The following is a 110,197-nucleotide window of genomic DNA, read 5'->3' as shown; positions in this document are numbered from 1 at the left end:
GAGGTAGAGCCCGCCATTCTGGGCGGCGAGGTTCTTGATGCGGTTGAAATTGCCGCCGAAGGTGAAATCGTCCGCGCCCTGCCCGCGATTGCCGCCCTGGCCGTGGAGATAGGCGACGATGAAGCGCGCGCCTTCCGGCTTGCCGACAGCGATGTGCGGGATGTTGCCGGCCGGTGTCTGGACCGTGACGTCGCGCTGGGCGCGGCGGACGGAGAGGTCGACATAGGTCGCATGGGCGCGGCGTTCGGGGATTTCGTCGCGGCCGTTGATGTCGCGCATTTCCTTGTAGTCGACGACGATGCGGGCGCCGTCGTCGCTCGTCTCGATGGTGGCCGGGAGAGCGAAGAGGCGGTCCTTGGAGGGCGCGAGCAGTTCGGCGGCGGCGGGGGCGAGCGTGGCGGCGAGGAGTGCGGCGGCGAGGATCAGGCGTGTCATGCGTCTTCCACTATGTTGCCGCCGGCAAGGCGGACGGCGTCCTGCGTGTCGAGATCGAGGCTGGCGGCAGCGCCCAGCTCGACGTCGACGACCGGCAGGGAGGCGCCCTCAACGAGATGGCGGGCGCCGGTGTCGCCTTCGATCCGCTCGATTTCGGCGAAAAGCGCGCGTGGCAGGAGTACGGGATTGCCGCGCTTGCCGGCATCGGTGGCGCGGATGATGGCCTGGCCGCCCGAGCGGGCGAAGGCGTCGAGCATGGCGTCGATGGCGCTTGCGGTGACGCCGGGCATGTCGCCCAGGACGACGAGGAGGCCGCTCACTTCCGGGGAAAGTGCGCGCTCGGCTGCCTTCAGCGAGGCGGAGAGGCCATCGGCGTAGTCTGGGTTGTCGACGAAGGCGACGTCGAGGCCGTCGAGGGCGGCGGCGATGCGGTCGCGCTGATGGCCGAGGACGATGTGGGTCGCGTCCACGCGGGAGGACGTAACGGCGTCGGCAACGCGGCGGATCAAGGGTTTGCCGTCGAATTCGGAGAGGAGCTTGTTCGGGCCGTGCATGCGGCTGGAGCGGCCGGCGGCGAGGATGGCGGCGTGGACAATCGGGCGCGTCTCGGCGGGGGCGAGATCGCGCGGCTGCGGACGGACGGGGATTTCCATCAGCAGGCCGCCGACGCCCATCGCGGCGATGTCGGCGGCGGTGACGGGAAGGTCGGCGATCAGGCGGTCCAGCACCCAGTCAAATCCGTTGGGCTTGGGGCTTCGGGCGCAGCCGGGCGCACCGATGACCGTGCGGCCGGAAATCGAGCCGAGGACGAGGAGGTTGCCGGGATCGACGGGCATTCCGGCCCGCTCGACCGTGCCGCCGGCGCGGCGGATGGCGGCGGGGATGACGTCGTCCCAATCGCAGAGCGCCGAGGCGCCGAAGACGAGAACGAGGTCGGTTGCGGGGTCGAGGTTCGAAAGGGCGGAGGCGAGCGCTTCGTCTTCGTGTGGGACGCGAAGTTCCGTCGCCAAGGTGCTGTGCGAGCGGGACAGACGGTCGCTGGTGACGCGGGTGGTCTTGTCCAGGATGCTCGACTTCACGCCGGGAAGCGTGGTCTGGATGACAGCGACGCGGCGCGAGCGGAAGCGGTGGACGGCGAAGGCCTCGCGAGCGCCGGCAGCGTCGATGGCGGCCCGAAGTGCGGCTTCGGGGGCGGCGAAGGGAATGATCTTGACGGTGGCGACCATCTGGCCGGGCTCGACGGTGTCGAAAGGGGCGAGCGTGGCGATGGTCAGGGCCGGATCGATGCGGTTAATCGCGTCGATGATCGCGCGGTCGACGGTGAAGACACCAGCGTCGCGGGCGTGGATGTTGACGCGGCCTGTGGCGGGTTCACGGACTTCGCAACCGTCGATGGAAAGGGCAGCGGCAAGGCGGGCGGCGGCTTCGTTTTCGGGGACGTCACCAAATTCGAGCATAGCGCCGATGACGGATTCGATGCCCGCGGCGCGCAAGGCTGCGATGTCGGTTGTGGAGAGGCGGTGCGCCTTTTTCAGGCGCAGGCCAGGCACGGAGAGGGAATGCGCGAGGAGCGCGCCGTCGGCCTGGTCGAGCGGCAGCGGGCCGAACTTCACGCCTGCGCTTCCATCTGCCGCGAGGCGCGGGTGCGCAGGGCGCCGATGATCTCGGCGAGGACCGAGACGGCGATCTCGGCGGGGCTGGCGGCGCCGATGGCAAAGCCGATCGGGGCGCGGATGCGGGCGATCTCGGCTTCGCTCAAGCCTGCCGCGACAAGGCGCTCGACGCGTTTGGCGTGCGTCTTGCGGCTGCCGAGCGCGCCGACATAGAAACAGTTGGCGCGCAGCGCGGCTTCGAGCGGGAAGTCGTCGATCTTCGGATCGTGCGTGAGGGCGGCGAGTGCGGTGAAGGCGTCGAGCGGGCGGGTCGTGAGCACCGTTTCCGGCCATTCGGCGCTCAAGGCCGTGTCGGGGAAGCGTTCGGGCGTGGCGAAGGCGGTGCGGGGATCGATAATCTCGACGTCGAGGCCGGCAAGGCGCGCCATGGGGGCAAGGGCCTGGCTGATATGAACCGCGCCGATGACGACCAGCCGCGCCGGCGGAACGTGGACGTTGAGGAACAGTTGCCGGCCATCGACTTCGACATTGCCGGATTTTGCGGAATCGAAGGCGCGGGTGAGCGCAACGCCGAGGTCGCCGTCGCGCCGGTCAGACTCGCGGTGGAGTGTGGCGGCGCCCGTTTCGAGATCAGTCGCGAGGATGACCGCTCGGCGAGCGGAGCGTTCGGCATTGGCCTGTTTGAGAAGGTCGATATCCATGGTCAGGCGACGGGCTCGACATAGACCTTGATGCGGCCGCCGCAGGAGAGACCGACCTGCCAGGCGGTTTCGTCCGCGACGCCGAATTCGAGCATTTTCGGCGCGCGTGATTCGAGCACGTCGATGGCTTCGCCGACGACCGCGCCCTCGACGCAGCCGCCCGAGACGGAGCCTTCGAAATTGCCTTCGGAATCGATGACGAGGTGGCTGCCTACGGGGCGCGGTGCCGAGCCCCACGTCTCGACGACGGTGGCGAGCGCGACCTTGCGGCCTTCGCCGACCCAGCGCTCGGCCAGCGCGAGCGGATCGGTTCCCTGTCCGAGAAGATCAGATGTCATGGCGTTTACCTCCAACCCGGATATGGTCACGCCGCCCTGCCCTTGCCAAGGGCCAGCCACTGTCGCGGGTCGGTCGTCTGGCGGCTTTTCGTCGACAGCGAGGCGACGAGGTCGGTCAACGCGTCGAGCGAATGGACGGCGCGGAACTCGTCGACATGATCGAGCATGACGCGCACGCCGCGTGCGCGCGGCTCGAAACCGTCAAAGCGCAGGAGCGGGTTCAGCCAGATCAGGCGGCGACAGGATTTGTGCAGGCGGTCCATCTCGCGGGCGAGCAGGTCCGTATCGTCGCGCTCCAAACCATCGGTGATGAGGAGCACGACGGCGCCCTGCCCCAGCACGCGCCGCGACCAGAGCCGGTTGAACTCGTGCAGCGTCTCGCCGATGCGCGTGCCGCCCGACCAGTCCTTGACGGCGGCGGCGGCCTCGGCCAGCGCCTCGTCCGGATCGCGGTGGCGCATCTGGCGCGTGAGGTTTGTCAGACGGGTGCCGAAGACGAAGGTGTGGACGCGGCTGCGCTTCTCGCTAAGCGCATGAAGAAAGTGCAGAAAGATGCGGGAATACTGACTCATCGAGCCGGAAATGTCGGCCAGGACGACGAGCGGCGGGTGGACGGTGCGCGCGGATTTGAAGCGCGGCAGCATCAGGTCGCCGCCGGTGCGCAGGGCCTGGCGCATCATGGCGCGCGGATCGGCGCGGCTGCCATGTGGATCGGGGCGGAAACGCCGCGTCGTGACATGGTCGGCCGGCAAAGTGAGGCGGGCGATGGCGGCGCGCGCCTCGATGAGCTCGCGCGCGCTCATCTGGGCGAAGTCCTTGGCGCGCAGCACTTCGTTTCCCGACACGGAAAAGCGGGCGTCGAACTCGATTTCGGGGATTTCCTGCTTCGTCTGGCGGTCGTTCTGGCCGAGAAGGGCTTCGGAGACGCGGCTTTCGGCCGGTTTCGGCTTCGACTTTTCCTTCATGTCGGGCGCGACGGGCGAGAACATGGCGATCATTTTCTCGATCAGCTCGCGCGAGCGCCAGTAGAGCCGGAATGCTTCGTCGAAGGTCGCGTGATCCTCGCGCCGGTTCACCAGCACGGCATGAAGCGTCCAGTAGAAATCCTCGCGGGTGCCGATGCCAGCGGCGAGGACCGCCTCGATCGCAACCTTGACCGCGGCCGGGCCGACGCGCATGCCGGCCTTGCGCAAGGTGCGGGCGAAATAGACGATGTTGTCGGCGATCCGGCCTTCGGCTTCGCTGCGCGCCGCGTTCATGGCTATTCGGCTGCCGCCAGTTCGGACTTCACCTCGTTCAGGATACGCCGCCCCTCGCCCTGGCCGATGCGGGCGATGTCGTCCTGATACTTCAGGAGCACGCCGATCGTATCCGACACGGTTTCGGGGTCGAGCGCGACCTTGTCGAGTTCGGTGAGCGCGCTCGCCCAGTCGATCGTCTCGGCGACGCCGGGCACCTTGAAAAGGTCCATCTGGCGCAGGCGCTGGATGAAGGCGACGACCTCGGCCGACAGGCGCTCATTGGCCTGCGGCACCTTGCGGGCGACAATCTCCAGTTCGCGCTCGGCGGTCGGATAGTCGACCCAGTGGTAGAGGCAGCGGCGCTTCAGCGCGTCGTGGATTTCGCGGGTTCGGTTGGTGGTGATGATGACGATCGGCGGCTCCTTGGCCTTGATCGTGCCGAGTTCGGGCACCGTGACCTGAAAGTCGGAGAGGATTTCGAGCAGAAAGGCCTCGAAAGCCTCGTCGGTGCGGTCGAGTTCGTCGATGAGGAAGACGGGGGCAGCGCCCTCTTCGCCGGACAGCGCGTCGAGGACCGGGCGGCGGATCAGGTATTTCTCGGAGAAGACGTTGCGCTCCATCGCGTCGCGCTTCACTTCGCCGGCGGCTTCCTCCATGCGGATTTCGATCATCTGCGCGGCGTAGTTCCACTCATAGACGGCGGAGGAAACGTCGAGGCCTTCATAGCACTGGAGCCGGATCAAGCGGCGGCCGAGGGCGGAGGCGAGCACCTTGGCGATCTCGGTCTTGCCGACGCCGGCTTCGCCTTCGAGGAACAGCGGACGGCCCATGCGCAGGCTGAGGAACAGCACCGTCGCAAGGGCGCGATCGCCGACATAATCGGCGGATTTCAGCAGCTCCAGCGTCTCGTCGATCGAGTTCGGTATGGGACGCGGATGGGCTGTCGACATGGGGGCTCCGGGTGAAACCGATCAGGTTTCAAGACTGTGGTAGCGACGATCCTGATAGATCAATGGCGAAAGACTATCGCCGATGCGGATGCCTGTCACTTCACCGAAAAGTATGCGGTGGGTGGCGATTTCCTTGGTTTCGATGATGCGGCAGTCGAACGAGGTCAAGGCGCCGACGAGCACCGGGGCGCCGGTCTGGCCGGTTTCCCATTCGCCGAGCGCGAAGCGATCCTTCTGGCTCAGACCGGTCAGGCCCGAAAAGGCATCGGCAAGCGCGCGTTGGCGCGAAGACAGCGTGTTGAGCGCGAAGACGCCGTTTTCGGCGAAGACGTCATTGTCCGGCTTCACGCGGCTGAGGCAGACGAGCACCGTCGGCGGGTTGTCGGATACTGAGCAGCCGGCGATGATCGTCACGCCGCGCCGCCCGGCCGTTCCGTCGGTGGTGACGACGTGGACTGCGCCTGCGAAACGGGCCATCGCATCGCGGTAAAGTCCGGAATCAACTTGTCTCTTGTCGAGCACGGCCACCCCTTCATCGAACACGGCGCATATAGGGCGCCGTACAATCACCACCAAGCACGTCTCTCCCGATTAGCCGGTTGCGCGCACGGCTGCCAGCCTTTACCTGTGAACGCAGCCTTCACAGCCTGGCCGGTCAGCAAACCATCGATGCCGCACAGTCTCAAATCCGTCCTTCTTCTCGGCGCCCTGACGCTGGCCTGCACGAGCGCCGGCGCGCAGACGCGCATCGGGTTGGCCGTACCGGGAGGCGAGACGGCGCCGCTGCTCGAAGCGCAGATGCGCGCGGGCGCGCAGGCGGCAATCGACGCGGTCGATGGCGAGCTCATCATCGAGACGGATGCCTGTACGAGCGAAGGAGGCAGTGCTGCGGCGCGGCGCTTCGTGGAAGACGGCGTTTCGGCGGTGGTCGGGTTTCTGTGCACCGAGGCGATCGAGGCGGCGCTGCCGATCCTGACCGAGGCGGGCATTCCGGTCATCGCCACCGGCATCCGTACGGACAGCCTGACCGACAGGCGCGAGCGCACCGGCTGGCAGGTGTTCCGGCTGGGGCCGCGCGCCGATGCCGAACGCGATGCCGCGGCGCGCTATGTGATCGACAACTGGCGCGGATCGCTTTTCGCCATCGTCGACGATGGCACGATCTACGGCCGCGAGATCGCGGAGACGGTTCGAATCGCGGCGGAAGAATCGGGTCTGGTCCCGGTCTTCGTCGATACGTTCCGGCCGCAACTCGACAACCAGATCGGGCTCGTCGGGCGGTTGCGGCGTTCGGGCGCGACCCATGTCTTCGTCGGCGGCGACCGCGAGGACATCGCGATCATGGCGCGCGATGCGGCCGGGCTGGACTATGCGCTGACGATCGCCGGCGGCGAAGCGCTGCGCGCGGCGGGCGAAACGCCTCTTGCCGAAGGGATCGTGATGATCGCGGCGACGCAGTGGGAAGATGCGGTCGCGCCTGACGGCGAAAAGCCGGCGGAGGAACAGGGCTATTTCCTGCCGGTCCATGCGGCGGTTGAGATCGCGGTTGCGGCTTCGGAGGGTGGCGAAACGATCGGCGACGGCCGGTTCAAGACGATCATCGGGTCGGTCGAGTTCGACGCGAAGGGCGACATGGAAGGCCAGATTTACCGCAGCTACCGGTTCGACGGTTCCAGCTTCGTGCCGGTGGACTGATGGCGTTCAGGGCCGGGCCGCGCAATCTGATCACCGACGTGGCGGGGCTTTCCGTCGGCAATGTCCATGACGAAAAGGTGCGCTCGGGCGTCAGCGTCGTACTTTGCGACGCGCCCGCGATCGCCAGCTACCAGGTGCTGGGCGGTGCGCCGGGGACCCGCGAGACGGACCTCCTGGAGCCGCACAATTCGGTCGAGACCGTACATGGGATCGTGCTTTCGGGCGGGTCGGCGTTCGGGCTCGATGCGGCGTCGGGCGTGCAGGCGGCGTTGCGGGAACGCGGCATCGGCTTCGAGGTGCGCGGGCAGAAAGTGCCGATCGTGCCGGCGGCGATCCTGTTCGACCTTGCCAATGAAGGCGACAAGGATTGGGGGCGCTATCCGCCCTATCGGGAGCTCGGGTTCGAGGCCGTGGCGGCGGCGGATACGGATTTTGCCATCGGCAGCGCGGGGGCGGGTTTTGGCGCGCTGACGGCGGGGCTGAAGGGCGGGCTCGGCTCGGCTTCGACCGTGCTGGCAAACGGCATCGCCATCGGCGCGCTGGTTGCGGTCAATCCGACCGGGTCGGTGACGGTCGGGCGAAGCCGACATTTCTGGGCGGCGCCTTTCGAGATCGGCGACGAGTTCGGCGGGCACGGAATGCCCTCCCCGCTGCCGACGGCCGCGCAGGACGTGCTGATCAAGTTCCGCGACCCGGTTTCGCCGGTCGCCAATACGACGATCGCGGTGATCGCGACGGATGCGGCGTTGCCCAAGGCGGCGGCGAAGCGGCTGGCGATCTCGGCGCATGACGGATTTGCGCGTGCGATCTGGCCGGCGCATACGCCTTATGACGGCGATCTCGTCTTTTCGCTGGCGACGGGGCGCAATGCGGCACGGCTCGATCCGGCAATGGAGATGGATTTCCATGCGGCCGCGGCGGCGACCATGGCGCGGGCGATCGCGCGAGGCGTTCATGCCGCGAGCGCCATGGCGGGTGATATGATGCCGGTCTGGTCGTCGAGGACATAGGAGACGCCGATGCGTTCGCTGATTGCCGTCGTTGCGATGCTCCTTGCCGGACCTGCTGCGGCCGGGGATACCGCCGAATTGGGCATTCTGGGATTTGGCGCGGACGGCGCGATCTTCGCGTTCGAGGAATATGGCATCCAGGACGGGTCGGGTTTCGCCTACGCCAATCGCTACTATATCGAGACCGCGACCGACAGCTTCGTCACCGGCACGCCGATCCGGGTGCTTTCGGAGGAGCAGGACGCGTCGATCGCGGACGCGCGGGCCAAGGCGCGGCTGCAGGGGGCCGACATCGTCGATGAGGACGAGCTCGCCGCGAACCGAGGCTTTACGGTTGGGGCGAATGCGGTGACCGAGATTTCAGCCGATCCGCTTGCGATGGAGGTCAATCCGCGGCCGGTGTTCCCGCCGATCGACCCGCCGCTTGCGATCCGGCTCGAGGAGATTGCGTTCGACGTGCCGGAAAACTGTGCGTTCGCGGCCGAGCGCCATGTCGGGTTCCGGCTGCTCAAGGTGAGCCATGAAGGCGGGGTGGCAACGGAGCTTTTGCACGAGGACGAAAGCGTTCCGGAAAGCCGCAATTGCCCGCTCGGCTACCGGATCGGTGCGGTACAGACTTTCTTCCCGGAGGGCGGCGAGCCGGTGTTCGTGGTGCTGATCGCGGTCAGGCGCGTCGGCTTCGAGGGACCCGATCATCGCTGGATCGCGGTGCCCGGCAAACTATAGAGCGTTGAGCCTTTGGACCTCGTCTGTTAGGGAGCGGGCGAAAGCCTCCCAAACGTCAGGACGAGACGCATGATCCCGCGCTATTCGCGGCCCGAAATGGTCGCCATCTGGTCTCCGGAAACGAAGTTCCGCATCTGGTTCGAGATCGAGGCGCATGCCTGCGACGCGCTGGCCGAGATCGGCGTCATCCCGAAGGAAGCGGCGCGGAACATCTGGGACAAGGGTGACGCGGCGAAATTCGATGTCGAGCGGATCGACGAGATCGAGCGCGAGACCAAGCACGACGTCATCGCCTTCCTGACCCATCTGGCCGAATTCATCGGGCCGGATTCGCGCTTCGTCCATCAGGGCATGACCTCGTCGGACGTGCTCGATACCACCCTGAACATCCAGCTCGTGCGCGCTGCGGACCTGCTCCTTGCCGACATGGACCGGGTGCTGGCGGCGCTGAAGAAGCGCGCCTTCGAGCACAAGGACGACGTCAGGATCGGACGCAGCCACGGCATCCATGCCGAGCCGACGACGATGGGCCTGACCTTCGCGCGCTTCTACGCCGAGATGGCGCGTGGGCGCGACAGGCTCGTCGCCGCGCGGGCGGAAATTGCGACCGGGGCGATCTCGGGCGCCGTCGGGACGTTCGCGAACATCGATCCGTCGGTGGAGGAACATGTCTGCGCCAAGCTCGGGCTGAAGCCGGAGCCGATCTCGACGCAGGTCATTCCGCGCGACCGCCATGCGATGTTCTTCGCCACGCTCGGCGTCATCGCCTCGTCGATGGAGAACGTCGCGACCGAAATCCGGCACATGCAGCGCACGGAAGTTCTGGAAGCGGAGGAGTTCTTCGCGCCCGGCCAGAAGGGCTCGTCGGCGATGCCGCACAAGCGCAACCCGGTGCTGACCGAAAACCTGACCGGTCTCGCGCGGCTCGTGCGCATGTCGGTGACGCCGGCACTGGAGAACGTAACCCTCTGGCATGAGCGCGACATCAGCCATTCGAGCGTCGAGCGGGCCATCGGGCCGGACACGACGATCACGCTCGACTTCGCGCTGAACCGGCTCGCGGGCGTCATCGAAAAGCTGGTGATCTATCCCGAGACGATGCTCGCCAACATGAACAAGTTCCGTGGGCTCGTCATGAGCCAGCGCGTTCTGCTCGCACTGACGCAAGCGGGCGTCAGCCGTGAGGATTCGTATCGGCTGGTCCAGCGCAACGCGATGCGCGTCTGGGAACAGGGCGCCGACTTCCTCGAGGAACTGCTCAAGGATTCAGACGTGCGGGCCGCGCTTTCGGAAGAGGAAATCCGCGAAAAGTTCGATCTTGGCTATCACACCAAGCATGTCGACACGATCTTCGCGCGCGTGTTCGGCAATCGCTGACCGCTAGCCTGAATGCCGCGCGACGCGATGATCGCGCGCGCGGCGGCAATCATGCAATGATCTCGATCGCCAGGAGCGTGGCCGCAAGCATGCCCGCGCCTGCGAGGAATGGCGAGCGCCACCGGTTGGCGCGAACCGCCACAGCATCGTTTGCGATCGGCGCTCGATCGACAGCAGTCCTGACCGGCAAAGCCGCACGGACGAGCGGGGTCGGATAGACCGACGGAACGATGATCGGCTCATCGTCCCTGCTGGTGCGCTTCATCATGAGGTCGCGGGCGACCAGGGCACGCTCGATAGTCGCGATCTGACTTTCGAGAAGATCGAGACGGTTGTGGATCGCGGCCATGGTGGCGTTGTCATCCGCGTGGTGATTGTTCCCGACTTGCAGCATGAGCGTTCCTCCATCGACCGGGATATACCTCACCGGCCAAATGAATCTTGAACGGGCGGATCATCGATCAATTCCCTCCAATCTGCCGCTCACAGCCTTGTGATTGAAGGAATGGGCATGTGATTGGGAACCGGAAAGCTGTCCGCACATTATTCCCGCATAGCTGCAACGGATCCCCTCACCGACGCAGCGAGACGAGAAGACCCCCTCCAGTAAGAAGTCCGCGTTTCCCCTGACGCGGACTTCTTCGCATTGGCACCTACGCAGCCGTCACCCGAATTTCCGTCCCCCAAGGATCGCGAAGCGTGCGTGCCGCGTGGTCGCTCGACGCCAGTTCCATATAGGCGAGGCCGGCGCGATCGGGATCGCGCGGGCCGGCTCCGGCGCTTGCCCAACTGTTCGCCCCGATGTGGTGGTGGTAGCCGCCCGAGGCGAGGAACACGGCCTGCGAGCCGTAGCGCGCCATCGTGTCGAAGCCGAGTTCGGAATGCCACCAGTCTTCGGCCGCTTTCGGATCGCCGACGCGCAGATGGACGTGGCCGACGACCGTCGCTTCAGGCGCGTCGCTCCATGCGGGCATAGAGGCGTCGATTTCGCCGAGCAGGTTTTCGATGTCCAGGCGCTCCGTCGCCATGGCGATGTCGCCAGCGTTCTTTTTCCACGTTTCCTTCGGCCGGTCGGCGTAGATCTCGATGCCGTTGCCCTCGGGGTCGTTCAGATAAAGCGCTTCGCTGACGAGGTGGTCGGACGCGCCCGTCACCGCGAAGCGGCTTTCGCCGGCATGGCGCACCCAACGGGCGAGATCCTTACGGGTCGGCAGCAGGAAGGCGGTGTGGAAAAGACCGGAGCTGCGCGGATCGTCGAGCTTCGCCGACGGAGCGCTGTCGATCTCCAGCAACTCGCGGCCTTCGACGCCAAGAATGATGGCGCCGTCGCGGCGGGCGAGTTCGGAAAGGCCCAGCAATTGACGATAGAATTTCGCAAGCGCGTCGGCGTCGCGCGCCTTCAACCCGACTTTGGCGATATGCGTCGGCGTGGTCGCCGAGAACGGCAGTTCGGTCATGATGATCTCCTTGGCGGATGACTCCGCAGATGCCGACAAGATCGTATGCGCGACTGTTCAATGCAATTTCGATTTCGACGACAACTCGTTCGCAATTGCGGAACAGTGCCGTCGAGGTTGCGCATGGCGGCGGCGCTCGCTACATGGCGCGCCATGAAAGCCAAAGACGCCGACATCCTCATCATTCCAGGCTACACCAATTCCGGGCCGGATCACTGGCAGACGCGCTGGGAGGAAAAACTTTCGAGCGCGCGCCGGGTCGAGCAGGCCGAATGGTCGAAGCCGGTTCTGGCCGACTGGAAGGCCCGTCTCGTCGCGGCGGTGAACGATGCCACCAAGCCGGTCGTATTGGTTGCGCATTCGCTCGGGGTCGCGACTGCGGTGCAGGCGGTTCCGGAATTTCGCAACAAGATTGCCGGCGCGTTCTTCGTCGCGCCGCCCGACGTCGCCAATCCGAACGTGCGGCCGAAGCACCTGATGACGTTCGGGCCCTATCCGCGCGACCCGCTGCCCTTCCCGTCGATCACGGTGGCGAGCCGCAACGACCCGTTCTGCGCGTTCGACGTGGCGGAGGACATCGCCGGCGCCTGGGGCTCGCTGTTCATCGACGCTGGCGAGCGCGGCCACATCAATGCCGAATCCGGCCACGGACCGTGGCCGGAAGGCACGTTGACCTTCGCCAAGTTCGTCTCGCAGCTCACGCCTTAGCGGCGTCGAGCAGGGCCTGGGCGCCCATCGCAATGTAGCGCTGGTCCGACCCCAGGGCGATCAGGCGGTAGCCCATGCCCTGATAGCGGGGCGCGAGCTTCGGATCGACCAGATAGATCGCGGCCAGCTTGCCGGCGTCGGTGGCGCGGCGAGCGATGTCCTCGATCGTGGAGACCATTTCCGGCAGCGCCGGATCGACCGCCCTACCCTCGGTCCACGCGATGGAAAAGTCGGACGGGCCGACGAAGACGCCATCGATGCCCGGCACGGCTAGAATGCCGTCGAGCGCATCCAGCGCCTGGCGGGTCTCGATCATCGCCAGCGAAAGCGTCGCCGCGTTCTGGCCCGAAAGCCAGGCGGCCGAATCGGCGATCCCGTAGCGCGGCATCGCGAAGACCGGGCCCCAGGAACGCGAGCCGAGCGGCGGATATTTCATCGACCGGGCGAACGCCTCGGCCTCCTCGACCGAATTTACCATCGGCGCGATCACGGCCTCGGCGCCGAAATCGAGCGCGCGGCTCGCCATGTCGAAGCGGCCGACCGGAATGCGCACGATCGGATGCTTGCGGGCCGAGATGACCGGGGCAAGGCCGCGCAGGACGCTGTCCTCGTGGTGGCCGCCATGCTGCATGTCGAGCGTGACGGCACCGAAGCCGGTCGCCGCGACGGCCTCGACCGTCACGGCATCGGGTATGCCCGACCAAGCGGTGAAGACGGTTTGCCCGGCCCGAAGGCGCGCGGCGAGGTTCACGACGCCTCGATCTGACGGACTGCGGTCGCGAGCAGTTCCTCCATCGTGCGGCGAATCTGGTGATCGGACTGCTGCACGCCGCCTTCGTCGAAATCCTTGCGGATCTTGCGGAAGACGTCGTGGTCGCCCGCTTCCTCGAAATCCGATGCGACCACTTCGCGGGCATAGGCGTCGGCCTCGTCGCCGTTCTTGCCCAGCTTTTCCGCCGCCCAGAGCCCGAGCAGCTTGTTGCGGCGCGCCATGGCCTTGAATTTCAGCTCCTCGTCATGGGCGAACTTGCGCTCGAACCCTTCTTCGCGATCCTTCAGGCTCATCGGCCAACCTCATCATCACTGCGATTTCATGCCCTTGCGGCAGCGGCCACGTTGCCCATGGACGCCACGGCCAATATGGCGGCAAGAATGGCGGGGCGAAAGAGCCAATCGGTCGGCACGCGCTCGCCTGTGGGCGCGGTCATTTGGTGATTGAGCCCAGGGGTCACATGCGCTAGAGAGCGGGCAAGTTCAGTAACCTTCCGCAATTCCTGCGGATGACAGGCTGCCGGGCCCTATCCGTTCCGGCCACCGAGACCAGAGACCGCCATGAACCGTCGCCGCCGCATCTACGAAGGCAAGGCCAAGATTCTCTATGAAGGCCCCGAGCCCGGCACGCTGATCCAGTTCTTCAAGGACGACGCCACCGCCTTCAACAAGAAGAAGCACGAAGTGGTCGACGGCAAGGGCGTGCTCAACAATCGGATTTCCGAGCACATCTTCACCCATCTCAACCGGATGGGCATCCCGACCCACTTCATCCGCCGCCTGAACATGCGCGAGCAGTTGATCAAGGAAGTCGAGATCATCCCGCTCGAGGTCGTGGTCCGCAACGTGGCCGCCGGCTCGCTCGCCAAGCGGCTCGGCATCGAGGAAGGCACGGTCCTGCCGCGCTCGATCATCGAATTCTACTACAAGGCCGACGCGCTCGACGATCCGATGGTCTCCGAAGAGCACATCACGGCCTTCGGCTGGGCGGCGCCGCAGGAACTCGACGACATCATGGCGCTCGCCATCCGCGTCAACGATTTCCTCTCCGGCCTCTTCCTCGGCGTCGGCATCCAGCTCGTCGACTTCAAGATCGAATGCGGCCGCCTCTACGAGGGCGAGATGATGCGCATCGTCGTCGCCGACGAGATCTCGCCGGATTCGTGCCGGCTGTGGGACGTCGCGACGCAGGACAAGCTCGACAAGGACCGGTTCCGCCGCGACATGGGCGGGCTTGTCGAAGCCTATCAGGAAGTCGCGCGCCGCCTCGGCATCATGAACGAGAACGAGCCCCCGCGCCCGTCCGGCCCGGTGCTCGTCACGTCGGGCAACGGCAAGGGCAAGCCGCATTAATTTTCAGGAGTTGGCAGTGATCAAGGCGCGCGTGACCGTCACGCTGAAGAACGGCGTTCTCGACCCGCAGGGCAAGGCCATCGAAGGCGCGCTCGGCACGCTCGGCTTTAATGGCGTTGGCCATGTGCGGCAGGGCAAGGTGTTCGACATCGAGCTGGAAAGCGCCGACCGCGCCAAGGCCGAAGCCGACCTGAAAGCCATGTGCGACAAGCTTCTGGCGAACACGGTGATTGAGAATTACTCGGTCGAAATCGCCTGAACGGCGACAGCCAGGGATGATCCCATGAAATCAGCCGTCATCCTTCTCCCCGGCCTCAACCGCGACCGCGACATGATCGCGGCGCTGACCAAGATCGGCGGCAAGGCGCCGGTCACGGTGTGGCAGACCGATACCGAAATCCCCGACGTCGACCTGATCGTCATCCCGGGCGGCTTTTCCTATGGCGACTATCTGCGCTGCGGCGCGATCGCCGCGCGGATGCCGGTGATGCGGGCGGTGGCAGAAAAGGCCGCGAAGGGCGTGACGGTGATGGGGGTCTGCAACGGCTTCCAGATCCTGCTCGAGGCAGGGCTGTTGCCGGGCGCGCTGATGCGCAACGCCTCGCTGAAATTCGTCTGCCGCGAAGTGAAGCTCGAGGTGGCTAATGCCGGAACGCGATTTACCGAACGCTACGCCCAGGGCCAGGTGATCCGCTGCCCAATCGCGCACCATGACGGCAATTATTTCGCCGACGAGGCGACGCTGGCGCGGATCGAGGGCGAAGGCCAGGTGGCGTTCCGCTATGCCGAAGGCACCAATCCAAACGGCTCGCTGAGCGACATCGCCGGCATCGTCAACGCCGAAGGCAACGTGCTCGGCATGATGCCGCATCCCGAAAACCTGATCGAGGACGCGCATGGCGGCACCGACGGGCGCGCGCTGTTCGAGGCCGCGCTCGGGCGTGCGGCGTGAGGGCTGCTCTGGTTGCATTCGGCATCGCGCTGGCGCTGGCCGGGTGCCGAAGCTCGGCGCCCGAGCCTGAAGCCGCCTCGCGGCCGGGCGACGCCTCGGCGCTTTCAACCATGGAACGCGTCGCGGTTGCGGCGCAGCGCTGCTGGTTTCGTGCCGGCGATCCGCGCTTTGCCGGCCTGATCATGTCGCCCGAACTGACATCGCATTCGGGCAAGCCGCGCATCCTCGCCGTGCCGCAGGGCAATATCGGCGGCCTGCCAAAACTGGTCGTCGAGGCATCCGGAACCCCGGCGCGCATCACCAGCTTCGGCCCGCTGATGGACGGCGGCGCTGAGGCGACACGCATTTCGTCCGACGTCACCCGCTGGGCGTCGGGCGGCACCACCTGTTCCCGCCCGGCCTGACGGAGACCCATTCGCGTGACCCTTTCGAACACGATCCCGATCACCGACGAACTGGTCGCCTCGCACGGCCTGAAGCCTGACGAATATCAACGCATTCTCGACCTGATCGGGCGCGAGCCGAGCTTTACCGAACTCGGCATCTTTTCGGCGATGTGGAACGAGCATTGCTCGTACAAATCCTCCAAGAAATGGCTGAAGACGCTGCCAACTACCGGTCCACGCGTCCTCCAGGGTCCGGGCGAGAATGCCGGCGTGGTGGACATCGGCGACGGGCAGGCCGTGGTCTTCAAGATGGAGAGCCACAACCACCCCTCCTATATCGAGCCCTACCAGGGCGCGGCGACGGGCGTCGGCGGCATCTTGCGCGACGTCTTCACGATGGGCGCGCGGCCGGTCGCGGCGATGAACGCGCTGCGCTTCGGCGCGCCGGATCATCCCAAGACGCAGCATCTCGTCGCGGGCGTGGTCGCGGGCGTCGGCGGCTATGGCAATTCGTTCGGCGTGCCGACGGTGGGCGGCGAGGTCGAGTTCGATCCGAGCTACAATGGCAACTGCCTCGTCAACGCGTTTGCGGCCGGGCTGGCGGACACCGACAAGATCTTCCTGTCGCAGGCCAAGGGCATCGGGCTGCCGGTCGTCTATCTCGGCGCCAAGACCGGTCGCGACGGCGTCGGCGGGGCGACGATGGCTTCGGCCGAGTTCGACGACGACATCGAGGAAAAGCGCCCGACCGTGCAGGTGGGCGATCCGTTCACCGAAAAGTGCCTGCTGGAAGCCTGCCTCGAACTGATGAAGACCGGCGCAGTCATCGCCATCCAGGACATGGGCGCGGCGGGGCTTACGTGCTCGGCCGTCGAGATGGGCGCCAAGGGCGACCTCGGCATCGAACTCGACCTCGACGCCGTGCCGGTGCGCGAGGAGCGCATGTCGGCCTATGAGATGATGCTTTCGGAAAGCCAGGAGCGGATGCTCATGGTGCTCAGCCCCGAAAAGGAAGAAGAGGCCGAGGCCATCTTCCGCAAATGGGGGCTCGACTTCGCCATTGTCGGCAAGACGACCGACGATCTGCGCTTTCGCGTGCTGCACCAGGGCGAGGAAGTCGCCAACCTGCCGATCAAGGAACTGGGCGACGAGGCCCCGGAATATGACCGGCCGTGGGTGGAAGGCCCGAAGGCCACCATGCCCGACTTTTCCGCCCTCCCCGCGATCGACCCGGCCGACGCGCTGTTGAAGCTGATCGGCTCGGCGAACCTGTCGTCGCGGCGCTGGGTCTGGGAGCAGTACGACACGCTGATCCAGGGCAACTCGTTGCAGCGGCCGGGCGGCGACGCCGGCGTGGTGCGTGTCGAGGGTCACGAGACGAAGGCGCTGGCGTTCTCGTCGGACGTGACGCCGCGCTATGTCGAGGCCGATCCGTTCGAGGGTGGCAAGCAGGCGGTGGCCGAATGCTGGCGTAACCTCTGCGCGACCGGCGCGCTGCCGCTGGCGGCGACGGATAATCTCAACTTCGGCAACCCCGAGCGGCCCGAGATCATGGGCCAACTCGTCAGTGCCATCAAAGGCATCGGCGAGGCCTGCCGGGCGCTGGACTTCCCGATCGTCTCCGGCAACGTCTCGCTTTACAACGAGACCAACGGCAAGGCGATCATGCCGACGCCGACCATCGGCGGCGTCGGCATGATCGCCGACTGGGCCAAGATGGCGCGGATCGGCTTTTCGACCGAGGGCGATGCGATTCTGCTCGTTTGCAAGTCCAACATGTGGGGCACGCATCTGGCGCAGTCTGCCTATATGCGCGACCTGCACGAGCGCCGCGACGGCCCGCCGCCGCCGGTCGATCTTGCCCATGAGCGCAAGGCCGGCGAATTCGTGCGCGATGCGATTCAAGATGGGCGGATCACCGCCTGCCACGACCTTTCCGATGGCGGGCTTGCCGTCGCGGTTGCCGAAATGGCGATGGCCTCCGGCATTGGGGCCGCGATCAGCCTTCCGATGCCGACCGATCCGACGCCGGTCCTCTTCGGCGAAGACCAGGGCCGCTACCTGATGACGGTGTCGCGCTCCGACAAGGAGCTTCTGCGCGAGATCATCGACGAAGGCGCGGCGCGCGGACTGGTCGTGGCCTGGATCGGCGAGACGGGAGGCACCGAATTGAAACTGCCCGGCACGCGTGCCATATCCGTGAAGGACCTCAAGGCTCGCCACGAGTCGTGGTTCCCGAATTTCATGGACTGAAGGCAGACAGCAATGGCAATGGACGCGCACGACATCGAACGCATGATCAAGGAAGCGATTCCGGATGCGAAAGTGACGATCCGCGACCTCGCCGGTGACGGCGACCACTATGCCGCCGAAGTGGTGGCCGAGAGCTTTCGCGGCAAAAGCCGCGTCCAGCAGCACCAGATGGTCTATGACGCGCTGAAGGGAAACATGGGCGGGGTTCTGCACGCGCTCGCGCTGCAGACCAGCATTCCGGAATAGCCAAACTCGACAGGCCGGTTTCCATCACCTATATCGGGTGCAAACGAATTATCGGCGGCTCGCCGCCAGGGATTGAAGACATGACCGCGATCACCCAGTTCATCGACAGCGAAGTGAAGAGCAACGACGTCGTTCTCTTCATGAAGGGCACGCCGGGCTTTCCGCAGTGCGGTTTCTCGGGCCAGGTGGTGCAGATTCTCGATTATCTCGGCGTCGACTACAAGGGCGTCAACATCCTGACCTCGGACGAATTGCGCCAGGGCATCAAGGAATATTCCAACTGGCCGACGATTCCCCAGCTTTACGTGAAGGGCGAGTTCGTCGGCGGATGCGACATCATCCGCGAGATGTTCCAGGCCGGCGAACTCCAGACGTTCCTGGGTGAGAAGGGCGTTTCGGCCAAGGGCGCAGCCTGACGCATTTCCCGCGGCGTTCCCGCCGCAAGCAAATTCAGCTTCCGACGATGCGCCGGGCTTGCCCGGCGCATTTTCGTCTGGACGGTATCACTGGATCAATCCGCATGGACCAAACCCGCTCCCATGTCGCGCTGCCGACGAGCTTTCCGCTCGGCCGCAACGAGCTGATCGCGCTTGCCGCAGCGCTGATGGCGCTCAATGCGCTGGCGATCGACATCATGTTGCCGGGCCTGCAGGAAATCGGTGCCAGCCTCGGCGAAAGCGACGAGAACCGCCGACAATTCGTCATCACCGCCTATGTGACAGGTTTCGGTTTCGCCCAATTGCTGTTTGGCCCGCTTTCCGATCGATTCGGGCGGCGCGCGCCGCTTATCGTCGGCTTGTCGATCTATGTCATGGCGGCTTTTGCCTGCGCCTTCGCGCCTTCGTTCGAGACGCTGCTCGTCATGCGTTTCGTGCAGGGGCTCGGCGCCGCAGCGACACGCGTCATCGCAATCTCGCTTGTCCGCGACATCTTCGGCGGGCGGGCAATGGCCGAGGTGATGTCGCTCGTCTTCATGGTTTTCATGATCGTGCCCGTCATCGCACCGGGCGTCGGTCAGGTCGTCATGATGTTCGGCGACTGGCCGATGATCTTCCTGTTCATGGGCGTAATGTCGGCTTTCGTGCTTGCCTGGACATCGATGCGACTGCCCGAGACGCTGAAGCCGGAATATCGCCGGCCGTTCACCGTGCGCGCCATCGCCGACGGATTCCGGATCGTGCTGACCAACCGCGTTTCGATTTGCTACACGGCGGCCTTCACCTGCATCTTCGGCGCGCTGTTCGGGTTCATCAATTCGGCGCAGCAGGTCTATATCGGCATCTATGGCGTCGGCGCCTGGTTCCCGGTGCTGTTCGCGATCGTTGCCGGATTGATGGCGGTTTCGTCGTATTTGAACTCGCGCCTCGTCGGCCGGCTCGGGATGCGCAAGCTTGCGCATGGCGCGCTGATCGGTTTCATCGGCGTGACGGCGATAAGCTTCTTCTGGTCGCTGACCGGAACCGTACCGCTTTGGGCATTCACAGTGCTCTTCGCGCTCGCGATGATGCAGTTTTCGTGGATCGGATCGAACTTCAATTCGCTCGCCATGGAGCCGCTGGGGCACGTCGCCGGCACGGCCTCTTCGGTACAGGGCTTCCTGCAGACGGTGGGCGGGGGCATTTTGGGCGCGATGATCGGGCAGGCGTTTGACGGGACCGTGACGCCGCTGGCGGCAGGGTACTTCTTCGCCGGGATCGGTGCGCTGGGGATGGTGCTGCTGGCGGAGCGGGGGAAGCTGTTTCAGGCGCAAAACGAGACGCTGCCGCCGCGCAGCTAGGGTTCAGAGCGCGGCGAAATCGAACAGCTTCGTGTCGAGGAGATGCGACGGGCGGACGTTGGCCAGCGCGCGGATCATGGCTTCCTTGCGGCCGGGCATGCGGCGCTCCATTTCGGCGATCATCTCCTTCATGGCGTTGCGCTGGAGACCGTCCTGGCTGCCGCAGAGGTCGCATGGGATGATCGGGAAGCGCATGGCTTCGGCGAATTTGGCGAGGTCCCCTTCGGCGCAGTAGGAGAGCGGGCGCAGGACCATCAGGTCGCCGTCGTCATTCAGGAGCTTGGGCGGCATGGCGGCGAGGCGGGCGCCGTGGAAGAGGTTGAGGAAGAACGTCTCCAGAATGTCCTCGCGGTGGTGGCCGAGGACGAGCGCCGAACACCCCTCCTCCCGCGCGACGCGGTAGAGATTGCCGCGGCGAAGGCGCGAGCAGAGCGCGCAGTAGGTCGCGTTTTCCGGCACCTTTTCGGTGACGATGGAATAGGTGTCACGGTATTCGATGCGATGGGCGATGCCGTGCCGCGACAGGTAGTCCGGCAGGATGTGCTTGGGGAAATTGGGCTGGCCCTGATCCAGATTGCAGGCCAGCAGTTCGACCGGCAATAGCCCGCGCCACTGGAGATCGAGCAGGATCGCCAGAAGGCCGTAGGAATCCTTGCCGCCGGAGAGCGCAACCAGCCATTTCTCGCCCGGCTTGACCATCGCGAAATCATCGAGCGCCTGGCGGGTGGAGCGCAGGAGGCGCTTGCGCAGCTTGTTGAACTCGACCGAACGCGGCGCATCCGCCATCAAGGGCGGAATGGATTGCGCGTCGTCGTCTTGCAGCTGGTGGAGCGTCATCGTCGCGTTAGACCAAAGCGTGGGCCAAAAGGAAAGGCCGCGTCGAAACGCGGCCCATCCGAAATCGATGATCGAAACCGACTAGCGCGAGTAGAACTCGACGACTAGGTTCGGTTCCATCTGGACGGCGAACGGAACGTCGGCCAGGCCCGGAGCGCGCACGAAGGTCGCGGTCATCTTGGAGTGATCGGCCTCGACATAGTCCGGCACGTCACGCTCGGCGAGCTGCACCGATTCCAGAACGATCACGAGCTGCTTCGACTTCTCGCGCACCTCGATCACGTCGCCCGGACGGCAGCGGAACGAAGCGATGTTCGTGCGGCGGCCGTTGACGTTGACGTGGCCGTGGTTGACGAACTGACGGGCGGCGAAGATCGTCGGGGCGAACTTGGCGCGGTACACGACCGCATCCAGGCGCGACTCGAGCAGGCCGATGAGGTTGTCCGGCGTATCGCCCTTGCGACGGTCGGCTTCCTCGTAGGTCTTGCGGAACTGCTTCTCGGAGATGTCGCCGTAGTGACCCTTGAGCTTCTGCTTGGCGCGGAGCTGCAGGCCGAAGTCGGACAGCTTGCCCTTGCGGCGCTGGCCGTGCTGACCGGGGCCGTATTCGCGCTTGTTGACCGGGGACTTCGGACGGCCCCAGATGTTTTCGCCCAAACGGCGGTCGAGCTTGTACTTTGCGGATTGGCGCTTGCTCATCGCATTCCCTTTCAAACAATTGCACCCGGATGCTCACGCACCGGGCGAAGGAAACGCGCCCTCCTCTGGCCCCCGTTTTCGGAGCCTGACAGGGCATCTCACGCAATGCGATGAAGATGCCCACGGGACACGTCAAATGAAACACCGCGCATTGCGGCGCGGCGTTGGGGCGGTCTCTAGGCCAAGGGCGCGGTCCTGTCAATGGCGGGGCATCAGCCGAAGATCAGCCCTTCGCCGATATGAAGGGCAAGGCCTGCGAGGCCGCCGATGATCATGCCGTTGAAGCGTATATATTGCAGATCGCGGCCGATGTTGAGTTCGATCAGGCGCGTGGTCTGGGCGATGTCCCAGGCCTTGACCTGCTCGGCGATGAAGATTGCGACGCCGGACTTCTGCTTTTCGACGAAGGAAGCGAGCGCGACGACGAAGCCGGCATTCATATCGGCGCGGATGTCCGGGTCGTCGGCGAGACGGCGGCCGATTTCCATGAACATCGAGGCGAGATGGGTGCGGATGATGGAGTTGTCGCTTTCGGCATCCTCGCGCAGGAAGGTGGCGAGGTTCTTCCAGATCTCGTCGGCGAGCGTCGCGAGTTCGGGCCGCGCGAGCAGGTTCGCCTTGATGCGCTCGGCGCGGGCGACATAGGCGGGATCGGTTTTCAGGTCCTCGATGAAGCGCAACGCGAAGGCGTCGAATTCCCGACGGAGCGGGTGATCGGGGTCGCCGCCCGCCTCCTCCATCAGGCGGCCGGCGGAGGCGACGATCTTGTTCAGGAGATAGGCGTCGGCGCGGAAGATGTTGGCGAGCGTCGGCAGTTCGGCGCGGATGCGTTCGCGCATGATACCGAGCGTCTTTTCGTCGTTGAGGATGCCGCCGAGGACATGGATGAGGCCGTCGAAGAGACGCTGGTGACGGCGCTCGGCGGTGACGGCGGAGAGGAGTTCGGCCGCGACGGGGGCGATGTCGATCTTGTCCAGACGCTCGACGACGCGCTTGCCGAGGAAGCCGCGGAGGTTGGAGTTTTCGAGCGCGGCGAGTGCCTGCGGGGTCATGCGGGTGACGAAACCGGCGAGGTCTTCGGCATGGCGGCGCTCGCCGAGCCAATCGGCGACGAGGCGGGCGAAGTCAACCTCCTCCAGCTTTGCGTGAACGGCCTTTTCAGTGAGGAAATTGGATTCGATGAAGCGGCCGAGATTGTCGGCGATGCGGCCCTTGTTGGCCGGAATGATCGCGGTGTGCGGGATCGGCAGGCCGAGGGGACGGCGGAAGAGCGCCACGACCGCATACCAATCGGCGATGCCGCCGATGGCGGCGGCTTCGGCGAAGGCGGCGACATAGCCAAGGCCGGGATAGTCGTCAACGAAAGCGCGGGCGGCGAGGAACACGGCGACGCAGACCACCAGTGCGGACGTCGCGACGGCTTTGGTTCGGCGCAGCGCGCGGGCCTTTTCGATGTCGCCGAGCGCGGCAATCTGCGCACGCGCTTGGTCTCGATTCATGCTTTTTTGCATCGCACGCACATTTTATGTTGCATTGCACAATTCCATATCTATATACGCATCACGCCTCGAGCCGAATGGTCGGGGTTCAACCATGGCTCCCTAACGAGAATGGAGATTCAAATGACCAAGACCAAGACCCAGCAGGCCGCTGCTTCCTATTTCGACGGTTTCACCCGCGCTTTCGACGACGTCGGCGCGAAGATCCAGGTTCCCGAAGCCACCCGCGACTTCTTCCGCACGCAGGCTGCGACTGCTGCCCAGCGCGCAGAGGAACTGCATCGCCAGGCTGCTTCGCTCGCCGACCAGAGCAAGACCGTTTTCGGTCCGTTCGCCGGCAGTTTCGACGCCGTGACGCGCACCATGCTCGACGCGACGCTCGCCAACACGCAGCACTATTTCGCCACCGTCGAGAAGCTTGCCGATGCCAATTCGGTCGGTGAAGCCCTGACGATCCAGGCCGACTACGTGCGCGAGGCGACCGCCGCCAACATGGAGCGCATCCGCTCCGGCGCCGACCAGGCCAAGACGTTGATGGCGGACAACGCCAAGGTCGTTCAGGACCAGGTCAAGAAGGCCGCCTGAACCAACTACCGATAAAAGAAAAGGCCCGGATTTTTCCGGGCCTTTTTTTATGCCTTCAATCAGGCGGCGAGAGGTTGGGGTTGAGGCATCACCTGTGGGGCGAAGATTTCGGCGACGGGCTCGAGCTCGATCAGCCCCACCGTCTCGCCGCCCTCGAAGCGCAGCCGCGCATTGAAGCGGGAGGCAAGGCGCTTCATCGCCTGGTTCTGCGGGTGGGTGGTGACGCGAAGCTGCGTGTAGCCGAGCGCGTGGGCGTGCCAGATCAGGCGCTGGAACAGCTTGCTGCCGATGCCGCGATGCTGGAGAACCTGCTCGACCGAGAATGCGATCTCGCCGGTCGGCTCGCCCTCGCCTTCGATCTCGTGCAGTTCGGCAGCGCCCAGAACCTCGTCGCCCTCGACATAGCCGATCACCGTCGTGCCGGCGCGAAAGGCGCGGTCGGCATAGGCTGCGACGAATGCGTCGTTCGACGGACCGTTGAAACGATCGCGGCGACTTTCGACATCGAGGCGGAGAAGATGTTCGCGGAACTTCGGCAGATCCGACGGGCGGAGCTGGCGGATGACGCCAAGGGGCATTTCGGTGTTGATTCTCAGGTCTTGCATATCGTCGCTCTCCTCAAGGGCTCCTCCCCTGAAGTCGAAGCAACTCGACCCGCCGAATATTGTGCGTTGCAGCATGAATTTCAAGGCAAATCGGCGTGAGCATGGCTGCCATGCGCCATTAAAGCTGATATTAACGCTCATGTTTTTTCATTGCAGGCTTGTCTGGAACCGTTCTAAGGAATAGACCATAGAAAGCCGACCCGACGGAATCGTGAAAGGCATGCCATGCGGCTGACCCGCCAGACGAATTACGCAGTGCGCATCCTGATGTATTGCGCGGCCAATCCGGGGCGGCTGAGCCGCATTCCCGAGATCGCGAGCGCTTATGGCGTCTCGGAGCTGTTCCTGTTCAAGATCCTGCAGCCGCTGGTCGAGCACGGACTGGTCGAGACGGTTCGCGGGCGAAATGGCGGCGTGCGGCTTGGACGCGCGGCCACCGAGATCACGCTGTTCGACATCGTGCGCGTGACGGAAGACAGCTTCGCGATGGCCGAATGTTTCGAGAAGGATGCGACGGAGTGCCCGCTGGTCGATGCCTGCGCGCTGAACGAAGCGCTGCGAAAAGCGCTGAACGCATTTTTCGAGGTGCTCGAGGGATATACGATCGAGGACCTCGTCAAGGCGCGGCCGAACATGCGCTCGCTGCTGGGGATCGATGTGGATCTGCCGCGGGTGGCGGCGAACTAGCTATCGGGCGACGGTTTTGCGAGGCGCAGGGGCGAGGCCTGGATTCCTGTGACGAATACAGGAATGACGGCATTGAGGTGTGTGCCGACCTTCAACAATCTCTGACTTGCGGTAACATTCTTGCGATCATCATTCCTGTGCTCGTCACAGGAATCCAGGCCTCGGCATTCGATGACGTCCTAAGCCTGAACCGACTGCGGCAGGACGAAAGGCGTTCGACCGGTCGGGGCGACACCGACGCGCAGGCGGCAGTCGAAGACAGTTTCGATCAGTTCATCCGTCAGAAGATCGGACGGGGCGCCGAAAGCGGCGACCCTGCCCTCATTCAGCATCATCATGCGATCGGCATACATCGCCGTCAGGTTCAGATCGTGGAGGACGGCGATGACGCCGCCGCCGCGGCGGGCGTAGGCTCGGGCGACGTCCATGATGACGAGCTGGTGCTTGATGTCGAGGCTGGAGACCGGCTCGTCGAGGAAGAGGAAGCGCGGCCGGCCGTCGAGCACCGGCTCCCAGACCTGGCAGAGGACGCGGGCGAGTTGCACGCGCTGCTGTTCGCCGCCGGAAAGTTCCTGATAGTGACGGCCGGCAAAGCCGGTCAGATCGACGGTCGAAAGAGCGCGGTCGGGCAGCGTTTCGAGCTCGCGGTCGGCAACGCCGGAGCGACCGCCCATGAGGCCGAGCCGGACGATTTCGCGGACGGTGAAGGGGAAGGACAGGCTCGTTGCCTGCGGGAGGACGGCGCGCAGGCCGGCGGCCTGCCACGGCTTCAGCGAGCGGAGGTCGCGGCTGTCGATCCTGATCTCGCCTTTCGAATCCAGATCGCCCGACAAGGCCTTGAGAAAGGTCGATTTTCCCGATCCGTTCGGACCGACGATGGCGGTGATTTCACCGGCATTGGCGGTGAAGTCGATGCCGTGCAGGATGGCCCGGCCACCGAGCGAAACCTTGACGTTGCGGGTCTCGATCATCGCCGCCTCACAAATCCAGGACGCCGCGCCGGCGCAGCAAAATCCAGAGGAAGAAGGGAGCGCCGACCGCCGCCGTGACGATGCCGATCGGCAATTCGGCCGGCGCGACGATGGTGCGCGAGACGGCGTCGGCGAGCAGCAGGAGGCTGGCGCCAAGAAGCGCGGAGGCCGGCAGGAGATAGCGGTGGTCGGGGCCGATCGACAGGCGCAGGAGGTGCGGCACGACGATGCCGACGAAGCCGATGCCGCCGGAGACGGCCACGGATGCACCCGTGGCCGCTGCGACGGCGACGATGGCGATGTTTTTGAGGCGCTGGACGGGCACGCCGAGATGATGCGCGGCGCCCTCCCCGAGTGCCAGAGCGTTGAGGCCGCGTGCGAGGAACGGCGAAGCGACGAGGGCGAGGACGATGATCGGGCCGGCGGCGAGGATTTTCGTCCATGTCGCGCCGGCGAGCGAGCCGAGGCCCCAGAAGGTCAGGTCGCGGAGCTGGTTGTCGTCGGCGAGATAGATGAGGACGCCGGAAAAGGCGCCGGCCATGGCGCCGAGCGCAATGCCGGCTAGAAGCATGGTCGCGACCGAAGTCTGGCCGCGCCGCGTGGCGACCTTGTAGAGCAGGAGCGTCGTCGCGAGGCCACCGAGGAAGGCGGCAAAGGGCAGCGCGTAGATGCCGAGGAGCGCGACGATGGGGCCGAGCGTCGCGCCGCCGAGAACGATGATCGAGATGGCGCCGAGACCGGCGCCGGCGGAGACACCGACGAGGCCGGGATCGGCGAGCGGATTCCGGAACAGGCCCTGCATGACCGCGCCCGAGACGGCAAGTGCGGCCCCGATCAGGATGCCAAGCGCGACGCGCGGCAGGCGGATGTCATAGATGATGACGCGGTCGCGCGCGGAAATCTCGATGTCGCTCGATAGAGTGGCCCGGATGAGCTCGACCACCGAGGCGTCGGATGCGCCGGCCGTCAGGCTGAAGATCGAGACGAGGACGAGCGCGCCGGCGAGACCGAGGATCGTCAGCCGCGCGATATGCGAGCGGTCGCCCGCCGGCCTTGCACGGCGCATGACGGGCGACGTCGCCTCTTGTGTCACGCTCATCTCAATCGGCTTCGGCGTGGAGTTTCGCCGCCAATTCCTTTGCGGCGTCGGCCGTGCGCGGGCCGAAGCCGAGCAGGAATGCGCCGTCCATGCGGATGACGCGACCGGTTTCGCCGGCGGGCGTCGCGGCCAGAGCGGGCTGCGTGGAGAGGTCGACGGGCGCGGGGTCGAGATTGCCGCCGCGATCCATGAGGAGAATGACGTCCGGCGCGGCGGTGACGATGGCTTCGTCGGTCAGTTGCTTGTAGCCGGGATAGTCGGTGATGGCGTTTTCGCCGCCGGCAAGGCGGATCATGCCATCTGCCGCGGTGTCGGTGCCGGACGCCATGACGCGCCCGCCTTCCATCGACAGGATGAAGAGCACGCGGGCGGGGTCATCGATGCCAGACGCGGCAGCTTCGGCCGCCTGGAGATCGGCATCGATGCGCTTTGCCAGTTCGGCGGCTTCGTCCTCGACGCCCAAAGCTTCGCCGACCGCCTCGACCTTGGCGAGCACGCCTTCGCGGTCGAAGCTTTCCGGGACGGTGACGACCGGCACGCTTGCCGAGCGGATCACATCCATCGCCTCGGGCGGGCCTGCGCCTTCAAGCGTCAGGATCAGGTCGGGATCGACCGAGAGGACGCCTTCGGGCGCGAGCGCGCGCATGTAGCCGACATCCGGGAGCGCCAGCGCTTCGCGCGGGAAGACGCTGGTGGTGTCGCGGGCGATGAGGCGGTCTTCCTGGCCGAGTGCATAGACGATCTCGGTCAACGAGCCGCCGATGGCGACGATGCGCTGCGGGCCGTCCTGCGCGAGCGCCGCCGTTGAAAGCGCCAGCGTCGCGGCAAGGCCCAGAATGATGGTCTTCATGGTCGCCTCGTTCAGGCCGCGCTCGAACGCGGAATGCGCGGCAGGTTTTCCGCGATCAGGCGCCAGTCGGCGCGTTCGTCCTCGCCTTCCTTGCGCTTGCCGAAGAACTGGATGATCAGTTCGCCGTTCGCGTCGTAGGCCTCGATGGACGTGACGTGGCCCTCCTTCGTCGGCTTGCGCACGCCCCAGAGCTCGGCGACGTGGTCGGCGCGCAAATGGAGGTGGAAGGTCGGGTCCATGACGTTGATCCACGGGCCCATCGGCTTAACGTTCATGATCGGCCCCGAATGGATCTGGATGCAGCCGCGATTGCCGACGAAGCACATGATCGGGAAGCCTTGCTCGACGGCATGATTGAACATGGCGTGGAGGCCGCTTGCGTCAAGCTGCCAGGCGAAATCGTCGCCGACGAGCCCCACCGCCTCGCGGCGCGACAGCTTCATCGAACGCAGGAGCCCGACGAACTCGTGCGGATCTGTCATTGCGGCCCAGCGGTCGCGCACGGCGTTGCCGTCGGCGCTGGTGGGCACGAACTCGACCGGCGCGGATGGCGCGATGTCGAGTTCCTGTGCCTGCGCGTCGGACGCCATGGACGCGACGAGCTTGTGGAAGGCGTAGAGATTGGACGAGGGCCGCAGATGGATCTTGTGGACCGCGTCGCCGGCCTTGTCGAAGAACTGGAGGCTGCGGCGGATCTCGTCGCCGTCGCGCTTTTCGACGGCAAAGCCGTGGGCCCAGACCTTCGGGAAGATCCGCAGGTCGATCTCGCCGCCGAGCACCATCGCCGCATGCGGGCCGGGATGGACGTTGTCGTAGACGCCGATCTTCTCGTGCACGGCGCTTTCGTTGCGGGTCAGCGCCATGACCTCGCCGACGGCTTCGAGGCCAGCGAGGAGGTCGTTCACGCGCGGTTCGATCGCGGTTGCGCCCTCGCCCACTTGAGCTGCGACGAGTTCGGCTTCGGAAATGGCGAGCTGCGCGGCGAGATCACGCTCGCGCATCTTCGGATTGTCGGCGCGCGCCTGACGGACTTCCCGCGGCGTCGGCTTGACGACAGCAGTCATGGAGCACCTATTTGTTGAGGATCAGCTTGCCCTGGCGGGTGATCTTGAGGCGGTAGACCGCGCCTTCATGCTCGATGCAGATTTCGGTGCGCCCCTCGAACAGGTCGCGGCTCTGCACGTGACGCGGTTCGGACCGTGTCTCCTCATGCTTCCAGTCAGTTCGTGAACGCTCAGCAAATGCGTCCGGTGAATTGCTCATATTCACGGTGTCAAACCCCTCTTCGCGCCGGGCTTGCTGAAGGCTGGCTGGGCGACAGGACAAATCTCGATTGCGATTTCTTGACAGTGATAATCAGGTTTTATAGGGAAGCGCAATACCGGAGTGAATTGGTCAGGTAATGACCCCTCTCCGGCTCGAGACTTGCCAGCGAGCCCAGCGCCAGCCAGCAGCAACCAGATCATTGAATCAGGAGCGTGGGTGATGACGGGCATAGGGGCATGGGGCGCAAGCTCGACGGGACGGACAAGGCGGGCGATGTGGCTTGCCAGCGTTGCATTGGTGGCGGGTTCGCCCGCCATGGCACAGGAGGAGGCGGATCTGTCGGAGGCGCTTGCACGCGTGACCGTGCTCGACCAGATCACCATCGTCAGCCGGACGGGCGAAAGTCCGATCGATCAACTGGCATCGGTGAGCCGGATCGACCGCGAGCAGATCGAACGCCGCCAGCCCGCGACGGTCGGCGGGCTGCTGTTCGGCGTTCCGGGCATCACGGCGCAATCCGACGCCAAGCGCGCGGCTTCCAGCATCAATGTGCGCGGGTTGCAGGATTTCGGGCGCGTCTCGGTCATCGTCGACGGAGCGCGGCAAAACTTCCAGCGCTCGGGCCACGGCACGCAAAGCCTGTTCTTCCTCGACCCCGAACTCGTCCAGCAGGTCGACGTGATCCGCGGCCCGGTGGCCAACACCTATGGCTCAGGCGCGATCGGCGGCGTGGTGTTCTTCGAGACGAAAGACGCCGAGGATTTCCTCAATGACGACGAGACCTATGCCGTCTCCACCACCGGGCGTTACGAAAGCAACGGCAATGGCTGGACGACAAGCGCGGTCGGTGCCTATCGCATCAACGATGCGGTTGACGTTCTGGGCAATGTCGTCTGGCGCGATTTCGGCGACTACAAGGATGGCGGCGGCGACCGGGTCGCAGGCTCCAGTTTCGACGTTCTGAGCGGGCTCCTCAAGTCCACCATCCGGCCGACCGAATTCTCGACGCTGAAGCTGGGCTGGACCGGGGCCGACAATGGCTGGACCGAAGGCGCCGACACCTATGACGTCGACCTCAAGCAGAACACCTGGACGGCCCGCTACAACGTGACCGATCCGGACCGGACCTGGCTCGATCTCAACGTCAACCTCGCCTACAACGCGGCCGATCTCGTCCAGACCTTCAAGACCGACACGCGCCAGTTCTCATCCGTTACCGGCCTGCCGATCGTCATTCCGGCCGGTTCGCAGACCAGCTACGACCTCGCCACGCTGGGCATCGACATCTGGAACACGTCGCGGTTTTCGACCGGCCTCGTCGACCATGAACTGACCTATGGCGGCGACTGGCTGCAGGACGACGTGACGACCGCGAGCCCGGCGGGCGGCAGCGACGTCTATACGCCGTCCGGCAAGCGCAAGGTTGGCGGCGCCTATGTGCAGAACAAGCTGACCTATGACTGGCTCGAGGTGATCGGCGCGCTGCGCTACGACACCTACAGCCTCGACGGCACCGATGCGGAAAGCTCCGGCGACCGGCTGTCGCCGCGCCTGACGGTGGGCGTCTCGCCCTTCGACAATGAGGCGCTCGCGGGGCTGCAGTTCTATGGCACTTATGCCAAGGGCTACCGCTCGCCGACCGTCACCGAGACGCTGATCAGCGGATTGCACCCCAATGGCGTGGTGTTTCCGTTCCTGCCCAACCCGAACCTGCGCCCGGAGACGGCAAAGACCTGGGAAGCGGGCATCAACTACAGTCGCGACGGCATCTTCGACGGAAATGACAGCCTGCGCATCAAGGCCGCCTACTTCCACAATGATATTGAGGATTACATCGGCGGGCAGAACCTGTCGCCTTTCGCGCCCGGCTCGGGTTGCCCGTTCATTCCCGGTCCAGGCGCGATCCCGATCTGCTTCCAGTACCAGAACTTCGCGGCCGCAGAGATCAGCGGCTTCGAGTTCGAGGCCGTCTACGACCAGGGACGCTTCTTCGGCGGGCTTTCGGCGTCGATCATCGACGGCTTTACCGAACAGGACGGCGTGCGCGCGGACCTCGTCACCATTCCTTCGAGCCAGGTGACAGCGCAGCTCGGCATGCGGGCCTATGAAGGACGGCTGACCTTCGGCGGCGAGGTGCAGCACAATGTGCCGCCCAGCGGCGCGAGCTTTGCCGACGACTATACGCTGGTGAACCTCTTCGCCAACTACCAGGCGACCGAGAATTTCCGGCTCGACTTCCGCATCGACAACCTGTTCGATGTCAAATACGCAAATCCGCTCAATGCCTCGACGACGACCACGGTCTATGAGCCGGGCCTGTCGGTCAAGGTTGGCGCAACCATGCGCTGGGGCGGCTGATGGTGACCGGGGCGATGCACGTTCCAACGGCCTCCACCGGCGTCGCCCCGGCCCCGTCATTTCGACCGTTTAGATTTACATCGGAGACATTCATGAATTCGACCTGGAAGCGCCTATCGCTCGGCATCCTAGCCGCCACGTTTGCATGGGGCCCTGCGGCGGCGCAGGAGGCCGATGCGCCGGCGCTCTCGCTTGAACTCAACGCGCTGCAGCCTTCCGAAGGCGGATGCCGGTTGACCTTCGTCGTGGAAAACGGCCTCGGCGCCGATGTCAGCCGCGCGGCGTTCGAGCTCGTTCTTTTCAATGCCGAGGGCCTCGTCAACAGGATGACGGTCGTCGACTTCCAGGACCTGCCGGCCAACAAGACCAAGGTGCGCCAATTCGACTTCAAGGGAACGCCCTGCGACCAGCTCGGCCGCGTCCTGATCAACGATGCGACGGACTGCGCCGGCGACGGCATCGAACCGGATGCCTGCATTCGCAATCTCAAGACCGCGACCAAGTCGTCGGTCGAATTCGGGAGCTGACCCCATGGTCGAGACAATCCGCTGGTTTCTTGAGCTGGGCGGCACGGTCGTCGCCATCCTGCTCGTCCTGTCCGTCTTCGCGGTCGCCATCATCGTCCTGAAGTTCTGGCAATTCTGGCGCGAGGGCGTCGGCAGGCACGGCCGCGCCAAGAAGGCGCTGCACGCCTGGTTCCATGGCGGCTATGGCGATGCGCGCCATCTTCTCGACGACGACCGCTCGGCGCTCGGTTCAGCACTTTCGACCGCGATGCGGCTTGCAGCGAACCGATCGGCGTCGAAATCCGTCATCGAGGACGAAGTCGGCCGTATCGCGCTCGGCCGGTTGCACGAATTGCAGAAGGGGTTTCGCGCGCTCGATGCGATCGCGCAGATCGCGCCGCTTCTGGGTCTGTTCGGCACGGTGCTGGGCATGATCGAGGCATTCCAGGCGCTGCAGGGTGCAGGCAATGCGGTCGATCCGTCGCTACTTGCCGGCGGCATCTGGGTTGCCCTCCTGACCACCGCAGTCGGCCTTGCGGTCGCCATGCCCGTATCGTTGATCCTGACCTGGTTCGAAACGCGGCTCGACAACGAGCGCGTTGCCATCGAGACGATGACGACCTCGCTGCTGTCGCAGCGTGAGATCGGCACGCCGCAGCCCATTCGCGCTGACAACCTGGCGGAGCGGAGCCATGCGCATTGAACAGGCGATCAAGCAGCGGCGGCCATTGTCGCTGACCTCGCTGATCGACGTTATCTTCCTGCTGCTGCTGTTCTTCATGCTTTCGTCGACCTTCACGCGGTTCGCGGAAGTCGAGATCACGGGCGGCCGGGCGACGACGGCAAGTGCGGCAGAACGCCCCGACGTGCTCATCCGCCTCTCGGCCGAGGGCTGGCAAGTGAATGGCGTGACTTTGGGCGAGGACGAGGCGATTCCCGAGCTCGCACGCCTTCACGAGGCGGGGGCGGAAAGCGCCGTCGTGCTGGTGCGCGGCGCGGACGTCACCTCGCAGATGCTGGTCGGTGCTGTCGAGCGCATCCGGCGCGAAACGGAACTCACGCTTTCGGTAGCCAGGTAGAACGATGAAGCTTCCACGACCACGTCCTTCCCGAAAGGGTGAGAGCACGATCGCGCTGATCAACATCGTCTTCCTGATGCTGATCTTCTTCCTGATCGCCGGCTCGCTCGCGCCGCCGATCGATTCGGAAATTTCGTTCATCTCGACTGCAGATGCGGACGGGTCCGAACCGCCGGACGCGCTGTACGTGACCGCAGACGGCACGATGCGCAGCCGCGGCGTCGAAATGAGCGCCGCCGACTACGTCGCCCGCGAAGCTGAGCGGCAGGCGGAAACGGATGGCGTCGAAATCAAGCTCGCCGCCGACCGCGACCTTGCCGCCGACAAGCTGATCGACGTCGTCGCGGAGCTGCGCGCCGCTGGCGCCGGCACGATCCGCGTCATCACCGAACGGGCCGTTCCATGAAGTCACGCCTGTTCAAATGGACTGCCGCCTTTGCCATCTCCGCCGCGCTGCATGCGGGAGCGGTGGGGCTTTTCCTGTCGCCGAACGAAGAGATCAGGATCGCCGGCGGCGCACCGACCGAACTCGCCGTCATCGGCAACGCATTCGAGGACGAGGTTGCGGCTGGCGACGCGGCGGAGACCGTGACGCCGAGCGAGACCGAAGCGGTCGAGCCGGTCGACACGGCGCAGCAGACGGCGGTCGTGCAGCCGGAGGCCGTTGAGCCAACGCCGAGCGAAGCGATGACGCCCGCCGAGACGGAGGCGGTCGAAGCCGAACCCGTCGAGGACGCGACGGCCGTTCCCGTGCTGCCGGCACAACGCGAGGAAGAGACGCCGGCGCCCGCCGAGACGCCTGAACAGGCCGAGGCCGTCGAACCGGATGCCGTGCCGGTCGAGAAGCAAGAAAGCGTGACCGCCGTGGAGCCGGAGACGATGGAACCGCTGCCCGAGGACGAACTCGCACTCGTCGACGTGCCCGTTCCGACGCCACGCCCAGCCTACACACCCCCACCCCCGCCACAGCGCACCGAACAGCCACGGCAGCAGCAGGCCGCCCGACAGGCTCCGCGCCAGGGCTCCGGCGGCCAGAGCCAGACCGACGCGCGGCGCGGAACGGCAGAGGGCAACGCATCTGCCGGCGGCACGTCTTCGGGCCAGGCCGCGCAGTCTAACGCGGCCGGCAATGCGGCCGTCTCGAACTACCCTGGGCAGGTCGCGAGCCGGCTTCGGCGATCGCTGCGCTATCCGCGCGAGGCGCAGCGGCAGGGTGTTCGCGGCGAGGTGCACGTGCAGTTCACCGTCAATGCCGGCGGCGGCGTCGGCGGCGTCAGCATCGCGCGCAGCTCCGGCTCTCCGGTGCTCGACCAGGCGGCGATGGAAACGGTGCAGCGCGCGGCGCCCTTCCCGGCCATCCCGGCGGCGGCGGGGCGCAATTCCTGGCCGTTCACCGTGCCGCTGGTCTTTTCGAGGTAACCGCGATGTCACTTCTCGGCTTCCACGCTATGGCGGCGGCGCGCGGCGACGGGCTTCACCCAGAACTGCGGGCCCTCATGGGGCGTCGGCAGGCGCTGGAGGCCGACGAGCGGATCGCCGATCTCGCGGATGTGCGGGGCGACACCGTTCAGGCAGGGCCGAACCCGACGCCCGCGCCCGGCGCATTCCGGCCGGGCAATGTCATCGACTTCAAGTCCCGCGCGGCCGAGATCGCGGTCGACGGGGAACACGGAAACGCAGCGAAAGGAATTGCCTGATGTACATCGCCATGAACCGCTTCAAGGTGAAGAGCGGCTCGGAGACCGAGTTCGAGGATATCTGGAAGAACCGCGATTCGAAGCTTTCCGAGATGAAGGGCTTTCGCGAGTTTCACCTTCTGCGCGGGCCGGTGAACGAGGAGGAAGGCTATACGCTGTTCGCCTCGCACACGGTGTGGGCGAGCCATGACGATTTCCTCGCCTGGACGAAATCGCAGAACTTCCGCGATGCGCACAAGAATGCCGGCACGACGAAGCCGGCCTATATCGGGCACCCGCAGTTCGAGGGGTTTTCGATCGTCGAAGGCGCCTGAGAATGCTCGAGGAGACCGCTCGCGCGATCCCGGTCCTGCCGTCGCTGGACATCCAGCGCACGCGCCGCTTTTACGAGGAGCGGCTGGGGTTTTCCGCGACGCATTATGCGGATGAGGACTATCTCATCGTCAGGCGCGGCGACATCGAGCTGCACTTCTGGCGGACCGACGACGAGAAGCTTCCTCCGGTCTCCTCGGCCTATGTTCGCGGGCGTGATGCGCTGACGCTGCGTGACGATTTTGTCGCGCGCGGTGCGGAGAAGGTGAGCCCGGTCATGGCCCGCGACTGGGGCATGACCGAGTTCTATGTGTGGGACCCGGACGGCAACCTCCTGCGGATCGGGATGCCGACGGAGGAGAGCTGACTACTCGGCCGCGGCCAGCAGGCTCGCATTGCCGCCGGCAGCCGTGGTGTCGACGCAGACGGAGCGCTCATGCGCATAGGCGGCCGGATAGATCGCTTCGGTGACGAGGGGCACGATCGGTCCGGACTTCTGCGCGAGTGCTTGGCGGATGGTACGGAGCGTCGCTTCATCGGCGGCGCTGGCGACGAGGTCGGCATCGAGATCAATGAGATCGAGTGGTGCCACCTGACCATCGAGCGCGGCGAGCGGGAGGCCCTTGCCGGTCAGCGGCTTCAGGATCGCGTTGGCGCGTGGGGCGACGGCGAGGACGGCATTGCCGGCGGCGAGCGCCTGCACGACCTGCGCGAGAAGCGCGTCTTCGGAAGGGCCTAGGCAGAGGACGCGGCCGCGCAGACCGAGCGACATGGCATTGCCCTCGCCCGTCGGCCCCGGCAGGTCGACCGGGCCGTATTCGAGCGACGCCGCAGCCGAAATCGCATCGGAAGCCTTTCCGCGCAGATGCTTGCGCAAGACGGCGATGCGGTCGGGACGGGTCGACCAATCTCCCTTTCGAGAGTCGGGCAGATGATCGCGAAGCGCGGTTAGCGAGACTTCCGCACTTGGCTCGGCCGTTTCGCCGCGCGCCGCGCTCTTGCGGAAGCGGCGCAGATAGTGCGGGCCGCCGGCCTTGGGGCCGGTGCCGGACAGACCCTCGCCGCCGAAGGGCTGGGAGCCGACGACTGCGCCGATCTGGTTTCGATTGACGTAGATGTTGCCGGCGTCGATGCGGTCGATGACATGCTGGACGCGGGCGTCGATTCGCGTGTGGAGTCCGAAGGTCAGGCCGTAACCCGTTCTGTTGATGGCGGAAATGACATTGTCGATCTCGTCGGCCTCGAAGGTTGCGACGTGGAGGACGGGGCCGAAGATTTCGCGCTCCAACTTCTCGATGCCCTTCACGCGGAAGATGTGCGGGGCGACGAAGCGGCCGTTTGACGGGGCGTCGAGCTTGGCGATCAGGCGGCCCTCGCCTTCGAGCTTGCGGCAATAATCGACGATGCCCTGCTGCGCCTCGACGTCGATGACGGGGCCGATGTCGGTCGCCATCGACCAGGGATCGCCGATGCGCATGGCGGCGAGCGCGCCCTTGAGCATCGCCAGCATGTGCGGCTCGACGTCCTTCTGGACGTAAAGCATGCGCAGCGCCGAGCAGCGCTGGCCGGCAGACTGGAAGGCAGAGGCGACGATGTCGCGCACGGCCTGTTCGGCGAGCGCAGTGGAATCGACGAGCATGGCGTTGAGGCCGCCAGTTTCGGCAATGAGCATCGCGTCGGGCGCGGCGGTTTCGGCGAGCTGGCGCTCGATCAGCCGCGCGACCTCGGTCGAGCCGGTGAAGCAGACGCCGGCAATTCGCGGATCGGCTGTCAGCGGCGCGCCGACATTGGGGCCGTCGCCGATGACGAGTTGCAGCACGTCCACCGGGATACCCGCTTGATGCAGGAGCTCGACGGCGCGGGCGGCGATGAGCGGCGTCTGCTCGGCGGGCTTGGCGACGACCGCATTGCCGGTGACGAGCGCGGCGGCGACCTGGCCGGTAAAGATCGCCAGCGGGAAATTCCAGGGCGAGATGCAGGCGATGACGCCGCGCGCGGCCCCGGCCTTTTCCGCTACGCCCGCCTGTGCCGCGTAGTAGCGCAGGAAATCGACGGCCTCGCGCACTTCGGCGATGCCGTCCGGGACGGACTTGCCGGCTTCGCGGGTGGCGAGCGCGAAGAATTCGACGGCGTGCTGTTCGTAGAGATCGGCGGCGCGGCGGAGCATGTCCGCGCGGTCGGTGACGGGTGTCGCCGCCCATGCGGGCGCGGCGGCCGAGGCGCGGTCGATGGCGGCGGTGACGAACGCGGCGTCGGCCTCGACGATCTCGCCGACGATCTCGGCAGGATTGGCGGGGTTGGCGATCTCGCGGGACTGGCCGTCGCTACCCGCCTTCCAGCGGTGCGGGGCAGCGAATTTCGAGCGCTCGGCTTCGATGACGTCTTCGGTCAGCGGGTCGGTGATGTCGAAGCCCTTGGCGTTGACGCGGCCGGCGCCGAAAAATTCGGACGGTCGCGGCAGGGCCGGATTGCGCGCAGCGTCCTGCTGCGCGACGACGTCGAACGGATCGCGGGCGATTTCTTCGGGGCGGACGCTCTCGTCGACGATCTGGTGGACGAAGGAGGAGTTCGCGCCGTTTTCCAACAGGCGGCGGACGAGATAGGCGAGCAGGTCGGAATGGGCGCCGACCGGGGCGTAGATGCGGCAGCGCGTGCCCTCGGCCTTGCGCACCGCCTCATGCAGCGCGTCGCCCATGCCGTGCAGGCGCTGGAACTCGAAGGCATCGCGGTCGGGCGCCATTTCGAGGATGGCGGCGACGGTGTGGGCGTTGTGGGTGGCGAATTGGGGGTAGATGCGGTCCGTCATGCCGAGGAGCTTGCCGGCGCAGGCGATGTAGGAGACATCCGTGTTCGGCTTGCGGGTGAAGACGGGATAGCCGGCAAGGCCCATGACCTGCGCGCGCTTGATCTCCGTGTCCCAATAGGCGCCCTTGACGAGCCGGACCATGATCTTGCGGTCGAGCCGGGTCGCCAGATCATGCAGCCAGTCGATGACCGGCGCAGCGCGCAGGCCGTAGGCCTGGACGACGATTCCGAAGCCGTTCCAGCCTTCAAGAAGCGGATCGGCGAGCACCGCCTCGATCACGTCGAGCGAGAGGTCGAGGCGGTCGGCTTCCTCGGCGTCGACATTGAGGCCCATGCGGGCTTCCTTCGCGGCCAGCGCCAGCGACAGGAGGCGCTCGGTCATCACCGGCAGCATGGTTTCGCGCTGCGGGCGCTCGTAGCGCGGGTGGAGCGCGGAGAGCTTGACGGAGATGCCGGGGTTCTTGCGGATGTCGTCGGAGCGGGCTTCCTTCGCCAGCGCCCGGATCGCGTCGGCATAGGCCTTCAAATAGCGCAGCGCGTCGTCTTCGGTGCGGGCCGCCTCGCCCAGCATGTCGTAGGAATAGAGGTTGCCCTTGCGGATCTCGCCGGCGCCGCGCTTCACCGCCTCGGCGATGTTGCGTCCGAGGACGAAATTCTCGCCCATCTCGCGCATGGCGGCGGCGACCGCGCGGCGGATAACGGGTTCGCCGACGCGGCGGACCATGCCTCGCAGCGTCCGCTCAATACCGCCCTCGCCTTCGTCGAGCACCTTGCCGGTGAGCATCAGCGCCCAGGTCGAGGCGTTGACGAAGATCGAGCCGGAACCGCCGGAATGGGCCGACCAGTCGTGCGGAGCGATCTTGTCGCGGATCAGTTCGTCGATCGTGTCGGCATCGGGGACGCGCAGCAGCGCTTCGGCAAGGCACATCAGCGCCACGCCTTCGCTGGTCGACAGGCCGTACTCGGCGAGGAACACCTCCATCAGCTTGGGCTCGGCGTGGCCGCGGACCTGGCGGATGAGGCCGACGGCGCGGGTGGAGATGCGCGCGCGGTCTTCGGGCGACAGGCCGGACTGGCTGATGAGGTTCTGAAGCACTTCGCTTTCGTCTGCGAGCGTGTTGCGGCGGATGGCGGCGCGCGGGTCGCGGGGGGCGTCGAGCATGGGTGAGCCTCGGAAAGCAGGATGGCCTTGGATGACGCGAGAATAGCATGGCGCAGAATCGCGGCAGGGCCAAACGGAGGCGCTTTGCAGGACGAATGGACTGATGATACGGGCTATAGACAACCATTCAGACTGGATAAACGGCAATGGCGAACCAAATCGATCGAATCGACCTGAACATCATCGCCGCTCTTTCCAAGGATGCGCGGCTGTCGATGGCGGAACTGGCGGGCCAGGTGGGGCTGTCGAAGACGCCGGTCGCCGCGCGGGTGAAGCGGCTGGAGGCAGACGGTTATATTCGGGGGTACTCGGCGATCGTCGACCGCGAGCGGCTGGGCGAAGGGCATATCGCGTTCGTGCAGGTGAAGCTTTCAGATACGCGGTCAGCGGCGCTCGGCGAATTCAACAAGGCGGTGATGACGATCCGCGAGATCGAGCAGTGCCACATGATGGCGTCGAGCTTCGACTATCTCTTGAAGGTGAGGACGCGGGACATCGTTTCGTATCGGCGGGTGTTGGGCGAGCGGATTTCGGCGCTGCCGCATGTGGCGCAAACGTCGACCTTCGTGGCGATGGAGACGGTGAAGGATCGGTAGTTCATCCGGGAGGACGATGCTCCGTCGCGCCCCCCTCTGCCCTGCCGGGCATCTCCCCCGCGAGGGGGGGAGATTAGTCTCGTCATGTCCGCGCGTAATCTCCCCACTTGCGGGGGAGATGGCCGGCAGGCCAGAGGGGGGCGCCGTAAAGCGCCACCTTCTGTCCAGTTCTTAGAGCCCCAGCCCGCCGATGCAGACATATTTGGTGTCGAGGTAATCCTCGATGCCCTGATGGCCGCCTTCGCGGCCGAGGCCCGATTCCTTGACGCCGCCGAAGGGGGCCTCGGGGGTGGTGATGATGCCTTCGTTGACGCCGACCATGCCGTATTTCAGGCCTTCCATGACACGGAAGGCGCGGCCGAGGTCGCCGGTGTAGAAGTAGCAGGCGAGGCCGAATTCGGTGTCGTTGGCCATCTCGACCGCTTCTTCTTCCTTCTCGAAGCGGAAGACCGGGGCGACGGGGCCGAAGATTTCGTCCTTCATGAACTTCATGTCGGGCGTGGCGTCGGCGATGACCGTCGGCTCGAAGAAGGAGCCGCCGAGCTTGTGACGGTTGCCGCCGGCGACGACCTTGCCACCCTTGGCCTTGGCGTCGGCGACGAATTCCTCGACCTTTTCGACGGCCTTTTCGTCGATGAGCGGGCCCTGCTGGACGCCGTCCTCGAGGCCGGGGCCGACCTTCAGCTTGCTGGACGCCTTGGCGAGCTTGTCGACGAAAGCGTCATAGACGCCGGACTGGACGAAGAAGCGGTTGGTGCAGACGCAGGTCTGGCCGGAATTGCGGTATTTCGCGGCGATGGCGCCTTCGACGGCGCGGTCGATGTCGGCATCGTCGAAGACCAGGAACGGCGCATTGCCGCCGAGCTCCATCGACACCTTCTTGACCGTCGAGGCCGACTGCTGGATCAGGATCTTGCCGACTTCGGTCGAGCCGGTGAAGGTGATCTTCTTGACCAGCGGATTGGTGGAAAGCTCCTTGCCGATCTCGCTCGCGCCGCCGGTGACGACGTTGACGACGCCCTTGGGGATGCCGACTTCCTCGCACAGCGCACCCCATGCAAGGCCCGAATAGGGCGTCTGGGTGGCCGGCTTGATGACCGAGGTGCAGCCGGCGGCAATCGCCGGACCGATCTTGCGCGAGAGCATCGAGGACGGGAAGTTCCAAGGCGTGATGGCCGCGATGACGCCCACCGGTTCCTTGGTCACCAGGATGCGGCGGTCGGCCCAGGGCGAAGGAATGACGTCGCCATAGGTGCGGCGCGCTTCCTCGGCGAACCAGAGGATGTAGGCCGCCGATGCGCCGACCTCGCCTTTCGATTCAGTCAGCGACTTGCCCTGCTCCATAGTCAGGAGTTCGGCAAGCACGTCCTGATTGTCCATGATCGCGTCGTGCAGCTTGCGCAGCATCTTGGAGCGGTCGAGCGCGCTGGTCTTGCGGAAGGTCTTGAACGCCTCATGCGCGGCCTCGATGGCGCGGCGGGTCTCGGCGGCGCCGGATTTGGGGATGACGCCGATCTTCTGGCCGTTGGCCGGATTGGTCACGTCGATGGTCTGCCCCGAATCGGCCTGCACCCACTCGCCACCGATCAGATTGGCCTCGCGGAGAAAATGACTGGTCTTCTTGAGCATGATGCCCTCCCTCATTCGTTCAAATTGGATTGCGTGGTTGAAGATGTAAGGCAGCCGGCCGGCAGGACCAAGGCATTCAGCCAAAAAGGCGTTGAGCCACGGCGAGCCACAGGAAGCTCGATGCGGCGGCGACGAGCGTCGAGATCGTCATGACGTTGGATGCAAGCGCCTGGCCGGTGCCGAAGCGCGTCGCGATCAGATAGGGATTGACGCCGGCGGGCAGCGAGGCGGCGGTGACGACGACCATCGCGGCGAGCGGCGGCAGGCCGATGACGAGCACTGCGCCCAGCGCCACCAAAGGCATGACGAAAAGCTTGACCGCCGAAAGCGCGAGACCGGCTTTCACATTGCCGGAAATGCCCATGCGCCGCAGCGACAGGCCCATCGCGAACAGCGCCAGTGGGCCGGCCGCATTGGCGAGCGCATCGACGAAGCGCATTCCGAGCGACGGCATCTCGAAGCCGGTCAGCCGCCAGATCAGCGCCGCCAGAATGCCGACGATGAGCGGGTTGGAGACGAGCTTCTTCAGGAAATCCAGAATGGCGGCGAGGATGCCGGCGCTTTCCGACGAGCCGCGATTGGCCCATTCGAAAAGCGCGATCGACGTCGCCATCATCGTCGGCAGGTGAACTGCGACGATGAGCGAGAGAACCTCCAGGCCGGGCCTGCCGAAAACGCCCTGCACCAGGGGAAGACCGAGAAGGACCAGATTCGAGAACGCCGCCGACACGCCGCCGACGACGCCGGCGCGACCATCGCGCCCGAAAATCTTCTGGCTGATGAACTGGCCGCACGCCCAGGCGACGGCGACCGCGACGAAGTAGGAAGCCCACAGGGACAGCGGAGCGGCGCCCTCGAAATCCGCTTCGATGAGCGTTCGAAAGAGCAGCATCGGGACGGCGATCGCGACGGCGAAGGCGGTCAGCGCATCACCGATCGAGGTCTTCAGGAGGCCCGTCCAGCCCGACACGTAGCCAAGCGCGACAAGTCCGAAGACGAAGAAGATTGTCTCGGTCAAAGGCGACATGATCGGGCAGTATCGCGGCCGGAACCGCGCCGCAATGGGCCAGCCGCGTCAAAAGGCGGCGGGCGCACGGTTTCGCTTCGGGCCGATCGGCCTATATGAGTCGTCATGAAACCAATGGGAGACGCAATGATCAGGGCGCTCATCATCATCGCGGCGCTGGCGATGGCCCTGCCGGCACATGCGACCGAGGCAGGCTGGGCGCTCCTGCGGAACGGTGGCCAGGTCGTGCTCCTCAACCATGCCAATGCACCCGGCTCGGGCGAACCGGCCGCATTCGACATCGAGGTCTGCCGCACGCAGCGCAACCTTTCCGAACAGGGCCGCCAGCAGGCAAGGCGAATCGGCGCACTGTTCGCAGCGCGCGCGGCGCCGGTGCAGGAGGTTCTGGCAAGCCGCTATTGCCGCACGAAGGAAACCGCGGAACTCGCCTTCGGCGCATCGCTGGTCGAAACCGTCGACTGGCTCGACCCGGTCGAGCCCGAAACGCCCGAAGCCGAGGAACGCGCGCAGATCCTGCGCGAGACCATTGCCGACTATACCGGCTCGGGCATTCTGGTGCTGGTGACGCATGGCGATTTCATCCAGGCCGTGCTGGGCGCCCGTTCGCGCGAGGGCGAGGCGATCGTCGTCAACGTGGGCGAAAACGGGCTTCACGCGGCGGCGCGGATCGTCTTCAACTAGAACAGGGAGCTTCGGGCGGCGGCGCAAAATGCCCCGCGCCCTTTTCCTGCCGCCAAAAAGCGATTAGAGAGCGCGCGAACCACCTTTTTCAACCTCGCATCGAGGGACTGCCCGTGACATCCACTTTCGACAAGGTTGCCGACATCATCGCCGAGACGAGCGAGATCGATCGCGAGACCATCACGCCGAAGAGCCACACGATCGACGATCTCGGCATCGATTCGCTCGACTTCCTCGACATCGTCTTCGCGATCGACAAGGAATTCGGAATCAAGATTCCGCTCGAGAAGTGGACGCAGGAAGTCAACGAGGGCAAGGCCACGACGGAAGAGTATTTCGTCATGGAGAACCTCTGCGCCAAGATCGACCAGCTCGTCGCCGCCAAGGCGGCCTGAGGCCGATCCGCATGAGCGCCAACGACGTCGTCATCACCGGCATCGGCCTCGTCTCCTGCCTCGGCGAAGGGGCGGATACGCACTGGTCGGTCCTGTCGTCCGGCAGCGCCAAGCCGGTCTATGACGCCGAGCGCTTCGCGCCCTACACGATCCACCCGCTGCCGCAGATGGACTGGAGCCAGCAGATCCCCAAGCGCGGGGACCAGCGGCAGATGGAGACCTGGCAGCGGCTCGGCACCTATACGGCCGGGCTGGCGCTGGCCGATGCGGGGATCAAGGACGACGAGGCGCTTTGCGCTTCGATGGACATGGTGGTCGCCGCCGGCGGCGGCGAACGCGACGTTGCGGTGGACGAGATCATTCTCGATGCCTCGCGCTCGCGCAACGACCACGAACTCCTGCTCAACGAGAAACTGACGACCGAATTGCGGCCGACGCTCTTTCTCGCCCAGCTTTCCAACCTTCTCGCCGGCAACATCTCCATCGTCCACAAGGTCACCGGCTCCTCGCGCACCTTCATGGGCGAAGAAGGCGCGGGCGTATCGGCGATCGAGACGGCGGCGGCGCGCATCCGGTCCGGTCAGTCGACGCATGTGCTGGTCGGCGGCGCGTTCCAGACCGAGCATCCCGACATGCTTCTCGGCTACGAGCTTGGCGGATATCTCCACCGCAAGCGCTGGAAGTCCGTATGGCAACGCGGCGCGAACGATGGCGGCGGCGTCATCACCGGCTCGGGCGGCGCGTTTCTCGTGCTCGAATCGCGCGAGCATGCCGAGGCGCGCGGCCATAAGGCCTATGCGCGGATCGACGCGGTCGCTTCCGGACGGGCGCGGCGCAAGGACAATCATCTGGCATCGGCCGTCGCCGGGCTTCTGCGCTCGCTGCCCGATTTCGCCGCGACGGAACTGGTGATTTCCGGCGCCTCGGGCGCGCATGCGCCGACCGGCGCCGAGCGCCAGGCCTTGCGCGAAAACGGCAGTCACGCCGTGCGCGCCTTCTCGACGCTGACCGGCCACATGAAGGAGGCGCAGTTCCCCTTTGCCATCGCGCTTGCGGCGCTGGCGCTTTCAAACGAGGCCGCCTACCCGCCCTTCGACGCAGAGAACGAGGCCGCAGCCCGCGTCGCGCCTGCAAAGGCCGTCGCGACGGCGATCGGCTACAACCGCTTCGAAGGCGCGGCCGTTCTGGCGCGGGCTTGAGGGAGATCGCCGTGAAGACCACCGATCATCTTGGACGCCCCATCGTCGCCGTGACCGGCATCGGCGTCGTCACCTCGCTCGGCCAGGGGCTCGACGCCAACTGGACCGCGCTGACCTCCGGCCAGTCCGGCATCCACCCGATCACCCGCTTTCCGACCGATCATCTGGCGACGACCATTTCCGGGACCGTCGACTTCCTGCAGTCGAGCAAGGAAGGCGCTTCTGCGCTGACGCAGGAACTTGCCGACATTTCCGCCGACGAGGCGGTCGGCATGTCGGGCATCGCGCGCGGGAGCTTCGACGGGCCTCTCTTCCTAGCCTCGCCGCCGGTCGAGCTCGGCTGGCAGGACCGGCTGTCGCTCTACGCCTCGTCGAACGAAGATGAGGGCTACCAGCGCCTGTTGAAGGTCGCGCGCGAGAAGCTGACGGCGGAGATCTTCGACGAGGCGCAGTTCGCGACCATCGCGGACCGGCTCGCCGACAAATACGGCACGCGTGGCCTGCCGATCACACTCTCGACCGCCTGCGCTTCGGGCGCGACGGCGATCCAGCTCGGCGTCGAGGCGATCCGGCGCGGCGAATGCGAGCGGGCGCTCGCGATCGGCGCGGACGGTTCGGCGACGGCCGAGGCGCTGATCCGATTCTCGCTGCTCTCCGCGCTCTCGACCGCAAACGAGGCGCCGACCAAGGCGTCGAAGCCGTTCTCCAAGGATCGCGACGGGTTCGTGCTTGCGGAAGGCTCGGCGGCGCTGGTGCTCGAATCTCTCGAAAGCGCGACGCGGCGCGGCGCCAAGGTGATCGGCATATTGCGCGGCTGCGGCGAGAAGGCCGACGATTTCCACCGCACGCGCTCCAAACCGGACGGTTCGCCCGCAATCGGCGCAATCCGCGCCGCGCTGGAGGATGCCGGGCTTGGCGACGACGGCATTTCCTACGTCAACGCGCATGGCACCTCGACGCCGGAAAACGACAAGATGGAGCATCTGTCGCTTGCGACCGTCTTCGGCGACAATCTGAAGAAGATGGCCGTCTCTTCGAACAAGTCGATGATCGGCCACACGCTCTCGGCCGCCGGCGCGATCGAGGCCGCGTTCTCGCTGATGACCATGCGCGAGGGCGTGCTGCCGCCGACCATCAATTACGACAATCCGGACCCTGCCATCGACCTCGACGTGGTGCCGAATACCAAGCGCTCGGCGGACGTGAAGACGGTCCTGTCGAACTCGTTCGGGTTCGGCGGGCAGAATACCTGCCTTGTCATGGCACGCGAAGCGTTCTAGTTGGCTTTTCCAAGACGCGGGCTGGCATTGCGCTCGACGTTGCCCCCCTCTGGCCTGCCGGCCATCTCCCCCGCACGGGGGGAGATGGCCGGCAGGTCAGAGGGGGGCGCTGTCCCGCTGCGATTGGCCAAGTGAGGAACTGATGCGCGCATTGCAACTCATCGAGGATCGCCGCCTCGAAACCGTCGACATCGCCGAACCCGACGCGCCCGGTCAGGGCGAGGTGACGCTGCACATCCGCGCGGTGGCGTTGAACCACATCGACGTGTGGGGCTGGCGGGGCATGGCGTTCGCCAAGCGGAAGATGCCGCTGACCGTGGGCGCGGAAGCCTCGGGCGAGGTCGTCAAGGTCGGGCCGGGCGTGTCCAGTCTTCGCGAGGGGCAGCTTGTGTCGATCTATGGCGCGCGCACCTGCGGGCTGTGCAAGGCGTGCCGCGAGAAGCGCGACAATCTGTGTGAGAACGTGTCGGGCGTTCACGGCTTCCATCTCGACGGTTTCGCGCAGGAATACATGAACCTGCCGGCGCGGCTGCTCGTCCCTGCCCCGCCCGGTGTGACCGAAATCGGCGCGGCCGTGGCGCCGGTGACCTTCGGCACCGTTGAGCACATGCTGTTCGACAATGCGAAGCTGCAGCCGGGGGAGACGATCCTGATCCATGCCGGCGGGTCGGGAATCGGTTCGGCGGCGATCCAGCTTGCGCGACGGATGGGCTGCACGATCCTCACCACTGTCGGGTCGGATGCCAAGATCGAGCCGGCCAAGGCGCTCGGCGCCGATCACGTCATCAATTACCGCACCGACCGCTTCGAGGGCGCGGTGCGCAAGATCACCAAGAAGAAGGGCGTCGACGTCGTTTTCGAGCATGTCGGGGCCGACACCTGGGCGGGCTCGATGCTGTGCCTGAAGCGCGGCGGGCGGCTCGTCACATGCGGTTCGACCTCTGGCGTCTCGACCTCGATGAATCTGATGCAGCTCTTTCAGCAGCAGCTCAAGATTTTCGGCTCGTTCGGCTGCCGGATGGAGAACATGGCCGATGCCATGCAGAAGATGGCGGGTGGGCAGGTTTCGCCGGTGATCGACACCGAGGTCGATTTCGACGGCATCGGCCGGGCGCTGGAGCGCATGGAAGGCCGCGACGTCTTCGGCAAGATCATCCTGCGCGTATCATGAAGGGCGACAAGCTGCCGGCATTCCTGCGGCCGCTGGTTTACAGATCGGCCGGCGCGCTCAAGCAGGCCGAGTATTGGACGACGGCGCGGCTGGCGATGGCGGTGCTCTGGGGCCTGCGCAAGCTGCCGGCCTACAAGGCGCTCGACTTCGCCGACCGGACGGCGCGACGGCTCGGGCCGAAATTCGGCCGGCACCGCGTGGCCGTCAACAATCTAAAGCACGCCTATCCCGAAAAGTCCGAAGCCGAAATCCAAGAGATCGCGTCGGACATGTGGGGCAACATGGCCCGGCTGGCGGCGGAGTACATCTTCCTCGACCAGATTTTCGACCATGAACCCGGCAAGGCGCCGCAGCGCGTCGAGGTGATCGGCGAGGAGATTTTTCTGCGTATCCGCGAGGAAAAGCGCCCGCACATCATCTTCACTGCCCATTCGGGCAATTTCGAGCTGCTGCCGGTCGCGGCGATGGCCTACGACCTGCCGGTGACCGCCCTCTTCCGCGCGCCGAACAATCCCTACATGGCCGAATACGTCTTCAAGACGCGGCGCGACACGATGGGCGAATTGCTGGCCTCGCGCGCCGGCGCCGCGTTTGCGCTCGCGCGGGTTCTGGACCGGGGCGGCAATATCGGCGTGCTCGTCGATCAGAAATTCCACAAGGGCCAGAAGACGACCTTCTTCGGCCGCGAGTGCCGCACCAACCCGCTGGTGCCGAAGCTGGCGCGGCAGTTCGAATGCGACGTCTATCCCGCGCGCTCGATCCGCCTGCCGGGCAACAAGTTCCGGCTGGAGTTGCAGGACAAGATCGAATTCCCGCGCAATGCGTCGGGCGCCATCGACATCCATGCGAGCTGCCAGATGATGAATGACATCGTCGAAGGCTGGGTGCGCGAGCATCCCGGGCAATGGATGTGGTTTCACAAGCGCTGGTCGGACTGAGGCTTGCGCCTCGACGGCCTGCAAACGGCGTCTTCCTGCGCTTCCGGTGCTCATGTACCCAAATGTACATCCGCTCCGGTTCTCGAAAGCCACCGTTTTCGGCACATCGAGCCGCGAATCTGCCTCAGCAGCCATAATAGTTCATGACCGCGTGACGCGCTTCGGCGAAGAACAGCCAGCGCTCGACGAAGACACCTGCATAGTGGGACAGGACGGCCAGGAAGGCGGCGAGAAACGCCGTCAGGCCGGGGCCCATGGCGCTTGCGGCGAATACGGCAATGACCAGGAGAGTGGACGGGACGAGCCCCCCAAGCAGGATCGCTATGCCGAAGAGCTTGTCGGCATGTTTGCGGGCGACCTTGAAGCCCATCTCGCGGGTCAAATAGTTGTCGTTGATGTGGGGGCGCTCGAAGAGGCGCACGCGGCCGATCGAGCCGAGGCCGGTCGCGGTTTCGGGCGTCGAGAGAGGCGCGAGCGCCTTGCCGTCGGTGCGCCAGCGGCGTTTGACGAGCCAGGCGGCGATGGTGAACACGATGGCAAGGATGGCGAGAAGCCACGGCCGGGCAGCGCCGGTTACCGCGAGGAGCGTGCCGACCGTGGCGCCGCTTGCCAGCGAGAAGAGCAGATAGGTGACCGGTGTCAGGGGTTGGGACCAGAGTTGCACGGTCTTCAGCGAGCCGTAGATCATCGCGGTGCAGTAGACCGTGACGAGGCTCAAGGTGGCTGCGACCAGACCGGGCACGACGAGGTGGCGGTCGTGGAAGATCGCGGCGTAGGCGCAGATCGTGAGCGGGATGAAGGTCAGGATCGCCAGAACGCCCTCGCGTGACAGCCAACTCGTGCGCCATTGGGACAGCGCACGCCAGGCACGTTGCGGATTGCCGAGGTGGAGGGTGGAGGAGATGAGCCCGCCGGCGATGAGGGCGAGCGCGAGGAGGTAGCCGATCTTGGTTGCGAGGGCGGCGGGGTCGAAGAGGCCCAGGCCGAGCAGGGCGGCGAGGCCGTAGCCCATGCCGGAGAGGGTCGTGAAGACGATGATGGAGAGGGCTGGGTGCATTAGGTTGCCGCGCGAGAAATTGCGAAGGTTGCGGCTCTGGCGCGCGCCCCTCCGTCCTGCCGGCCGCCCTGGCCCGAGCCACGGGTCTCGGCCCGTCCTTCGGACCCCCCGCGGGGAGGGAGATTAGCCTGCATCCACGACGCGCGTGATCTCCCCCCATGCGGGGGAGATGTCCGGCAGGACAGAGGAGGGCAACGTAGAGAGCCGATGTTCCAGATCATCAAATCCGCTCCAGCATGCCGTCGAGCCAAGCGAAGAAGCCGGATGCGCCGGCGGAGTTTTCCGCCAGCGGCACCGCGCTTGCGGCCAGTGCCGTGCGCGGGCGGGGTGGCAGGTACTTGTTGACCGGCCTGGTGCCCTGCTCCGGCATCAGGTCGATGCCGCCGCGGGCGGCGACCATTTTCGAGACGTTCGACTGCGGATCGGCGAGGTCGCCGTAGTGGCGGGCGTTGGCGGGGCAGGTTCGCACGCAGGACGGGACGCGGTCGATCTCGGCGATGGTCTCGTTGTAGATGCGGTCGACGCACAGCGTGCATTTCTTCATGACGCCGGCGGCGAGGTCCATCTCGCGCGCGCCGTAGGGGCAGGCCCAGGCGCAGAGACCGCAACCGATACACATGTCCTCGTCGACGAGCACGATGCCGTCTTCGGCGCGCTTGTAGGACGCGCCGGTGGGGCAGACGGTGACGCAGGGCGCATCCTCGCAATGGAGGCAGGATTTGGGGAAGTGGACGATGCGCGCATCGCCCGCTTCACCAATCTTTTCAGCGCCTTCGGGGAGGACTTCGAAGGAATGAATCCGGTTGAGGAAAGTGCCGGAGACGTCGGCGCCGTAGGGGTTCTGGTCGGACAGAGCGGCGCCGTAGCCGCCGGTGTTCCATTCCTTGCAGGAAATGACGCAGGCGTGGCAGCCGACGCAGACGTCAAGGTCGATGACGAGGCCGAGCTTTTTCGGGGTGGGGAGTGATGGGAGGGAGGTCATGAGTGTCCCCCGTCGCTCGCAGTAGTGAAGCACCCCCACTCCGGCCCTTCGGGCCACCTCTCCCCCTGCCCGGGGGAGAGGAAATGCGCTGCCGCGACGTCGGTTCTCCAGCTTGGGTTCCTCTCCCCCGGGCAGGGGGAGAGGTGGACGCGAAGCGGACGGAGTGGGGGTGATTTGCGGCCGAACATCACGCGCTCCACTCCTGCCCGTATCTGATTTCGTCCGGCGTTTCGGTCGAATTGCGCTGGTCGGGGAAATGCGGTTCGCTCACCGCGCCCGGCTCCGCCTTCTCGATCCTCACACGCAAATCGTACCAGGCCGCCTGGCCGGTGATCGGGTCGGAGTTCGACCAGCGCATCCCGTCGCCCCTGGGCGGCAGGAGTTCGTGGATCAAATGGTTGAGCAGGAAGCCCTTGCGAGCTTCGGGCGATTTCGCATCGAGCGCCCAGGCGCCGCCGCGCTTGCCGACCGCGTTCCACGTCCAGATCGTGTCGCGATTGACAACGTTGGAGCGCGCGATCTCGACCTTGATGCGGCCGTGATGCGAGACGAGCAAGACCCAGTCGCCGTCCTCCAGATCGTGCGCGTCGCAGATCGCGCCGGGGACGTAGAGCGGGTTCTTCGTGTGGATCTGGCGCAGCCAGGCGTTCATCGATCCCCAGGAATGGTACATCGCCATCGGGCGCTGGGTGATCGCATGGTAGGGATATTCGTCGGGGTCGACGCCGGCTTCCTCGAGCGGCATGTACCATGCGGGCAGCGGCGTGAAGCTGGCGAGAATGCGCTGGCGGTGTTCCTGCGGCGCGAAGGGTGCGCGCACGCCTTCGGCCGAGAGGCGGAATTTCTGCAGGATTTCCGAATAGAGCTGGAAGGTGACGGGCTGCGGCTTGTCGAAGAAGCCCATCTTCACCGCGAAGTCCTGATAGGCTTGGTTCGCGTGCTTGAAGAAAAGCGCCTCAGTGGGGATGTGCGCGGAGAAGAACGAGCCGTTCTCGATGTAGCGCTCGATCTGCTCAAGGTTCGCCGCCCCCCGGCCCGCCCGGTCTCCCTCCGTCCCGCGGAAACCAGCCAGCGGGCCGATGCCCGGTCGGCGTTCGTGGCGGACGATGTAGTCGGCGTAGTCGGCGTAGAGCGCCTTGCCGCGATGGTCGACGAAGCCGGGCAGCTTCAGGCGCGCGCCGAGGTCGATGAGGACGCTCTGGAACGGGCGCACGTCACGGTCGGGCTGGACGACCGGCCAGCGGATCGCGTCGTTGACGGAATCGGGCTCGGAGATCGGCCGGTCGAGGAGCGAGATGCAGTCGTGGCGCTCGAGATAGGTCGTGTCGGGCAGGACGAGATCGGCATAGGCGACCATCTCGGACGAATAGGCGTCGGAATAGATGATCTTCGGGATGCGGTACTCGCCGGTCGCCTCGTCCTTTTCCTCCAGCATGCGGATCGTGCCGGCGGTGTTCATCGACGAGTTCCAGGCCATGTTGGCCATGTAGAGGAACAGGATGTCGACCGGGTACGGGTCGCCGGCATGAGCGTTGGCGATGACCATGTGCATCAGGCCGTGGGCGGAGAGCGGCGCGTCCCACGAGAAGGCCTTGTCGATGCGGGTCGGCTTGCCGTCCTCGTCGATCAGGAGGTCTTCCGGGCCGAGCGGGAAGCCCAGATGCGGCCCGGAGAGCGGCTGGTTGGAGCCGAAATGCTCGGCCTTGCCGTGCGGGCGCGGGTGCGCTTCGACCGGCTTGGGATAAGGCGGCTCGTAGCGGAAGCCGCCGGGGCAGTCGATCGCGCCGATCAGCACCTGCAGCACGTGCAGGGCGCGGGCGGTCTGGAAGCCGTTGGAGTGGGCCGAGATGCCGCGCATGGCGTGGAACGAGACCGGACGGCCGACGAAGCTTTCATGGCGCTGGCCGTTGACGTCGGTCCAGGGCTGGTGAATCTCGATGGTTTCCTCGAAGGCGACGCGGCCGATCTCGGCGGCGAGGCCGCGGATCGTGTCGACGTCGAGTCCGGTCTGCTCCGCGATATTCTCAGGCGCGTATTTCGGGTCGAGATATTCGGCGGCCAGAAGCTCGAAGGACGGGCGCACGGCGCGGCCGTCCGGCAGGGTGAAGCGGCCGTGGAGCGCGGGGCGCGCGCCTTTCGAGCCGGCGGGGACGGCTCGTTCGGTCACCGTCTCGAAGACCAGCGGACGGCCTTCACCGTCGCGGGCGAACAGGCCGTGTTCGGCCGTGCCGGGCGCGTCGATCACCAGCCAGGGCGCGTTGGAATAGCGCATCAGGTAGTCGACATCGATGCGCCGCGCCTTGAGGAGTTCGTGGACGAGCGAGAGGATCAGGAGCCCATCCGTGCCGGGGCGGATGCCGACCCAGTTGTCGGCGACGGCGGAATAGCCGGTGCGAACCGGATTGACCGAGACGAAGCGAGCGCCGTTGGCCTTCACCTTCGAGATGCCGATCTTGATCGGGTTCGAATCATGATCCTCGGCGACGCCGAAAAGAACGAAAAGCTTGGTGCGGTCCCAGTCCGGCTGGCCGAACTCCCAGAACGCGCCGCCGATCGTGGTGATGCCGGCGGCGGCCATGTTGACCGAGCAGAAGCCGCCATGGGCGGCATAGTTGGGCGTGCCGAATTGCTGCGCCCAGAAGCCGGTCAGCGATTGCGACTGGTCGCGGCCGGTGAAGAAGGCGAGCTTCTTCGGGTCGCGCGCACGGACGGGACCCAGCCAATCGACCGCGAGCGCCAGCGCCTCGTCCCAAGAAATCTCCTTGAACTCGCCCGAGCCGCGCGGGCCGGTCCGCAGCATCGGTGCCTTGAGACGCGCGGGCGCATAATGCTGCATGATGCCGGCCGATCCCTTGGCGCAGAGCACGCCCTTGTTGACCGGATGATCGCGGTTGCCCTCGATGTAGCGGACCTTGCCGTCCTTCAGGTGCACGTCGATGCCGCAGCGGCAGGCGCACATGTAGCAGGTCGTCTTGCGCACTTCGTCCGAGACGGGACGGGACAGGTCGACGCGGTGTTGGCTGGACATGGGCACCCTTTTGCTTTGTTCAACTCTTATACAAGACTCAATGCCAAGAAAATGGGCTTGCGTGGTTCTCCATGCCTTGACGCGCGCCAACGCACCGAAATCGCTGGTCCAGCCCGATCCCGCATCTGCCGCACTTGCCAAGCGTTTCCTCGCCCGCTCACATTGCGGACATGAGAGACCAATTGATGAAGGCGGTCGACGACCGCACCGACGACATCGTGGCGCTAACGCGTGACCTGATCCGTTTCCCGACGATCAACCCGCCAGGCGAGGCCTATACGCCCTGCGCCGAATATCTCGGCGAACGGTTGAAGCGTTCGGGGTTCGTAATCGAATATGTGCGCGGCGAAGGCACGCCGGGCGACAGCGACCGCTATCCACGCACCAATGTCATTGCGCGCTACGAGGGCAAGAGGCCGGGCGAGACTGTGCATTTCAACTCGCATATCGACGTGGTCGAGGCGGGCGAAGGCTGGACGGTCGATCCCTATGAGGGCGTCGTCAAGGAGGGGCGCGTCTATGGCCGCGGCGCCTGCGACATGAAGGGCGGGCTCGCCGCCTCCGTCATCGCAGCGGAAGCCTTCATCGCGACCAACCCGGATTTTGCGGGCGCCATCGAGATTTCCGGCACGGTGGACGAGGAGTCGGGCGGGTTCGGCGGCGTCGCCTATCTTGCCGGCAAGGGCTATTTTTCGAAACCGCGCGTCGACCACGTCATCATTCCCGAACCGCTGAACAAGGACCGGATCTGCCTTGGCCATCGCGGCGTCTGGTGGGCGGAAATCGAGACCAAGGGGCGGATCGCGCATGGGTCGATGCCGTTCCTCGGCGATTCGGCGATCCGCCACATGGGCGCGGTGCTGGCAGCCTTCGAGGACGAGTTGTTTCCCGCGCTCGACAAGAAACAGACGCGCACGCCCGTCGTGCCGGAGGGCGCGCGGCGCTCGACGATGAACATCAACTCGATCCATGGCGGCCAGACCGAGGACTTCTATCCCGGCCTGCCCTCGCCCAATGTGGCCGACACCTGCCGGACGGTGATCGATCGGCGCTTCCTGCTCGAGGAAGACATCGGCGACGTGAAGCGCGAGGTGACGTCGATCCTCGACCGGCTGAAGACTGAGCGGCCGAAGTTCGATTATTCGATCCGCGACATGATGGAAGTGCTGCCGCTGATGACGGAAAAGGACGAGCCGGTGGTCAAAGCCGTCGCGTCCGGCATTCGCGACATCTTCGACCGGGAGCCGGACTACGTCATCTCGCCCGGCACTTACGACCAGAAGCACGTCTCGCGCATCGGGCACCTGTTCAGTTGCATCGCCTATGGGCCCGGCATCCTCGACCTTGCCCACCAGCCGGACGAATGGGTGGGCATCGAGGACATGGCCCAGTCTGCCAAGGTGATGGCCATCGGGCTCGGACACCTGCTCGGCGGGCAAAGAAACTAGGCGGCGTTCGTGCCGCGCATTAACTTTTCATCGCAACGGGTGTGCAGAGCACAATCGCGATTTACTCGGGCCGGTTTTCGCGCTTCAATCCGGCAAAACATCGATAATCCCTGGGAGCCTGCCTGACATGAAGATCATCGTTCCTGTGCTTGCCGCAGCGGCCATCGCGCTCGCCTCCGGCACCGCCTTCGCGCAACGCGCCGACGTCGTGATCGGCGTCGTGCTGGAGCCGCCGCATCTCGACCCGACCGCAGGCGCGGCCGCTGCGATCGACGAAATCGTCTATGCAAACCTCTTCGAAGGGCTGACCAAGATCGGGCGGACGGGCGAAGTGCTGCCGGCGCTGGCGGAAAGCTGGGAGATTTCCGAGGACGGGCTGACCTACACTTTCAAGCTGCAAGATGGCGTGAAATTCCACGACGGGGCGGAATTTTCCTCCGCCGACGTGAAATTCTCGCTCGACCGCGCCCGGGCCGAGGATTCCACCAATGCGCAGAAGGGCCTGTTCGCCGCCATCGAGAATGTCGAGGCGACCGACCCGACGACGGTGACCGTGACGCTGTCGCGCCCGCAGGGCTCGTTCCTCTACAATATGGGCTGGGGCGATGCGGTGATCGTGTCCGAGGCCTCGGCCGCCGGCAACATGGAGACGCCGGTCGGCACCGGGCCGTTCAAGTTCGATAGCTGGGCCAAGGGCTCGTCCGTCGTTCTGGTCAAGAACCCGGACTATTGGGGCGAAGCGGTGGCTCTCGAGCGTGCCGAATTCCGCATCGTGCCGGACGCCGCGGCCGCCATTCCGGCGCTGCTTTCGGGTGACGTCCACGCCTTCCCGCAAATGCCGGCAGGCGACGCTCTGGCGCAGATTCAGTCCGACTCGCGCTTCGAGGTCGTGATCGGCTCGACCGAAGGCGAGACGCTGCTTTCGATCAACAATGGCAAGGAGCCGTTCGACAAACTGGAAGTGCGCCAGGCGATCGCCCATGCGCTGAACCGCGAAGAGATCATCGCAGGCAACGGCTCGGGGCTCGGCACGCCGATCGGCTCGCACTTCTCGCCGGCCAACGCGGCCTATGTCGATTTGACCGACACCTATCCCTACGATCCGGAGAAAGCGAAGCAGCTTCTGGCCGACGCAGGCTTCGCCGATGGCATCTCGGCAACGCTGAAACTGCCGCCCCCGCCCTATGCGCGCGAAGGCGGACAGGTCATCGCCTCGCAGCTTCGCCAGGTGGGCATCGAACTCGAGATCATTCCGGTGGAATGGGCCGACTGGCTGAGCCAAGTGTTCACCGAGAAGGACTACGACTTCACGGTGATCTCGCATACCGAGCCGAACGACATCGACATCTATTCACGGCCGGACTACTACTTCAACTACCAGAACGAGCAGTTCAACGCGGTCATCGCCGAACTCGATGCGACTTCGGACGAGGAAAAGCGCAACGAGCTCTACGGCCAGGCGCAGCGGATTCTGGCGGAAGACGCCGTGGTCGGCTTCCTGTTCCAGTTGCCGAAGATCGGCGTGTGGGATGCCAAGCTCGAAGGCATGTGGGAGAATTCGCCGATCCAGGCGACGGATCTGACGCAGGTGAAGTGGGCGGAGTAGCCGGAGAAAGCTACGCACCGTGAGCTTTACGTTGCCCCCCTCTGGGCTGCCGCCCATCTCCCCCGCGAGGGGGGAGATCACGCGCGGTGATGACGCGACTAATCTCCCCCCTCGCGGGGGGGCCGAAGGACGGGCCGAGACCCGTGGTTCGGGCCAGGGCGCCTGGCAAGGCAGAGGGGGGCGCGACCGAACTCCGCCTTTCCGATCCGGCAAGGTTTCGGCGCCCCGATGACCCTCTTCCTCCTCCAGCGCGTCATCATCGGCCTCGTCACGCTGCTCGTGGCGTCCATCGTCGTGTTCTCCATCATGGAGATTCTGCCGGGCGATCCGGCGCGGATCATGCTGGGGATGAATGCGACGCCAGAGGCGCTGGCGACGTTGCGTGAGCAGATGGGGCTCAATGTGCCGCTTCTGGAGCGCTATGTGAACTGGATCGCCGGCATGGCGGTCGGAGACTTCGGCAATTCCTATACCTACCGCTCGCCGGTCATCGACCTCATCGCGGAACGGGCCATCGTATCGCTGCCGCTGGCGGTGATCTCGCTTGTTCTTTCGACGGTCATCGCCATTCCGGTCGGCATCTTCGCCGCCGCGCGGCGGGGGCGGCTAGGCGATACGGTGTCGATGGGAACGGCGCAGGTCGGCGTCGCCATTCCGAATTTCTGGTTCGCGCTGCTGCTCATCTACATCTTCGCCGTGTGGCTGCGGCTCGTTCCAGCCGGAGGCTTTCCGGGCTGGGCGGGCGGGATTTGGCCGGGGATCAAGGCGCTGATCCTGCCCTCCATCGCACTTGCCCTGCCGCAGGCCGCCATCCTCGCGCGTGTCACGCGATCGGCGATGCTCGAAGTGCTCGGCGAGGACTACATCCGCACCGCGCGCGCGAAGGGCATGCCGCGCCGTTACGTTCTGTGGCGGCATGCACTGCGCAATGCGATGATCCCGGTTCTGACTATTCTCGGCCTGCAATTCGCCTTCCTATTGGCCGGGACGATCATCATCGAGAACGTGTTCTATCTGCCCGGGCTCGGCCGGCTGGTATTCCAGGCTATCACGCAGCGCGACCTGATCGTGGTCGAGGGCGTGGTTATGCTGCTCGTCGCGAGCGTCGTCCTCGTCAACATCCTCGTCGACATCGCCTATGCGATGGTCGATCCGCGGCTGAGGGCGCGCGCATGAGCGCCGAGCCGACATCGCCGCCGGTCGAGGGCGCCGGGCAGTTCGTCGGCGCGGCGTTTTCGAACGCGTCTTTCGTCACCGGCTTCGTCATCACGGCGCTGATCGCGCTGATGGCGTTGGTCTCGTTTTTCTGGACGCCGCACGACGTCATCAATCTGACGGTCGCCAACCGGATGCAGCCGATTTCGGCGCAGCACTGGTTCGGCACCGACCATTTTGGCCGCGACATCCTCTCGCTGATCATGATGGGCGCGCGCAATTCGATCGCCGTCGCCTTCGTCGCAGTCGGCATCGGCATGGGGATCGGCGTGCCGCTCGGTTGCTGGGCGGCTGCGCGCGGCGGCTGGATCGACGAGGCGCTGATGCGCTTCAACGACGTCGTCTTCGCCTTCCCTGCCCTGCTCTCGGCGATCATGATCACGGCGATCTTCGGGCCGGGCGCGGTCAACGCCATCGTCGCCATCGGCATCTTCAACATCCCGGTCTTCGCGCGCGTCGCGCGCGCGGGCGCGATGGCGCTGTGGCCGCGCGAATATGTGCTGGCCGCGCGCGCGTCAGGCAAGTCGGCGACGCTCATCACCATCGAACACATCATGCCGAACATCGCCTCGATCCTGCTCGTCCAGGGCACGATCCAGTTCGCGCTCGGCATCCTGGCCGAAGCCGGGCTTTCCTATCTCGGGCTCGGCGCGCAGCCGCCGATGACGAGCTGGGGACGGATGCTGTTCGACGCGCAGACGCGGATGATGGTCGCGCCGCACCTCGCGATCTTTCCGGGGCTTGCCATCGTCGTCACCGTGCTCGGCCTCAATCTTCTCGGCGACGGCCTGCGCGACGTGCTCGACCCGCGACTGAGGCGCCAGCGATGAGCCTGCTCGAAATCGAAAGCCTGCGCCTCTCGATCGGCAATTTCGAGATTTTGAAGGGCGTCGACCTGCATATCGACCAAGGCGAGGTGCTGGGGCTGGTGGGTGAATCCGGCTCCGGCAAATCGATGACGGCGCTGACGCTGATGCGGCTTTTGCCGGAACTGGCGCGGACGAGCGGGCGCGTCAGTTTCGACGGGATCGACATCCTGAACACGCCGGAAGCGGCGATGAACAAGCTGCGCGGCGACGATATCGGCATGGTGTTCCAAGAGCCGATGACCGCGCTCAACCCGGTCAAGACGATCGGCGAGCAGGTGGCCGAGGGCATCCGCTGGCATACCGGCGCGAACAGGAAAGACGCGGAGGACAGGGCCCGCGCGATGCTCGACCGGGTGGGATTGCCGGAAGCGAAGTTTCCGTTGACGCGCTATCCGCATGAATTGTCGGGAGGGCAGCGCCAGCGGGTGGTGATCGCCATCGCGTGTGCGTTGCAGCCGAAGCTGCTCGTCGCCGACGAGCCGACAACGGCGCTCGATGTGGTGCTCCAGGCGCAGATTCTTGAACTTCTGCGTGATCTCGTCGACGAGCGGCGGATGGGGTTGCTGCTGATTTCGCACGATCTGGCGGTCGTCGCCGACATGGCCGACCGGGTGACGATCATGCGCCATGGCGAGGTGATGGATTCGGGCGAGACGGGACGCATCCTGACGGAGAAGGCGCATCCCTATACGCGGCAGTTGGCCGAGGCTTCGACGCATGTGCCGGAGAGGGTTTCGCGCTTCATACCCCCACCCCTCACCCCTCCCCACAAGGGGGAGGGAGACGTGGACGTTGCTGCCAGCCCTTCAACTTTGAAGCCTGGCGTAGATCTTGGCGAAACGAGTTCGGCTTCGACGTCTCCCTCCCCCTTGTGGGGAGGGGTGTGGGGTGGGGGTGAAGCGTCGCCACGTGATGCCGGACAAATGTCTGGGGATGCCGAGTCTCGCTTCCTCCTTATCGTAGATGGCGTCACCCGAGACTATGCCGGCCGGCGGCGCTCGCTGTTCTCAAAACCCGAGCCTTTCCGCGCCGTTCGGAGCGTGTCGTTCGACCTTTACGAGGGCCAGTCGATGGCGCTCGTGGGTCGGTCGGGGTGTGGGAAATCCACGCTCGCTCGCATGATCCTCGCGCTTGACCGGCCGACATCGGGTTCAATTCGTTTTGGCGGGGAGGAACTGACGACGAAGAGCGAAGCCGAGTTGCGCCCGTCACGGCGCAATATGCAGGTCGTCTTTCAGGACCCCTACGGCTCGTTCAACCCGCGCCACAAGGTGGAGCGGCTGGTGGCCGAACCGCTGCATCTTCTGGAAAGCCAGCCCTCGCGCAGCGAACGACGCGAGCGGGTCGCGCAGGCACTCGCCGAAGTCGGGCTTTCGGCCGCGGAAATGGACAGGTATCCGCACGAATTTTCCGGCGGCCAGCGGCAGCGGCTTTCGATCGCGCGGGCGCTGATCACGCGGCCGAAGCTGATCGTCGCCGACGAGCCGGTGTCGGCGCTGGACGTCTCGATCCGGGCGCAGGTGCTCGACCTCTTCGCCGATTTGAACCAGCGGCTCGGCGTCGCCTATCTGTTCATCACGCACGATCTGGCGGTCGCGCGGGCGATCACCGATCAGGTGATGGTGATGCATGAGGGCGAGATCGTGGAGCGCGGGGATACCGGCGCGGTGCTGGACGACCCGCAATCGGAGGCCGGCAGGATGCTCGTCGCCGCCTCGCCCGACCTCGACCGCGCGCTTGCGCGGAGGCGTGCGGCCGTGCGCGTCTAGAGCGGATCGTCGACGGCCAGGATGTCGTCGACACGGATTGCCAGACGGCGCTGGTGCGGGCGCAGCAACGGATCGGATGCGGCGAAGTCGAGCACCTGGCGTGCGAGGAGCCGACGCCGATCGCCGGGCAAGGCGCGTAATGCCAGGATGCTTGCGGCGGAGCTGACGCCAGCGTGATAGGTTCGCAGCTCGCCCGCGAGCAGCTCGCGTTCTTCGGGCCCGAGCGCCAGCCAGTCGTAGACGCGCTCGGACAGCAGGCCGAGCTGATCCAGCCTGTCGCCTTCGCGCAGGATGATCGCCAGAATGAGCAAGGTTTCGACCGGCATCTTGAGGTCCTGGCCCGTCATCAGCACTGATCAACCTCCGATGTGCATGTCACGGCCGCGCCGTACATTTCATTGCTACCTGAATGACCCTTACGAACCATTTATACTTGGGGCGTGGCGCGGGTATGTTCGCGGGGCTTCAATTCACGCGTGCGGGCCGATAGCGGTTCGCGCTATTCTCGCCTGAAATCTGGGAGGGAAGGATGGACGAAGGATCAGGACCGCAGATCATCAAGCTCGCGGCCGGATCCGGTCGAAGCTACGACATGCCGGGCATGCGGGCGATCTTCAAGGCGGACGAGACGGAGACGAAGGAAGCCTACAGCGTCTCCGAATGGTGGCTCGAGGCGAATACGACCGGGCCCGGCGCACACAGCCATGAGGCGAATGACGAGGTGTTCTACGGGATCGGCGGCGTCATGGCGGTGCTTACCGGCGAGGAATGGCACGATATCGGGCCGGGCGATTTCCTGCGCATTCCGGCCGGGACGATCCACGATTTCGAGAACCGGACGGATGCGCGCGCAGGGCTTCTCAACTTCTTCATTCCCGGCGGCTTCGAGCGCAACATGCCGGCGATCGTCGACTGGTTCAAAGAGAACGCCTGACGATCAGCGGGCGACAGCAAACAGCGCGTCGCAGTCGAGATGGGTTTCGAGGGCTTCGGCGATGGCGTCGAGTGCGTCGTCGATGCGCTGCTCGAAGCCGAGTGGCGAAGCTTCGACGCCGTGGTCGGCAAGGAAGCGGCGGCGGAATTCGTCGCCGGTGAAGAGGCCGTGGAGGTAGGTGCCCCAGACGCGGCCGTCGACCAACATTGCGCCATCCGGCACGCCGTCGATTTCGAAGACGGGACGCGCGCAGTCGGGACCAATGGTACGGCCGAGATGGATTTCGTAGCCCGAGGTTTCGACGCCGTGGCGGAGCGAGCGGGCGGTTGCCTCGCGCAGGGTCTTTTGCGGCTCGAGCAATGTTTCGACGTCGAGAAGGCCGAGGCCGGGCGCGTCGCGGTCCAGTCCTTCGGTTCCGGTGGGGTCGCTGACGTGTCGACTGAGCATCTGGAAGCCGCCGCACAAGCCGATCACCGTTCCACCGGAAGCGTGGTGCCGGGCGATGTCACGGTCCCAGCCCTGCACGCGCAGGAAAGCGAGATCGGCGATGGTCGATTTGGAGCCCGGGAGGATGACGATATCGACCGGCGGGATCGGCCGGCCGGGCGGCACGAAGAGGACATCCACGTCCGGCTCGGCGCGCAGCGGGTCGAGGTCGTCGAAATTGGCGATGCGCGAGAGCATGGGCACCGCGATCGTCAGCCATCCCTTGCCGCCGCGCGGGGCGCGGTCGAGCACGACCGCGTCTTCGGCGGGCAGCAGCGCGGCTTCTTTCAACCACGGCACGACGCCGAAGGCGCGCCAGCCGGTGAAGCGCTCGATGGCGGCGAGGCCGTCGTCGAAAAGCGAGAGCTCGCCGCGGAATTTATTGACGATGAAGCCAGCGATCATCCGCCGGTCTTCGTCGGGCAGGATCAGGTGGGTGCCAGCGATGGAGGCGATGACGCCGCCGCGGTCGATGTCGCCGACGAGGACGACGGGCACGTTCGCGGCCGTCGCAAAGCCCATGTTGGCGATGTCTCGGTCGCGCAGATTGATCTCGGCCGGCGAGCCGGCGCCCTCGACGATGACGAGGTCGGCATCTTCGCGCAGGCGGTGCCAGGATTCCATGACGGCCGCCATCAGCCGGTCCTTCTGAGCGCCGAAGTTGCGCGCGGCCGCCTCGCCCGCCATGCGGCCATGGATGACGATCTGGGCCCCGACATCGCTTTGCGGCTTCAGCAGGACGGGATTCATGTCGACTGATGGCGCGACCTTGCAGGCGCGCGCCTGCAGCCATTGCGCGCGGCCGATCTCTCCGGGCGACCCGTCGAGGCCGATGGCGATCGCGGCGTTGTTCGACATGTTCTGCGGCTTGAACGGGCGCACGCGCAGGCCGCGATGCAGGGCCGCGCGGCAGAGGCCCGCGACCAGCAGCGTCTTGCCGACATCCGAGCCGGTGCCTTGAAGCATGATGGCGCGGGTCAAACGGCGCACCCCAGACTCGAACCCATGCACATCCCCTTGTCGCTCGGCGCAAAGGCTTCACGTTGCGCGCGTCGGACAATGGTCTAGATTGCCGTCCGAGGAAAATCCATTGCGACAGGGAGGTCGGCATGGACGCCGCGACCGACGCCACGGCCAGCCAGTTCGAACTCAACGAGGACCAGCGCGCCATTCAGGAAATGACGGCGGGCTTCGCCGCCGAGCGTGTCGCGCCCTATGCGCTCGACTGGGATCGCGAGCGCCATTTCCCGGCCAACGTCATTCGCGAGACGGGTCCGCTCGGCTTCGGCGGCATCTATATCGGCGAGGATGTCGGCGGGTCGGGGCTGGGACGGCTCGACGCGGTGCTGATCTTCGAGGCGCTCGCGGCCGCCTGCCCCGCCTTCTCGTCGTTCATCTCGATCCACAACATGGCGACATGGATGATCGACAAGTTCGGCGACGAGGCGCAGCGCCAGCGCTTCCTTCCGAAGCTGACCTCGCTCGAATGGATCGCCAGCTACTGTCTGACGGAGCCGGGCGCCGGCTCCGATGCCGCCGCGCTCAAGACGCGCGCGACGCGCTCGGGCGGAAACGGCAGCGACTATATCGTCAACGGCGCGAAGCAATTCATCTCCGGCGCGGGCGAATCGGACGTCTATGTCGCGATGGTGCGCACCGGAGAGGACGGGCCGAAGGGCGTCTCGACGCTGGTCATCCCCAAGGACGCGCCCGGGCTTTCCTTCGGCGCGAGCGAAAACAAGATGGGCTGGCACATGCAGCCGACCCGCCAGGTGATCTTCGACGACTGCAAGGTGCCGGCGGAAAACCTGCTTGCCGACGAGGGCATGGGCTTCAAGATCGCCATGGCCGGGCTCGACGGCGGCCGGCTCAACATCGCCGCCTGCTCGCTCGGCGGCGCGCAGTCCGCGCTCGACAAGGCGCTGGCCTATGCCGCCGAACGGCAGGCTTTCGGCAAGACGCTCGACCAGTTCCAGGCGCTGCAGTTCAAACTGGCCGACATGGAAACGGACCTCAGCGCCTCGCGCATGCTGCTCTACGCGGCGGCCTCCAAGCTCGACCGCAAGGCGCACGATGCCGGCAAGTGGTCGGCGATGGCCAAGCGCTTCGTGACCGACACCTGCTTCGACGTCGCCAACGAGGCGCTGCAGGTCCATGGCGGTTATGGCTACCTGCACGATTACGGCGTCGAGAAGATCGTGCGCGATCTGCGCGTGCATCAGATTCTCGAAGGGACGAACGAGATCATGCGGGTGATCATCGCGCGCAGTTTGATCGGGAAGTGAAGAGGGGAATAGGGGAGTAAGGGAATACGGGAGTAGGTGAAAAGCGCTGATCCGACTTCCTCATCTAGTCCCCTAATTCCCTACTCCCCTACTCCCCTAATTCCCTCACATCGGAGGAAACACATGACGACCATCGCATTCATCGGCCTCGGCAATATGGGCAATCCCATGGCGGCCAATCTCGTCAAGGCGGGACACAAGGTGACCGGGTTCGACCTCGTCGAGGCCAATCTCGAAACCGCCAGGGCCAATGGCGCGTCGGTGGCGGCGAGCGCACGCGAGGCGATTGCGGGGGCCGAGGTGATCATCACCATGCTGCCGGCGGGCAAGCATGTCGTGTCCGTCTATGAGGACATCGTGCCGGCGGCGGCCAAGGGGACGCTCTTCATCGATTCCTCCACCATCGACGTGGAATCGGCGCGCAAGGCACACAAGATCGCGGCGGATGCGGGCATGCTGTCAGTCGATGCGCCGGTTTCGGGCGGCGTCGGCGGGGCGGAGGCCGGGACGCTGACCTTCATGGCCGGCGGCAGCGCCGATGCGTTCGCCAAAGCCGCGCCGGTGCTGAAGCCCATGGCCGGAAAGGTGGTCAATTGCGGCGACGCTGGCGCAGGCCAGGCGGCGAAAATCTGCAACAACATGATCCTCGGCATCTCGATGATCGGCGTCGGCGAAGCGTTCGTGCTGGCCGAAAAGCTCGGCCTGTCGCATCAGGCGCTCTACGACGTCGCGTCGACGTCGTCGGGCCAGTGCTGGTCGCTGACGACCTATTGCCCCGTCCCCGGCCCCGTGCCGAATTCGCCCGCGAACCGCGACTACAAGCCGGGCTTCGCCGCCGCGCTGATGCTAAAGGACCTGAAGCTGGCGCAGGAGGCCGCGCAGAATGCCGGGGCGGTGACGCCGCTCGGCGCCGAGGCGACGCAGCTTTACGCGCTTTTCAACGCAATGGGCCAGGGCGGGACCGATTTTTCCGGCATCATCAACTTCCTGCGCGGGAAAACAGATTGATCGACGCGATTTTCGGTAGATTCATCTTTGCTTAAGTGACTGCTAACCCGCTGGTAAGATTGTCCCGCTAGAACAGATGACAAGGCGGTTGTCGCAGCCGCCTCCCGCTCCGGATCAGGTATTGCGTACCGGAGCAGTATCCTTCGCAAGTATCTTGTCGCGAAGTGCCATGCGTCTTTGTGGCAAGACCGCGTTTCTCTTCCGGAGAGCGCGGTTTTTGCGTTTATCTACTTCACTCGGCTCAAACGGCGATGGTTACTCTTGACCGCGCGCCCGGAGGGCAAAAGCGCGGCGCGCATGGCCCTGTCGGCCGCGACGCCGCTCAAGAGTGCCGGTGTGCGATCAGACCAGACTTCCGGCCAGAACTGGATCGCCGCCTGAGCGAAGGCCATCTGCGCCGCCAGCGCCCCCTCGACCATGGCCGACATCTTTTCCGTCACGGCGCGCGTCGTCTCGACGCGATAAGGGTTGGAACTGTTGGCCTCGGCCGTCAGCATCGGCATGCGCATGGCGATGACGGCGGGCGCCAGCATGAGATTTCCCGTCAGCGCAGCGGCGGCGCGCACGGAACGGGCGTTGGGCTTGATCGGCATGGTCACGTCCCTCGCGCAATATTGCGCTGCACAAAACGTATCACGTCCTGGGATGTTCCGGCAGGAATTGCGCATCGACCGGCGGTCGCAGTCCGTTGGCGAGCCGATTGGTCTCGTTCGCCATGCCGACGACGGCCATGACTTCCATCAACTGCGCATCCGTCATGCTCTTGGCGCGCGCGCCGGCCGTGTGGGAATAGGTGCAATATTCGCAGCCATTGGTGGCGGAGACGGCGATGTAGATCAGTTCCTTGGTCAGGGGATCGAGCGCGCCGGGTGCCATCACCTGCTTCACGTCTTGCCATGTGCGCTTCAAGGTCGCAGGGTCGTGCGCGAGGACCTTCCAGAAATTGTTGATCCAGTCGGAGCCGCGCGTTTCCATGATGTCGTCATAGACCTCACGGACTTGCGGCGAAGCGTCTTCATATTCGACGAGCGGCAGGATGGGTGCGGTCATGGTGTCGGTCTCCGGTGGGGACCCTCCCGCGCTGACGCGGAAGGATCGTGCGCATTACTTGCGCAAATCGCGCTCGGCGAGGTCGAGTGCCTTGCCGATGCGCTCGCAGGCCATGTCGATGGTGTCCTTCGTCCAGATCAGCGGCGGCGACAGGATCATGGTGTCGCCCACGGCGCGCATCATCATGCCGCCCGCGATGGCATGGTCGCGGACCGTGGCGGCCGCGAAGCCGCCATTTTCGAACCGCTCGCGCGAGGCCTTGTCCTTGACGATTTCGATGGCGGCCATAAGGCCTATGCTGCGGACTTCTCCGACGATGCCGTGGCCTGCGATGCATTCCGCAAGCGCCTTTGCGAGATACGGACCGGTTTCCTCGCGGACGCGCTCGACGAGGCCTTCGTTCTCGATGATGTCGAGATTGGCGAGCGCGACGGCGCAGGCGACCGGGTGACCGGAATAGGTGTAGCCGTGATAGAACTCGCCTCCCTTTTCAACCAGCGTCGAGGCGATCCGGTCGCCGACCAGAAGCGCCGACAGCGGCTGGTAGCCGGAGGTCAGCGCCTTGGCGGTGGTGATCGTGTCGGCCTCGATGCCGAGCGACTGCGCGGCAAACCACTCGCCGGTACGGCCATAGCCGGTGATGACCTCGTCGAGCATCAAAAGCACGTCGTGCTTGCGGCAGATGCGCTGGATTTCCGGCCAGTAGCTGTCGGGTGCGATCTTGACGCCCCCTGCCCCCATGACCGGCTCTCCGATGAAGGCGGCGACATTGTCCGCGCCCGCCTCGAGGATCGCATCTTCGACGGCCTTGGCGGCGCGCAGGCCGAAATCGTGGTCACTCTCGCCGGGGTTCGCCAGTTCGAACGCGTAAGGCGGCATGACGTGGACGATGTTCGGCACCGCGCCGTTCAACTGGCCGTGCATCGCCGCCATGCCGCCGAGCGAAGTGCCGGTGATGGTGGAGCCGTGATAGGCCCAGTTGCGCGAAATGATGCGGTTCTTCTGCGGCTTGCCTTCGAGCGCCCAGTAATGGCGCACGAGGCGCAGCGCCGTGTCATTGGCCTCGGAGCCGGACGAGCCGTAGAAGACCTGGTTCATATTGGCGGGCGCGATTTCGGCGAGCTTTCTGGCGAGCAGGACCGGCGTCGGCGTCGTGCATTTGAAGAAGGAATTGTAGTAGGGCAGTTCCTTCATCTGCGCATAGGCGGCTTCGGCCAGTTCGTTGCGGCCATAGCCGACATTCACGCACCAGAGCCCGGCCATACCGTCGAGGATCTGCTTGCCCTCGCTGTCATAGACGAACGGGCCTTCGGCGCGCGTGATCATGCGCGAGCCGGCGTCGCGCAAATCCTTGTGGTCGGTGAAGGGGTGGAGATGATGGGCCGCATCGATCTCCTGAAGCTGCTTCAGAGAATAGTTCTGGTAGGTCATGTCATGTGTCTCCGTTGAACGAGGGGTTCAGGCGGAGAGCGGCGGCGAATAGCCGATCCGGGCGCACAGGCGCAAAAGCTCGGCGTGCCGCGTGCGCGGCGACGGCTTCGAGGCATGGGCATGTCTATTGACAGGGCGGCGCATAGGCTTTTGTAGCGGCGGCCCGGCCGGGGTTCAAGCGCGCTGGCGGGCGCGCAGGACGCCGACCAGAACGAGAGCCAGGCAGAGTGCCGCCATGACGGCCGGCAGGCCGTGCGGGCCGAAAAGCTGCATCGCGATGCCGGCGCTCGGCGGGCCGGAAATGCCGCCGATGCCCCACATCAGCGCGAAAGCGGCATTGCCCGCAACCAGCATGGAGCCGGAGAAACGCTGTCCGAGTTCGACGATCGCCATGGTGTAGATGCCATAGGCGAAGGCGCCCCAGAAGAAGGCGACTGGCCATTGCGCTTGCGTGCCCAGCACCAGCGGCAGGAGTGCGCAGCCGACGATGGTCAGCACCGTGCAGACGAGCATGACGGCGCGCGCGCTCCATTTGTCCGCAATCATGCCGAACGGCACCTGCAGTGCGAAATTGCCGATGATGAAGACGGTGAGGAGCGTGGCCATCTCCGCCTCACCGACCGCGAAGGCGCGGCCGTAGGACGGCAGGAGTGACAGCATCGCAGTCTCGAACCCAGCGGCGACGGCGACCGCGAGAAGCAGGGTCGGGGCGACCGGCAGAAAGCGGCGCACGGTGCCCTGCTGCTCGTCCTCGTGGAACTGCGGCAGGCGCGGCGCGGCGGCCGCGACGAACAGGCCGCAGATGAGGAAGGCGGCGATGCCAACCAGAAAAGGCGGCCAGCCCTGGGTACCGACCACGGCCAGCGTTGCCGGACCGAGCGCGAAACCGAGCGAGATGGTGGAGGTGTAGAAACCCATGAACCGGCCCCGCGCATGCGCCGGCGCGAGCGAGATCATCCAGACTTCGGAGAGGACATAGAGCGGGATGACCGACATGCCTATCATGAAGCGCAGCGGGAACCAGAGCCAGACGTTCTGAGTCGCGCCGATCAGTGCGAGAAGCGTCGCGCAGAAGGCAGCGCAGCAGAGCACCGTGCGCACGCCGCCGAGGCGCTTGACCAGCATGGGCACGAGCGAGGACGAGACGATCATGCCAAGCGGCGACATGGCAGCCGAAAGGCCGATCATCGTCGGCGAGACGCCCTGCCGCTCGAGGATGAAACTCAAGAGCGGATAGGACAGGCCCTGCGCGATCGCGAACACCGACACGGTCGCCGTCACGGCGCCGATGGCGAGCCATGGCACGGGCTTCGTGGCGGGGACGACGATCGTTTCCATCGCCAGACATGATCCTGTCCCCAAGCCCCGCGCCAGAGCAAAACGAGCGTGGCCGAGAAGTTGGATTTCGGTGGTCCAGACACGGCAAATCCGGCGATGTCGCTCCTTCGATAGCGCCATGTCGCCCGTGTCGATTCCCTCGTTCTGCGGGTCGCCGGTCCGTTGTCGGATGGTTCGTCGGCGGTCCAGTATGCGGCCAGATTCTGAGCATTCCGCCGAGGCCGCGATGACCGATCTGACGATGCCCACCGAGGCGCTTTCGACCGAACGCGGCCGGCGCGGCGGACGGGCGGGAAAACGCGCCGGCGGGTCGGCCGCTTTCGAGCAACCGCCCTATCGCCGTCATACAATCCCCTTCCCACCGACCGAACTTCTCTCGGCGGACGAACTGGAGTCCATCCACCTCGCCTCGCTGCGCGTGCTGAAGGACATCGGCGTCGACGTGCTGCATGACGAGGCGCGGCGGATCATGAAGGAGGCCGGCGCCGACGTGCGCGAGGGATCGGAGCGCGTGCGCTTCGACGCCGATTTGATCCTGGAGTTGGTCGCGCATTGCCCATCGCAATTCACGCTGCACGCGCGCAACTCGGCGCATGACGTCCATTTCGGCGGACGCAATCTCGTCTTCGCGCAGGTCGCTTCGGCGCCGAACTGCTCGGACCTCGACCGCGGGCGCCGGCCGGGCAACCAACAGGATTTCCGCAATTTCCTGAAGCTCGCGCAGGTTCACAACGTCATCCACGCGACCGGCGGTTATCCGGTCGAGCCGACGGACATCCACCCGTCGATCCGGCACCTCGAATGCGTGCGCGACCTGGCGCTGATCACCGACAAGCCGTTCCACATCTATTCGCTCGGGCGGGAGCGCAATGTGGACGGGATCGAGATCGCGCGGCTGGCACGCGGGATTTCGGAGGAGCAGCTTCTCGCCGAGCCGTCGGTCTATACGATCATCAACACCAACTCGCCGCTGAAGCTCGACATTCCGATGATGGAAGGCATCATCCAGATGGCGAGCCGCGGGCAGATCGTCATCATCACGCCCTTCACGCTGTCCGGCGCGATGGCGCCGGTGACGATCGCAGGGGCGCTCGTCCAGCAAAACGCCGAGGCGCTGTCGGCCATCGCGTTCGCGCAGATGGTGAGGAAGGGCGCGCCGGTCGGCTATGGCGGGTTCACCTCCAATGTCGACATGAAGTCCGGCGCGCCGGCCTTCGGCACGCCGGAATACATGAAGGCGCAGCTCGTCGGCGGCCAGCTCGCGCGGCGCTACGGCATCCCCTACCGCACGTCGAACGTCTGCGCTGCGAACGCCGTCGACGCACAGGCGGCCTATGAGAGCGTCTTTTCACTGTGGGGCGCGGTGCAGGCGGGCGCGAATTTCATGCTGCATTCGGCCGGCTGGCTCGAGGGCGGGCTGCGCTGCTCGTATGAGAAGATGATCCTCGACATCGACCTGTTGCAGATGGTTGCCGAGTTCCTGACGCCGCTCGATCTTTCGGACGATGCGCTGGCTGTCGACGCCATTCGGGAAGTCGGCCCCGGCGGGCATTTCTTCGGCACCCAGCACACGCAGGACCGCTACAAGAACGCGTTCTATTCGCCGATCCTGTCGGACTGGCGCAATTTCGAAAGCTGGCAACTGGCGGGCAGCCCGACGGCGGTCGAAAAGGCGAACCGAGTGTGGAAGGAACGGCTCGCGGCGTGGGAGAAACCGGCGATCGACCCGGCGGTCGAGGAAGCCGTCAACGATTTCGTCCAGCGGCGGATCGCAGAGGGCGGCGCGCCGACGGATTTCTAGTATCGTTCCAGCATGACATTCTGATTCCGAAGACAGGCATATCCATATGAAATCCCATGCAAAAGCGGTTGTGATCGGCGGGGGCGTCGTCGGGTGTTCGGTGCTTTATCATCTGGCGAAGGCCGGGTGGACGGATGTGATGCTGATCGAGCGGTCGGAGCTGACGTCCGGGTCGTCGTGGCATGCAGCGGGCGGGTTTCACACGCTGAACGGCGATCCAAACGTCGCCAAGCTGCAGGCCTATACGGTGCAGCTCTACAAGGAACTGGAGGAGATTTCGGGCCAGTCCTGCTCGCTGCACCTGACCGGCGGCGTGATGCTGGCGGATACGCCCGAGCGGATGGATTTCCTGCGGCTCGCGCATGCCAAGGGGCGCTATCTCAGCATGGACACCGAACTCATCACGCCGTCCGAAGCCAAGGCCATGTTTCCGCTGATGGACGAGACGAATTTCGTCGGCGCGATGTGGGACCCGGTGGAAGGACATCTCGACCCGTCGGGCACGACGCACGCCTATGCCAAGGCGGCGAAGACGCTCGGGGCGGAGATTGTGCTGCGCAATCCGGTGATCGAACTGGCGCAGGAGGCCGATGGCACCTGGAACGTCGTGACGAAGAACGGCACCGTGAAGGCCGAGCATGTCGTCAATTGCGGGGGGCTGTGGGCGCGCGAGGTCGGGCGCATGGTCGGCGTCGAACTGCCGCTGCTCGCCATGGAGCACATGTATCTGCTCACCGAACCGATGCCGGAGGTCGAGGAATTCAACGCCAGGACCGGCCGCGAGATGGTCGGCGTGCTCGATTTCAAGGGCGAGATCTATACGCGGCAGGAACGCAACGGGGTGCTGCTCGGCACCTATGAGAAAGCCTGCAAGCCGTGGTCGCCGGTCAACACGCCGTGGGACTTCGGCCACGAACTGCTGCAGCCGGACCTCGACCGCATCGCGCCGTCGCTGGAAATCGGGTTCAAGCATTTTCCGGGCATCGAGAAGGCCGGCATCAAGCAGATCATCAACGGCCCCTTCACCTTCGCGCCGGACGGCAATCCACTTGTCGGGCCGGTGCAGGGGCTGACAAATTTCTGGTGCGCCTGCGCGGTCATGGCCGGGTTCAGCCAGGGCGGCGGCGTGGGGCTGGCGCTCTCCAACTGGATGGTCAATGGCGATCCGGGGTTCGACGTCTGGGGCATGGATGTCGCGCGTTTCGGCGAGTGGGCGAGCCTGCGCTACACCAATGCCAAGGTGCGCGAGAACTATTCGCGGCGCTTCTCAATACGCTTCCCGAACGAGGAACTGCCGGCCGCGCGGCCGGCGCAGACGACGCCGCTCTACGACGTCATGGTGCGGGACAACAAAGCCGTCATGGGCGATTCGTGGGGGCTGGAAACGCCGCTCTGGTTTGCGCCGAAGGGCACCGAGGCGAAGGACGTCGTCTCGTTCCATCGCTCCAACGATTTCGAGCATATCGGGGCGGAAGTTCGCGCGACGCGCGAACGGGTCGGCGTGACGGAAATCGCCAATTTCGCCAAGTATGAAGTGGCCGGAACGGGTGCGGAGGAGTTCCTCAACCGGCTGATGACCAACCGGATGCCGAAGACCGGCCGTATCGTCCTGACGCCGATGCTGAACGAGTTCGGCAAGCTCATTGGCGATTTCACCATCGCCAAGGCGGATGATGACCGGTTCATGGTCTGGGGTTCGTCGGCGGCGCAGAAATACCACATGCGCTGGTTCGAAAAGCACCTGCCGAATGACCGATCGGTGAGGATCATCCGCTTCGACCAGACGCTGGTCGGGCTTTCGATCGCCGGGCCGCGCTCGCGCGACCTGTTGCAAAAGCTGGTCGATGTCGACGTGTCGAACGCGGCGTTCAAGTTCATGGATTTTCGCGAGATGGCGGTGGCCGGCGCGCCGTGCATGGTCAACCGCATCTCCTATACGGGCGATCTCGGCTACGAAATCTGGATGGAGCCGGCCTATCAGCGGCTCGTCTACGAGGCGATCAAGCGCGAGGGCGCAGAATTCGGCATCGTCGATTTCGGCATGCGGGCGCTGTTGTCGATGCGGCTCGAAAAGAACTTTCCGACCTGGTTCCGCGAACTACGGCCGATCTACGGCCCGTTCGAGGGTGCGATGGATCGCTTCATCAAGCTGGAGAAGAACGACTTCATCGGCCGCGAGGCGGCGGCGAAGGAGCAGGCCGACGGGTCGAAACTGCGGCGCGTATCGTTCACCGTCGATGCGCTCGATGCCGACGTTACGGGCGACGAGCCGATCTGGGCGAAGGTGAACGGGCAGGATTTCGGCACGGTCGGAGAGCCGCACGGCTATGGCGCGCCACGCTTCGACGCGGACGGCAAGGATGTGCGCGGATCGCAGGCGGCGACCGACGCTTCGGCCGTGCGCGGCATCCATGACGGCGAATGGTCGGTCGTCGGCTGGGTGACGTCGGGCGGCTATGCGCATTTCGTTGAGAAGTCGATGGCGCAGGGCTACGTGCCGGCGGCGCTTTCGGAGGATGCGAGCGACGGGATGTTCGAGATCGAAATTCTCGGGCATCGGCGTCCGGCACGAATCGCGGTCGAGCCGCCGTTCGACCCGTTGGGCGAGAAGATGCGGGGCTAATCAGGCGACGATCAGGCCGGCGTCCATCAGGGCAGCGCGCATCGCGGCGAGTGTTTCCGGCGGAGTTTGGCGGCTGGTGATGTAGGGCAGGCCCTTGCGTGGGGTCGTCCAGCCAATGGGTATGAGGTTTACTGCGGCGGGTTCGTGGCGTTGAGCCAGCGCCCAGGAACGGCAGTCGATGGCACAGACATCGGCGTGGTTGGACGCGACGGCGCGGATCGAGGCGCGGTGGCCGCCGGTGGGGACGTGTTCGCTGAAGAGGTCGAGAGAGCCGAGGTCCGCCTGGAGGGCGAGGTAGCCGGACATGGAGTCGGGGACGTTGTAGGCGAAGCGCTTGTTGCGGATGAGGTTGTCGATGTTTCGCGGAGGGAGTTCCCCTACGTTGCCCCCCTCTGTCCTGCCGGACATCTCCCCCGCAAGGGGGGAGATCACGCGCGTCGACCTTTGCGATTGAGTATTCTCCCCCCCTGCGGGGGAGATGTCCGGCAGGACAGAGGGGGGTGTGCCGGAACTCAGCGATTTATCATCTGCCCGCATCAGGACCACGCTGCGATAGAACTCCCCCTCCCCGCCTTCCACGTCCGAATAATCGGGCTGGCCGATGACGTGCACGTGCTCGGCGAGGCCATCCCCCATCGGCCCCCAGCAGGTCTGGGCAAAGAGAATGTCGGGGCGGCGCCAGAAATCGTAAAGGTCGCCGGTTTCACGCGTCAGTGTCTCGGGTGCATCGATGCCGGCAAGGCGCAGGATTTCGCGGATGCGCGTCCATTGCGCGTTCGTCTCGGCGCGGACTTCCGGCCAGTCATACATGGGAAGGGCGGCGATGCGATCGGTCATGAGACCTTATCGGATGCCGCAAAGGCGGGATGCAAGCCCCTACTCGGTCGATGGCTCGGCCGGGACGGGCGCCGTGCCGAGGCCGTGGACGGAGCGGGCACGGATGCGCGGGCGAAATGCCCTCCCCTGTTCGGGCTGGCGGCGCAGGACGGGGTGGACGATCGGCTCCTTCGGCTTCAAGGCGAAGGCGCGGAAGAGCGCGAGGTAATTCGGGAAGACGTAGCCCCCATTCATGCGCACCCACTCCTCCCGCCGGGCTCGGAAGAGGCGTGGCAGTTCGTACCACGGCACGGTCGGTTGCTTGTGGTGGACGAGGTGGAGATTGTTGTTGAGGAAGAGGAATGCCATCGGGGAACGCTCGACGATGATCGTGCGGCCATCCGGGCGTTCCGACCATTGATGCTCGGCGAAGGTCCGGATCGCGATCAGCGATTGGCCGAGATAGACCGGCACGAGATAGAGCCAGAGCGGCATCTCGAACGCGAAGACGAGGATCGGCGCCAGGACGGCGAGGCCGACGAGGTGATGCCGCCAGGCGCGCTGTACGCCGACATCGCCGGCACGCAGGAGCTTCAGGTCGGACGCGAGGAATGCGACATTCGACAGACCGGGGCCGATCAGGAAACGGCCGACCATGGTGTTGTTGAACGACAGGAGCCCACGCAGCCAATCCGGCAGTGTCTCATGCCTCCAGAAGGCCTGATAGTAGCTTTCCGGATCGTCGAATGGATCGGTCAGCCGCTCGTCTGCGTGGTGGCAAAGGTGCAGCTTCTTGAAACGGCGATAGGGATAGACGAGGCCGATCGGCAGGCCGACGAGGACTTCATTGACGAACCCGTTGCGGGTCGGGTGGCCGTGGGCGGCCTCGTGCATCAGTGAGGACTGGAGTGCGACTGCGGTCGTGAGGACGATGATGGCCAGCCAGGGCGCGAACATCCAGCCGATCGTACCGGCAGCAAGCCAGGCGCTATAACAGCCTGCGATCAACGTGACGGTCGGCCATTCCACGGCGCCAATCGCCGCTGGAGAGCGCCGTGCGGACCGTCTGTCGATTTCCTTCATCTCCATGTCCCGCCCCAAATCCGAACCGCCGAATCCCCCGATCCTGCTGACATCATGCTGACATCAAATGAGGCTCACACCAATGTGACTTTGCGCATATTTCGTTGATAGTGAAACCCGAACGCCGCAGATGTTTTGTTTGGTCAACAAATGCGATATGCTGCCGCATGGACAAGCGCGACCTTTCCCGACTCTTCCGCGAGCGGCTGAAGCTGATGCTGGCGCGCAGCGGGCAGAACCAGTCGGCCTTCGCCGCTAGCGTCGGGATCGATCGGTCGGCGCTGTCGCAGCTTCTATCGGGCCAGTCGACGCGCCTGCCCCGCGCCGAAACGCTGCTCAACATGGCTGCGACCTACAATGTCTCGCTCGACTGGCTGCTCGGCATCAGCCAGGATGAGGGGCTGGCCTCGGAGATCCGCGAGAGCCTCGAGATCGAAGAAGGCACCGGCAGTTTCGACCGCACGCTGCTGGCGGCGTGGCATGCGGAGGCGGCGGGGACCAAGATCCGCTACGTGCCGGCGGGCATTCCCGACCTTCTGCGCACCGACGCCGTGATCGACTACGAGGCGGGGATCACGCGCAAGAACCGCGACAGCCAGATCGACGAGAAGGACTACCGGATCGACTACAACCGGCGGCCGGAGACGGACATGGAGGTTTGCATGCCGCGCCACATGCTGGAAATCTTCGCCAAGGGAAATGGCGTGTGGAGCGGGCTACCTGAGACCGAGCGGCGCGAGCAACTTTCGCATATGGCGCGGCTGATCGACGACCTCTATCCGAGCTTCCGGCTCTATCTGTATGACGGGCGCCAGCGCTATTCGATCCCCTACACGATCTTCGGGCAGATCCGTGCGGCGATCTATGTCGGCGAGATGTATCTGGTGCTGAACGCCGTGACGCCGGTGCGCACGCTGACGCGGCATTTCGACAACCTCATTCGCGCGGCCGAAATCAACTCTCACGAGGCCGCCGCCTATTGCCGGCAACTGGCGGACGCCCCGATCGATTGACCAGATATAAAGATTTCTTTATATCTTCGGCAAGCAACAAATCGAGACCTTCCATGGAAAATCCGATCGACGCCCTGATCGCCGAGAAAGGCGTCCTCCTCGCGGACGGAGCCACCGGCACCAATCTCTTCGCGATGGGCCTTGAGGCCGGCGATGCGCCGGAGCTCTGGAACGAGACCGCGCCGGAGAAGATCGAGGCGCTGCATCAGGGCTTCGTCGATGCGGGCGCCGACATCATCCTCACCAATTCCTTTGGCGGCACGCGGCACAGGCTGAAGCTGCACCATGCGCAGGATCGCGTGCACGAGATCAACCGCAAGGCGGCGCAGATCGCGCGCGGCGTCGCGGACACAGCCGGACGGCGCGTCATCGTGGCGGGCTCGGTCGGGCCGACCGGCGAACTGCTCGTCCCGCTCGGCGCGATGACTTATGACGAGGCGGTTGCCGCCTTCGTCGAGCAGATCGAGGGGCTGAAGGCCGGCGGTGCCGAGGTCGCGTGGATCGAGACCATGTCGGCACCGGACGAGATCAAGGCGGCGGCCGAGGCCGCGATCAAGGTCGGCCTGCCCTATACCTATACCGGATCGTTCGACACGGCCGGCCGCACCATGATGGGCCTTGCGCCGGACGCGATCCACGAGGTCGGCGACCAGCTTGCGCAGCATCCCGTCGCGGTCGGCGCCAATTGCGGCGTCGGCGCGTCCGACATCCTTGCTTCGCTCCTCGACATGAGCGCGGCGCGGCCCGACGCGACGATCATCGTCAAGGGCAATTGCGGCATTCCCGAATTCCGCGGCTCTGAGATCCATTATTCGGGCACGCCGGAACTGATGGCCGACTATGCGCGGCTGGCGGTCGACGGCGGGGCGCGGATCGTCGGCGGCTGCTGCGGCACGTCGTTCGGGCATCTGGCCGCTATGCGCGCGGCAATCGACGGCCACACCAAAGGCGAGCGCCCGAACGTCGAGGCGATCGAGGCGCGGATCGGCCCGATGCGCAACAAGCTTGCCTCGCAAAGCGGAGGCGAGGGAAATCGCCGGGAGCGACGACGCCCGCGCGGATGACCCCTTGCAGGATGGGGAATCGATTCCCATCTATGGTTCTACGAGAGATCGTCTCCGGCCGGTGACCACGGATGTACTGGCACCGCCGTCGAGACTTTAGAGGTCGGGCCGCAAGCCCGGCCTTTTTCGTTTTGAGCATTGCATGAGGGCTAAACGCGCGGGACAGTCGTACGATGATCAACGATCCGGGAAAGCGACTGGCGGCAGGATTCTGGAAAGTGCTGGCGGGGATTGCGCTCGTGTTGCTGCTCCTGACGCAACAGGCGCGCGAGCCGGAACCCGAGGCGACGGACGAGATCGCCCCGCAGGTCGAGACCGGCGGGGAAGAACAGCCGTAGAATTGCGAAGTCGGAACCTGGCGTGAGAGACGAGTTGAAACATTTCGACAGCGATTTGCTGAAAGAAATGGCGCGAGTGACGGGGCTCGAACCCGCGACCTCCGGCGTGACAGGCCGGCACGATTCCCAAAAATTCCCTGGATCGGTTTCAACATCCAAAGGGCCACTTCGGTGCCTTTTGAGCATTAATTTGAAACCGAGCAGCAGATCTCCTGCTCGTTGGAATCTGCGCAGTTCGGCCACCCAGTCAGCAGCTTGGGAAGCACCTAGAAGCCCTGCGTTTTCAGAGCCCTTGTGTCACTGCCGACCTGTCGTGTCACTCCCGTGTTCCGCCTATGTCTCGAAGCAGTCAGGACATCTGGCTGGTGCGTGCGAATGGGAGCGCGACGGCATTGAGGTTCGAAACTCTGTTAACCGACCAGGCCGTCCCAAGGGTCAGCGCTTTACAATGCTCGTGAGAACCGCATTACTCGCAGTGATTGTGGAGGTGGGGTCATGTTTCTTGAAAAGTTCTCTCGGTTTTTTCGTCAGTATGACATCACGGTAGCGCCGCGACACAAGGATGCCGCCTTCCTGCCGCTCAATCATGACGATCGCAACTACAGCATCCGGGATGCGCTGCAAAAGCGTGTAGACGATGAAACCGCGCTGGAAGTTCAGTCAAACGGCGATATCGTCGAATTGATGAGCGTCAAGTATCGACCCGCCGACCGGGCTCTTGTGCTTTTGTTTCACCGAGCCAGCCCGGACGCCGCCGAGCCTACCTATCGCACGAAGGCTCGATCGCAGGCCTCCGCAGGAAACGCGGCGGGCGCAAGGATCGTGACTGTGAGAACGTCGACCAAAGCGGCGAACGAGGAACAGTCCGTATCGGCTCATCTCGTCATCCGCGAACCCGCTATTCGACGTGGTACTTATCGGGCGGTACTCGAAGAAATTCCTGGGATCAGCATGGGTGTCATTCGCCAGATTATGGGAAGGGCTCTGGCCGAATACACCTATCCGTTCAAAAAAGGGAAAACCGAAAAAGAGAGCTACTCTTTCGTCAAGGCTGAAGGTCTGAAGTCGGAGACAATGGAAAAGGCTCTGGAAGATGGTCAGATCGACTTCGTCACACTCACGCGTCCTGCGGTGGCTCCCTTCGCCGACGCCGACGGCATGTTCGAACCGACAAACGAAACGATGCGGCTGCGAGTGAAGCAGGTGGTGACAGCTGAAAATTTCAAGGCGCGGATATCTTCGCTCTTAACGAGAGCCAAAGATGCCGGATGGCATCAATTCAACGTCGATATATCGTTCTCGGACAAGCGAAAAAGGACCGTTCGCCTCGAAAAAGAACAGGAAGCGCGTGAGATTCTTTTTGTACGATCTGATCAGGTCGACTTTCCGCTCCCCTTGGCCGCATGCGCTGTCGACATTGTTGATCAGGTTGTAGAGAAGGCGGTAGCAATCAAAGCTGGAGGGTGATCTTGTTCATCTTTTCCTACCCGCTCCGATACCTAGCCTTAAAAAATGAAGCGCGACAGCGCCTCATTTGGCGTGATGCGATTCCGGTCGTTCTTTTGGCGACTGCGCTGAGCTTGCCGTTCTGGCTTTCCCCAGCGAACTTCTTTGGACCCAGCGGATTCGTCGATCGGTTCGGAGCGTTCGCAGGCGTTCTGACAGGCTTCTACATTGCCGCACTCGTCGGCGTGGCTTCATTCTCTGGCGCGTTGCAGGGGCTCGACGAAGTCATGCAGTTCGGCCAAGTCTTCGTGCGCGAAGACGGGGAGGACCGCGCGTTGACGCGTCGCGAGTATGTAACCGCCATGTTCGGCTACTTATCGCTGCTTGCACTGTCGCTCTCGTTCAGCGCCATCCTAATGGTGGTCTCAGCGGATGTGATACGAGCTTGGGTGCCGTTGTGGGTGGGCGACATTTCGCTATCCATTTTTCTCGTCGCGACCAGCCACATGGTCGTCACCACGTTCCACGGTCTATACTACTTCATAGATCGGCTTTACGACGCGCCAGCCACAATCCCGCCCAAGTCCGACGAAACCGAGTAAATAGGCAATGTCGGCGCTTCGATGTCGCTGCAAGCGCACCTCGTTCGGGACGAGGGGGTTGCAGGTTCAAATCCTGCCACTCCGACCAAGACACTCAAGGGCTAGGCCCCGACATTCCTGAATTGCACCGAGCGCTGCACCGTTTCCGCACCGATTGGCCGCTCTGCCGCAGCATCATGAGCACCTCGCATCGGCCGGAAGATTGGCCGGCAACGGCGAATCTGCCCTCATGATGATGACTTCGCGCACGTCCTTTCCAACACCGCCACGGACCGTGTAGGTCATCGGCACGTCGACGATCTGGAAGCGCGAGAATATCTCTCGGACCTCCGGCACGTCGTTCAGTGACAGGATGAAGCGACCCTTCAGTTCAGCCAGGCGCGCTGCCATGTCGGCAAAGTCGGCTCGAGCAAACAGCTCTTTCCCGTAGTCGCCCTCGCAACCGAAGTATGGAGGGTCGAGATAGAACAGTGCGCCCGGCCGATCGTAGCGATCAAGCACATCCCGCCAGTCCAAGTTCTCGATCACCACGCCGGCGAGACGCTCATGCACCTCCTCGAGGACGGGCCCGAGGCGGCCGACGTTGAACCGAGCCGCTCCACCCGCGTCGACGCCGAACGATCGCCCGTGGATCTTCCCACCAAAGGCAAGTCTCTGGAGATAGAGGAACCGGGCAGCTCGCTCGAGGTCGGTGAGCGTCGACACGTCGCATCGCGACAGACGTTCGAACTCCCGCCGAGAGGTGACCTGGAACTTGAGCATGTCCATGAACTGAGGATAGTGGCGCTGGAGGATCCGGAAGAGCGTGGCGACGTCGCCAGCTCGATCGTTGATGACCTCCCCCTTCGGCACGAGCCGGCGCCGAAAGAAGACGCCGCCCATGCCCACGAAGACCTCGACATAAAGCGAGTGCGGGATCTGCTCCATGATGGCGGCCAGACGCTGCGCGAGCAGCTTCTTGCCACCGAGATAGCTTGCCGGCGGGCGCACGGGCTCCACCGCCTGGAAGGAAAATTCCTCCTGGGACATCATCATTTCCTTAAGGATTGCCGCTGCAGCCTTCTGCCGCCCGAAAGGGTCGCGGGTGCAGCATTTATCCCATCGAGGTGCTGGGCGGATGGCGCCAACCATTGCCGCCGCTATCGGAGTTGACGCTCCGTGGCCGCCCGTGTCCGGACGGCGCAATCGCGATTCAGACGCTGCTTGAGCGCGATAGTGGGAGTCTTGACTGTATTGCGGCGATTTTCGCCAACGTGCCGGAAACGCTCGACAAAATCCACCCCGCACCCGCACCGGGTTTCCAAATCGGTCCCTTGAAACTACTGAGAAATCCCCCGGCTGCCCCGCACCGCTTCTCACCAGAATTGAGGCAACGATAGGACAGCAATCCTTTCCGGATTGACTCTCCCGGCCAGCGAGAACATTCTAGGAACATCACCAATCGAGATTGATGCCGCGCCGGCGCCCCGACCGCGTCGCGATCGATCTCCTATTGCCCGGAGGTTTCATGCCGCGCCCTGCCCCTGTCGTCGAATCCGACGATGTCGACTGGATGATCATCGAGCATGCCGGCGATATGCGCGCCGCGCTGGAAACCGCAATGATCGAGATCGAGCGACTGCGCCATGAACTCGCACTGGCGAGCTTGGCTGTGAGCTCGGGCTTTACCCGCGGTTGGCAGCCAACGATCGCGACCGATGGTCATACGCAAGGGTGAACTCCGGCTGTCGCACGTCAAACGGGACTGGCCGATCTGCATTGTTGTGCCCCGAGACCTATGGGGACCGTTGATCCCGTGGATGGGTCGGCACACCGCGCGGCGCGGACAGGGCTCAATTGACGATAATGGGGAACAGCTTGTGGTGCTCTACCTACGCGATCCGCTGATCGCCGACAGGATCATCAGATTCTGCGACGGATGGCGATTCGACCCTAAACATTTCAAGCCAGGGTCGGGTAAGCGCGTCATTTGCCGGCCGGTCGAGCAGACCCTCCACGTCGGGCCGGACGTGTCGATGTCGCGACGACGGCCATTCTGGCCGCCTCCAGTTGACGACCCTCACCGCCGGTGAAAGACATTCAATATGTGTAACCTCTACAACATCACGATCGGCCCACAGGCCATTCTCGAGCTGACCCGAGCTATGACCAATAGCGTCGGCAACCTTGAGCCGCAGAACATCTACCCCGACTATCCCGCGCCGATCGTTCGCGAGGGTGCCATCGGCCGCGAGTTGGTCCGTGCCCGCTGGGGAATGCCATCGTCGAAGAAGGCGATCTTCGACGCGACGGTGAAGCGGGTCGAAAAGCTGCGTGCGAAAGGCAAGGATGTCGACGAGGACGAGTTCAAGCGGCTGCTCGCGATCGAGCCGGATGCCGGCACGACGAACGTCCGTAACCTGTCCTCGCCTCACTGGCGCCCGTGGCAGGGCGTGGAGAGCCGCTGCGTGGTCCCGGCGACCTCGTTCAGCGAGTACGGCAAGGCCCGCGGGCCTGATGGCCGCCTGCCGCTGCACTGGTTTGCGATTGACGACACCAGGCCGCTATTCGCTTTCGCCGGAATGTGGACGACCTGGACGAGCGTGCGCAAGGCAAAGGAGGGAATGGTGACCGCGGACATCTTCGCCTTTCTGACGACTGAGCCGAATGCGGTTGTGGCGCCGATTCATCCGAAGGCGATGCCGGTTATCCTCACGACACCCGAAGCGATCGACGTCTGGCTGCGCGCGCCGTGGGACGAAGCGAAATCGCTGCAAAGACCCCTGCCCGATCATAAACTCGTCGAGGTAGGGCAGCCATGATCGCGCCTTTGGACCCCAGACGTATCGAGATCGCCCGACACATCATGGAAGCGCGCAAACTGGCGTTCGATATTGACGCGCAGATTCTCGAATTTCTGCTCGAAAGCGCGCTCCACGAGGCGATCGGGCACGATGCGGCGGCGCGCAAGGCTGTCCTGGGTAAGCTGGAAGATGACCGCGCTTCTGGCATTTGAGGCCCGGACGAGAATTCAGGAACGCCGGCGCACGACATATCCGCAAATGCCAGGCGAGTTGGCGCAAAAATCCAAGACCTCCTTAGCATTAGAAACTTAGCATGTTCATTGGGAGGTATGACCGATGACCGACGACACTCGACTGATCGAACTTGCTCTCATGAAGGCCAAGGCCGCGCGAAAGGCTTTCCTTGCCTTCCTCCTGGAGATGGCGCTTATCGAGGCACGCGAGATGGTCGTGCGGCGCCAACGTGGATATTCGCCCGTGAACGCATAAAAGGCCCCGCCATCTCCGGAGAGACGACGGGGCCAGCCCTTGTGAGGCAATTCTACGCGGTCAGTCTATGGGTTCTTGCCCTTGATCTCGAACTTGATTGGCGGCGAATACACCCGCACTGGCCAGCTCAGAATGCGCTGCAGCGGATTGCAGATGTAATCGAGCACGACCTGATAATACGCCGGTCCCGTTGTCGCTGCATCAGGTATCGTGATTGAGCGCCGATACGTCTCGCGCCCCGCCAGCAGTTCCATGCCGGTTGTGAAGCTCGGGATCGAATGTCGGCGCCACTGACTGTCGTATAGCCAGCGCTTTGCATCGATCGGGCAGACGCGCTCGCGGAATACCTCGAACTCGACTTCGATCGACCCGCCCTGCCGCACGAACGTCGTAATGGCGCGTGCGCTTTCGTATCGAATCGGCGGCGCGCGATCGGTGACCCAGAGCGCCATATTGAACGATCCGATGCCAGCGAGCACCAGGATCAGCCCGGCCACGATCTTCCAGACATGGCTCATTGCGACGGCCCTCCCTTAAGGAAGCCCCACGCTTTCAGGATATATTCGTAGAGGACGACGGTGCCGATGAAGATCGAAACGACCGTCACGACCAGCCAGTAGCCGAAGCGGCCGACCGTGCGGATGTCGCGAACCATCTTGAACCAGACCTTGATGTCGTCGGCCGACTGGGCAACGACAACCTTGAGCGCCTCCACCTCGTCCGGTCGAAGGCCGGCAAGGAACTTGCGCGTCGCCTCGGGCAGTTCCTGCAGCTTTTCAGGCGCATTCTTAGGCTCGAGCATCAGCCGGGCTCCGCATTCTTTGGTGCACGGTAGGCACCGATCGCGCCCGCAGCCGCGCCGATGAAGGCGGTGACCGCAGCGATGAACTCCGGCGTGGTGAACGCCGCCGGCAGCACGTCGGCCGCGACGACGGCGGTCCAAAGCGCGCCGGCGATGGCTGCCCACTTGCCAGCGCCGACAGCCTTGGCCGATTGCTCGACTGGAGATGGCTGCGGCGTGTGTTCACAGCCAGGCTCGAGCGCCGGACCGCCATTGTGGCCAACAGGTGCGGGCATGGTGTCATCCTCTTCTTCGATGATGGGAACTGCGGGACCGGTTGGCTCACCTCCTTCTGGCGACAGGGTGGGCCCGGCCGGCACGGCGTCGGGCTGCGGCGCCTCGTCGAGCACGACTGCCTGCGGCAAAGCGAAGGCCTGCGCGAGCTCGGCCGAGACGTCGATGCGCTTGCCCGAGGACCAGTCGGGCGCCATGTTCGCGCGCAGCCGCGTGAATTCGATCATCGTGCCGTCGTTCGACCAGATGCCGTCGAAGAACAGGTCCCGCTCCTTGGCGCGCCGGCCGGCGATCTCTTTTGGCGTGATCCAGTTCATGAAGGCCTTGCGCGCCTTCTCGTCCTCGCCGCGCAGCCAGTAACGGACCCAAGCCGCCCGGCCGATCGCGCCGGTGTTCCAGTGAAACGAGACCGCCGCGGCGAACTGCGCCTTCGTCAGTGGCCGGACCTTGAATGCTTCGCGCACCTGGCCGGCGTAATTCGACAGCGCCCAGGCGTAGATGTTCATGCAGTGCTGCACGGTCTGCGGCTTGCCGATGTAGCGCTCGACGCGGTGACCAGTCGCGTTCGTCATGCCGACGCACCAGGTCTTGACGCCGACGCTGTCGAGATAGGTCTGGCGCACGAGCGCCTCGTGCGACGCTACCTCGTGGGCAACATCGGCATCGACGGCCATGAGCAGAGATGTCGACATGACGTGTGTCCTTTCCCCCGGTGTGGCCGGGTGATTGAAGGTTTCGAAATTTTGGCTAGGCTAAGCGGTGGTGACGTCGTTCAATCGTCACGTTTCAGATCGACGGCGCCTCCCTCAACGAGAGGTGCTGACTTCTCACTTGATGAGCTGCGGCTTTTCCATCAGAAGCTGTACATCTTGTCAGCAAACCTCGGAAACCCGGTGCGCATATTCATCGTTGGAAGCTGCGTCAGCAGAGACGCCTTCAACTTCACCTCTCGTGCGACGCTTACGGACTACGTCGCGCGCACATCGCTGGCGAGCGCTTTTGGCGAGCCGTTTCCATGGCTTACAAATGAGCGTATCGAATCCGCACTCGAAAGCAAATTTCAGCGCCGCCTTGTGCAGATTGACGCATCAAAAAAGCTTCGCCAGCTTCTAGAAACCGCGCAATACGACCTGGTGCTTCTCGATTTGATTGATGAGCGGTTCTCGCTAGTAAAAATTGGCGCGGCAAGATGCACATACTCATCGGAGGCTCGCAAGACGGGGGTCGCTAATGCTCCAGGTGCCAAGTTTATCAGACCGTCGGACGAACTTAGGCACCAGTGGTGGAAAGACGGGCTGAACGACCTTTTGGCGATTGCCGCGAAGCGGGGGACCAGGGTCGTACTCAACCAAGTTTGGTGGGCTGCATCAGACGACAGTGGTGCCGAGTTCGACCGCGTCCTAGTTTCAGAAGGCAACGCACATTTGGCACGCTTGTATCGAGAAATCCCCGAATCTGTCGAGCGAGTTAGTTATGATGCTCAATCGTTTGTCGGCAGCACTACTCACCGATGGGGGCGCTCGCCATTCCATTACACAGAAACCGTCTCGCACACGCTTCTCAGCGCTCTTCAGCTTGACTCCTGACATTAGCAGATCGCGTACCAGGTCAGTATGTTCCGAAATCTCATTGCCCGGCTCCGGCGCTTCAGCTTCCCTCAGCATCGTCCTTCAAAATGGCATCAGCAACGCTTCTTGAACATTGAGCCGGACGCCGATGACGGCAAAGCCTTCCTCGACACTGGGCGATGGGGCGTCCGCGGTTTCGATACCACGATAATTACAGATTCGATGTGGACCGATATCGAGCGCTTGCCGAGAACGCTTCAGTGGAAGCTGCATCAGTTTGCCTTTCTTCCAAGCCTCATCGCTTATGACCGGAAGCATAACTCGAGTAGCGGGGGCCTACATTCTGCGAAGCTACTCGACAAATGGTGGCGGCTATTTAGTGATGCGCCTCGCCAAAAGACGAATATGGCATGGCATGACCACGGGACCGCGTTGCGCCTCCAGAACTTGCTCCTGTTGCGCACTCACCTGCAGCGATCGTCTAAGTTCCTGGAGGAGGTTTGTCTGCAGCACGGACTTCTCTTGATGACCGAGGGGTTCTACAATCGAGGGAACAATCACGGCCTCGACCAGAGCCTCGCATTATTCGAATGTGGGTATGAGCTTGAGCGGCCGAAGATGCATCGCATCGCAACTGGGCGCATCCTAGACGAAATCGGCACTGCGTTCGCCACAGATGGGGGACATGTGGAGAACAGTACAGGCTACCATCATTTCGGCATCAACCAGGTTAAATCAGCCAACGAGCTCGCGGAGGCATACACCGGCAGCCCAATTGAGGGCACGGGCCTTGTCGAGCGCGCCGAGGTGATACTAGCTCATATGACTCGGCCCGATAGGAGGTTGCCGCACATAGGAGACACGCAGGATTTCACCGTTCGCAGACTGCCGCAGCCAGAGGAAACGAAAATATCGCTGCCAGAAAGTGGGTGGGCATTTTTCCGAAGCGGCTGGGATACACGCGCCGTTCACGGTGCCTTCAAGTGCGGCTACCTAAGCCAATCTCATCGCCAAGATGACGATCTTTCCTTATCGATTTTTGGCTTTGGTGAAGAGTGGTTGATTGACGGAGGCTTATTTGCTCATCAACCGAAAGACCCGATGCGGATATACATGCGCTCGGCATCTGCGCACAGCTTGCCTTATGTTGTCGGTATGCAGGCCATCCGCGACGTAAGCCGCGTCGGGAACGCTTCGAAGATCACAGGCTTCGCCTCAAATCCAGACGGATACGAGGTTACGGGTGTGACAGGAATGTGGGAAGGCTTTGAGGCGAAGAGGACGATACGTTTCGATCGCTCGTCGTTTTCAATCGATATCCATGATCTGATCAAGCCTATCAGCACGGCCGCGAAGAATAGAGCCAGTGAGAGAGCCAACAAAGGCTACGCAGTATATGGCACTCGGTTTTTGGCGCCGGACGACAAGAAGGTAATTAGACATTCTGGCGGCGTCCGACTTGTAAGCCCATCTGCGAAATCTCTTCACATCGAAACGCGCTTGCCCAGCAAAATACTAGTCGGGCAAAGCGATCCGCAAATTCTAGGATGGCGGTCGGTCAAGGCCGGTTCTGCCGTCGCGGCGCATGATATTTCGTTCACTTCTCCCGCCGAGGAATTTGACGAGAGATTCTGTCTCCGTTGGGGATCAGCCTAGACGCTAGGCGCGGTTTGGTGGCAGAAGCCCCCCCGAGACCAACCCAATAGAGCATCCAAATTGCACGCATCGCGATACCGCAAAGACATTGACGGCCTACGCGCTATTGCGGTGCTCTTGGTCACGGTCTTTCATATCAATGAAACTCTGATCCCGGGCGGGTATGTCGGGGTCGATGTTTTCTTCGTGATATCCGGCTATCTGATAACCGGCATCATCGTCCGAGACGTTGATCAGAATCGGTTTTCCTTCGCCGAGTTCTACAGGCGAAGGTTTCGGCGAATTTTCCCGGCGATGTTCGCGGTAACGCTCACCACCTTGGTCGTTGGCATCCTCGTCATGCTGCCGGAAGATGTTCAGCAACTGGCCTGGTCGGCAATTGCTACGTCGCTCTCAGGCGCAAACGTCTTCTTTACGTACTTCTTGGACACGAGCTATTTCGCAGCGGACAGCGCCGCTGTCCCTCTTTTGCATATGTGGTCCTTGGGGGTCGAAGAGCAGTTCTATCTCGTATGGCCGCTCGCTCTTCTGCTCATGCTGAAGACGAGGAAAACGCTGGCCCTGCTTGTCCTCGTTGTGGTCGGCAGCATCGCCATAGGCGAGTGGCAACTTCGCAACGGACTCTTTGAATGGGCATACTACATGCTGCCCAGCCGCGCCTTTCAATTGGCGGTTGGAGGCGCACTGGTATTCTTGCCGGCCGTTTCCTTTTTAGCTGCCCGACTGTTGATGCCTTTAGGGCTTGCCGCAGTCATCGGTAGTGCGTGGCTGCTGGATGCTGCTTCGGCGTTTCCGGGGTTCAATGCCGTTCCCGTAACACTCGGGACTGCTGCAATTTTGGCTAGTGGCGGACTTCCTACAGCGTGGTCACGATGCCTGTCCATCCAGCCCTTGAGATTGGTCGGCCTTATTTCCTATTCACTTTACCTCTGGCACTGGCCTGTTCTGGCTTTTCAGAGATATTTTGTCGGGGAGCTTTCGGCGCAGGCGCAGGTAACGTCTTTTGTCGTGATGATCCTTCTCGCGATCGCAAGCTATCGCCTGGTTGAACTTCCGTGCCGCCATTCGACGTTAACACTTCGAGCCGTTGCTGTGCGCTTTGCCGTGATGCCGACAGCGGCAACTGTGGCGATAGCCTACCTAATGATATCGGTGAACGGACATGTGCCTTGGATATCTCCAGAAGACGATAAACGCCTTGCTACCTTTCAACCCGCAAGCGATGCGGACTATGTCTGTCAAGCCGGACGGCTGCGAGATGTCGTTCCTAAACTTCGTCGCTGCCTCGTCAATGCGGAGCGAGAACCCAGCGTATTGATGTGGGGTGATTCCAATGCCGGCCATTATGTCGGAGTGATACGTGAATTGGCTTTGCACGAAGGTTTTGGGTTCAGAAACATAGCTCACGCAAGTTGCCCTCCGCTCCTCGGCGGAGCAGAGGATTTCGTCACAAATCGGGTACGCGAAACATGCGCATCATCCTCCCAACTCGTTCAAGCGATGCTGTCCGCTTATAGCGGCATCATAATCTCTGCATCGTGGGACACGTACTTGGCACAAGGGGGTGCCGGTTTTCTTGAGGCATTTGAAGCATCGCTGCGTCAGCTCGTCGGTGCTGGGAAAAGTGTTATTGTGATAGGGCGGGTTCCTCGACTTCCATCGTTTGATCCCGAATGCGTCCGCAAGCAGCAAAAACTACCGCTTCTGTCATGCGACGCCAGCGCTGACCGGCAACAGACCGATCGAATCAATTCGCAAGTCCGTGACGCCGCTGTGAAGGCTGGAGCGGCATATATCGATTTCACTGACCTCCTTTGCAAAGACGGTTTATGCACCGACCGCATCAACGGTGAGACAGTCTACTATGACCCCGGCCACATCAGCATGTCTGGTGCAGAAGCGCTCGGCAGGCTCGCCGTGGCAAAGGGCATCATTTTTCCAGGGCTCAACTAAACATCGCCGGATGTTCGCATATCGGCGAACTGCACCTGATCTCTTGTCGCGGGCATCCAGTACTCGAACAAGCCGAACCCTAGGGGCCCTGATTGCCGTGGACGAAGCGTTCGCAGAGGACCCGGTAGGCACCGCTGAGCTGTTACTGCACGATTTACAACAAATTCGCGATTTTCGAACCACGGGTACGTTCCGACGGAAACGCAGACAGCCGTATTAAATTGCAGCGCAGCGAAGGGTCAGGTAATTGACCCTCCAAATCGCCCGCAGGCGCACTGATGAATCAACTAGCGTGGTTTCAACAATTGCACATTTGGCTGATGATAAGACCCTTCCTGTCACGGTTGGTCCGTTTCCTGCATATCAGCCTCATCGAGGCTCGATCGGAGCGACAATCGAGTTACTTGGGGATCATTTGGAGCCCGCTCTCAACGCTGATTTTCACCGTCATGTTGGCGGTCGTTTTTAGACAGCCACATCACATCAGCGCAGGAGAATTCTATCTCTACGTACTCGCGGGATATGTCGTTTGGAATTTCATCGCTTCCACCATCACATCAAGCACTACTGTCATTCAAAGGCGCTTTGATTTTGCCGTTCACAATAACCTCACATTGATCGGCCTGTTCTACAAATTGCTTATTGACAGGTTGTTCGCGATGTCGATGGATTTAGCGCTGTTGTTTTTTGCGATTTTGTTACTAGCTCCCGTGAGCATGGGATCGCATCTATTCCTTATATTGCCATTGATACTGATGCTGTCGTTAGTTTCGATATCTGTGGCCTACATCGTGAATCTCAGTGTTATTCTCTTTCCAGATTTGGACGCTATTTTTAGCGTCGGCGTTCGATTCATGTTTTTTGTGTCGCCCGTTTTCTGGGGCGCGGAAGGTGACGCAACCGGCGTTCGGGCCCTTCTGATCGACTACAATCCGGCGGCGTACTTTCTGTCCGTCTTCAGGCAGGCCTTTGGGGTCATCTCCTTTAATCCTGCGGATTGGTTCGTCGCCGTTGGCTTGTCTGTCGCCCTGTGTGCGGTCGGCTTCAATGCCTACAAGCGATCCAATACGTTTGTCAGGAATTTGAAATAGCTATGGCGAAGATCGAACTGCGAGACGTGAACGTTAGCTACTTCATGCGGAAGACGGCGGCGACGGCAAAGCGATTTGAGCGTGATGCTGTAGGTGCCCAAATTATCGTCGGCCAGCGCTACATCGAAATCGCTGCACTCAAAAACTTAACGCTCTCGTTCAAGGATGGCGACCGGGTTGGGCTGATTGGGACCAACGGTTCAGGAAAATCGACACTTTTGAAGCTCTGCGCCGGCGGCCTTTCAGCGCAGAGAGGAGCCGTCGACATTGAGGGTGTCGTCAGCCCTCAATTTGCGTTGAGTACCGGCTTGCGGCCGGAATTGTCGGGACGACAGAACACTGAACTGAAGTGTCTGTACATGGGCATTCCCCAATTGCAGATCTTGTCGCATACCGACGATGTTCATCGAATCAGCGGGCTCGGAGGCTACTTCGATCTTCCAATCAAGAGTTACTCCGCAGGCATGAAATCCCGACTGGTCATGAGCCTGCTACGGCTCGTTCGCGGCGAAATACTGATAATGGACGAGTGGATCAACGCAGTCGATCCAAGCCTCAGCAAGACGATCGGTGGGCTTCAGTCGCAGTTAATCGATCGAAGCAAAATACTCATGCTCGCCAGTCATTCCGAGCGGGTTTTGCGAGAATGGGTGCAAACACTGGTCTGGCTGGAACAAGGAGAAATCCGCGAAATCGGAACTGTCGATAGCGTATTGCGGTCTTACAACGCTTTGCTCAAAGGCTGACATTCCATCATTTGAAAAGCTCGATTTCTTTAGCGATCGTTTGGGAAACGCCAGACTGCGCTCGTACGCGCATTGCGGCGCCAGCAGATAGCCTCTCGAACTCGCCAGGATTTCGATACAGATACTCAACCGCATCCGCTATCGCAGTAGGGTTCTCTGGCTCGACAACAATGCCAGAATCGCTGTCGACGAATTCGGGAATTGCAGCGACCCGGGTTGTGATCGGCACGAGCCCGGATGACATCGCCTCATCTCGTGATACGCCTTGCGAATCCATCCGAGTGGGCGTCAGCACTACGCCGTGGCGGCGGTGGAAATCTGCAATCTCCGTATGCGTCATAAATCTTTGGTGCAATTCGACGTTCGGAAAGGCGCGTAACGGCGCAGTGAGTTCGTCGAACAATGGGCCCTCGCCAACGATTGTAAAATGAAGATCGCCAAAATACTCGCGCCGCGACAATTCCAGAATAGCGTCTACGGTCAGATCATTCGCATACTTTCGACTAGCAAATGGTCGGATTGAGAGAATTTGCGTCCTCAGTTCAGGTGATTTCGGTACATACAGAAATTGCTCACTGTCGATGTGGTTATGGATGATATGGGCGGCGCTATTCGGGATCTTGACTCCAAAATCGCCTTCAATCTCATCTCGAAAATATTGCGACACGAAGACAAATTTCAGCATTTCGCCGGCGTTAGAAAAAACGTCGTGCCAAAGCGCTAGACGCTGATCACTAAGCTTCTTTTGGCGTTCAACTTCTTTTGCATCCAAACGCTCAAATTCGTATTGCCGGCGCTGCCATAATTGCACCTCGGCTCCATGCAGCCAAACGATGATCTTTAACCGCCCGAGATGCGGTTTGAGCAGCTCCCAATTTCGACGATCGAGTGCGTGGACAAGTACGTGTGAATACTGATTCGCGTGAAGGCTCGACTTCAACGTCAATTCATCAACCGCAGCGATATCAATATTCTCAAATTCCTCGAACCCGCTATAGGCGATCTCGCGAATTTTGCAGACATCGACATCCATACCCGCGTCTCTATAACTCCTCACACGACTATGAAGAAACCCGTAGCGGTAAAGGTCATGATAGCTCGGATACTGCTTCGTCAGGATTAGAATCTTTGATCGCGCGAGCATTATATCAGGCGCGCGGACAGATCGCCCAAATGCAATCGAATTTACGCTCGCCTCTCCAATCCCTTCGACACGTAGACCGAGGCGGATTGACTGGCACTCCTCAGGTACGACTAATGTATGGCCTCCAGTCGACCGCAGTATCGTATGGCTGATTTTTTGCCCACGCGCATCGTAGTACTCGCATACAAATTGGGCGATCGACCCAAATTCTGCATCGATGTAAACTTCGCTGCTGTCTGTCAGAAGCAACTCTTCAAGCGCGATCTGCTGATTAGCCCAAAGGTAGACTTTTTGCCCGACTAGGACCGTCGAGGTAAGGTGTAAGGTGCCGTCGCGAAATTTGACGTCTACACGTCCTCCTCGCCCCCTATTAAGGAGTGAGTGCAGGCGCTGGGCATCCAGTTGCCGCCCGATATGGCATACACGCGCCGCACCTTCCGGCATCGTTTCAGCGACGTGCTGAATGCGAGCCAAATCTGCCCCTCGAGAAGCGAACTGTACGTCTTTAACAACAGCAGTTACCTCAAACGCAGAAGCACACTTACAGTAGTTGAATTCGTCGATACTCAAGGATCTCTTGTCGACGATAACGGAGGCTTCGGGGTCCGAAAGCCACTCGATTATTGTCGTAGCCGATATTGCCCCCATCTTTACCATCGATGAACGAACGGGCAGTTGATCCACGAACTGATAGGAATGTCCGGCATTTCGAAGGATTGGCGCCCCGTCTACTAATTCAAAGAATGTATTCTTTCCTACGGCTTCGAAGCTGGCGTACACTTGGGCGAGCGCCAAGTCTGTCAGATAGTTTTCTCCGTAATAGTCATCTGCTGACCAGAGACAGAAGTAATCTCGGTCGTTTGCATCGGCCGTTAATTTTTCTGTCAGTGCCTCGGCACTGTCGAACACCGCCGCATTCGGATCGTCTGATGCAAACGGACTAATGATACGGAGTTTAGAGACACCTTCAAATTTCTGTCGTTTATAGGTGTCGATGATGCGCTCAACGTCGTCCTTTGTACGAGCAACGGCGACGATGTGAATTGTAGCAGGATCGCGCCGCAAGGGCGGGTTCGTAAACAGCTTGGACAGGATAAACGACAGCCGATGTGCGTAAGTATGTTCGGTCATGACTTTACGCAGTCCAGCGAGTCGGAACTTCCGATAGGCGGATTCATCATCAAATAATGGTCGGACGCGACCGTCAATTGTCGCACCTGAGTCAGATGATATAATCAGATCACCAAAATAAAGTCTCGCTCCACGGGAGAAATTACTTACCACCGGTGTGTTCGACGCCATCATTTCAAACACACGCCGGGCGAACATCGATTGAGATTGCTTGATCGTATTAAGATTAATCCCGAACCGGTACCCTTTATACGCCTTATCAATCTCGCTGAAAGGCAGCGCGCCCAATATTTGGGAGTGATATTTATCTGGAAATGCATAGTGGGGATGCGGATTGTCCGCGTTGCGATCATATATTTCGACGGGCCCGATTGTACCTAAGGTATCGAGCAACGTGGCCATGTCCCGCTGACGCTCAACATACTTTCGATAGTAAGATCCAGCGAAGTTGAATCCCTTTTTCCGATCGAATGTTTCCACGGGGTGGTGGATTTTTGGCTGCGCGGCGAAGGGCAACAGATAAACCCTTTCGTGCCCGAGAGCCGACTTGTAGGCTGCAATGCAGTCAACGTCGGTTGTAAAAACAACGCTACATTGCTTAGCAACACTCAAGAAGGTCGAGAAATGTACAGGATCTTCCTTGTTCCAGAAGGCAGTCGGGATGCCGTTGTTCGTGCAGGAAGCCAACAACTCCTGCAATTCGTGGGCGTTATGACTGACTTTTGTTTTCCAAGCTCCATCGACTCCGTGCCAGGCCGACTCGATAAAGACGAAGTCCGGGTTGAAGTGCGCCAATTGAGTTTTCCAGCTATCGGGCCATAGCTGCTCAATGTCGGCTTCTGGAGAGAATGCCGCTTGAGTGAAAGTGTCCATAACTACGGCTATCCGCGGCCTGCGGCCGGCGCCTGAATCCCAAGACCTCCTAACAAAAGGCATGGGCACAGTTGCGGCTATCGTTGCAGGCGCCACCTTGGCGTCAACCGGTGGCTTGGCAGCCGGCGCTAAGGGTTTAATCGACTTTCGGAAACTGCGTGCAATGGCGACCAAGGTGCGGGGCCCGGGCTTTTTAGCCAGCTTAACGAGCGCGTGGCCGATCCGAAAACTTTTCGAATTACGGAGTGCTTCGCGCTCGTTTTGCAACTTTCTGTTCGCGGCTTCGAGCCTACGGATTTTCTTATTCGCCTCATCAGCCCACTGAGCACGCGCGCGTTCAAGATCCTCTTTGGCGACACTGGACTGCTGTGCTGGTTCGGTTTGCAAACGCTCGATGTCAGCAATGGCCGCTTTGAGCCGATCCCCTGCCGCTTTCTTGTCTTTTTCCAATACCTTGATTCGCCGGGAGAGGCTGTCTAAGCGGGCTTCATAGCGATGCTCGACGGCTTCGAACGCGGACTCGACACGTTGCACAAGAGCAAGGTCGAATTTGATCGTCGGCACCGCAGGCGTCTTTCGCGGATTACCGACAAATGCAATCCAGCTCTCCACTGGTTCGATCTCAGTAATATCAAAAAACTCATTTAAGAGCAGATACATCTTTGACAGGTAAAATGTGTCCTTGTGATCAAAATAATCATTGATGCCGAACGGCACCGTGACAATTATCTGCCCGTTGGGTCGCAAGGCTTTGGCGGCAACTTTCAGCAACTGCGCTGGTTGGAGTAGATGCTCCAGAACCTCTCCGAGGATCACGCAGTCGTAGAAGCCGCTTTCAAAGTCGTGTGTCAGAGCATCTGCCTGAAGGAAATTGACACGACTACGAACGTGTTCCATCTCGTTCTCGAGTTGGCTCTGTGCGTATGCAATCGCCTGTTCGTCAATATCAACGGCGAGCACCCGCTTCGCTTCGCGTGCCAACAGGATCGCTGCTATTCCTTGACTACAACCTAGATCGAGGACGTTTTCACCACGGACGCGCGCGCAAATCCAGTGTATCCGACGCTGGGTAGCGCGCATGAAGTTTGGCCCCAAGGTGCCTTGATATGCTTCTGCGACACGATCATGAATTTCTGGAAGGGTGTCGGTCATTTGGGACCTTCTGATATCATCATGCGTCGATGCCATATGTGCATGACGGCGCGGCGTCAAGAATCGGGGCTCTGCCCGTATGTGACGGCTTAACCAGACGGAGTAGCAATGCATCCTCTTTTCAAAACCGATCTGTGGACCGTTGTGAACGCCGCGTCTGGACGCGACGTCGAGGTGCTCTTGCACAACGTCCCTACATCCCAAGCGACGTACATCGAGCGGCTGGTGCAGGCGTGCGAGTTTTTAGGGTTGGAGCGCATCAACGTCTTCTTCGACCCTCGCGCAAATGTTTACCGCATAGGTAGCGGCAGCGCCCGACTGACCGTCCTCCACACTGATGTCACGCCGGTCCAGGTCAGGCAGTTTGCCGACGACGATTTCACGCCCCTTGTCGATGGACGAGATATTTTCGATCGCGCTAACGAGATCCTCGACGCCGTTGATGAAGGCGATGATGCGATGACTGAGCACGTTTTCTACGAGGACGATGAGAACGACACCTACCACTTTAAACAATAGTGCCAACGCCGAGCGAGCTGCAGCATTTCGCTAAATACAGGGCGAGTCTCTTGTCAATCCCGACGAGGCTGCTCCCACTACTCGTATTTTCCATAATGCTCTCAGCACCTGCATTCCGCTTCCAATCATGGTCCTACTGCTCGGACTGATTGACTGGCGAGTATGGCGCTAGGCAACATGATCAGCATCCTCAGTACTGTCTGGCGCTAAGCTTTGAGCTTTGCCTCGATGTCGGTTGTGTAACCGACTTTGGACAGCCGGTGCGTGGCGCTCTCTATGATGAATTCGAGCTCGTCCAGTTCCGGTCGAACGCCCGCGTATCTAAAGGGGGACCCTGCCCTGATGGCTGGGTTGCCGAACATTGTGACGCTGGTCTTGATGGTCTCGCGCTTCAGATCACCTGCCTTCGATTTCGCCGCAGATCGCGCCTCGGCCTCATCCGCGAACGGATCGGCTATCGTGAAGTCGGCCGTGCCTTCTTCATCGCTTTCTTCTTCGACCTCGATCAGTTCGGCGCGCCTGCGATCCTGCACCCTCGCCTTGACCCGTTTGAACTTCTGCCGATGGGCGAAGGTAGTTCGACAGGAACCTTCCACGATGTCGCTGGGCGCCGCGATCACTTGAAAGAGCGGTTTGCCACTCGGAGCGCGGCCACTGCCTTTAGCGGCGAATATGAGACGATCGTCCTTGATGGAGAAAAGCGCGCCGTGCCGGCGTGCTAGACGCTCGACGACATGGAGGTCGCTTTCGTCTTCTTGGCCGAACCACTCGTAGAGGTGTGATCCCACCTCATTGTCGACGGCAGCCGACAAGCCATTTCCTGCGGCGATCTCTTCGACCACTTCCTTGACGGTGACATTGTCCCAATGGCGCGACCTCTGCGATTTGAGATCGTCGCGCATGTTCGCGCCCTTGCCGTTCACCGTCATCCCGTATGGCAGGCAACGAACCTCAGGGTCCTCGGCGGTAAACTGGCCGAAGTAGGCGACGCCGGTTTGGATGTAGCCCAGCTTCGCCGAGATCGTGTCGCCTTTTTGAGGGATTGCCGCAAATGGCCAACCGTCATTGAGTTCGCAGCTGATTGTGTCGCTGGTGACGCCCTCTTTGTCGACTATTGTCACGGAGATGAGCCGCTCGTTGAAGATCGATGCGACGGATTTGCCGTTGACCGAGATTTCAGCGCGGGGTGTCTTCATGGATCAGTCCCAAAGGTTGACCACCGGCACGACCTCGGCCGCGCGCGGGATTTCTGGCAAGTCGATGACAGTACCGATCGGCAACGGGACGGGCATTTCAGCCAAGCCAGGGTTGGCATCGAGCACGCGCTCGACGTAGCCGCTTTCGTCACCATAGACGCGGCGGCAGATCGCATCGACCATCTCGCCCTGTCGCGTCGTGTAGGTTCTCATGACGCTCACCCGAATAGTGTCTGGACCACGGACACCGGCGAAAAGCCGGTGCCCGTGTATCGTTTGAGACCAATGCGGAACACGTCTTTACGCGGACGGCCGAGGCGATCGATGAACGACCGATCCTCGGAGACCATTTCGATGACATGCATCCCGAACACCTGACCGCCGAGGCTGATCAGTGGCAGGGTCGACCCCGCCAGCGCGGCCGACCGGACACCTTCGAGCGTGGCGAGACCGCCAAACTCTTCGGGAAAAATCACGCCCTCGATATGCACCGTGTCATCGTCGCCACCGGTCCATTGGAGCCGGTTCAGCCCGCCGACAGTCTGGATATCGGCCCAGCGCGTCGACAAATCACGGCCAAGTCCGTGAAAGCCGAAGCGCAGCGAGTGGAACATGAAGGGCCCAAGGGCCATAGGAATCGCCATGGGCTTATCCGTCCGAGTACGCGCCGCGAGCGAGCGCGTTCAGTCTCGCCGAAAGCATCCGCTCCACCTCTTCCGCGATCTGGCGTGGGGATTGACCTTGCGTTGCATGGATGACAATCGCTCCACTTTCGATGTTCATCTCGACATGGCTGCTGCCACTGCCGCCAGGTGAACCAGCAGCGACAGGCGTGAGCATCGCAGCCGATGCCAGAGCGGCATTGCGCATCACCTTCGCGGTGGTCAGCGCGTCGTGCACCATGCCCGAGCGCCCGAAGGTGACGATCTCCGGGCCTTCCTCGCCAACGAGGTAAGAGCCTCCTGCCCTCACAGGCCCACCAGCGGCACGCGCGCCGGCAAGCGCCGGCGCTTCGACGTTGGCCATCCCACCATTCCAGAGCCGGGAGAGCCATGCAGGGGGCTGCGGCCACTTGATAATGGAGCCGATGTCGATCGAACCGATGGCCGCGATGATTCTCCTCGCCAACCCCGAAAACCAGCTGACAAGACCGTTGATCGCCGTCTTGATCGCGTCGACCAGGGCTGCGCCTGCCTGTTCGCCAGCAGACCGGAAACCGTTGACGGCCTCGCTGGTGTAATCGTTCATCGCGAAAATTTCCGATACCCAGGAGCCGATCGACGACGCGATGCCGCGGATGGTAGAAACCACGTCGACGGCGAAATCAGTCACGGCCGAGATCGCAAATGCGACCGCGCCACGAACCGTCTCTTCGTCGATCCCGATGAGTGCCGCGAAGTTGATGAGCGCGCCAAGATGAAGGCTCGCCAGAAACGCGATGAACTCACCGATTGCCCCGGCAGCGCCGCGCATTGCGTCCCACACGACGGAAGCGAAACCTGAAACAAAGGCCGAGATCGGCACCCAGTAGTTCCATACGGCGAGCGCGACGGCGACCACGGCAGCGACGACCCCCCAGATCGGAGCGGTGATTCCGAGGACCGCTGCACCGATCCCGGCAAGCGCACCCTTGAGGATAGCGCCGAACATGGCGAACTGCGACGCGAAGCCGAGCGCTGATGCGATGCTCGTGAACGACAACGCGCCTCCGAGTGCTTTCAGCGCCGCGATCGTCGGCCACAACGAGATCGTGGTGATCAGACGCAGCGCCGCGACAAGGACGCGCAGCCCCGAACCGGCAATGCTTGCCGCCAGGCCCAACGGCACAAGCGCGGCGGTCGCAAGGATTGCCCAGGTCGCCGCGTAAATCAGCGAAGGGTTGCTCTGCGAAAGAGCTTCGAGCGCGCCGGCGAAGCGGTGCAGCATCGCCGTCACTTCGTCCAGAACGCCCGTCCCGGCCATGACGTTCGCAATGTTCTCCAGACCGGCGACCGTGCTGTTCCAGGCGCCCACGATACCCTTGTTCATCGTTTCGGCCACGCGAGCGCCCGTGCCTTCCGCCTCCGCATAAATCGTATCCAGCATTTCGTGGAGGTCGGAGGTAAGGAGCGAAGCAAGACGCGAGCCCTGACGTGCATCAAAGATGTTCATCAACTCGCCGAGCGGAACCCCTTTGTCCCGCAGGTGCCGGATGAATCCCATCAGGTCGACTTCGGAGCCCGCCGCAGTCACGGCTTCGGTGATCGTGGCGGCAAGGATCGAACGATCGACGACGGTGTCGCTCCCAAGACCTTCGCTGATGACGGCCGTCAGCGCCTGCGCAAGTCTGGCCGGCGCCTGCTGCAGGGCGCTGTCCGACAGCACTGCATCGATCGCCTTGCGCATGGGTTCGGCATCGATACCGTCGCCGATCAGGGAACCGATGATGTCGTCGCTGGCGATCATGCGTCCGTTCGTGACGAACTCGCCGAGATTGACGTTCATGCGCTCCAGCGCAGCCATCATTGGCTTTGTAGGTTTGACCATCCGCACGATGGCGGAACGCAACGCGACACCGGCTTCCGAGGCCTTGATACCGTTGTTCGCGAGTGTCATCGAGAGAGCCGAAACCTGCTCAATGTCCATCCCGGCGGCAGCGGCGATCGGCGCCACATACTTGAACGTCTCGCCCATCATCGCGACGGTCGTGTTCGACTTGTTGGCAGAATAGGCGAGCGTATCGACGATGCGGCGCAGCGAAGTCGCCGACTGCTCGGCCGTCTCCATCGGCATTCGCATTGCCGTCATGATATTGGTGGCGAGATCGGCCGCGTGACCGAGGTCGATGTCGCCGGCAAGCGATAACGTCAAGGTGTCGCGGAGCGACCCGCGCATCTGCTCGAGGTTGAGGCCGGCGCGGGCCAGTTCGAGAGCAGCCTGCGCGATTTGCGCGTTCGTGAACGGGAAATCCTTGTTGAGTGCGCGCATGTATTCTTCGAGCGAAGCGCGCTGCTCGTCGGTGATACCGGTCACCGCCTGGATCGTGTTGCCGACCTTCTGGAGATTGTAGACCGCCCTCCCCCCAAGCGCAGCCAAAGCCGCTGCAGGAACGCCGGCCGCCTGGCCAAACTCGCGCGTCGCCGCACCGAGTTCGCGCACGTCGGCCGCCACCGCCGCCCCGTACGACATGTTGCGCCCAAGCCCGGTCAGGGCCTTGACGCTCGACTGGATCTGGCGCGCGGGCGCCGTCACCTGATCCACCAGTTGCAGGATCAGGCGGGAGGTGATCGTCGCCATTGATGCACGCCTCGGCCATCGCCAAAGCGGCTAACCGCCCCGGCGTTTTGGCTGTTCGGATTTCAGGATGCGCGCCAGCGAGGACTGATAAGCCGCGAAGCGGTCCCAATCCATGTCCTCAACTTGGGCAACGGGTGTGTGCAGGTGGCGCGCCATCGCGGCTACCGCGTCTACTGCAGGAGTGCCGCCTCCGGCTGCATGTCCAGCCGCGCCATGGCTGCCTGCATGGCCTTTCCCCTCTTTCCCATAAGGGGGGCTGCCTCCCGGCCGATCTTCTCGAAGTCGTCGGCATCGAGTTCCTCGATGACCTGGATCGGAACGCCCGCCATGGAAGCGAACAGCGCCATTCCCTTGCGTGCGTCGCCGGTGACCAGGTCGGAAGCGACGAGGTCTTTCGCCTTCATCTTGCGCAGGGTCAGGCTCTCATAGGTCTTGCCGTCATGTTCGACCGGCTCTTCCAGCGGGATCGTAATGGTCTTCTTGTCAGCCATGATCGTATCTCCTTAGGCCAGCAGCGCGGTGCGGATAGCGTCGGTCTGCGAAACGCCGGCGATCGAGACGCTGAACGGCGTCATCTCGATCAGCGTGCGGCCCTCCACATCGAGCTTGTAGTACCGGACCGAGAGCGAAAATTCGTTTTCGCCGATCTCGCCTGGCTGCCAGTTGCCGTGATCGTTCTTGGTCAGACGGGCCCGAAGATAAGCCGTCGCGTTGACCACCGTGCCGTCTTCATGCGCCAGCGCGCCGGTCGCCATATATTCGCGCTCCTGACCAACCGCGAGGCCGAACAGTGTGATCGTCTGAGGATCGAAGCCGGTGAGCTTGAACGAGGCCTCGAGCTTCTCGTAGCCCATCGGAATATCGATCGGCATGACCATGCCGGCGTTCCGAAGCTCTTCGAGCTTTTCGGTCGGCACCGGCAGGGTGATTTCGCTGGCCTGCCCGATCTTGGAGACACGGTCGGCGAAGATGGTGCAGTTGCGCAGGATATAGCGCGGCAGGTCGGACATGACCTTGCTCCTTCAATGTTTGCGATCGGGGTGGCTGCCCGGCGGGATGGCCGCCGGGCGAAGGGTCAGGCGGCGAGCGAGCCGCTTCCGATCTCCTGCGCGACCTGGTTGAGCAGGAGCGTGTAGGAGGCGATGTTGCGGTGCGCGGTGATGCGAATGTCGACCATCGGTGCCGGCGGTTCGAACTTGACGCCGAGCTTCACGATACCCTGCGCCAGGTCGCTGTCCGTATTGCTGTCGAGCAGCCAGACGTCATGGCCTGGCAGGACCGCGCCTTCCAGTTCCATCGTGCGAAGGAACGCGCGGCCGCTCTCGATCATGAACTTGAGGTTGGCGCGCGAGAATGGACGGTCGACGAATTCGAGGTATGCCTTTTCGAGCGCCTCGTTGATCGCGTCGGCCGTGCGGCGCACGGGGATGAACTGCCACAGTGGATCGCTGTCACAGGTCCAGACGCCCCAAAGCCGGAAACCTGTATTGTCGATGTTGACGATCGTATTGACGCGATTTTCGTTCAGATAGTTCGACTGCGCACCGTACTCGACCGGACGGTTCGCCCCGACAATCCCGGCGACCTCGACGTTCGACCCAGCCCACCAGAAGCCCCGTTCAAGGTCCATGCGGGCCTGGCGAGCGGCGAAGATGGGCGAGGACGGCTCGGGCACATTCAGCGCGAGATCTGTGTCGAACTTCAGCACCTTCGGATCGCAAACCGCAATGCGGTCCGAGTTGATGAGGCCGCGATACTGCACCGCCGCCTGATCCGTGCTGTCAGGCGCGTCGACATACGCCATGGCCTTGAGCCGCTCGGCAACGCCCATCAGTTCGGCAACAACGGGGTTCATCGTCGATCCGGTGTTGGCCGTCCCAGTTGCGCCCGTGCCTGATCCGTTCGCATTGATCGTTACCGTCGGCGCCGATGTGTAGCCGAAGCCCGGCTTCGTTACGACGATCGATGCGATCGCGCCGTTGTCGCCAACGGTGGCGCGTGCCTCTGCGCCGGTGCCGGCACCGGAAACCGTCACGGTCACGGTGTCGGCATTGTAGCCGGTGCCCGCTTCGGTAACATTGATGGAGGCGATGCCATCGGCCGGAGCGCTCTGCGTCAGGCCCGGGGCGACGAGCAGCTTTGGTTTATAGAGCCCATCCGACGCAGCACGTCGGAAGGCGTGGACGCCGGTGAAGGCGACCTGACTGCCGATCGCGTTCGCCCAGGTTTCTGCAATCGAATCTTCTTCCTCGATGCGCACGAGGATGATCGGGCAACCGATCTGGTCGAAAATGCTGTCGATTGCCTTCGGCAGCGTGCCGTCGTCGCCTAGGTCGACGACGTCGGCAGAGCGAAGGATTTGCACTGGCTTGTTGAGTGGAAACCGCGCTTCGTCAGCTTCCGGCGCGGTGCCGATGAGCCCGATGACTGCGGTCTGGGCCGTGCGGACAAGAACGGGCGTCTCGCCGCTCTCGAAGACGCGCGTGCCATGGTGAAAGGAAACAGCAGCCATCAGGCTCTCCTTTTCGAAAGGCCTCAATGGGCCGGATGTCGTGAGGGTTCAGTTTGGAAAGTTACGGCCAGTCGGCCGCGTCGATACCGGCGATATCGGTGATCTCGCCGGTCTCAATCTCAGCGATTACGGCAGCTTCGGCCGCAAAACACGCGGCCACATGATTGAGGATCGCATCGCTGACGACGAGAATGGTGTCCGCATCGATCGTGATGAACTCGCCGGCTGCCGTCTTCCACTCCGTGGTGAACTCGGGATCGGCTGACGCCTTCATCCGCGCGCCCATAATCATCATCTTCGATCGATCATCGGTATGAACGGTGAGGCCACCCACCTCGATACCACCCACCTCTGCGCGCCAACGACGGTCGGCGGCATAGGCCGCCAGCGCGACCTTCGGATCGTCGGGTCGCAGTTTCAGGCCGTGCAAACGAAGCACGGCTTCGAGCGCCGCGTCCGTCTGGTTGCCATCGTCGTCTGCGGGCCAGCGGGTGATGCCATCCACCAAATTGGAGATGTCGACATCAACGAGGGACTGAACCGAAGACGAGTAGACCCGGCCGTCGTCCGCCTTCCAATACCAGTTGCTTGGAAAGATTGCGGTCATAGGTAAACGCCTCCGCTATCGAGTGTCCCAGCCGATGTACCCGGGATGAAGTTCTGCCCGGCTCCGCCAGTGAAAATGGAGCCGGTCGTGCCAGCTAGATAGCGGCGCGCAGTAGGATTCGATCCAGTAAAACTGACGGCATTAATGTTGACGCTACCGCCGTTCGCCCAAACCGTCGCTGTGCTGTAACTGATGCCAGCCCCGAAGGAGACGTTTCCGCTCAGCGCCACTCGCGAATAGGACGAAACCAAAAAGCTTTGCGCACTTCCGCGCACAATAATTTGATCAGCACCGCCGATCGACGCCGTGAAACTGGCGAGAAGCTGATATGTCGAACAATCGCCAAGCCGGATCGATCCGATTTCCACTTGCGCAAAGGTACGCGCGCTAAGCAGATTTCGGCCGCCTTGAAGAAAAATTCCATCCACACGCAAACGAGCATAATTGCTGGCGACAAGCGCATCGTTTGCCCCAGAGGCCTGAATCACTGTCTCAGTATATGTGCTGCTTGCCGGATTTCCCCTCAAGAGAATGTCGAGGCCTGGTGTGCCCCTCAGTTCGGCCGGCGCGTACGTGCCAGGCGCGAGCTGGATGGTGATACGTCGCGCTCCAACAAATCGAGAGGCGGCATAATCGAACGCGTACTGGATCGTCTGGAGAGCCGAAGCAGGCGTATTTTGCTTGCCGTCGTTGAGATCAGAACCGTCGTTGCGAACGTAAATTGTTACGTCTTCCAGGAGCGGGATAGGCGGCTCAAGCTGCGCCGCTACCCATGCGTTGCCGTCATAGACAAACGTGTAAACACCGCCTGCAGCCATGTCTCCATCGATCAGCGGGATACCTGATGGCCGCAAGATTTGAACCGCGCCAGCACCCGCATTGAGTGTGGCTGGTCCGGTGTTTTTGCCGATCGTTTTGACCTTCAAGGTCATGCCCGGCATATATTGGGTGATAGCCGGCGTGAGCGCGACCACGAGTGCGTTCGCGGTGCCGGTCGCGACGGCATAAGACCACTTGCCTGACTGAACGTCGCGCGCGATCTTCTCGATATACGCTCCATCGATACGCTCGAAAATCCGGCCGTCTGGCAGACTGATGCCATGGCCGTTGGGCGGCGTCCGCAATGCCCAGCCGGCGACCGTGTATTCGGCGATCTTGCCCGCGTGTCCGGACCACGACCCGGTCGCGCCGGTCGGCACGAGATAGGTCGCACCGATTGCTGGTGACGCCGGTGGCGCTGCGGTCGCCATCGAGATGATTGGTATCCATGGGAGGCGCGTCAGGCGCTGCAGCGCGACTTGCATCGAAGGGTCGATGACGATCTGGACATTGGCGACATTCGAAAACGCCACCTCGAGCCTAATGGTCCCCTCGACGGTTTGGCCACTGGCCGGGACCGGCTTGTTGATCGGCGGGTCGTAACGCGCGATCGCGATCAGGTCGCCGTCGTCATCGTAGAGGCCAGCCTCTCGGATGGTGAATGGCCCCTCTTCCGCGGCGAGATAGCAGTCGAAGAACGCAACATTGGACGCACCAACGACGGTGCCGTGCGCGGAAATCGTCTTCCGCGCCGCCTCATGATAGAGGGACGTTTCACCGCCGCTCGGCACGGTCGCACCGTCACCGATCGCAATGTGCGTAATGACGATCGGCTCACCATTGGCAAGCGCGGCTGCTTCCTTCGCGCGGCCGAGATTGGTCATAAGAGCGAAAGACGACTGTGCCATCAGCTAGGCCTCGAATGTGCGGTGGCGCTGATCAGCGTTGCAGCTGTCGCGCCGACAAATGCGGAAGCGCGCAAGACCGGTGGGTCGAACGCATATGGATGCGCCGTCGCGGACAGCGCCGTGCGGCCGTAGGCTGCAATGGAGAGGCGGCCGCGCGCTTCGAGCGCGGCGCGTGTCGCAAAGACGCGTGACTTCGGCTTTGCCGCATCAACGGCCTCGATCGCATAGCCCTGCGTTTCGATATCGAAGACGGGCGAGCCGTGGCGGTAGACGATCTCCACACGAAACGTTCCGCGCCGGCTGCCATCCTGCCACCACTCGACGATTTCCGTTTCGAGTTCAAACGCAGCAAGAGCGCGTCGCACCGCACCGAGCGTGCCTTTCAGCCGATGAACCATAGGGCTCGCGGCGATGACCTGCCGCTTGCGGGATTCGTCCCAGCTGTCCGACCAGATGTCGACCGACACGCCTTGAGCCAGCCATGGTAGAAGCTCGACCGGACAAGTTTTAGGGTTCCAGATCGTCGCAATGATCTGAGGATTTACCGTCGCCAGCCGCGCCAGTTCCGCGGCGAGCAATGCCCGTTCGATCCGCGAAGACGCAGCCGGCAAGATCGCCTCGGCCACCGGCGCAACTGCTTCGATTACCTCAGAAGGCGTCATGACCATGAACCTTGTTTCTGGATCGCCGTGACAGTAATCGTCCCGACCTGACCGACGCCCTTCGGGCCGGGCAGGATGTCTTGAGCCGGGCTCGTCACCTCGATCGTGACGCGATTGTCGATAGCTGCGCGGCCGCCGATGACCTCGCGCTGAACGTCAAGACCGATGCGTCTGCGAGCGAAAGCGTATTCCTCGAGCCTGCGCTTTGCTTCCGCCGCCATAGCGGATGCATCGGCGCCAGGCGCGTAGTAGAGTGTTACATCGATATCGTAATTCACGACGCTTGCCGCCTCGATCCGCACATTGTCACCGATCGGGCGAACCTCTTCGGCGGTAACGGCCCGAAACGCGCGGTTAAGCAACGACTGATCAGCCGGGCCATACGCGAGTGTCGGCAGAACGACGACAAGCACTTCCGGCGCCAGCACAGGGTCACCCTCGGCCCGCGCCGCAAAGGGAGCGGGGATCAGCCCCATCGAGCAGGCGTCGGCGTGCAGCGTGACCGAATAGGTTGCCGCGTCCTCTTCCGAATATGCAACCGCGTCGGCGATATCCCGACGGCCGTCCAGTTCTAGCGCGTGAAAGACGTAAGCGCCCTCTGGACCGGCCGTTGAAAAAGCTTCGAAAGCCAGCTTGATACGCTGCCGGAACGTCCCGTCAGTCTCGACCCAACGGCCGAGCGCCGCATCCCATTGAGAATTCACCGGCTGATCGTCTGCCGCGTTCTCGTAGACGAGGCGACCAATACCGGCATATGTCGCGCCAATATGGTCAAGGTCGCCGCCGATGGCCTTCGCCAGCGAAAGACCGCGGATCGCCTCGTTGACGCGCTGGCGGAAGTTCATTTCCTGATAGCCGCCACCTTCGCTGAAGGCGATGACCATCGGATCTGTTTCCAGCGTCGTTACGTCGAAATCGATGCCGTATCGCGCCAGCGCCGCGACGAGATAGGCATCGCGATCGCTTTTGATCTGCTCGAAATCAACCTCGACGACCTGCGGCACGTCGCCGAGGTCCGCCAGGTCTGGCGCGATAAAGCGGCTCATGGAAACCTCGTCAGGGGAACAGCAGCGCGTGCGGAACCCGGTTCGGGCGTGAAATCGCCGAGGTGGCCACGCGGGAAATAGGTGCCTTCGAACTCGATCTTCAGCCGACCGGCAGCATCTGCTGCGGTGATCGAGCAATGCGTCACCGCATAGCGTGGCTCCCATCGCGTGATCGCCGAGACCGCTGCACCGTAAATCGCCAGGATGACCTGATCGGTCAGCGGCCGGTCAATGAGATCGAAAAGCTCGGAGCCGAACTCGCGCCGCATGACGCGGCTGCCGATGGGGGTATTGAGGATCACGCCAATCGATTGCTCGACGTGATCGAAGCCGGAGAGAAGCGTGCCGGCGTCGCGATCGAAGCCGGTCGACGACATGTCAGCCGGCCTTCTTGTCGGCAGCCTTCGGCTCGTGCTTCGTCGCCGCGATTTCGTCTGACTTCACAGCTTCAAGTCCGTCGCCATACGGTGCCATGAATGGCTTGGCGATCGCGTCAGGGAAGACGACATGCTTCTTCGAAGTCTCGTAATAGGTGCCGCCATAGAAGCCGGCTGTTTTCACGATAACCTTCATCAGGACCACTCCTTTCAAGAGTTCGGTTCGTTAGTATCGGCGCTGCCACGAATGACACCGCTGTGTGTGTGATCGTCGCCAATGTTTCGCTCGTTGTGGCGTACACTCGGCCCATTGAACTGGACCGATCCGGTGACCGTCAGATCGGCGACAATGTCGACAATGCCGTCGCCGATCGTCATGCGGGTCGCCCCGTGGACGATGACCGCCTCGGGGCCGTCATGCGGCCTCGGGTTCGCGTTCGAGTGTGTCGAGAAGTCGATCACGGCGTCCGTCAGGTCGCCGTTTTCCGAAACGACATCGACCTGTTGTCCCGTTGTCGGAGGAATATGTGACGAGATCCCGCCGGCCGCGATTTCCTTCCACGGCATCCAGGGCGTCAGGTAAGGACGATCCCCATCCGAAATCTTGACCCGGGCCAGACCCTTCGCATGATTGATCTCGCTGACGACGCCGGTCCGGCGTCTGTTGCGTCCGCGACGCTCGGTTTCGGCGACCTTGCGCTCGAGTTCGACGAGGCGCTCAAGAATGCCCATGCCGCTCGACCTCTATCACTTCGATGTCTGGCTCCGTGGCCTCCGCCGGCTCGACGGCGATGTCGAGCAGTGCCCGCAACTCGTCGAGTGTCATACCGGTGCGCCGGCGCAACTGATCCGCATGGCCGCCCTTCGGCCGTTCGACGGCGCTGCGCATCAGCGCCGCATAAGGGTGTCCACCTGCGTCCATGGCTGCGAACAGCCGTGCCCATGCCGATGTTGGTGCCATCGGCTCGCCTGCCACCGGGTCGGGCAGAAGATCGAGTGTCACGACGATCTGATGTGCGGCGATGCGTGTGCCGGTCGTCGCGTCGGCCGTGCGCTTCCGCTCGATCTTGCGGACGCCTGATGAAAGCGATCGCCAGATTTCGGCCCATGCATTGGTCGGATCGGTCAGCGCATCGACCGCCTGGCGTCCGACCATGTCGAGATAGAATTCGAAAGCCGCATCGGTGGGCGGCAGGCCGACGCCGATGACGGTGCTCTCGCCCGCATCGTTTGTTTCGACCATCGGGCTGGCGATGCCGATCTCCAGGATGAACTGCGTTTCGCCGGATCGGTAGAGCGCTCTGCTCTCGAGCCTGTCAGTCTCCTTGGCGTCCTCGACATAGACCGAAATGAAGGGGCGATCCTTGTCGGTGCGCAATGCGCCGTCGGACGTGATGTCGATTGCGCCGAATTCGCTGTCGCGCACTTCGTTTTCAACGAGCGTACGCCCCTTGAGCGCCTCGATGGCCGCCACGCGCAAAGCGGTCCGTCCCAACATCACAATTCCTCCAGCTGAACGATCTGCCGCGTTTCGCCGCGATCATCGACCGCGAGCACCCCGAACCATGGCTGACCCGGCCGCGCGAGGGCGCGCACCCGGTCGCCCTTCCGGAAAATGATGCCGGGGTACTTGATCGGGTCGATGTGCAACTCGCTGCGCTGCGACGTGATCCGCCCGCGCCACGACTTGTCCCACGCCCCCGCCGCCGTCGTCTCCTTGCCCCCGCCGACACGCAACGGTGCTTCGATTTCGATTGGCTGGCGATCCGGATCGGCCTTGCCATCTCGCATGAAAGCAAGGCGCACCCGCTCCGCAAACCTGTGATCCACCGCCGCCATGATGCGGTCGCGTATGCCGTGAAAACGTGCTCCTATCGGCATAGGTGTCGTCCTGCGGGTCGGAGGGGGACCGGAGGAACCGGTCCCCGGCGTCGCTAGGAAGTCGGCTTCAAAGTCTCGAGGGCGGTGATAATTTCCGCCTTCGTCGCAGAGGCATTGACGGCGACGCCTTCGGCATCTGCCCGTTCAAGCAACTGGGCCTTTGTCAGTCCAGAAAGATCTGAAACTTCGTCTTCAATGGCACCCGCAGGCAGAGCCTGACCGGACTTGAAGTATGTGCCGCCGTAAAAGCCGGCCTTCGCTGCATATGCCATCAGTTCGACCTCCCGCGCATCAGCATTTCCGGACGGGTCGCGATGAACAGCGGGTAGCTGTAGATCTCGACACGGTCCCAGGCCTCGCGCCCGGACGGATCGGCAAGGATCAGTCCGTAATATTCCTGCGCCCGGCGATTCAAGTAGGGCTTGAACTCATTGGCGGGCGAGAACCCCACCTTGAATGCGCCGCGGGCACCGATCGGGAAAAAGCGGGCCTTCGTCGTCTCGATCGCGATGGTCGACCCGTCATCCGTGCCGCGATAATTGATGAAGGTGATACCTTCGATCTCGATCGCCGAGAACCCTTCGACATTCTCGAGGAGCGAAGCCTTCTCGTGGCCGAGCTTGGTCTCCTTGATCTGCGGATGGTTGACCAGGAGGTCGAAGAACGTGTCGCCGACGAGCGAGCCAATGCGGGTGTTCGGCGTCCAGATGCCCTTCGATGCCTTCTGCATTGCCCGTTTGACATCGCGGCACTTCTTGCGGACGTCCGTGGCCGGGTCGGTCAGCTGGAAATTGACCTCCGCCGGCTCGGCAATTCCCCATTCGTCGAACCAGTCGATGATGGTTGCTCCACTCGCGTCGAGCACCTTGCCCTGGATAGCACCGAAGCGCATATGCTCCCAGGTCATTTCCAGATCGTTCAGGATCTGCTGGGTCCGGTCGGCAACCTCCTGGCTGACTTCCCGCGTCTGCACGTCGAAGGGCAAAGCGGCGACGCCGGCGAGCTCGGCCGCATAGACGGTCGACCCCTTCGCCAGTCGGCTCGTGTTGAACGGCCGGACCTTGGCCCCTTCAGGGATGAGTTCCTCCGGCGGCGCGCCGAGTTCGGAGGTCGGAATGAGCGAAAGCGTCCGCTCGCGATCGGCGATGGCGATGGTCCGGGACCGTGAATAGATCGGCTCGAATAGGCCGAGAGAACCCAGAAGCTGAGGCTGGAATTCGGTGCGTTCGACGACTTCCTCATGGAAGTCGATCATGCCCCAGCCATTCTGGTTGAAGACGTCGAGTACGAGTGCCATGGGGCGGTCTCCTTATCGGCCGATGATGCCGAACGCGGCCATGGCGGCGAGCGCGGCGGTTTTCTGGATGTCGCTCACGCCGTCCGCCCAATGGAGCACGTCGGCATGGACTTCGCTATCGCGAACGGTGAAGGTGCGGCGCACATCGTCTTCGGTCGCATCGCAACCTTCGAAGAGAATGGCGGCGGCGTTATCGCTACCGTCCATGCCGTCCGGGTCGAG

The 110,197-nt window shown here is 63.3% G+C and carries 115 protein-coding genes (2 of these 115 cut by a window edge); 56 read left to right on the top strand and 59 right to left on the bottom strand.

Annotation, left to right across the window (positions count from 1 at the left end; genetic code table 11):
• The 7 genes in view from ACT6QU_RS02725 to ACT6QU_RS02695 are tightly spaced (at most 26 nt apart) and all read right to left on the bottom strand, a layout consistent with a single transcriptional unit that may run on beyond the window.
• On the bottom strand, nt 1–435 hold the 5' portion of the coding sequence (locus ACT6QU_RS02725; RefSeq protein ID WP_444565783.1) for an alpha/beta hydrolase. The gene continues 432 nt to the left of window position 1, outside the view; only the first 435 of its 867 coding nucleotides appear in the window; the start codon lies at nt 433–435; its stop codon lies off the left edge, out of view.
• Nucleotides 432–2,048, bottom strand: coding sequence for an NTP transferase domain-containing protein (locus ACT6QU_RS02720; RefSeq protein WP_444565782.1), 1,617 nt, complete (start codon nt 2,046–2,048; stop codon nt 432–434). Before ACT6QU_RS02720 ends, ACT6QU_RS02725 begins: the two co-directional genes overlap by 4 nt.
• Nucleotides 2,045–2,749 (bottom strand): XdhC family protein, encoded by a 705-nt coding sequence (locus ACT6QU_RS02715; protein WP_444565781.1) that lies wholly within the window; start codon nt 2,747–2,749, stop codon nt 2,045–2,047. The genes ACT6QU_RS02720 and ACT6QU_RS02715 overlap by 4 nt, the downstream gene beginning before the upstream one ends.
• 2 nt (nt 2,750–2,751) lie before the next feature.
• Complete coding sequence (locus ACT6QU_RS02710) at nt 2,752–3,087, bottom strand: XdhC family protein (protein ID WP_444565780.1); 336 nt, start codon at nt 3,085–3,087, stop codon at nt 2,752–2,754.
• A 26-nt stretch (nt 3,088–3,113) separates the two neighbouring features.
• Complete coding sequence (locus tag ACT6QU_RS02705; RefSeq protein WP_444565779.1) at nt 3,114–4,346, bottom strand: vWA domain-containing protein; 1,233 nt, start codon at nt 4,344–4,346, stop codon at nt 3,114–3,116.
• Between the two features lie 2 nt (nt 4,347–4,348).
• Nucleotides 4,349–5,278, bottom strand: a complete 930-nt coding sequence (locus tag ACT6QU_RS02700) for an AAA family ATPase (protein ID WP_444565778.1) — start codon at nt 5,276–5,278, stop codon at nt 4,349–4,351.
• A 21-nt stretch (nt 5,279–5,299) separates the two neighbouring features.
• Nucleotides 5,300–5,755 carry a flavin reductase gene (locus ACT6QU_RS02695; RefSeq protein WP_444565777.1) on the bottom strand — a complete coding sequence of 152 codons (456 nt, stop codon included), beginning with the start codon at nt 5,753–5,755 and terminating at the stop codon, nt 5,300–5,302.
• A 192-nt stretch (nt 5,756–5,947) separates the two neighbouring features.
• Here ACT6QU_RS02695 and ACT6QU_RS02690 point away from each other — a divergent pair, with 192 nt between their 5' ends.
• From ACT6QU_RS02690 to purB, 4 genes are all read left to right on the top strand, one after another.
• A complete protein-coding gene (locus tag ACT6QU_RS02690; protein WP_444565776.1) occupies nt 5,948–6,973 on the top strand; it encodes an ABC transporter substrate-binding protein in 1,026 nt (341 codons plus the stop codon).
• Nucleotides 6,973–7,983: a P1 family peptidase gene (locus tag ACT6QU_RS02685; RefSeq protein WP_444565775.1), complete on the top strand. Its 1,011-nt coding sequence runs from the start codon at nt 6,973–6,975 to the stop codon at nt 7,981–7,983. Before ACT6QU_RS02690 ends, ACT6QU_RS02685 begins: the two co-directional genes overlap by 1 nt.
• Nucleotides 7,984–7,992: 9 nt before the next feature.
• Nucleotides 7,993–8,709 carry a DUF2259 domain-containing protein gene (locus tag ACT6QU_RS02680; RefSeq protein ID WP_444565774.1) on the top strand — a complete coding sequence of 239 codons (717 nt, stop codon included), beginning with the start codon at nt 7,993–7,995 and terminating at the stop codon, nt 8,707–8,709.
• Nucleotides 8,710–8,778: 69 nt separating this feature from the next.
• Nucleotides 8,779–10,086, top strand: a complete 1,308-nt coding sequence (gene purB, locus ACT6QU_RS02675; protein WP_444565773.1) for an adenylosuccinate lyase — start codon at nt 8,779–8,781, stop codon at nt 10,084–10,086.
• Nucleotides 10,087–10,135: 49 nt separating this feature from the next.
• Here purB and ACT6QU_RS02670 read toward each other — a convergent pair whose 3' ends face one another.
• Both ACT6QU_RS02670 and ACT6QU_RS02665 read right to left on the bottom strand, forming a co-directional pair.
• The gene (locus tag ACT6QU_RS02670) at nt 10,136–10,480 is read right to left on the bottom strand and encodes a hypothetical protein (RefSeq protein WP_444565772.1); all 345 of its coding nucleotides are present in this window, start codon (nt 10,478–10,480) and stop codon (nt 10,136–10,138) included.
• A 259-nt stretch (nt 10,481–10,739) separates the two neighbouring features.
• Nucleotides 10,740–11,543 carry a VOC family protein gene (locus ACT6QU_RS02665; RefSeq protein WP_444565771.1) on the bottom strand — a complete coding sequence of 268 codons (804 nt, stop codon included), beginning with the start codon at nt 11,541–11,543 and terminating at the stop codon, nt 10,740–10,742.
• A gap of 153 nt (nt 11,544–11,696) precedes the next feature.
• Between ACT6QU_RS02665 and ACT6QU_RS02660 the strand changes: the two genes are divergently transcribed.
• Complete coding sequence (locus ACT6QU_RS02660; RefSeq protein ID WP_444565797.1) at nt 11,697–12,251, top strand: RBBP9/YdeN family alpha/beta hydrolase; 555 nt, start codon at nt 11,697–11,699, stop codon at nt 12,249–12,251.
• Here the strand turns inward: ACT6QU_RS02660 and ACT6QU_RS02655 are convergent.
• Both ACT6QU_RS02655 and ACT6QU_RS02650 read right to left on the bottom strand, forming a co-directional pair.
• On the bottom strand, nt 12,241–13,002 hold the full coding sequence (locus ACT6QU_RS02655) for an HpcH/HpaI aldolase family protein (protein ID WP_444565770.1): 762 nt from the start codon (nt 13,000–13,002) through the stop codon (nt 12,241–12,243). The two genes, ACT6QU_RS02660 and ACT6QU_RS02655, sit on opposite strands and share 11 nt — an antisense overlap.
• Nucleotides 12,999–13,316, bottom strand: a complete 318-nt coding sequence (locus ACT6QU_RS02650; RefSeq protein WP_024585908.1) for a DUF1476 domain-containing protein — start codon at nt 13,314–13,316, stop codon at nt 12,999–13,001. Before ACT6QU_RS02650 ends, ACT6QU_RS02655 begins: the two co-directional genes overlap by 4 nt.
• Before the next feature lie 267 nt (nt 13,317–13,583).
• Here ACT6QU_RS02650 and purC point away from each other — a divergent pair, with 267 nt between their 5' ends.
• The 8 genes from purC to ACT6QU_RS02610 all read left to right on the top strand — a co-directional run bounded on the left by purC (nt 13,584) and on the right by ACT6QU_RS02610 (nt 19,989).
• The gene (purC, locus tag ACT6QU_RS02645; protein WP_024585909.1) at nt 13,584–14,375 is read left to right on the top strand and encodes a phosphoribosylaminoimidazolesuccinocarboxamide synthase; all 792 of its coding nucleotides are present in this window, start codon (nt 13,584–13,586) and stop codon (nt 14,373–14,375) included.
• Nucleotides 14,376–14,391: 16 nt separating this feature from the next.
• Nucleotides 14,392–14,634, top strand: a complete 243-nt coding sequence (gene purS, locus ACT6QU_RS02640; RefSeq protein WP_444559508.1) for a phosphoribosylformylglycinamidine synthase subunit PurS — start codon at nt 14,392–14,394, stop codon at nt 14,632–14,634.
• Between the two features lie 24 nt (nt 14,635–14,658).
• On the top strand, nt 14,659–15,327 hold the full coding sequence (gene purQ, locus ACT6QU_RS02635; protein ID WP_444559509.1) for a phosphoribosylformylglycinamidine synthase subunit PurQ: 669 nt from the start codon (nt 14,659–14,661) through the stop codon (nt 15,325–15,327).
• Nucleotides 15,324–15,731 carry a hypothetical protein gene (locus tag ACT6QU_RS02630; RefSeq protein WP_444559510.1) on the top strand — a complete coding sequence of 136 codons (408 nt, stop codon included), beginning with the start codon at nt 15,324–15,326 and terminating at the stop codon, nt 15,729–15,731. The genes purQ and ACT6QU_RS02630 overlap by 4 nt, the downstream gene beginning before the upstream one ends.
• Nucleotides 15,732–15,746: 15 nt before the next feature.
• A complete protein-coding gene (gene purL / locus ACT6QU_RS02625; RefSeq protein WP_444836519.1) occupies nt 15,747–17,966 on the top strand; it encodes a phosphoribosylformylglycinamidine synthase subunit PurL in 2,220 nt (739 codons plus the stop codon).
• Nucleotides 17,967–17,978: 12 nt separating this feature from the next.
• Entirely contained in the window at nt 17,979–18,212 is a 234-nt protein-coding gene (locus tag ACT6QU_RS02620) for a BolA/IbaG family iron-sulfur metabolism protein (protein WP_444565821.1), read from the top strand.
• An 80-nt stretch (nt 18,213–18,292) separates the two neighbouring features.
• The gene (gene grxD, locus ACT6QU_RS02615; RefSeq protein WP_444565820.1) at nt 18,293–18,628 is read left to right on the top strand and encodes a Grx4 family monothiol glutaredoxin; all 336 of its coding nucleotides are present in this window, start codon (nt 18,293–18,295) and stop codon (nt 18,626–18,628) included.
• A 104-nt stretch (nt 18,629–18,732) separates the two neighbouring features.
• Nucleotides 18,733–19,989, top strand: coding sequence for a multidrug effflux MFS transporter (locus tag ACT6QU_RS02610; protein WP_444565819.1), 1,257 nt, complete (start codon nt 18,733–18,735; stop codon nt 19,987–19,989).
• A 3-nt stretch (nt 19,990–19,992) separates the two neighbouring features.
• Here the strand turns inward: ACT6QU_RS02610 and ttcA are convergent, their stop codons facing one another.
• The 3 genes from ttcA to ACT6QU_RS02595 all read right to left on the bottom strand — a co-directional run bounded on the left by ttcA (nt 19,993) and on the right by ACT6QU_RS02595 (nt 23,024).
• Nucleotides 19,993–20,826, bottom strand: coding sequence for a tRNA 2-thiocytidine(32) synthetase TtcA (gene ttcA / locus ACT6QU_RS02605; RefSeq protein WP_444565818.1), 834 nt, complete (start codon nt 20,824–20,826; stop codon nt 19,993–19,995).
• An 81-nt stretch (nt 20,827–20,907) separates the two neighbouring features.
• A complete protein-coding gene (gene rpsD, locus ACT6QU_RS02600; RefSeq protein WP_024585919.1) occupies nt 20,908–21,525 on the bottom strand; it encodes a 30S ribosomal protein S4 in 618 nt (205 codons plus the stop codon).
• 212 nt (nt 21,526–21,737) lie between these two features.
• Nucleotides 21,738–23,024 carry a DUF445 domain-containing protein gene (locus tag ACT6QU_RS02595; RefSeq protein ID WP_444565817.1) on the bottom strand — a complete coding sequence of 429 codons (1,287 nt, stop codon included), beginning with the start codon at nt 23,022–23,024 and terminating at the stop codon, nt 21,738–21,740.
• A 123-nt stretch (nt 23,025–23,147) separates the two neighbouring features.
• On the opposite strand from ACT6QU_RS02595, the gene ACT6QU_RS02590 reads away from it, so the two are divergent.
• Nucleotides 23,148–23,609, top strand: coding sequence for a phasin family protein (locus ACT6QU_RS02590; RefSeq protein ID WP_024585921.1), 462 nt, complete (start codon nt 23,148–23,150; stop codon nt 23,607–23,609).
• 59 nt (nt 23,610–23,668) lie between these two features.
• On the opposite strand, the gene ACT6QU_RS02585 is transcribed toward ACT6QU_RS02590, so the two are convergent.
• Nucleotides 23,669–24,214, bottom strand: a complete 546-nt coding sequence (locus ACT6QU_RS02585) for a GNAT family N-acetyltransferase (RefSeq protein WP_444565816.1) — start codon at nt 24,212–24,214, stop codon at nt 23,669–23,671.
• Between the two features lie 225 nt (nt 24,215–24,439).
• Between ACT6QU_RS02585 and rirA the strand changes: the two genes are divergently transcribed.
• The gene (rirA, locus tag ACT6QU_RS02580; RefSeq protein WP_024585923.1) at nt 24,440–24,901 is read left to right on the top strand and encodes an iron-responsive transcriptional regulator RirA; all 462 of its coding nucleotides are present in this window, start codon (nt 24,440–24,442) and stop codon (nt 24,899–24,901) included.
• Nucleotides 24,902–25,080: 179 nt separating this feature from the next.
• Here the strand turns inward: rirA and ACT6QU_RS02575 are convergent, their stop codons facing one another.
• From ACT6QU_RS02575 to hemP, 5 genes are read right to left on the bottom strand one after another with little or no spacing between them, the layout of a single operon-like run.
• Nucleotides 25,081–25,872 carry a heme ABC transporter ATP-binding protein gene (locus ACT6QU_RS02575; protein WP_444565815.1) on the bottom strand — a complete coding sequence of 264 codons (792 nt, stop codon included), beginning with the start codon at nt 25,870–25,872 and terminating at the stop codon, nt 25,081–25,083.
• Between the two features lie 7 nt (nt 25,873–25,879).
• A complete protein-coding gene (locus ACT6QU_RS02570; RefSeq protein WP_444565814.1) occupies nt 25,880–26,971 on the bottom strand; it encodes a FecCD family ABC transporter permease in 1,092 nt (363 codons plus the stop codon).
• Nucleotide 26,972: 1 nt separating this feature from the next.
• Nucleotides 26,973–27,821 carry a heme/hemin ABC transporter substrate-binding protein gene (locus ACT6QU_RS02565; protein ID WP_444565813.1) on the bottom strand — a complete coding sequence of 283 codons (849 nt, stop codon included), beginning with the start codon at nt 27,819–27,821 and terminating at the stop codon, nt 26,973–26,975.
• 11 nt (nt 27,822–27,832) lie between these two features.
• Nucleotides 27,833–28,885 carry a hemin-degrading factor gene (locus ACT6QU_RS02560; protein WP_444565812.1) on the bottom strand — a complete coding sequence of 351 codons (1,053 nt, stop codon included), beginning with the start codon at nt 28,883–28,885 and terminating at the stop codon, nt 27,833–27,835.
• A 7-nt stretch (nt 28,886–28,892) separates the two neighbouring features.
• A complete protein-coding gene (gene hemP / locus ACT6QU_RS02555) occupies nt 28,893–29,084 on the bottom strand; it encodes a hemin uptake protein HemP (protein WP_444565811.1) in 192 nt (63 codons plus the stop codon).
• Nucleotides 29,085–29,306: 222 nt separating this feature from the next.
• Here hemP and ACT6QU_RS02550 point away from each other — a divergent pair, with 222 nt between their 5' ends.
• From ACT6QU_RS02550 to ACT6QU_RS02510, 9 genes are all read left to right on the top strand, one after another.
• Nucleotides 29,307–31,445 (top strand): TonB-dependent hemoglobin/transferrin/lactoferrin family receptor, encoded by a 2,139-nt coding sequence (locus ACT6QU_RS02550; protein WP_444565810.1) that lies wholly within the window; start codon nt 29,307–29,309, stop codon nt 31,443–31,445.
• A 92-nt stretch (nt 31,446–31,537) separates the two neighbouring features.
• Nucleotides 31,538–31,972 carry a hypothetical protein gene (locus ACT6QU_RS02545; RefSeq protein ID WP_444565809.1) on the top strand — a complete coding sequence of 145 codons (435 nt, stop codon included), beginning with the start codon at nt 31,538–31,540 and terminating at the stop codon, nt 31,970–31,972.
• A gap of 4 nt (nt 31,973–31,976) precedes the next feature.
• A complete protein-coding gene (locus ACT6QU_RS02540; RefSeq protein ID WP_444565808.1) occupies nt 31,977–32,654 on the top strand; it encodes a MotA/TolQ/ExbB proton channel family protein in 678 nt (225 codons plus the stop codon).
• Nucleotides 32,644–33,030 carry a biopolymer transporter ExbD gene (locus ACT6QU_RS02535; protein ID WP_444565807.1) on the top strand — a complete coding sequence of 129 codons (387 nt, stop codon included), beginning with the start codon at nt 32,644–32,646 and terminating at the stop codon, nt 33,028–33,030. Before ACT6QU_RS02540 ends, ACT6QU_RS02535 begins: the two co-directional genes overlap by 11 nt.
• Before the next feature lie 4 nt (nt 33,031–33,034).
• Complete coding sequence (locus ACT6QU_RS02530; RefSeq protein WP_444565806.1) at nt 33,035–33,436, top strand: ExbD/TolR family protein; 402 nt, start codon at nt 33,035–33,037, stop codon at nt 33,434–33,436.
• Nucleotides 33,433–34,449 carry a TonB family protein gene (locus ACT6QU_RS02525; RefSeq protein ID WP_444565805.1) on the top strand — a complete coding sequence of 339 codons (1,017 nt, stop codon included), beginning with the start codon at nt 33,433–33,435 and terminating at the stop codon, nt 34,447–34,449. Before ACT6QU_RS02530 ends, ACT6QU_RS02525 begins: the two co-directional genes overlap by 4 nt.
• 5 nt (nt 34,450–34,454) lie before the next feature.
• Complete coding sequence (locus tag ACT6QU_RS02520) at nt 34,455–34,727, top strand: hypothetical protein (protein ID WP_444565804.1); 273 nt, start codon at nt 34,455–34,457, stop codon at nt 34,725–34,727.
• Nucleotides 34,727–35,041, top strand: a complete 315-nt coding sequence (locus ACT6QU_RS02515; RefSeq protein WP_024585935.1) for an antibiotic biosynthesis monooxygenase family protein — start codon at nt 34,727–34,729, stop codon at nt 35,039–35,041. The genes ACT6QU_RS02520 and ACT6QU_RS02515 overlap by 1 nt, the downstream gene beginning before the upstream one ends.
• A gap of 2 nt (nt 35,042–35,043) precedes the next feature.
• Nucleotides 35,044–35,406 (top strand): bleomycin resistance protein, encoded by a 363-nt coding sequence (locus ACT6QU_RS02510; RefSeq protein ID WP_444565803.1) that lies wholly within the window; start codon nt 35,044–35,046, stop codon nt 35,404–35,406.
• Here the strand turns inward: ACT6QU_RS02510 and putA are convergent, their stop codons facing one another.
• Nucleotides 35,407–39,006, bottom strand: a complete 3,600-nt coding sequence (putA, locus tag ACT6QU_RS02505; RefSeq protein WP_444565802.1) for a bifunctional proline dehydrogenase/L-glutamate gamma-semialdehyde dehydrogenase PutA — start codon at nt 39,004–39,006, stop codon at nt 35,407–35,409. It lies immediately after the preceding gene.
• A gap of 146 nt (nt 39,007–39,152) precedes the next feature.
• On the opposite strand from putA, the gene ACT6QU_RS02500 reads away from it, so the two are divergent.
• Nucleotides 39,153–39,602: an Lrp/AsnC family transcriptional regulator gene (locus ACT6QU_RS02500; RefSeq protein WP_444565801.1), complete on the top strand. Its 450-nt coding sequence runs from the start codon at nt 39,153–39,155 to the stop codon at nt 39,600–39,602.
• Nucleotides 39,603–39,773: 171 nt separating this feature from the next.
• On the opposite strand, the gene ACT6QU_RS02495 is transcribed toward ACT6QU_RS02500, so the two are convergent.
• Both ACT6QU_RS02495 and ACT6QU_RS02490 read right to left on the bottom strand, forming a co-directional pair.
• Nucleotides 39,774–41,231: an NAD-dependent succinate-semialdehyde dehydrogenase gene (locus ACT6QU_RS02495; protein ID WP_444565800.1), complete on the bottom strand. Its 1,458-nt coding sequence runs from the start codon at nt 41,229–41,231 to the stop codon at nt 39,774–39,776.
• Nucleotides 41,232–41,307: 76 nt separating this feature from the next.
• Entirely contained in the window at nt 41,308–42,258 is a 951-nt protein-coding gene (locus tag ACT6QU_RS02490) for an AEC family transporter (RefSeq protein WP_444565799.1), read from the bottom strand.
• 126 nt (nt 42,259–42,384) lie between these two features.
• On the opposite strand from ACT6QU_RS02490, the gene ACT6QU_RS02485 reads away from it, so the two are divergent.
• The 6 genes from ACT6QU_RS02485 to ACT6QU_RS02460 all read left to right on the top strand — a co-directional run bounded on the left by ACT6QU_RS02485 (nt 42,385) and on the right by ACT6QU_RS02460 (nt 47,922).
• Complete coding sequence (locus ACT6QU_RS02485; protein WP_444565798.1) at nt 42,385–42,939, top strand: histidine phosphatase family protein; 555 nt, start codon at nt 42,385–42,387, stop codon at nt 42,937–42,939.
• A gap of 107 nt (nt 42,940–43,046) precedes the next feature.
• Nucleotides 43,047–43,334, top strand: coding sequence for an acyl carrier protein (locus tag ACT6QU_RS02480; protein ID WP_152529515.1), 288 nt, complete (start codon nt 43,047–43,049; stop codon nt 43,332–43,334).
• A gap of 11 nt (nt 43,335–43,345) precedes the next feature.
• The gene (locus tag ACT6QU_RS02475) at nt 43,346–44,533 is read left to right on the top strand and encodes a beta-ketoacyl-ACP synthase (RefSeq protein ID WP_444563255.1); all 1,188 of its coding nucleotides are present in this window, start codon (nt 43,346–43,348) and stop codon (nt 44,531–44,533) included.
• Nucleotides 44,534–44,544: 11 nt separating this feature from the next.
• On the top strand, nt 44,545–45,813 hold the full coding sequence (locus ACT6QU_RS02470) for a beta-ketoacyl-ACP synthase (protein ID WP_444563254.1): 1,269 nt from the start codon (nt 44,545–44,547) through the stop codon (nt 45,811–45,813).
• A gap of 142 nt (nt 45,814–45,955) precedes the next feature.
• Entirely contained in the window at nt 45,956–46,984 is a 1,029-nt protein-coding gene (locus ACT6QU_RS02465) for a zinc-binding dehydrogenase (RefSeq protein WP_444563253.1), read from the top strand.
• A complete protein-coding gene (locus ACT6QU_RS02460; RefSeq protein ID WP_444563252.1) occupies nt 46,981–47,922 on the top strand; it encodes a lipid A biosynthesis lauroyl acyltransferase in 942 nt (313 codons plus the stop codon). The genes ACT6QU_RS02465 and ACT6QU_RS02460 overlap by 4 nt, the downstream gene beginning before the upstream one ends.
• 124 nt (nt 47,923–48,046) lie before the next feature.
• Here the strand turns inward: ACT6QU_RS02460 and ACT6QU_RS02455 are convergent, their stop codons facing one another.
• The 3 genes from ACT6QU_RS02455 to ACT6QU_RS02445 form a co-directional block, all read right to left on the bottom strand.
• On the bottom strand, nt 48,047–48,979 hold the full coding sequence (locus tag ACT6QU_RS02455; RefSeq protein WP_444563251.1) for a dimethyl sulfoxide reductase anchor subunit family protein: 933 nt from the start codon (nt 48,977–48,979) through the stop codon (nt 48,047–48,049).
• A 220-nt stretch (nt 48,980–49,199) separates the two neighbouring features.
• Nucleotides 49,200–49,961 carry a 4Fe-4S dicluster domain-containing protein gene (locus tag ACT6QU_RS02450; RefSeq protein ID WP_444563250.1) on the bottom strand — a complete coding sequence of 254 codons (762 nt, stop codon included), beginning with the start codon at nt 49,959–49,961 and terminating at the stop codon, nt 49,200–49,202.
• Between the two features lie 187 nt (nt 49,962–50,148).
• A complete protein-coding gene (locus tag ACT6QU_RS02445; RefSeq protein WP_444563249.1) occupies nt 50,149–52,989 on the bottom strand; it encodes a molybdopterin oxidoreductase family protein in 2,841 nt (946 codons plus the stop codon).
• Between the two features lie 170 nt (nt 52,990–53,159).
• On the opposite strand from ACT6QU_RS02445, the gene ACT6QU_RS02440 reads away from it, so the two are divergent.
• The 5 genes from ACT6QU_RS02440 (at nt 53,160) to ACT6QU_RS02420 (ending at nt 59,896) form a co-directional block, all read left to right on the top strand.
• Entirely contained in the window at nt 53,160–54,437 is a 1,278-nt protein-coding gene (locus tag ACT6QU_RS02440) for an acetylornithine deacetylase/succinyl-diaminopimelate desuccinylase family protein (RefSeq protein WP_444563248.1), read from the top strand.
• A 127-nt stretch (nt 54,438–54,564) separates the two neighbouring features.
• Nucleotides 54,565–56,043, top strand: a complete 1,479-nt coding sequence (locus ACT6QU_RS02435; protein WP_444563247.1) for an ABC transporter substrate-binding protein — start codon at nt 54,565–54,567, stop codon at nt 56,041–56,043.
• A gap of 228 nt (nt 56,044–56,271) precedes the next feature.
• Nucleotides 56,272–57,219, top strand: coding sequence for an ABC transporter permease (locus tag ACT6QU_RS02430; RefSeq protein ID WP_444563246.1), 948 nt, complete (start codon nt 56,272–56,274; stop codon nt 57,217–57,219).
• Entirely contained in the window at nt 57,216–58,088 is an 873-nt protein-coding gene (locus tag ACT6QU_RS02425; protein WP_444563245.1) for an ABC transporter permease, read from the top strand. The genes ACT6QU_RS02430 and ACT6QU_RS02425 overlap by 4 nt, the downstream gene beginning before the upstream one ends.
• Nucleotides 58,085–59,896, top strand: a complete 1,812-nt coding sequence (locus ACT6QU_RS02420; protein WP_444563244.1) for an ABC transporter ATP-binding protein — start codon at nt 58,085–58,087, stop codon at nt 59,894–59,896. Before ACT6QU_RS02425 ends, ACT6QU_RS02420 begins: the two co-directional genes overlap by 4 nt.
• Here ACT6QU_RS02420 and ACT6QU_RS02415 read toward each other — a convergent pair.
• Complete coding sequence (locus ACT6QU_RS02415; RefSeq protein ID WP_444563243.1) at nt 59,893–60,249, bottom strand: hypothetical protein; 357 nt, start codon at nt 60,247–60,249, stop codon at nt 59,893–59,895. The genes ACT6QU_RS02420 and ACT6QU_RS02415 overlap by 4 nt on opposite strands.
• A gap of 176 nt (nt 60,250–60,425) precedes the next feature.
• Between ACT6QU_RS02415 and ACT6QU_RS02410 the strand changes: the two genes are divergently transcribed.
• On the top strand, nt 60,426–60,830 hold the full coding sequence (locus ACT6QU_RS02410; RefSeq protein WP_444563242.1) for a cupin domain-containing protein: 405 nt from the start codon (nt 60,426–60,428) through the stop codon (nt 60,828–60,830).
• A 3-nt stretch (nt 60,831–60,833) separates the two neighbouring features.
• Here ACT6QU_RS02410 and ACT6QU_RS02405 read toward each other — a convergent pair whose 3' ends face one another.
• Nucleotides 60,834–62,297 carry a cobyric acid synthase gene (locus ACT6QU_RS02405; RefSeq protein WP_444563264.1) on the bottom strand — a complete coding sequence of 488 codons (1,464 nt, stop codon included), beginning with the start codon at nt 62,295–62,297 and terminating at the stop codon, nt 60,834–60,836.
• 128 nt (nt 62,298–62,425) lie between these two features.
• Between ACT6QU_RS02405 and ACT6QU_RS02400 the strand changes: the two genes are divergently transcribed.
• A complete protein-coding gene (locus tag ACT6QU_RS02400; RefSeq protein ID WP_444563241.1) occupies nt 62,426–63,601 on the top strand; it encodes an isobutyryl-CoA dehydrogenase in 1,176 nt (391 codons plus the stop codon).
• A gap of 123 nt (nt 63,602–63,724) precedes the next feature.
• A complete protein-coding gene (gene mmsB, locus ACT6QU_RS02395; protein WP_444563240.1) occupies nt 63,725–64,609 on the top strand; it encodes a 3-hydroxyisobutyrate dehydrogenase in 885 nt (294 codons plus the stop codon).
• A gap of 227 nt (nt 64,610–64,836) precedes the next feature.
• Here the strand turns inward: mmsB and ACT6QU_RS02390 are convergent, their stop codons facing one another.
• The 4 genes from ACT6QU_RS02390 to ACT6QU_RS02375 form a co-directional block, all read right to left on the bottom strand.
• On the bottom strand, nt 64,837–65,202 hold the full coding sequence (locus ACT6QU_RS02390; protein ID WP_444563239.1) for a hypothetical protein: 366 nt from the start codon (nt 65,200–65,202) through the stop codon (nt 64,837–64,839).
• Between the two features lie 40 nt (nt 65,203–65,242).
• Nucleotides 65,243–65,659 carry a carboxymuconolactone decarboxylase family protein gene (locus tag ACT6QU_RS02385; RefSeq protein WP_444563238.1) on the bottom strand — a complete coding sequence of 139 codons (417 nt, stop codon included), beginning with the start codon at nt 65,657–65,659 and terminating at the stop codon, nt 65,243–65,245.
• A 54-nt stretch (nt 65,660–65,713) separates the two neighbouring features.
• The gene (locus tag ACT6QU_RS02380) at nt 65,714–67,090 is read right to left on the bottom strand and encodes an aspartate aminotransferase family protein (protein ID WP_444563237.1); all 1,377 of its coding nucleotides are present in this window, start codon (nt 67,088–67,090) and stop codon (nt 65,714–65,716) included.
• Between the two features lie 174 nt (nt 67,091–67,264).
• Entirely contained in the window at nt 67,265–68,428 is a 1,164-nt protein-coding gene (locus ACT6QU_RS02375; RefSeq protein ID WP_444563236.1) for an MFS transporter, read from the bottom strand.
• A 226-nt stretch (nt 68,429–68,654) separates the two neighbouring features.
• On the opposite strand from ACT6QU_RS02375, the gene ACT6QU_RS02370 reads away from it, so the two are divergent.
• The gene (locus tag ACT6QU_RS02370) at nt 68,655–70,229 is read left to right on the top strand and encodes a trimethylamine methyltransferase family protein (RefSeq protein ID WP_444563235.1); all 1,575 of its coding nucleotides are present in this window, start codon (nt 68,655–68,657) and stop codon (nt 70,227–70,229) included.
• A gap of 46 nt (nt 70,230–70,275) precedes the next feature.
• Nucleotides 70,276–72,852, top strand: a complete 2,577-nt coding sequence (locus ACT6QU_RS02365) for a GcvT family protein (protein ID WP_444563234.1) — start codon at nt 70,276–70,278, stop codon at nt 72,850–72,852.
• On the opposite strand, the gene ACT6QU_RS02360 is transcribed toward ACT6QU_RS02365, so the two are convergent.
• Entirely contained in the window at nt 72,853–73,689 is an 837-nt protein-coding gene (locus tag ACT6QU_RS02360; protein ID WP_444563233.1) for a phosphate/phosphite/phosphonate ABC transporter substrate-binding protein, read from the bottom strand.
• 39 nt (nt 73,690–73,728) lie between these two features.
• A complete protein-coding gene (locus ACT6QU_RS02355; protein ID WP_444563232.1) occupies nt 73,729–74,757 on the bottom strand; it encodes a fatty acid desaturase in 1,029 nt (342 codons plus the stop codon).
• A 161-nt stretch (nt 74,758–74,918) separates the two neighbouring features.
• Between ACT6QU_RS02355 and ACT6QU_RS02350 the strand changes: the two genes are divergently transcribed.
• The 5 genes from ACT6QU_RS02350 (at nt 74,919) to ACT6QU_RS02330 (ending at nt 79,214) form a co-directional block, all read left to right on the top strand.
• Nucleotides 74,919–75,764 (top strand): helix-turn-helix domain-containing protein, encoded by an 846-nt coding sequence (locus tag ACT6QU_RS02350; RefSeq protein WP_444563231.1) that lies wholly within the window; start codon nt 74,919–74,921, stop codon nt 75,762–75,764.
• A gap of 53 nt (nt 75,765–75,817) precedes the next feature.
• Entirely contained in the window at nt 75,818–76,828 is a 1,011-nt protein-coding gene (gene bmt / locus ACT6QU_RS02345; RefSeq protein ID WP_444563230.1) for a betaine--homocysteine S-methyltransferase, read from the top strand.
• Between the two features lie 173 nt (nt 76,829–77,001).
• On the top strand, nt 77,002–77,166 hold the full coding sequence (locus tag ACT6QU_RS02340) for a hypothetical protein (protein WP_444563229.1): 165 nt from the start codon (nt 77,002–77,004) through the stop codon (nt 77,164–77,166).
• Between the two features lie 495 nt (nt 77,167–77,661).
• Complete coding sequence (locus tag ACT6QU_RS02335) at nt 77,662–78,633, top strand: hypothetical protein (protein ID WP_444563228.1); 972 nt, start codon at nt 77,662–77,664, stop codon at nt 78,631–78,633.
• Between the two features lie 2 nt (nt 78,634–78,635).
• Nucleotides 78,636–79,214, top strand: a complete 579-nt coding sequence (locus ACT6QU_RS02330; protein WP_444563227.1) for a hypothetical protein — start codon at nt 78,636–78,638, stop codon at nt 79,212–79,214.
• Between the two features lie 174 nt (nt 79,215–79,388).
• Here ACT6QU_RS02330 and ACT6QU_RS02325 read toward each other — a convergent pair whose 3' ends face one another.
• A complete protein-coding gene (locus ACT6QU_RS02325) occupies nt 79,389–80,243 on the bottom strand; it encodes a DNA adenine methylase (RefSeq protein ID WP_444563226.1) in 855 nt (284 codons plus the stop codon).
• Nucleotides 80,244–80,721: 478 nt separating this feature from the next.
• On the opposite strand from ACT6QU_RS02325, the gene ACT6QU_RS02320 reads away from it, so the two are divergent.
• From ACT6QU_RS02320 to ACT6QU_RS02305, 4 genes are all read left to right on the top strand, one after another.
• Nucleotides 80,722–80,931, top strand: a complete 210-nt coding sequence (locus ACT6QU_RS02320) for a dehydrogenase (RefSeq protein WP_444563225.1) — start codon at nt 80,722–80,724, stop codon at nt 80,929–80,931.
• Between the two features lie 367 nt (nt 80,932–81,298).
• The gene (locus ACT6QU_RS02315; RefSeq protein WP_444563224.1) at nt 81,299–82,015 is read left to right on the top strand and encodes an SOS response-associated peptidase; all 717 of its coding nucleotides are present in this window, start codon (nt 81,299–81,301) and stop codon (nt 82,013–82,015) included.
• Complete coding sequence (locus tag ACT6QU_RS02310; protein ID WP_444563223.1) at nt 82,012–82,209, top strand: hypothetical protein; 198 nt, start codon at nt 82,012–82,014, stop codon at nt 82,207–82,209. Before ACT6QU_RS02315 ends, ACT6QU_RS02310 begins: the two co-directional genes overlap by 4 nt.
• 124 nt (nt 82,210–82,333) lie before the next feature.
• Nucleotides 82,334–82,486, top strand: a complete 153-nt coding sequence (locus ACT6QU_RS02305) for a hypothetical protein (RefSeq protein ID WP_444563222.1) — start codon at nt 82,334–82,336, stop codon at nt 82,484–82,486.
• Between the two features lie 65 nt (nt 82,487–82,551).
• Here the strand turns inward: ACT6QU_RS02305 and ACT6QU_RS02300 are convergent, their stop codons facing one another.
• From ACT6QU_RS02300 to ACT6QU_RS02290, 3 genes are read right to left on the bottom strand one after another with little or no spacing between them, the layout of a single operon-like run.
• Nucleotides 82,552–83,004, bottom strand: coding sequence for a hypothetical protein (locus tag ACT6QU_RS02300; protein ID WP_444563221.1), 453 nt, complete (start codon nt 83,002–83,004; stop codon nt 82,552–82,554).
• The gene (locus ACT6QU_RS02295) at nt 83,001–83,288 is read right to left on the bottom strand and encodes a hypothetical protein (protein WP_444563220.1); all 288 of its coding nucleotides are present in this window, start codon (nt 83,286–83,288) and stop codon (nt 83,001–83,003) included. Before ACT6QU_RS02295 ends, ACT6QU_RS02300 begins: the two co-directional genes overlap by 4 nt.
• Nucleotides 83,288–84,253: a lysozyme gene (locus ACT6QU_RS02290; RefSeq protein ID WP_444563219.1), complete on the bottom strand. Its 966-nt coding sequence runs from the start codon at nt 84,251–84,253 to the stop codon at nt 83,288–83,290. Before ACT6QU_RS02290 ends, ACT6QU_RS02295 begins: the two co-directional genes overlap by 1 nt.
• Before the next feature lie 30 nt (nt 84,254–84,283).
• On the opposite strand from ACT6QU_RS02290, the gene ACT6QU_RS02285 reads away from it, so the two are divergent.
• Nucleotides 84,284–85,147: a DUF6270 domain-containing protein gene (locus ACT6QU_RS02285; RefSeq protein WP_444563218.1), complete on the top strand. Its 864-nt coding sequence runs from the start codon at nt 84,284–84,286 to the stop codon at nt 85,145–85,147.
• Nucleotides 85,148–85,231: 84 nt separating this feature from the next.
• On the opposite strand, the gene ACT6QU_RS02280 is transcribed toward ACT6QU_RS02285, so the two are convergent.
• On the bottom strand, nt 85,232–85,402 hold the full coding sequence (locus tag ACT6QU_RS02280; protein WP_444563265.1) for a hypothetical protein: 171 nt from the start codon (nt 85,400–85,402) through the stop codon (nt 85,232–85,234).
• On the opposite strand from ACT6QU_RS02280, the gene ACT6QU_RS02275 reads away from it, so the two are divergent.
• The 4 genes from ACT6QU_RS02275 to ACT6QU_RS02260 all read left to right on the top strand — a co-directional run bounded on the left by ACT6QU_RS02275 (nt 85,352) and on the right by ACT6QU_RS02260 (nt 90,575).
• Complete coding sequence (locus ACT6QU_RS02275; RefSeq protein ID WP_444563263.1) at nt 85,352–86,785, top strand: heparinase II/III family protein; 1,434 nt, start codon at nt 85,352–85,354, stop codon at nt 86,783–86,785. The genes ACT6QU_RS02280 and ACT6QU_RS02275 overlap by 51 nt on opposite strands.
• Before the next feature lie 60 nt (nt 86,786–86,845).
• The gene (locus tag ACT6QU_RS02270) at nt 86,846–88,738 is read left to right on the top strand and encodes an acyltransferase family protein (protein WP_444563217.1); all 1,893 of its coding nucleotides are present in this window, start codon (nt 86,846–86,848) and stop codon (nt 88,736–88,738) included.
• 278 nt (nt 88,739–89,016) lie between these two features.
• Complete coding sequence (locus ACT6QU_RS02265) at nt 89,017–89,829, top strand: ABC transporter permease (protein ID WP_444563216.1); 813 nt, start codon at nt 89,017–89,019, stop codon at nt 89,827–89,829.
• A gap of 2 nt (nt 89,830–89,831) precedes the next feature.
• On the top strand, nt 89,832–90,575 hold the full coding sequence (locus ACT6QU_RS02260; protein ID WP_444563215.1) for an ABC transporter ATP-binding protein: 744 nt from the start codon (nt 89,832–89,834) through the stop codon (nt 90,573–90,575).
• Between the two features lie 7 nt (nt 90,576–90,582).
• Here ACT6QU_RS02260 and ACT6QU_RS02255 read toward each other — a convergent pair whose 3' ends face one another.
• Nucleotides 90,583–94,875, bottom strand: coding sequence for a methyltransferase domain-containing protein (locus ACT6QU_RS02255; protein WP_444563214.1), 4,293 nt, complete (start codon nt 94,873–94,875; stop codon nt 90,583–90,585).
• 108 nt (nt 94,876–94,983) lie between these two features.
• Between ACT6QU_RS02255 and ACT6QU_RS02250 the strand changes: the two genes are divergently transcribed.
• Nucleotides 94,984–95,394, top strand: coding sequence for a hypothetical protein (locus ACT6QU_RS02250; RefSeq protein ID WP_444563213.1), 411 nt, complete (start codon nt 94,984–94,986; stop codon nt 95,392–95,394).
• Nucleotides 95,395–95,600: 206 nt separating this feature from the next.
• Here the strand turns inward: ACT6QU_RS02250 and ACT6QU_RS02245 are convergent, their stop codons facing one another.
• The 19 genes from ACT6QU_RS02245 to ACT6QU_RS02155 form a co-directional block, all read right to left on the bottom strand.
• Nucleotides 95,601–96,590 (bottom strand): phage late control D family protein, encoded by a 990-nt coding sequence (locus tag ACT6QU_RS02245; RefSeq protein WP_444563212.1) that lies wholly within the window; start codon nt 96,588–96,590, stop codon nt 95,601–95,603.
• A gap of 3 nt (nt 96,591–96,593) precedes the next feature.
• The gene (locus ACT6QU_RS02240; RefSeq protein ID WP_444563211.1) at nt 96,594–96,803 is read right to left on the bottom strand and encodes a tail protein X; all 210 of its coding nucleotides are present in this window, start codon (nt 96,801–96,803) and stop codon (nt 96,594–96,596) included.
• Between the two features lie 5 nt (nt 96,804–96,808).
• Nucleotides 96,809–97,204, bottom strand: coding sequence for a phage tail protein (locus ACT6QU_RS02235; protein ID WP_444563210.1), 396 nt, complete (start codon nt 97,202–97,204; stop codon nt 96,809–96,811).
• A gap of 34 nt (nt 97,205–97,238) precedes the next feature.
• Entirely contained in the window at nt 97,239–99,866 is a 2,628-nt protein-coding gene (locus ACT6QU_RS02230) for a phage tail tape measure protein (protein ID WP_444563209.1), read from the bottom strand.
• A 170-nt stretch (nt 99,867–100,036) separates the two neighbouring features.
• Nucleotides 100,037–100,357 (bottom strand): phage tail assembly protein, encoded by a 321-nt coding sequence (locus ACT6QU_RS02225; protein WP_444563208.1) that lies wholly within the window; start codon nt 100,355–100,357, stop codon nt 100,037–100,039.
• Between the two features lie 12 nt (nt 100,358–100,369).
• Nucleotides 100,370–100,876, bottom strand: a complete 507-nt coding sequence (locus ACT6QU_RS02220; protein ID WP_444563207.1) for a phage major tail tube protein — start codon at nt 100,874–100,876, stop codon at nt 100,370–100,372.
• 65 nt (nt 100,877–100,941) lie between these two features.
• Nucleotides 100,942–102,378 (bottom strand): phage tail sheath subtilisin-like domain-containing protein, encoded by a 1,437-nt coding sequence (locus tag ACT6QU_RS02215; protein WP_444563206.1) that lies wholly within the window; start codon nt 102,376–102,378, stop codon nt 100,942–100,944.
• A gap of 61 nt (nt 102,379–102,439) precedes the next feature.
• Nucleotides 102,440–102,985, bottom strand: coding sequence for a DUF4376 domain-containing protein (locus ACT6QU_RS02210; RefSeq protein WP_444563205.1), 546 nt, complete (start codon nt 102,983–102,985; stop codon nt 102,440–102,442).
• On the bottom strand, nt 102,982–104,712 hold the full coding sequence (locus tag ACT6QU_RS02205; protein WP_444563204.1) for a phage tail-collar fiber domain-containing protein: 1,731 nt from the start codon (nt 104,710–104,712) through the stop codon (nt 102,982–102,984). The genes ACT6QU_RS02210 and ACT6QU_RS02205 overlap by 4 nt, the downstream gene beginning before the upstream one ends.
• Nucleotides 104,712–105,374, bottom strand: a complete 663-nt coding sequence (locus ACT6QU_RS02200) for a phage tail protein I (RefSeq protein ID WP_444563203.1) — start codon at nt 105,372–105,374, stop codon at nt 104,712–104,714. The genes ACT6QU_RS02205 and ACT6QU_RS02200 overlap by 1 nt, the downstream gene beginning before the upstream one ends.
• Nucleotides 105,371–106,420 (bottom strand): baseplate assembly protein, encoded by a 1,050-nt coding sequence (locus ACT6QU_RS02195; RefSeq protein ID WP_444563202.1) that lies wholly within the window; start codon nt 106,418–106,420, stop codon nt 105,371–105,373. The genes ACT6QU_RS02200 and ACT6QU_RS02195 overlap by 4 nt, the downstream gene beginning before the upstream one ends.
• Entirely contained in the window at nt 106,417–106,797 is a 381-nt protein-coding gene (locus tag ACT6QU_RS02190; protein ID WP_444563201.1) for a GPW/gp25 family protein, read from the bottom strand. Before ACT6QU_RS02190 ends, ACT6QU_RS02195 begins: the two co-directional genes overlap by 4 nt.
• 1 nt (nt 106,798) lies before the next feature.
• Entirely contained in the window at nt 106,799–106,993 is a 195-nt protein-coding gene (locus ACT6QU_RS02185; protein ID WP_444563200.1) for a hypothetical protein, read from the bottom strand.
• 14 nt (nt 106,994–107,007) lie between these two features.
• The gene (locus ACT6QU_RS02180; protein WP_444563199.1) at nt 107,008–107,529 is read right to left on the bottom strand and encodes a phage baseplate assembly protein V; all 522 of its coding nucleotides are present in this window, start codon (nt 107,527–107,529) and stop codon (nt 107,008–107,010) included.
• Nucleotides 107,516–108,295 (bottom strand): hypothetical protein, encoded by a 780-nt coding sequence (locus tag ACT6QU_RS02175; RefSeq protein WP_444563198.1) that lies wholly within the window; start codon nt 108,293–108,295, stop codon nt 107,516–107,518. The genes ACT6QU_RS02180 and ACT6QU_RS02175 overlap by 14 nt, the downstream gene beginning before the upstream one ends.
• Complete coding sequence (locus ACT6QU_RS02170) at nt 108,295–108,678, bottom strand: hypothetical protein (protein WP_444563197.1); 384 nt, start codon at nt 108,676–108,678, stop codon at nt 108,295–108,297. Before ACT6QU_RS02170 ends, ACT6QU_RS02175 begins: the two co-directional genes overlap by 1 nt.
• Nucleotides 108,679–108,731: 53 nt before the next feature.
• Complete coding sequence (locus ACT6QU_RS02165) at nt 108,732–108,950, bottom strand: hypothetical protein (protein WP_444563196.1); 219 nt, start codon at nt 108,948–108,950, stop codon at nt 108,732–108,734.
• Complete coding sequence (locus ACT6QU_RS02160) at nt 108,950–109,975, bottom strand: major capsid protein (protein ID WP_444563195.1); 1,026 nt, start codon at nt 109,973–109,975, stop codon at nt 108,950–108,952. The genes ACT6QU_RS02165 and ACT6QU_RS02160 overlap by 1 nt, the downstream gene beginning before the upstream one ends.
• 12 nt (nt 109,976–109,987) lie before the next feature.
• On the bottom strand, nt 109,988–110,197 hold the 3' portion of the coding sequence (locus ACT6QU_RS02155) for a head decoration protein (RefSeq protein WP_444563194.1). It continues 165 nt past the right edge of the window; the window shows 210 of its 375 coding nt (coding positions 166–375); the start codon falls outside the window, past its right edge; the stop codon is at nt 109,988–109,990.

Origin of the sequence: Aliihoeflea sp., assembly GCF_052435475.1 — a bacterium.
GTDB lineage: Bacteria > Pseudomonadota > Alphaproteobacteria > Rhizobiales > Rhizobiaceae > Aliihoeflea.
This window is presented reverse-complemented; position numbering and strand designations above follow the sequence as displayed.

Bases quoted from the DNA above. Each gene is read 5' to 3' on its own strand.
- ACT6QU_RS02715 (WP_444565781.1), bottom strand. From the start codon at position 2,749: ATGGATATCGACCTTCTCAAACAGGCCAATGCCGAACGCTCCGCTCGC.
- ACT6QU_RS02710 (WP_444565780.1), bottom strand. From the start codon at position 3,087: ATGACATCTGATCTTCTCGGACAGGGAACCGATCCGCTCGCGCTGGCC.
- ACT6QU_RS02705 (WP_444565779.1), bottom strand. From the start codon at position 4,346: ATGAACGCGGCGCGCAGCGAAGCCGAAGGCCGGATCGCCGACAACATC.
- ACT6QU_RS02700 (WP_444565778.1), bottom strand. From the start codon at position 5,278: ATGTCGACAGCCCATCCGCGTCCCATACCGAACTCGATCGACGAGACG.
- ACT6QU_RS02695 (WP_444565777.1), bottom strand. From the start codon at position 5,755: ATGGCCCGTTTCGCAGGCGCAGTCCACGTCGTCACCACCGACGGAACG.
- ACT6QU_RS02690 (WP_444565776.1), top strand. From the start codon at position 5,948: ATGCCGCACAGTCTCAAATCCGTCCTTCTTCTCGGCGCCCTGACGCTG.
- ACT6QU_RS02685 (WP_444565775.1), top strand. From the start codon at position 6,973: ATGGCGTTCAGGGCCGGGCCGCGCAATCTGATCACCGACGTGGCGGGG.
- ACT6QU_RS02680 (WP_444565774.1), top strand. From the start codon at position 7,993: ATGCGTTCGCTGATTGCCGTCGTTGCGATGCTCCTTGCCGGACCTGCT.
- purB (WP_444565773.1), top strand. From the start codon at position 8,779: ATGATCCCGCGCTATTCGCGGCCCGAAATGGTCGCCATCTGGTCTCCG.
- ACT6QU_RS02670 (WP_444565772.1), bottom strand. From the start codon at position 10,480: ATGCTGCAAGTCGGGAACAATCACCACGCGGATGACAACGCCACCATG.
- ACT6QU_RS02665 (WP_444565771.1), bottom strand. From the start codon at position 11,543: ATGACCGAACTGCCGTTCTCGGCGACCACGCCGACGCATATCGCCAAA.
- ACT6QU_RS02660 (WP_444565797.1), top strand. From the start codon at position 11,697: ATGAAAGCCAAAGACGCCGACATCCTCATCATTCCAGGCTACACCAAT.
- ACT6QU_RS02650 (WP_024585908.1), bottom strand. From the start codon at position 13,316: ATGAGCCTGAAGGATCGCGAAGAAGGGTTCGAGCGCAAGTTCGCCCAT.
- purC (WP_024585909.1), top strand. From the start codon at position 13,584: ATGAACCGTCGCCGCCGCATCTACGAAGGCAAGGCCAAGATTCTCTAT.
- purQ (WP_444559509.1), top strand. From the start codon at position 14,659: ATGAAATCAGCCGTCATCCTTCTCCCCGGCCTCAACCGCGACCGCGAC.
- ACT6QU_RS02620 (WP_444565821.1), top strand. From the start codon at position 17,979: ATGGCAATGGACGCGCACGACATCGAACGCATGATCAAGGAAGCGATT.
- grxD (WP_444565820.1), top strand. From the start codon at position 18,293: ATGACCGCGATCACCCAGTTCATCGACAGCGAAGTGAAGAGCAACGAC.
- ACT6QU_RS02610 (WP_444565819.1), top strand. From the start codon at position 18,733: ATGGACCAAACCCGCTCCCATGTCGCGCTGCCGACGAGCTTTCCGCTC.
- ttcA (WP_444565818.1), bottom strand. From the start codon at position 20,826: ATGACGCTCCACCAGCTGCAAGACGACGACGCGCAATCCATTCCGCCC.
- rpsD (WP_024585919.1), bottom strand. From the start codon at position 21,525: ATGAGCAAGCGCCAATCCGCAAAGTACAAGCTCGACCGCCGTTTGGGC.
- ACT6QU_RS02595 (WP_444565817.1), bottom strand. From the start codon at position 23,024: ATGAATCGAGACCAAGCGCGTGCGCAGATTGCCGCGCTCGGCGACATC.
- ACT6QU_RS02590 (WP_024585921.1), top strand. From the start codon at position 23,148: ATGACCAAGACCAAGACCCAGCAGGCCGCTGCTTCCTATTTCGACGGT.
- ACT6QU_RS02585 (WP_444565816.1), bottom strand. From the start codon at position 24,214: ATGCAAGACCTGAGAATCAACACCGAAATGCCCCTTGGCGTCATCCGC.
- rirA (WP_024585923.1), top strand. From the start codon at position 24,440: ATGCGGCTGACCCGCCAGACGAATTACGCAGTGCGCATCCTGATGTAT.
- ACT6QU_RS02575 (WP_444565815.1), bottom strand. From the start codon at position 25,872: ATGATCGAGACCCGCAACGTCAAGGTTTCGCTCGGTGGCCGGGCCATC.
- ACT6QU_RS02570 (WP_444565814.1), bottom strand. From the start codon at position 26,971: ATGAGCGTGACACAAGAGGCGACGTCGCCCGTCATGCGCCGTGCAAGG.
- ACT6QU_RS02565 (WP_444565813.1), bottom strand. From the start codon at position 27,821: ATGAAGACCATCATTCTGGGCCTTGCCGCGACGCTGGCGCTTTCAACG.
- ACT6QU_RS02560 (WP_444565812.1), bottom strand. From the start codon at position 28,885: ATGACTGCTGTCGTCAAGCCGACGCCGCGGGAAGTCCGTCAGGCGCGC.
- hemP (WP_444565811.1), bottom strand. From the start codon at position 29,084: ATGAGCAATTCACCGGACGCATTTGCTGAGCGTTCACGAACTGACTGG.
- ACT6QU_RS02550 (WP_444565810.1), top strand. From the start codon at position 29,307: ATGACGGGCATAGGGGCATGGGGCGCAAGCTCGACGGGACGGACAAGG.
- ACT6QU_RS02545 (WP_444565809.1), top strand. From the start codon at position 31,538: ATGAATTCGACCTGGAAGCGCCTATCGCTCGGCATCCTAGCCGCCACG.
- ACT6QU_RS02540 (WP_444565808.1), top strand. From the start codon at position 31,977: ATGGTCGAGACAATCCGCTGGTTTCTTGAGCTGGGCGGCACGGTCGTC.
- ACT6QU_RS02535 (WP_444565807.1), top strand. From the start codon at position 32,644: ATGCGCATTGAACAGGCGATCAAGCAGCGGCGGCCATTGTCGCTGACC.
- ACT6QU_RS02530 (WP_444565806.1), top strand. From the start codon at position 33,035: ATGAAGCTTCCACGACCACGTCCTTCCCGAAAGGGTGAGAGCACGATC.
- ACT6QU_RS02525 (WP_444565805.1), top strand. From the start codon at position 33,433: ATGAAGTCACGCCTGTTCAAATGGACTGCCGCCTTTGCCATCTCCGCC.
- ACT6QU_RS02520 (WP_444565804.1), top strand. From the start codon at position 34,455: ATGTCACTTCTCGGCTTCCACGCTATGGCGGCGGCGCGCGGCGACGGG.
- ACT6QU_RS02515 (WP_024585935.1), top strand. From the start codon at position 34,727: ATGTACATCGCCATGAACCGCTTCAAGGTGAAGAGCGGCTCGGAGACC.
- ACT6QU_RS02510 (WP_444565803.1), top strand. From the start codon at position 35,044: ATGCTCGAGGAGACCGCTCGCGCGATCCCGGTCCTGCCGTCGCTGGAC.
- putA (WP_444565802.1), bottom strand. From the start codon at position 39,006: ATGCTCGACGCCCCCCGCGACCCGCGCGCCGCCATCCGCCGCAACACG.
- ACT6QU_RS02500 (WP_444565801.1), top strand. From the start codon at position 39,153: ATGGCGAACCAAATCGATCGAATCGACCTGAACATCATCGCCGCTCTT.
- ACT6QU_RS02495 (WP_444565800.1), bottom strand. From the start codon at position 41,231: ATGCTCAAGAAGACCAGTCATTTTCTCCGCGAGGCCAATCTGATCGGT.
- ACT6QU_RS02490 (WP_444565799.1), bottom strand. From the start codon at position 42,258: ATGTCGCCTTTGACCGAGACAATCTTCTTCGTCTTCGGACTTGTCGCG.
- ACT6QU_RS02485 (WP_444565798.1), top strand. From the start codon at position 42,385: ATGATCAGGGCGCTCATCATCATCGCGGCGCTGGCGATGGCCCTGCCG.
- ACT6QU_RS02475 (WP_444563255.1), top strand. From the start codon at position 43,346: ATGAGCGCCAACGACGTCGTCATCACCGGCATCGGCCTCGTCTCCTGC.
- ACT6QU_RS02465 (WP_444563253.1), top strand. From the start codon at position 45,956: ATGCGCGCATTGCAACTCATCGAGGATCGCCGCCTCGAAACCGTCGAC.
- ACT6QU_RS02460 (WP_444563252.1), top strand. From the start codon at position 46,981: ATGAAGGGCGACAAGCTGCCGGCATTCCTGCGGCCGCTGGTTTACAGA.
- ACT6QU_RS02455 (WP_444563251.1), bottom strand. From the start codon at position 48,979: ATGCACCCAGCCCTCTCCATCATCGTCTTCACGACCCTCTCCGGCATG.
- ACT6QU_RS02450 (WP_444563250.1), bottom strand. From the start codon at position 49,961: ATGACCTCCCTCCCATCACTCCCCACCCCGAAAAAGCTCGGCCTCGTC.
- ACT6QU_RS02445 (WP_444563249.1), bottom strand. From the start codon at position 52,989: ATGTCCAGCCAACACCGCGTCGACCTGTCCCGTCCCGTCTCGGACGAA.
- ACT6QU_RS02440 (WP_444563248.1), top strand. From the start codon at position 53,160: ATGAGAGACCAATTGATGAAGGCGGTCGACGACCGCACCGACGACATC.
- ACT6QU_RS02435 (WP_444563247.1), top strand. From the start codon at position 54,565: ATGAAGATCATCGTTCCTGTGCTTGCCGCAGCGGCCATCGCGCTCGCC.
- ACT6QU_RS02430 (WP_444563246.1), top strand. From the start codon at position 56,272: ATGACCCTCTTCCTCCTCCAGCGCGTCATCATCGGCCTCGTCACGCTG.
- ACT6QU_RS02425 (WP_444563245.1), top strand. From the start codon at position 57,216: ATGAGCGCCGAGCCGACATCGCCGCCGGTCGAGGGCGCCGGGCAGTTC.
- ACT6QU_RS02420 (WP_444563244.1), top strand. From the start codon at position 58,085: ATGAGCCTGCTCGAAATCGAAAGCCTGCGCCTCTCGATCGGCAATTTC.
- ACT6QU_RS02410 (WP_444563242.1), top strand. From the start codon at position 60,426: ATGGACGAAGGATCAGGACCGCAGATCATCAAGCTCGCGGCCGGATCC.
- ACT6QU_RS02400 (WP_444563241.1), top strand. From the start codon at position 62,426: ATGGACGCCGCGACCGACGCCACGGCCAGCCAGTTCGAACTCAACGAG.
- mmsB (WP_444563240.1), top strand. From the start codon at position 63,725: ATGACGACCATCGCATTCATCGGCCTCGGCAATATGGGCAATCCCATG.
- ACT6QU_RS02390 (WP_444563239.1), bottom strand. From the start codon at position 65,202: ATGCCGATCAAGCCCAACGCCCGTTCCGTGCGCGCCGCCGCTGCGCTG.
- ACT6QU_RS02385 (WP_444563238.1), bottom strand. From the start codon at position 65,659: ATGACCGCACCCATCCTGCCGCTCGTCGAATATGAAGACGCTTCGCCG.
- ACT6QU_RS02380 (WP_444563237.1), bottom strand. From the start codon at position 67,090: ATGACCTACCAGAACTATTCTCTGAAGCAGCTTCAGGAGATCGATGCG.
- ACT6QU_RS02375 (WP_444563236.1), bottom strand. From the start codon at position 68,428: ATGGAAACGATCGTCGTCCCCGCCACGAAGCCCGTGCCATGGCTCGCC.
- ACT6QU_RS02370 (WP_444563235.1), top strand. From the start codon at position 68,655: ATGACCGATCTGACGATGCCCACCGAGGCGCTTTCGACCGAACGCGGC.
- ACT6QU_RS02365 (WP_444563234.1), top strand. From the start codon at position 70,276: ATGAAATCCCATGCAAAAGCGGTTGTGATCGGCGGGGGCGTCGTCGGG.
- ACT6QU_RS02360 (WP_444563233.1), bottom strand. From the start codon at position 73,689: ATGACCGATCGCATCGCCGCCCTTCCCATGTATGACTGGCCGGAAGTC.
- ACT6QU_RS02355 (WP_444563232.1), bottom strand. From the start codon at position 74,757: ATGGAGATGAAGGAAATCGACAGACGGTCCGCACGGCGCTCTCCAGCG.
- ACT6QU_RS02350 (WP_444563231.1), top strand. From the start codon at position 74,919: ATGGACAAGCGCGACCTTTCCCGACTCTTCCGCGAGCGGCTGAAGCTG.
- bmt (WP_444563230.1), top strand. From the start codon at position 75,818: ATGGAAAATCCGATCGACGCCCTGATCGCCGAGAAAGGCGTCCTCCTC.
- ACT6QU_RS02340 (WP_444563229.1), top strand. From the start codon at position 77,002: ATGATCAACGATCCGGGAAAGCGACTGGCGGCAGGATTCTGGAAAGTG.
- ACT6QU_RS02335 (WP_444563228.1), top strand. From the start codon at position 77,662: ATGTTTCTTGAAAAGTTCTCTCGGTTTTTTCGTCAGTATGACATCACG.
- ACT6QU_RS02325 (WP_444563226.1), bottom strand. From the start codon at position 80,243: ATGTCCCAGGAGGAATTTTCCTTCCAGGCGGTGGAGCCCGTGCGCCCG.
- ACT6QU_RS02320 (WP_444563225.1), top strand. From the start codon at position 80,722: ATGCCGCGCCCTGCCCCTGTCGTCGAATCCGACGATGTCGACTGGATG.
- ACT6QU_RS02315 (WP_444563224.1), top strand. From the start codon at position 81,299: ATGTGTAACCTCTACAACATCACGATCGGCCCACAGGCCATTCTCGAG.
- ACT6QU_RS02310 (WP_444563223.1), top strand. From the start codon at position 82,012: ATGATCGCGCCTTTGGACCCCAGACGTATCGAGATCGCCCGACACATC.
- ACT6QU_RS02305 (WP_444563222.1), top strand. From the start codon at position 82,334: ATGACCGACGACACTCGACTGATCGAACTTGCTCTCATGAAGGCCAAG.
- ACT6QU_RS02300 (WP_444563221.1), bottom strand. From the start codon at position 83,004: ATGAGCCATGTCTGGAAGATCGTGGCCGGGCTGATCCTGGTGCTCGCT.
- ACT6QU_RS02295 (WP_444563220.1), bottom strand. From the start codon at position 83,288: ATGCTCGAGCCTAAGAATGCGCCTGAAAAGCTGCAGGAACTGCCCGAG.
- ACT6QU_RS02290 (WP_444563219.1), bottom strand. From the start codon at position 84,253: ATGTCGACATCTCTGCTCATGGCCGTCGATGCCGATGTTGCCCACGAG.
- ACT6QU_RS02275 (WP_444563263.1), top strand. From the start codon at position 85,352: ATGTGGACCGATATCGAGCGCTTGCCGAGAACGCTTCAGTGGAAGCTG.
- ACT6QU_RS02280 (WP_444563265.1), bottom strand. From the start codon at position 85,402: ATGCAGCTTCCACTGAAGCGTTCTCGGCAAGCGCTCGATATCGGTCCA.
- ACT6QU_RS02265 (WP_444563216.1), top strand. From the start codon at position 89,017: ATGAATCAACTAGCGTGGTTTCAACAATTGCACATTTGGCTGATGATA.
- ACT6QU_RS02260 (WP_444563215.1), top strand. From the start codon at position 89,832: ATGGCGAAGATCGAACTGCGAGACGTGAACGTTAGCTACTTCATGCGG.
- ACT6QU_RS02255 (WP_444563214.1), bottom strand. From the start codon at position 94,875: ATGACCGACACCCTTCCAGAAATTCATGATCGTGTCGCAGAAGCATAT.
- ACT6QU_RS02250 (WP_444563213.1), top strand. From the start codon at position 94,984: ATGCATCCTCTTTTCAAAACCGATCTGTGGACCGTTGTGAACGCCGCG.
- ACT6QU_RS02245 (WP_444563212.1), bottom strand. From the start codon at position 96,590: ATGAAGACACCCCGCGCTGAAATCTCGGTCAACGGCAAATCCGTCGCA.
- ACT6QU_RS02240 (WP_444563211.1), bottom strand. From the start codon at position 96,803: ATGAGAACCTACACGACGCGACAGGGCGAGATGGTCGATGCGATCTGC.
- ACT6QU_RS02235 (WP_444563210.1), bottom strand. From the start codon at position 97,204: ATGTTCCACTCGCTGCGCTTCGGCTTTCACGGACTTGGCCGTGATTTG.
- ACT6QU_RS02230 (WP_444563209.1), bottom strand. From the start codon at position 99,866: ATGGCGACGATCACCTCCCGCCTGATCCTGCAACTGGTGGATCAGGTG.
- ACT6QU_RS02225 (WP_444563208.1), bottom strand. From the start codon at position 100,357: ATGGCTGACAAGAAGACCATTACGATCCCGCTGGAAGAGCCGGTCGAA.
- ACT6QU_RS02220 (WP_444563207.1), bottom strand. From the start codon at position 100,876: ATGTCCGACCTGCCGCGCTATATCCTGCGCAACTGCACCATCTTCGCC.
- ACT6QU_RS02215 (WP_444563206.1), bottom strand. From the start codon at position 102,378: ATGGCTGCTGTTTCCTTTCACCATGGCACGCGCGTCTTCGAGAGCGGC.
- ACT6QU_RS02210 (WP_444563205.1), bottom strand. From the start codon at position 102,985: ATGACCGCAATCTTTCCAAGCAACTGGTATTGGAAGGCGGACGACGGC.
- ACT6QU_RS02205 (WP_444563204.1), bottom strand. From the start codon at position 104,712: ATGGCACAGTCGTCTTTCGCTCTTATGACCAATCTCGGCCGCGCGAAG.
- ACT6QU_RS02200 (WP_444563203.1), bottom strand. From the start codon at position 105,374: ATGACGCCTTCTGAGGTAATCGAAGCAGTTGCGCCGGTGGCCGAGGCG.
- ACT6QU_RS02195 (WP_444563202.1), bottom strand. From the start codon at position 106,420: ATGAGCCGCTTTATCGCGCCAGACCTGGCGGACCTCGGCGACGTGCCG.
- ACT6QU_RS02190 (WP_444563201.1), bottom strand. From the start codon at position 106,797: ATGTCGTCGACCGGCTTCGATCGCGACGCCGGCACGCTTCTCTCCGGC.
- ACT6QU_RS02185 (WP_444563200.1), bottom strand. From the start codon at position 106,993: ATGAAGGTTATCGTGAAAACAGCCGGCTTCTATGGCGGCACCTATTAC.
- ACT6QU_RS02180 (WP_444563199.1), bottom strand. From the start codon at position 107,529: ATGGGCATTCTTGAGCGCCTCGTCGAACTCGAGCGCAAGGTCGCCGAA.
- ACT6QU_RS02175 (WP_444563198.1), bottom strand. From the start codon at position 108,295: ATGTTGGGACGGACCGCTTTGCGCGTGGCGGCCATCGAGGCGCTCAAG.
- ACT6QU_RS02170 (WP_444563197.1), bottom strand. From the start codon at position 108,678: ATGCCGATAGGAGCACGTTTTCACGGCATACGCGACCGCATCATGGCG.
- ACT6QU_RS02165 (WP_444563196.1), bottom strand. From the start codon at position 108,950: ATGGCATATGCAGCGAAGGCCGGCTTTTACGGCGGCACATACTTCAAG.
- ACT6QU_RS02160 (WP_444563195.1), bottom strand. From the start codon at position 109,975: ATGGCACTCGTACTCGACGTCTTCAACCAGAATGGCTGGGGCATGATC.